Source organism: Marinobacter sp. MIT930201 (genome assembly GCF_047122665.1).
GTDB classification, from domain to species: domain Bacteria; phylum Pseudomonadota; class Gammaproteobacteria; order Pseudomonadales; family Oleiphilaceae; genus Marinobacter; species Marinobacter salarius.
Window position 1 is genome coordinate 2,069,016 of the sequence record NZ_CP138916.1, and the last position, 115,343, is coordinate 2,184,358.

At 58.8% G+C, this 115,343-nt stretch carries 103 protein-coding genes (2 of these 103 cut by a window edge); 45 read left to right on the forward strand and 58 right to left on the reverse strand.

Going from position 1 to position 115,343, the window contains the following annotated elements; all coding sequences use genetic code 11:
- From SIC19_RS09590 to SIC19_RS09620, 7 genes are all read right to left on the reverse strand, one after another.
- Window positions 1-710: the 5' portion of an aspartate kinase gene (locus tag SIC19_RS09590; protein ID WP_075196330.1), read on the reverse strand. It extends 733 nt beyond the left edge of the window; 710 of the gene's 1,443 nt are visible here — the first part of the coding sequence; it begins with the start codon at window positions 708-710; the stop codon falls past the left edge of the window.
- A gap of 51 nt (window positions 711-761) precedes the next feature.
- Window positions 762-2,030, reverse strand: a complete 1,269-nt coding sequence (gene ectB, locus SIC19_RS09595) for a diaminobutyrate--2-oxoglutarate transaminase (protein WP_075196331.1) — start codon at window positions 2,028-2,030, stop codon at window positions 762-764.
- A 131-nt stretch (window positions 2,031-2,161) separates the two neighbouring features.
- Window positions 2,162-2,677 (reverse strand): diaminobutyrate acetyltransferase, encoded by a 516-nt coding sequence (ectA, locus tag SIC19_RS09600; protein ID WP_075196332.1) that lies wholly within the window; start codon window positions 2,675-2,677, stop codon window positions 2,162-2,164.
- 149 nt (window positions 2,678-2,826) lie between these two features.
- Complete coding sequence (locus SIC19_RS09605) at window positions 2,827-3,789, reverse strand: metallophosphoesterase family protein (protein WP_075196333.1); 963 nt, start codon at window positions 3,787-3,789, stop codon at window positions 2,827-2,829.
- A gap of 11 nt (window positions 3,790-3,800) precedes the next feature.
- Window positions 3,801-5,204: a sodium:solute symporter family transporter gene (locus tag SIC19_RS09610; protein ID WP_007154860.1), complete on the reverse strand. Its 1,404-nt coding sequence runs from the start codon at window positions 5,202-5,204 to the stop codon at window positions 3,801-3,803.
- A 186-nt stretch (window positions 5,205-5,390) separates the two neighbouring features.
- Complete coding sequence (locus SIC19_RS09615; RefSeq protein WP_041332820.1) at window positions 5,391-6,353, reverse strand: radical SAM protein; 963 nt, start codon at window positions 6,351-6,353, stop codon at window positions 5,391-5,393.
- Between the two features lie 76 nt (window positions 6,354-6,429).
- Window positions 6,430-8,619, reverse strand: coding sequence for an FAD-dependent oxidoreductase (locus tag SIC19_RS09620; RefSeq protein ID WP_075196334.1), 2,190 nt, complete (start codon window positions 8,617-8,619; stop codon window positions 6,430-6,432).
- 219 nt (window positions 8,620-8,838) lie between these two features.
- Between SIC19_RS09620 and SIC19_RS09625 the strand changes: the two genes are divergently transcribed.
- The 9 genes from SIC19_RS09625 (at window position 8,839) to SIC19_RS09665 (ending at window position 15,388) form a co-directional block, all read left to right on the forward strand.
- Window positions 8,839-9,459 carry an RNA polymerase sigma factor gene (locus tag SIC19_RS09625; protein ID WP_007154863.1) on the forward strand — a complete coding sequence of 207 codons (621 nt, stop codon included), beginning with the start codon at window positions 8,839-8,841 and terminating at the stop codon, window positions 9,457-9,459.
- Complete coding sequence (locus SIC19_RS09630; RefSeq protein ID WP_041332818.1) at window positions 9,453-9,716, forward strand: zf-HC2 domain-containing protein; 264 nt, start codon at window positions 9,453-9,455, stop codon at window positions 9,714-9,716. The genes SIC19_RS09625 and SIC19_RS09630 overlap by 7 nt, the downstream gene beginning before the upstream one ends.
- Before the next feature lie 147 nt (window positions 9,717-9,863).
- Window positions 9,864-10,274, forward strand: a complete 411-nt coding sequence (locus SIC19_RS09635) for a hypothetical protein (RefSeq protein WP_007154865.1) — start codon at window positions 9,864-9,866, stop codon at window positions 10,272-10,274.
- An 81-nt stretch (window positions 10,275-10,355) separates the two neighbouring features.
- Entirely contained in the window at window positions 10,356-11,108 is a 753-nt protein-coding gene (locus SIC19_RS09640) for a YiiX/YebB-like N1pC/P60 family cysteine hydrolase (RefSeq protein WP_041332814.1), read from the forward strand.
- On the forward strand, window positions 11,105-11,776 hold the full coding sequence (locus SIC19_RS09645; protein WP_041332810.1) for a TVP38/TMEM64 family protein: 672 nt from the start codon (window positions 11,105-11,107) through the stop codon (window positions 11,774-11,776). The genes SIC19_RS09640 and SIC19_RS09645 overlap by 4 nt, the downstream gene beginning before the upstream one ends.
- A gap of 18 nt (window positions 11,777-11,794) precedes the next feature.
- Complete coding sequence (locus SIC19_RS09650) at window positions 11,795-13,129, forward strand: DsbA family protein (RefSeq protein ID WP_075196335.1); 1,335 nt, start codon at window positions 11,795-11,797, stop codon at window positions 13,127-13,129.
- Between the two features lie 59 nt (window positions 13,130-13,188).
- On the forward strand, window positions 13,189-13,944 hold the full coding sequence (locus SIC19_RS09655) for an amino acid ABC transporter substrate-binding protein (protein ID WP_075196336.1): 756 nt from the start codon (window positions 13,189-13,191) through the stop codon (window positions 13,942-13,944).
- Window positions 13,945-13,970: 26 nt separating this feature from the next.
- Window positions 13,971-14,645, forward strand: coding sequence for an amino acid ABC transporter permease (locus SIC19_RS09660; protein ID WP_075196337.1), 675 nt, complete (start codon window positions 13,971-13,973; stop codon window positions 14,643-14,645).
- Window positions 14,642-15,388 carry an amino acid ABC transporter ATP-binding protein gene (locus tag SIC19_RS09665; RefSeq protein ID WP_036201846.1) on the forward strand — a complete coding sequence of 249 codons (747 nt, stop codon included), beginning with the start codon at window positions 14,642-14,644 and terminating at the stop codon, window positions 15,386-15,388. Before SIC19_RS09660 ends, SIC19_RS09665 begins: the two co-directional genes overlap by 4 nt.
- Before the next feature lie 26 nt (window positions 15,389-15,414).
- On the opposite strand, the gene SIC19_RS09670 is transcribed toward SIC19_RS09665, so the two are convergent.
- Window positions 15,415-16,257: a DUF547 domain-containing protein gene (locus tag SIC19_RS09670; RefSeq protein WP_226909996.1), complete on the reverse strand. Its 843-nt coding sequence runs from the start codon at window positions 16,255-16,257 to the stop codon at window positions 15,415-15,417.
- Between the two features lie 170 nt (window positions 16,258-16,427).
- On the opposite strand from SIC19_RS09670, the gene SIC19_RS09675 reads away from it, so the two are divergent.
- Window positions 16,428-18,515 (forward strand): TonB-dependent receptor, encoded by a 2,088-nt coding sequence (locus SIC19_RS09675; RefSeq protein WP_075196339.1) that lies wholly within the window; start codon window positions 16,428-16,430, stop codon window positions 18,513-18,515.
- Window positions 18,516-18,548: 33 nt separating this feature from the next.
- On the opposite strand, the gene SIC19_RS09680 is transcribed toward SIC19_RS09675, so the two are convergent.
- Window positions 18,549-19,466, reverse strand: coding sequence for a sucrase ferredoxin (locus SIC19_RS09680; RefSeq protein WP_075196340.1), 918 nt, complete (start codon window positions 19,464-19,466; stop codon window positions 18,549-18,551).
- Window positions 19,463-20,329, reverse strand: coding sequence for an ABC transporter ATP-binding protein (locus SIC19_RS09685; RefSeq protein ID WP_075196341.1), 867 nt, complete (start codon window positions 20,327-20,329; stop codon window positions 19,463-19,465). The genes SIC19_RS09680 and SIC19_RS09685 overlap by 4 nt, the downstream gene beginning before the upstream one ends.
- A gap of 111 nt (window positions 20,330-20,440) precedes the next feature.
- Here SIC19_RS09685 and SIC19_RS09690 point away from each other — a divergent pair, with 111 nt between their 5' ends.
- From SIC19_RS09690 to SIC19_RS09700, 3 genes are read left to right on the forward strand one after another with little or no spacing between them, the layout of a single operon-like run.
- Window positions 20,441-21,406, forward strand: coding sequence for an ABC transporter substrate-binding protein (locus SIC19_RS09690; protein WP_075196342.1), 966 nt, complete (start codon window positions 20,441-20,443; stop codon window positions 21,404-21,406).
- Window positions 21,400-22,404: a FecCD family ABC transporter permease gene (locus tag SIC19_RS09695; protein WP_075196343.1), complete on the forward strand. Its 1,005-nt coding sequence runs from the start codon at window positions 21,400-21,402 to the stop codon at window positions 22,402-22,404. The genes SIC19_RS09690 and SIC19_RS09695 overlap by 7 nt, the downstream gene beginning before the upstream one ends.
- Entirely contained in the window at window positions 22,401-23,447 is a 1,047-nt protein-coding gene (locus SIC19_RS09700) for a FecCD family ABC transporter permease (RefSeq protein WP_075196344.1), read from the forward strand. The genes SIC19_RS09695 and SIC19_RS09700 overlap by 4 nt, the downstream gene beginning before the upstream one ends.
- A gap of 49 nt (window positions 23,448-23,496) precedes the next feature.
- Here the strand turns inward: SIC19_RS09700 and SIC19_RS09705 are convergent, their stop codons facing one another.
- From SIC19_RS09705 to SIC19_RS09730, 6 genes are all read right to left on the reverse strand, one after another.
- Window positions 23,497-25,635, reverse strand: a complete 2,139-nt coding sequence (locus SIC19_RS09705; RefSeq protein WP_075196345.1) for a TonB-dependent receptor — start codon at window positions 25,633-25,635, stop codon at window positions 23,497-23,499.
- Window positions 25,636-25,754: 119 nt separating this feature from the next.
- Window positions 25,755-25,976, reverse strand: a complete 222-nt coding sequence (locus SIC19_RS09710) for a formate dehydrogenase subunit delta (protein ID WP_075196346.1) — start codon at window positions 25,974-25,976, stop codon at window positions 25,755-25,757.
- A complete protein-coding gene (gene fdhD, locus SIC19_RS09715) occupies window positions 25,969-26,859 on the reverse strand; it encodes a formate dehydrogenase accessory sulfurtransferase FdhD (RefSeq protein ID WP_083637256.1) in 891 nt (296 codons plus the stop codon). Before fdhD ends, SIC19_RS09710 begins: the two co-directional genes overlap by 8 nt.
- Window positions 26,840-29,755 carry a formate dehydrogenase subunit alpha gene (fdhF, locus tag SIC19_RS09720; protein WP_127402067.1) on the reverse strand — a complete coding sequence of 972 codons (2,916 nt, stop codon included), beginning with the start codon at window positions 29,753-29,755 and terminating at the stop codon, window positions 26,840-26,842. The genes fdhD and fdhF overlap by 20 nt, the downstream gene beginning before the upstream one ends.
- 24 nt (window positions 29,756-29,779) lie before the next feature.
- Complete coding sequence (locus tag SIC19_RS09725) at window positions 29,780-31,318, reverse strand: formate dehydrogenase beta subunit (RefSeq protein ID WP_127402066.1); 1,539 nt, start codon at window positions 31,316-31,318, stop codon at window positions 29,780-29,782.
- A gap of 17 nt (window positions 31,319-31,335) precedes the next feature.
- The gene (locus SIC19_RS09730; protein WP_127402442.1) at window positions 31,336-31,827 is read right to left on the reverse strand and encodes a formate dehydrogenase subunit gamma; all 492 of its coding nucleotides are present in this window, start codon (window positions 31,825-31,827) and stop codon (window positions 31,336-31,338) included.
- Window positions 31,828-31,959: 132 nt separating this feature from the next.
- Here SIC19_RS09730 and SIC19_RS09735 point away from each other — a divergent pair, with 132 nt between their 5' ends.
- Window positions 31,960-33,036 carry a substrate-binding domain-containing protein gene (locus tag SIC19_RS09735; RefSeq protein ID WP_127402065.1) on the forward strand — a complete coding sequence of 359 codons (1,077 nt, stop codon included), beginning with the start codon at window positions 31,960-31,962 and terminating at the stop codon, window positions 33,034-33,036.
- A 100-nt stretch (window positions 33,037-33,136) separates the two neighbouring features.
- Here the strand turns inward: SIC19_RS09735 and SIC19_RS09740 are convergent, their stop codons facing one another.
- Window positions 33,137-33,766: a YbhB/YbcL family Raf kinase inhibitor-like protein gene (locus SIC19_RS09740; RefSeq protein ID WP_091642618.1), complete on the reverse strand. Its 630-nt coding sequence runs from the start codon at window positions 33,764-33,766 to the stop codon at window positions 33,137-33,139.
- Window positions 33,767-33,931: 165 nt separating this feature from the next.
- On the opposite strand from SIC19_RS09740, the gene SIC19_RS09745 reads away from it, so the two are divergent.
- Window positions 33,932-34,462 (forward strand): ankyrin repeat domain-containing protein, encoded by a 531-nt coding sequence (locus SIC19_RS09745; RefSeq protein ID WP_085678122.1) that lies wholly within the window; start codon window positions 33,932-33,934, stop codon window positions 34,460-34,462.
- On the opposite strand, the gene SIC19_RS09750 is transcribed toward SIC19_RS09745, so the two are convergent.
- Window positions 34,440-35,387 (reverse strand): putative RNA methyltransferase, encoded by a 948-nt coding sequence (locus tag SIC19_RS09750; RefSeq protein WP_353623241.1) that lies wholly within the window; start codon window positions 35,385-35,387, stop codon window positions 34,440-34,442. The two genes, SIC19_RS09745 and SIC19_RS09750, sit on opposite strands and share 23 nt — an antisense overlap.
- Window positions 35,388-35,398: 11 nt before the next feature.
- Here SIC19_RS09750 and SIC19_RS09755 point away from each other — a divergent pair, with 11 nt between their 5' ends.
- Together SIC19_RS09755 and SIC19_RS09760 are read left to right on the forward strand one after the other, a co-directional pair.
- Complete coding sequence (locus tag SIC19_RS09755; protein ID WP_127402064.1) at window positions 35,399-36,136, forward strand: spermidine synthase; 738 nt, start codon at window positions 35,399-35,401, stop codon at window positions 36,134-36,136.
- Window positions 36,137-36,273: 137 nt separating this feature from the next.
- Window positions 36,274-38,376 carry a NosR/NirI family protein gene (locus tag SIC19_RS09760; RefSeq protein WP_127402063.1) on the forward strand — a complete coding sequence of 701 codons (2,103 nt, stop codon included), beginning with the start codon at window positions 36,274-36,276 and terminating at the stop codon, window positions 38,374-38,376.
- 31 nt (window positions 38,377-38,407) lie between these two features.
- Here the strand turns inward: SIC19_RS09760 and SIC19_RS09765 are convergent, their stop codons facing one another.
- Entirely contained in the window at window positions 38,408-38,962 is a 555-nt protein-coding gene (locus tag SIC19_RS09765; RefSeq protein ID WP_127402062.1) for a carboxymuconolactone decarboxylase family protein, read from the reverse strand.
- A 122-nt stretch (window positions 38,963-39,084) separates the two neighbouring features.
- Between SIC19_RS09765 and SIC19_RS09770 the strand changes: the two genes are divergently transcribed.
- The 5 genes from SIC19_RS09770 (at window position 39,085) to SIC19_RS09790 (ending at window position 44,103) form a co-directional block, all read left to right on the forward strand.
- Window positions 39,085-39,690, forward strand: coding sequence for a TetR/AcrR family transcriptional regulator (locus SIC19_RS09770; RefSeq protein ID WP_036207639.1), 606 nt, complete (start codon window positions 39,085-39,087; stop codon window positions 39,688-39,690).
- A gap of 166 nt (window positions 39,691-39,856) precedes the next feature.
- Complete coding sequence (locus SIC19_RS09775) at window positions 39,857-41,167, forward strand: NAD(P)/FAD-dependent oxidoreductase (protein ID WP_036207642.1); 1,311 nt, start codon at window positions 39,857-39,859, stop codon at window positions 41,165-41,167.
- Between the two features lie 51 nt (window positions 41,168-41,218).
- Window positions 41,219-42,934: a potassium/proton antiporter gene (locus SIC19_RS09780; RefSeq protein ID WP_127402061.1), complete on the forward strand. Its 1,716-nt coding sequence runs from the start codon at window positions 41,219-41,221 to the stop codon at window positions 42,932-42,934.
- A 217-nt stretch (window positions 42,935-43,151) separates the two neighbouring features.
- On the forward strand, window positions 43,152-43,598 hold the full coding sequence (locus tag SIC19_RS09785) for a L,D-transpeptidase family protein (RefSeq protein ID WP_226910032.1): 447 nt from the start codon (window positions 43,152-43,154) through the stop codon (window positions 43,596-43,598).
- 223 nt (window positions 43,599-43,821) lie between these two features.
- Window positions 43,822-44,103 (forward strand): Lpp/OprI family alanine-zipper lipoprotein, encoded by a 282-nt coding sequence (locus SIC19_RS09790; RefSeq protein WP_007154661.1) that lies wholly within the window; start codon window positions 43,822-43,824, stop codon window positions 44,101-44,103.
- A gap of 65 nt (window positions 44,104-44,168) precedes the next feature.
- Here SIC19_RS09790 and SIC19_RS09795 read toward each other — a convergent pair whose 3' ends face one another.
- From SIC19_RS09795 to SIC19_RS09825, 7 genes are all read right to left on the reverse strand, one after another.
- On the reverse strand, window positions 44,169-44,963 hold the full coding sequence (locus SIC19_RS09795) for a slipin family protein (RefSeq protein WP_041332783.1): 795 nt from the start codon (window positions 44,961-44,963) through the stop codon (window positions 44,169-44,171).
- A gap of 58 nt (window positions 44,964-45,021) precedes the next feature.
- A complete protein-coding gene (locus SIC19_RS09800; protein WP_127402060.1) occupies window positions 45,022-46,494 on the reverse strand; it encodes an NfeD family protein in 1,473 nt (490 codons plus the stop codon).
- Window positions 46,495-46,536: 42 nt separating this feature from the next.
- Complete coding sequence (locus tag SIC19_RS09805; RefSeq protein ID WP_127402059.1) at window positions 46,537-47,604, reverse strand: L,D-transpeptidase family protein; 1,068 nt, start codon at window positions 47,602-47,604, stop codon at window positions 46,537-46,539.
- A gap of 44 nt (window positions 47,605-47,648) precedes the next feature.
- On the reverse strand, window positions 47,649-48,218 hold the full coding sequence (locus SIC19_RS09810; RefSeq protein WP_127402058.1) for a TMEM165/GDT1 family protein: 570 nt from the start codon (window positions 48,216-48,218) through the stop codon (window positions 47,649-47,651).
- A gap of 230 nt (window positions 48,219-48,448) precedes the next feature.
- Window positions 48,449-49,840 carry a DHA2 family efflux MFS transporter permease subunit gene (locus tag SIC19_RS09815; protein ID WP_036207660.1) on the reverse strand — a complete coding sequence of 464 codons (1,392 nt, stop codon included), beginning with the start codon at window positions 49,838-49,840 and terminating at the stop codon, window positions 48,449-48,451.
- 39 nt (window positions 49,841-49,879) lie between these two features.
- Window positions 49,880-50,305, reverse strand: coding sequence for a MarR family transcriptional regulator (locus SIC19_RS09820; RefSeq protein ID WP_036207661.1), 426 nt, complete (start codon window positions 50,303-50,305; stop codon window positions 49,880-49,882).
- Window positions 50,306-50,495: 190 nt separating this feature from the next.
- A complete protein-coding gene (locus SIC19_RS09825) occupies window positions 50,496-51,779 on the reverse strand; it encodes an MFS transporter (protein ID WP_075196356.1) in 1,284 nt (427 codons plus the stop codon).
- Between the two features lie 307 nt (window positions 51,780-52,086).
- Here SIC19_RS09825 and SIC19_RS09830 point away from each other — a divergent pair, with 307 nt between their 5' ends.
- From SIC19_RS09830 to SIC19_RS09845, 4 genes are all read left to right on the forward strand, one after another.
- A complete protein-coding gene (locus SIC19_RS09830; RefSeq protein WP_036207665.1) occupies window positions 52,087-52,992 on the forward strand; it encodes a WYL domain-containing protein in 906 nt (301 codons plus the stop codon).
- A 9-nt stretch (window positions 52,993-53,001) separates the two neighbouring features.
- Window positions 53,002-54,768, forward strand: a complete 1,767-nt coding sequence (locus tag SIC19_RS09835) for an ExeM/NucH family extracellular endonuclease (protein ID WP_127402057.1) — start codon at window positions 53,002-53,004, stop codon at window positions 54,766-54,768.
- 102 nt (window positions 54,769-54,870) lie between these two features.
- Complete coding sequence (locus SIC19_RS09840; RefSeq protein ID WP_036207669.1) at window positions 54,871-55,773, forward strand: alpha/beta fold hydrolase; 903 nt, start codon at window positions 54,871-54,873, stop codon at window positions 55,771-55,773.
- Between the two features lie 121 nt (window positions 55,774-55,894).
- The gene (locus tag SIC19_RS09845) at window positions 55,895-56,968 is read left to right on the forward strand and encodes an AraC family transcriptional regulator (RefSeq protein WP_036207671.1); all 1,074 of its coding nucleotides are present in this window, start codon (window positions 55,895-55,897) and stop codon (window positions 56,966-56,968) included.
- Between the two features lie 5 nt (window positions 56,969-56,973).
- Here SIC19_RS09845 and queE read toward each other — a convergent pair whose 3' ends face one another.
- Together queE and queC are read right to left on the reverse strand one after the other, a co-directional pair.
- Entirely contained in the window at window positions 56,974-57,630 is a 657-nt protein-coding gene (queE, locus tag SIC19_RS09850) for a 7-carboxy-7-deazaguanine synthase (protein ID WP_036207673.1), read from the reverse strand.
- Window positions 57,630-58,295 carry a 7-cyano-7-deazaguanine synthase QueC gene (gene queC, locus SIC19_RS09855; protein ID WP_036207677.1) on the reverse strand — a complete coding sequence of 222 codons (666 nt, stop codon included), beginning with the start codon at window positions 58,293-58,295 and terminating at the stop codon, window positions 57,630-57,632. Before queC ends, queE begins: the two co-directional genes overlap by 1 nt.
- Before the next feature lie 165 nt (window positions 58,296-58,460).
- Between queC and SIC19_RS09860 the strand changes: the two genes are divergently transcribed.
- Window positions 58,461-58,997: a hypothetical protein gene (locus SIC19_RS09860; protein ID WP_075196359.1), complete on the forward strand. Its 537-nt coding sequence runs from the start codon at window positions 58,461-58,463 to the stop codon at window positions 58,995-58,997.
- 50 nt (window positions 58,998-59,047) lie between these two features.
- Here SIC19_RS09860 and SIC19_RS09865 read toward each other — a convergent pair whose 3' ends face one another.
- The gene (locus tag SIC19_RS09865) at window positions 59,048-59,299 is read right to left on the reverse strand and encodes a hypothetical protein (protein WP_075196360.1); all 252 of its coding nucleotides are present in this window, start codon (window positions 59,297-59,299) and stop codon (window positions 59,048-59,050) included.
- A 606-nt stretch (window positions 59,300-59,905) separates the two neighbouring features.
- Between SIC19_RS09865 and SIC19_RS09870 the strand changes: the two genes are divergently transcribed.
- Window positions 59,906-60,175 (forward strand): hypothetical protein, encoded by a 270-nt coding sequence (locus SIC19_RS09870; RefSeq protein ID WP_036207831.1) that lies wholly within the window; start codon window positions 59,906-59,908, stop codon window positions 60,173-60,175.
- Window positions 60,176-60,199: 24 nt separating this feature from the next.
- Here SIC19_RS09870 and SIC19_RS09875 read toward each other — a convergent pair whose 3' ends face one another.
- The 3 genes from SIC19_RS09875 to SIC19_RS09885 are packed head-to-tail and all read right to left on the reverse strand — an operon-like array spanning window position 60,200 to window position 64,783.
- A complete protein-coding gene (locus SIC19_RS09875) occupies window positions 60,200-60,613 on the reverse strand; it encodes a response regulator (protein WP_036207689.1) in 414 nt (137 codons plus the stop codon).
- A 45-nt stretch (window positions 60,614-60,658) separates the two neighbouring features.
- Window positions 60,659-61,219, reverse strand: coding sequence for a hypothetical protein (locus SIC19_RS09880; RefSeq protein ID WP_036207692.1), 561 nt, complete (start codon window positions 61,217-61,219; stop codon window positions 60,659-60,661).
- Between the two features lie 42 nt (window positions 61,220-61,261).
- Window positions 61,262-64,783, reverse strand: coding sequence for a response regulator (locus tag SIC19_RS09885; protein WP_127402056.1), 3,522 nt, complete (start codon window positions 64,781-64,783; stop codon window positions 61,262-61,264).
- A gap of 138 nt (window positions 64,784-64,921) precedes the next feature.
- Between SIC19_RS09885 and SIC19_RS09890 the strand changes: the two genes are divergently transcribed.
- Complete coding sequence (locus SIC19_RS09890) at window positions 64,922-65,932, forward strand: hypothetical protein (RefSeq protein ID WP_075196362.1); 1,011 nt, start codon at window positions 64,922-64,924, stop codon at window positions 65,930-65,932.
- On the opposite strand, the gene SIC19_RS09895 is transcribed toward SIC19_RS09890, so the two are convergent.
- Complete coding sequence (locus SIC19_RS09895; protein ID WP_036207701.1) at window positions 65,926-66,180, reverse strand: hypothetical protein; 255 nt, start codon at window positions 66,178-66,180, stop codon at window positions 65,926-65,928. The two genes, SIC19_RS09890 and SIC19_RS09895, sit on opposite strands and share 7 nt — an antisense overlap.
- A gap of 364 nt (window positions 66,181-66,544) precedes the next feature.
- Between SIC19_RS09895 and SIC19_RS09900 the strand changes: the two genes are divergently transcribed.
- Entirely contained in the window at window positions 66,545-66,889 is a 345-nt protein-coding gene (locus SIC19_RS09900; protein ID WP_036207704.1) for a hypothetical protein, read from the forward strand.
- 4 nt (window positions 66,890-66,893) lie between these two features.
- Here the strand turns inward: SIC19_RS09900 and SIC19_RS09905 are convergent, their stop codons facing one another.
- From SIC19_RS09905 to SIC19_RS09950, 10 genes are all read right to left on the reverse strand, one after another.
- Window positions 66,894-68,180 (reverse strand): EstA family serine hydrolase, encoded by a 1,287-nt coding sequence (locus SIC19_RS09905; protein WP_041332770.1) that lies wholly within the window; start codon window positions 68,178-68,180, stop codon window positions 66,894-66,896.
- A 114-nt stretch (window positions 68,181-68,294) separates the two neighbouring features.
- Window positions 68,295-69,869, reverse strand: a complete 1,575-nt coding sequence (locus tag SIC19_RS09910) for a sensor domain-containing diguanylate cyclase (RefSeq protein ID WP_075196363.1) — start codon at window positions 69,867-69,869, stop codon at window positions 68,295-68,297.
- A 186-nt stretch (window positions 69,870-70,055) separates the two neighbouring features.
- The gene (locus SIC19_RS09915; protein WP_075196364.1) at window positions 70,056-72,299 is read right to left on the reverse strand and encodes an NADP-dependent isocitrate dehydrogenase; all 2,244 of its coding nucleotides are present in this window, start codon (window positions 72,297-72,299) and stop codon (window positions 70,056-70,058) included.
- A 486-nt stretch (window positions 72,300-72,785) separates the two neighbouring features.
- Window positions 72,786-74,777 (reverse strand): acetoacetate--CoA ligase, encoded by a 1,992-nt coding sequence (locus tag SIC19_RS09920; RefSeq protein ID WP_075196365.1) that lies wholly within the window; start codon window positions 74,775-74,777, stop codon window positions 72,786-72,788.
- Window positions 74,778-74,793: 16 nt separating this feature from the next.
- Complete coding sequence (locus SIC19_RS09925) at window positions 74,794-75,573, reverse strand: 3-hydroxybutyrate dehydrogenase (protein ID WP_075196366.1); 780 nt, start codon at window positions 75,571-75,573, stop codon at window positions 74,794-74,796.
- A 12-nt stretch (window positions 75,574-75,585) separates the two neighbouring features.
- Entirely contained in the window at window positions 75,586-76,950 is a 1,365-nt protein-coding gene (locus SIC19_RS09930; RefSeq protein WP_075196367.1) for a TRAP transporter large permease, read from the reverse strand.
- Window positions 76,950-77,588, reverse strand: coding sequence for a TRAP transporter small permease subunit (locus SIC19_RS09935; protein WP_075196368.1), 639 nt, complete (start codon window positions 77,586-77,588; stop codon window positions 76,950-76,952). Before SIC19_RS09935 ends, SIC19_RS09930 begins: the two co-directional genes overlap by 1 nt.
- A gap of 117 nt (window positions 77,589-77,705) precedes the next feature.
- The gene (locus SIC19_RS09940) at window positions 77,706-78,758 is read right to left on the reverse strand and encodes a TRAP transporter substrate-binding protein (RefSeq protein WP_036207728.1); all 1,053 of its coding nucleotides are present in this window, start codon (window positions 78,756-78,758) and stop codon (window positions 77,706-77,708) included.
- Window positions 78,759-79,084: 326 nt separating this feature from the next.
- Window positions 79,085-80,530, reverse strand: a complete 1,446-nt coding sequence (locus SIC19_RS09945; protein WP_227662330.1) for a sigma-54 interaction domain-containing protein — start codon at window positions 80,528-80,530, stop codon at window positions 79,085-79,087.
- Between the two features lie 114 nt (window positions 80,531-80,644).
- Window positions 80,645-82,756, reverse strand: a complete 2,112-nt coding sequence (locus SIC19_RS09950) for a 3-hydroxybutyrate oligomer hydrolase family protein (protein ID WP_075196441.1) — start codon at window positions 82,754-82,756, stop codon at window positions 80,645-80,647.
- A gap of 344 nt (window positions 82,757-83,100) precedes the next feature.
- Between SIC19_RS09950 and SIC19_RS09955 the strand changes: the two genes are divergently transcribed.
- Entirely contained in the window at window positions 83,101-83,988 is an 888-nt protein-coding gene (locus SIC19_RS09955) for an alpha/beta hydrolase (protein WP_081899282.1), read from the forward strand.
- Here SIC19_RS09955 and SIC19_RS09960 read toward each other — a convergent pair whose 3' ends face one another.
- Window positions 83,989-84,348 carry a DUF6164 family protein gene (locus SIC19_RS09960; protein ID WP_075196369.1) on the reverse strand — a complete coding sequence of 120 codons (360 nt, stop codon included), beginning with the start codon at window positions 84,346-84,348 and terminating at the stop codon, window positions 83,989-83,991.
- A 99-nt stretch (window positions 84,349-84,447) separates the two neighbouring features.
- On the opposite strand from SIC19_RS09960, the gene SIC19_RS09965 reads away from it, so the two are divergent.
- The 4 genes from SIC19_RS09965 to SIC19_RS09980 are packed head-to-tail and all read left to right on the forward strand — an operon-like array spanning window position 84,448 to window position 88,941.
- Entirely contained in the window at window positions 84,448-85,854 is a 1,407-nt protein-coding gene (locus SIC19_RS09965; RefSeq protein WP_127402055.1) for a DUF2868 domain-containing protein, read from the forward strand.
- On the forward strand, window positions 85,851-87,281 hold the full coding sequence (locus SIC19_RS09970) for a GTPase/DUF3482 domain-containing protein (RefSeq protein WP_091642632.1): 1,431 nt from the start codon (window positions 85,851-85,853) through the stop codon (window positions 87,279-87,281). The genes SIC19_RS09965 and SIC19_RS09970 overlap by 4 nt, the downstream gene beginning before the upstream one ends.
- Window positions 87,282-87,331: 50 nt before the next feature.
- Complete coding sequence (locus SIC19_RS09975; RefSeq protein WP_007155480.1) at window positions 87,332-87,727, forward strand: ectoine synthase; 396 nt, start codon at window positions 87,332-87,334, stop codon at window positions 87,725-87,727.
- An 11-nt stretch (window positions 87,728-87,738) separates the two neighbouring features.
- Window positions 87,739-88,941 (forward strand): CynX/NimT family MFS transporter, encoded by a 1,203-nt coding sequence (locus SIC19_RS09980; RefSeq protein WP_085678174.1) that lies wholly within the window; start codon window positions 87,739-87,741, stop codon window positions 88,939-88,941.
- Window positions 88,942-89,080: 139 nt separating this feature from the next.
- Here SIC19_RS09980 and SIC19_RS09985 read toward each other — a convergent pair whose 3' ends face one another.
- From SIC19_RS09985 to SIC19_RS10025, 9 genes are all read right to left on the reverse strand, one after another.
- Entirely contained in the window at window positions 89,081-90,256 is a 1,176-nt protein-coding gene (locus SIC19_RS09985) for a type III PLP-dependent enzyme (RefSeq protein WP_127402054.1), read from the reverse strand.
- 152 nt (window positions 90,257-90,408) lie between these two features.
- On the reverse strand, window positions 90,409-91,227 hold the full coding sequence (locus SIC19_RS09990; RefSeq protein ID WP_127402053.1) for an ATP-grasp domain-containing protein: 819 nt from the start codon (window positions 91,225-91,227) through the stop codon (window positions 90,409-90,411).
- Between the two features lie 452 nt (window positions 91,228-91,679).
- Window positions 91,680-94,157, reverse strand: coding sequence for an ATP-dependent helicase HrpB (hrpB, locus tag SIC19_RS09995; RefSeq protein ID WP_127402052.1), 2,478 nt, complete (start codon window positions 94,155-94,157; stop codon window positions 91,680-91,682).
- Window positions 94,158-94,500: 343 nt separating this feature from the next.
- A complete protein-coding gene (locus SIC19_RS10000) occupies window positions 94,501-95,706 on the reverse strand; it encodes a YbfB/YjiJ family MFS transporter (protein ID WP_278368280.1) in 1,206 nt (401 codons plus the stop codon).
- A gap of 83 nt (window positions 95,707-95,789) precedes the next feature.
- Entirely contained in the window at window positions 95,790-96,458 is a 669-nt protein-coding gene (locus SIC19_RS10005) for an SCO family protein (protein ID WP_036207792.1), read from the reverse strand.
- A gap of 22 nt (window positions 96,459-96,480) precedes the next feature.
- Window positions 96,481-97,404 carry a heme o synthase gene (cyoE, locus tag SIC19_RS10010; protein WP_036207795.1) on the reverse strand — a complete coding sequence of 308 codons (924 nt, stop codon included), beginning with the start codon at window positions 97,402-97,404 and terminating at the stop codon, window positions 96,481-96,483.
- On the reverse strand, window positions 97,401-98,507 hold the full coding sequence (locus tag SIC19_RS10015; protein WP_369810871.1) for a COX15/CtaA family protein: 1,107 nt from the start codon (window positions 98,505-98,507) through the stop codon (window positions 97,401-97,403). Before SIC19_RS10015 ends, cyoE begins: the two co-directional genes overlap by 4 nt.
- 24 nt (window positions 98,508-98,531) lie before the next feature.
- Complete coding sequence (locus SIC19_RS10020) at window positions 98,532-99,176, reverse strand: hypothetical protein (RefSeq protein ID WP_051946976.1); 645 nt, start codon at window positions 99,174-99,176, stop codon at window positions 98,532-98,534.
- Window positions 99,163-99,903 carry an SURF1 family protein gene (locus SIC19_RS10025; RefSeq protein ID WP_075196379.1) on the reverse strand — a complete coding sequence of 247 codons (741 nt, stop codon included), beginning with the start codon at window positions 99,901-99,903 and terminating at the stop codon, window positions 99,163-99,165. Before SIC19_RS10025 ends, SIC19_RS10020 begins: the two co-directional genes overlap by 14 nt.
- 50 nt (window positions 99,904-99,953) lie before the next feature.
- Between SIC19_RS10025 and SIC19_RS10030 the strand changes: the two genes are divergently transcribed.
- Window positions 99,954-100,157, forward strand: a complete 204-nt coding sequence (locus SIC19_RS10030; RefSeq protein WP_007152938.1) for a twin transmembrane helix small protein — start codon at window positions 99,954-99,956, stop codon at window positions 100,155-100,157.
- Between the two features lie 9 nt (window positions 100,158-100,166).
- On the opposite strand, the gene SIC19_RS10035 is transcribed toward SIC19_RS10030, so the two are convergent.
- The 3 genes from SIC19_RS10035 to coxB form a co-directional block, all read right to left on the reverse strand.
- Window positions 100,167-101,054 carry a cytochrome c oxidase subunit 3 gene (locus SIC19_RS10035; RefSeq protein WP_075196380.1) on the reverse strand — a complete coding sequence of 296 codons (888 nt, stop codon included), beginning with the start codon at window positions 101,052-101,054 and terminating at the stop codon, window positions 100,167-100,169.
- A 61-nt stretch (window positions 101,055-101,115) separates the two neighbouring features.
- Window positions 101,116-102,702 carry a cytochrome c oxidase subunit I gene (gene ctaD / locus SIC19_RS10040; RefSeq protein ID WP_075196381.1) on the reverse strand — a complete coding sequence of 529 codons (1,587 nt, stop codon included), beginning with the start codon at window positions 102,700-102,702 and terminating at the stop codon, window positions 101,116-101,118.
- 102 nt (window positions 102,703-102,804) lie between these two features.
- Window positions 102,805-103,929, reverse strand: a complete 1,125-nt coding sequence (coxB, locus tag SIC19_RS10045) for a cytochrome c oxidase subunit II (protein WP_075196382.1) — start codon at window positions 103,927-103,929, stop codon at window positions 102,805-102,807.
- 263 nt (window positions 103,930-104,192) lie between these two features.
- On the opposite strand from coxB, the gene SIC19_RS10050 reads away from it, so the two are divergent.
- The 7 genes from SIC19_RS10050 to SIC19_RS10080 all read left to right on the forward strand — a co-directional run bounded on the left by SIC19_RS10050 (window position 104,193) and on the right by SIC19_RS10080 (window position 111,162).
- The gene (locus tag SIC19_RS10050; protein WP_197061327.1) at window positions 104,193-105,464 is read left to right on the forward strand and encodes an MATE family efflux transporter; all 1,272 of its coding nucleotides are present in this window, start codon (window positions 104,193-104,195) and stop codon (window positions 105,462-105,464) included.
- Window positions 105,465-105,665: 201 nt separating this feature from the next.
- On the forward strand, window positions 105,666-106,313 hold the full coding sequence (locus SIC19_RS10055; protein WP_036207815.1) for a hypothetical protein: 648 nt from the start codon (window positions 105,666-105,668) through the stop codon (window positions 106,311-106,313).
- A gap of 22 nt (window positions 106,314-106,335) precedes the next feature.
- Complete coding sequence (locus SIC19_RS10060; RefSeq protein WP_041332744.1) at window positions 106,336-106,998, forward strand: methylamine utilization protein; 663 nt, start codon at window positions 106,336-106,338, stop codon at window positions 106,996-106,998.
- Complete coding sequence (locus SIC19_RS10065; protein WP_075196384.1) at window positions 106,998-109,373, forward strand: putative bifunctional diguanylate cyclase/phosphodiesterase; 2,376 nt, start codon at window positions 106,998-107,000, stop codon at window positions 109,371-109,373. The genes SIC19_RS10060 and SIC19_RS10065 overlap by 1 nt, the downstream gene beginning before the upstream one ends.
- Window positions 109,370-110,251: a DUF3034 family protein gene (locus tag SIC19_RS10070; RefSeq protein ID WP_036211837.1), complete on the forward strand. Its 882-nt coding sequence runs from the start codon at window positions 109,370-109,372 to the stop codon at window positions 110,249-110,251. Before SIC19_RS10065 ends, SIC19_RS10070 begins: the two co-directional genes overlap by 4 nt.
- Window positions 110,252-110,268: 17 nt before the next feature.
- Window positions 110,269-110,709 (forward strand): group I truncated hemoglobin, encoded by a 441-nt coding sequence (locus tag SIC19_RS10075; RefSeq protein WP_036211834.1) that lies wholly within the window; start codon window positions 110,269-110,271, stop codon window positions 110,707-110,709.
- Window positions 110,710-110,775: 66 nt separating this feature from the next.
- On the forward strand, window positions 110,776-111,162 hold the full coding sequence (locus SIC19_RS10080) for a DoxX family protein (protein ID WP_036211832.1): 387 nt from the start codon (window positions 110,776-110,778) through the stop codon (window positions 111,160-111,162).
- A gap of 2 nt (window positions 111,163-111,164) precedes the next feature.
- Here the strand turns inward: SIC19_RS10080 and SIC19_RS10085 are convergent, their stop codons facing one another.
- Window positions 111,165-112,964, reverse strand: coding sequence for a diguanylate cyclase (locus SIC19_RS10085; protein WP_228712273.1), 1,800 nt, complete (start codon window positions 112,962-112,964; stop codon window positions 111,165-111,167).
- A 160-nt stretch (window positions 112,965-113,124) separates the two neighbouring features.
- Here SIC19_RS10085 and SIC19_RS10090 point away from each other — a divergent pair, with 160 nt between their 5' ends.
- Together SIC19_RS10090 and SIC19_RS10095 are read left to right on the forward strand one after the other, a co-directional pair.
- Window positions 113,125-113,361, forward strand: a complete 237-nt coding sequence (locus SIC19_RS10090; protein ID WP_041332743.1) for a DUF1653 domain-containing protein — start codon at window positions 113,125-113,127, stop codon at window positions 113,359-113,361.
- 106 nt (window positions 113,362-113,467) lie between these two features.
- Entirely contained in the window at window positions 113,468-114,790 is a 1,323-nt protein-coding gene (locus SIC19_RS10095) for a Na+/H+ antiporter family protein (protein ID WP_085678203.1), read from the forward strand.
- A 351-nt stretch (window positions 114,791-115,141) separates the two neighbouring features.
- On the opposite strand, the gene SIC19_RS10100 is transcribed toward SIC19_RS10095, so the two are convergent.
- Window positions 115,142-115,343, reverse strand: partial view of a YheV family putative zinc ribbon protein gene (locus tag SIC19_RS10100; RefSeq protein ID WP_007152953.1) — the 3' portion only. Its footprint extends 47 nt past the window's final position; the window shows 202 of its 249 coding nt (coding positions 48-249); its start codon lies off the right edge, out of view; the stop codon is at window positions 115,142-115,144.

Consider the following 115,343-nt stretch of genomic DNA (forward strand, 5'->3'; position numbering starts at 1 on the left):
CGGGCGTTGGTAATCACCGCGACCCGGCTGAAGGTCATCTCGCTGTAGCCCCGGTCGAAGGTACGCATCAGGCCTTCCTTGCACTGGGCATACCCCGTCACGATCGGCAGCTCACGGCTCAGGTCCACCGCGTCGAATGCCTGCTTGAGCTTTTCATCCAGCGGCAGCAGTTCATTGTCGCGCCACCCGGTCAGGTCCACGAACCGCGCATTGATGCCTTCCTGCTGAAGCTTCAGGGCAGTGTTGAAGGCACTGTGGGCCTCACCGATACCGGCCAGCATTTCACGAACCGTCAGCAGATGCTCCTCAAGCTGGAACTGCCCGTAGGAACACAGACGTTGCAAATCAATCAGGCAGCCGCGAACGCCTTCGATGCGGTCAGTGATGAACTGGTCCGCCTGCTGCTTGAGCATGGGGTCCGGGAACAGCTCGCCATTGATGTCGGTCAGGAACTGGATCAGTTTGGTGAGGTCGTCGCCCCAGGCCCAGTCCGACTCGGCATCGGCGAACAGGGCATAGACACCCGGTTCTCCGGTTTTCTTGTGCTCCAGCAATTCGTCGGTGACACCGCCATAGGCGGAGACCACGAAGATGCGCTGGTACAGGTCGTCCTTGGAGCGCCCGCCGAGAATGATGTTGTCGCGCACCGCCTCATAATTGCTCATGGAGGTGCCGCCGATTTTCTCTACGGTATGTTGTTCGCTAGTCATAATGTTACCGTCGTTATCCTGCAGAATGAGTGTCGGGAGATGGCAGGCGTCTCAGGACGCCTTGCTCATTCCCTCCTGCATGATTTCGTCCACGCTTTGACCTAGAAGTTTAGCACCTTTGCGCAGATCGTCCTCGCTGGTGGTCAGCGGCATCAGGCATTTGATCACTTCGTCATTGGGGCCGCTGGTTTCAATAATCAGGCCCTTCTCAAAGGCACGACCGGTGATCTTGTCCGTCACTTCAGCGTCGGTGGCTTCAATGCCACGCATCATGCCCCGGCCTTTCATCTTGAACTCGCCCGGGTACTTGTCACAGATTGCCTGCAGCCCTTCAGCCAGAACCTCGGTCTTGGCTTTCACTTCATTGGCAAAGGCATCGTCTTTCCAGTAGGTCTCGACCGCTGCGCGGGCGGTTACAAAGGCCATGTTGTTGCCCCGGAAGGTGCCGTTGTGCTCGCCCGGCCCCCAGACATCAAGCTCCGGCTTGAACAGCACCAGGGCCATCGGCAGGCCGTAACCGCTCAACGACTTGGATACCGTTACGATATCCGGCTTGATGCCCGCAAATTCGAAACTGAAGAACTCGCCGGTACGGCCGTTCCCTGCCTGGATATCGTCGACGATCAACAGAATGTCGTACTTTTTGCACAGCTTCTCGAGGCCCTGCAGCCATTCAGCGCGGGCGACGTTCAATCCGCCTTCGCCCTGGACCGCTTCAACGATGACCGCTGCCGGCAGTTCAAAGCCGGAGGAGCCGTCGGACAACACCTTGTCCATGATTTCCAGGGTGTCTACGTTCTCACCCAGGTAGCCGTCATAGAACATGAAGTCCACATTCCCCAGCGGGGTGCCAACGCCACCACGGTGGTGCTTGTTACCTGTGGCCGCGACCGCGCCCATGGTGACGCCGTGGAAGCCATTGGTGAAGGACACGATGCCATTGCGGCCTTTCACCTTGCGAGCCAGTTTCAGGGCCGCTTCCACGCAGTTGGTGCCGGTAGGACCGGTAAACTGCATTTTGTAGTCCAGGCCACGGGGGTCCAGGATGTGCTTCTTGTACGACTCAATGAAATCGTGCTTGGCGGTGGTAAACATATCCAGGCCCTGGCTGACACCATCGCTTTCAATGTACTCGAGCAGCGCTTTCTTGAGAATGTCGTTGTTGTGGCCATAGTTCAGTGACCCGGCGCCGGCCAGGAAGTCCAGGTATTCCTTGCCATCTTCGGTGTACAGGTGCGCGTTCTTGGCACGGTTAAAGATCACCGGAAAGGCACGGGAATAAACGCGTACTTCGGATTCGGTCGACTTGAAAAGTTCCATTGTCTTGCCTCTTAGCATGTCAGGTTCGAGGTAACTGTGCGGTAGCACGTTGGTTGAAGCCGTTGTGACAGATTCACCTCAGCAATCTGCCGGCTAGTCCAAACAGGGGGATCGGTCGTTCGGGAAGGCTGCTACGCCGTCTTTGTGAAAGGCCCGATGCGGAGCAGGAACTCGGAGTCGTGCTTGCCGCCAAAGTGGGTGTCTTTCTCAAAGTGCTCGTGGTAAGTCAGTTCAGCACCCATGTCACGGGCAAAGGACCGGAACAGCGCCCAGGAAGCCTCATTGTCTTCAGTGATGGTGGTTTCCATGTGGGTCACGTCTTTACACGCGTCCCTGGCCACAATCGCCTTCAACATCCGCTTGGCAAGACCTTGCCCACGACCTTTCTCGTGAACGGCCACCTGCCAGACAAAAACGGTTTTGGGCTGTTGGGGGGGAATATATCCGGAAATAAAGCCGACCAGATCGCCGTCTATCTCCGCGGCCACGCCGGTTTCGGCAAAATGGCTGCACTGCAGGAGGTTGCAGTAGATCGAGTTAGGGTCCAGCGGGGGGCATTGTGCCACCAACTGGTGAAGCCTGTAGCCATCATCCTTGACCGGCGTGCGGAGGGTGATGGCGGTGGTATTCGAGCCTTCTGATGTCATAACGTGATCGATTCGCCTCAAAAAGTTAGCGTTAAATTATATAGACCACAAAATATATTTCAAGTCGGCGCTCTGGGGCCGCCAGCCCCGATGGCTACCTCTCACCTTCAGAATAGACATTATTACACCAACCGCCAGTGACAAATTCGTTACCCTATAGAGCCCCTTCCAGGGGGAAACGTAATATCGTCTGCGGTTATCGAAGTCCCTCCAACGATCCGGTCCCGGTACGACACAGCGGCGGCCGAACCCGCCGGCCAGAGCCGGTCAAACTGCTCTAACCAGGCGTCGACGTCATAGTCCACGGGTAACAGTGAGACATTCAGGCCCTGCCGCTCAAGACCGGCAACCGGCTCAGCCACGGGGCTCGCCAGACCGATCCGGGTGATCAACCCACGGGGGTCCTGCCGCAGATTCCCCATTCCGGCTGCCCCGTTGTTGGCAACCACACAACGTCGCTCGTTCACCATTCCCGACCACAGTACTGGCAGGCAGGTGTGGGTGGAGACAATCACATCAGCACCGCTGGCCAGGAACCACTCCGTCAGCTTCGCCTCGTTACCAGCCACAAAGGATTCATAGGCCAACCCCCAACCGGCGAGGGACTCCGGATCGCCGTGAATCACCAAAACCTTTAGGCCTCCAAATATCAGGCAACGGTAACGGGGTAAGAGGGATAACCGCGCCTGAATATCGGAATGCTCCCCGGCCACCCCCTGCAGCCGCCCCATAATGGCGTTGGAACGTGCCACGACGCCCTCATCCACGAAATCCGGATAGGCACAACCGCAGCCGGCGCCATCATTGGGGTTGGCCAGTTCATAATCCACGTTGCCCAGGCTGACGGTGTGCTCCAGCACCCGATTGTTGATCTCCCGGAACAGCCCGTCGGTGGCGTTAAACCAGTTAAAATCCCCGTTAAACACCAACGTCACCCGGCGACCCTGTCGCTCCTCCGCCCGTGCCAATCGCTCGATTTCATCCAGGGCAAGGGGATTTCCGTACAGGCCACCGATAACATACAGCACGTCCCCGGCCACCTGTTGCGGCTCAGCACACAGCGACGCCGGATCGTAGCGATACGCCAGCGGACAACTCCGGCCCTCGGTCACGACACCACCTCCTAAACCTCCCCGGCCGCCAGAGAGCGCCCGGCAAGTCGGCGGACGACCAGCGGCACAAAGAAACCGGCGGTGCAGATCAGGAAGCCGTAGGCGTTTACACCCAGCAGCATGGCGTATTTGCCGTCACCGATGGCCCAGCTGGCGGGAATCAGCCCCGTTGCCAGCAGCACACCCAGACCCAGGCCGGTCCAGAAACTGAGATGAAAGCTCCAGGGCGACCAGCGGGTAAAACCGTAAAACAGGAACACCGGTGCCAGCCCCATCACCATGGTGCCGGAAATGGTGGTGGCCTTGAGAATATCGGTGCCGGCAAACATCGGCAGGTTACCCAGCAGTGCGAACACAATCATGATGACCGCGCCCACGCGAACGCTCGGCAAGCGGTCTTTGGCACGTTTCGCCAGCCGTGGCAGATCCACCGCCAGGGACTTGGCCAGTGAACTGAATGTGGAATCCAGCGTGGAGCCGGCGGAGGTCATCATCACCACACTCATGAAGAAGAGCGCCGCCAACCCAAGCGATTGTCCGACAGCCGCGGGCGCATTACCCATGGCCTCAATGCCATTGAGCCGTGCGTGAACACCGACGAGGCTGAAGATGAACACCGCCACAAAGCCCAGCAGTCCTGCCACCACGAAGCTCTTCAACATCGTTTTTTCCTTGTTCACAAAGCCGCGGTCGGTTAGCACCGGATCGTGGAAGGGGTAGCTGAACATCTGCAACAGCGCGACGAGCAACAGGTCAAAGCCGGCATTGAGCTTGAACTCACCGTCGGTGAGCAGGGCACTGGTGTCATTGGCCGGCACAATCAGGAACAGCACCGCGCCGACAAAGAACACAAACACGAACGCCTGAATCACATCCGTGAATATCGACGACCGCAGGCCACCTTTCAGGCTGTAGGCGAGAGTAAAGACGGTAAACAGCATCGCCGCGGAGTAGTACTCCCACTCACCCGGCAGCCCGAAATAGCCGCCCACCACGGCGGTGTTACTCCAGACTTCGTTATACAGACGGATCAGGATGGCCGCCGCAAACGCCAGACTGGCCAGCCGGCCAAAGCGCGACGTGAGGAAATCCTGCAGGCTGCGGGCACCGGTCTGGGTCCGAATCAAATAGATGATGTAGCCGGCCACGGGAATCGACAGCCAGTAACTGGCGTACGCCAGACCGCCGGTGACACCATAAGCAGCCCCCAGGTTGGCCGCGTTGGTCACCGACTTGGCAAAGATCCAACTGATGAAAATACTCGCCGTCAGCGACCACTGACTTACCGGGTTACCCTGATCATCCGCACCTTTATAGAACGAATTGGCGTTTTTGCTCTTGGGCGACAACACATACATCACCACCCCATAAACCACCAAAAACCCCCAAAACAGGGTCGCTTCCGTGAAATTCATCGTCTGTCTTTTCCTCGTCCGTTCTTTGTTCTAATCCAGCGAATTGCAGTCATTCAACCGCGGTCTGGGGGTGGTGTTTTATTTCCGCCAGGAAAAAGGTGTCTGAACAAAGCGAGTTCTTTTTCTCAAGGAAATAAAACACCACCCCCAGACCGCCAACTCCCAGCAACCAGTCCTAAAAAAGAATCACCCAGGCGCCGAACAACTAGCCCCAAACCGATAACAGGCAAAACACCGGTGATGCCGCAACATAATCCGCTCATCCATGCTCTCCGCCAGTGTCCCGCCAAGGTCATACTGCGGATCGTCATCCACCAACGTACAGGCATACACCCGCACCCGGTCATCCCGCTTCACCAGCATGCGCGTATAAGTGCACATGAAGTGCGACCGTGCCTCTTTGGTGGGGTATTTCTCCATGCAGGTTTCGGTAATCTCCGGGCTGCCGTCTTCTGAGCCGGGCGTCCCCAGATCAGGGAACGCGGTGAATGCCAGCGTTTCAGGAATGCCCCAGTCCCGCAGAATCTCGCGGAAAGCCGCTTCCACATCCGCCGGAATCTCCTCCGGATCGGTCTGGCGAGCAATCGATACCTGAAAACCCTGGTCGACCAGCCAGCGAATCCCCTCCAATGCCTTATCGAAACTGCCTTCACCCCGGTCCACGTCATGCCGGGCCCGGTCAGGGAAGTCCAGGCTGACGCGGAAATGGATCGGGTACGCGTTGTCCAGTAACGGCAGCACCTGATGACGGCGTTTGAGCAGCGGATCCGTGGCATTGGTCAGGACAAAGCAGGGACGGTGCTGGCTGGCGTAATCGAGGATATTGATGAAATCCTTGATCACGAAAGGCTCACCGCCGGTGAAGGAGAACTGCTCCACCCCCATATCCAGGGCTTCGTGAATAAAGGGTTTCACGTCGCTCAACTTCATGCCCGGAATACGGCCATCGCCGGGGTGTGACCCTTCCAGGCAAAACGGGCAGGCCAGGTTGCAGGCGGTGCCGGTATGAATCCACAGTTCCTTGAGCTTGTCGGAATCAATGTAGCCGCGCGGGTCGCCGTTGCGGGTGTGGGTCCAGCTGTCGCGGGCCCTCGGTTCCAGCACTTCCACGGCGGGAATACGTCTTTCGGCGGTTTGGGTCAGGGGCATAGCTGCTCCGTGTTGACGATGAATCTATGAGTGCCAAAAAAGGTGCAGGCCCTGTAACACCTGCACTTATTCTGTTTTACGTTGTTACTTCCCGGCCGGCCTTGTCGCCGGTCTGTTTGCCACGGCGCCAGCCGTGAAGTTTCTCAAGCAGTTTGAGAATGCCCTGGGGTGCGTGTTCGCGCTTCCACTCTCCAGCGGCATACTTGGCTGATTCGTTCCAGGTCGGGTAAGGGTGGATAGTGCCCAGAATTTTGTTCAGGCCCAGGCCGTGCTTCATGGCCAGGGTGAACTCGGCCAGTATCTCGCCGGCGTGCACACCGACCACGACGGCACCCAGAATCTTGTCCTTCCCTGGCGGCGTGAGCACCTTGATAAAACCGTAATCCTCACTCTCAGCAATGGCACGATCCAGGTCGTCCAGGCCATAGCGGGTGACTTCGTAAGCCACACCTTTTTCCTTGGCTTCGGCCTCGCTAAGGCCGACCCTGGCCACTTCCGGCGAGGTAAAGGTCACCCAGGGCATCACCCGGTAATCCACCTGGAAACGCTTGAACTCGCCAAACAGACCGTTCACTGCCGCGTACCAGGCCTGGTGAGCCGCCGCGTGGGTAAACTGATAGGGCCCGGCCACATCGCCACAGGCGAAGACGTTGGGGAAGCGCATACTCATGTCTTCTGCCACTGGCACAGTGCCATTGGGCAGGGTTTCCACCCCTATCTTTTCCAGCCCCAGGCCGTCAGTTCGAGCGGCACGACCAACAGCAACCAGAACCTGGTCAAACACGATCCTCACGCGCTCGCCGTTGAACTCGCAGTAGGCCACCTTTTCTCCGTCCTCGACAGCGAACTCCTTGGCGGCGTGGTTAAGCCGCAGATCAATGCCATCCTGTTCAAACTGTTTCCGGATGACCTCGGAGACATCGGCGTCTTCCTTGGCCAGCAAACGCTCGCCCATTTCCACCTGGATCACCTTGCTGCCAAGCCTCGCAAAGGCATGGGCCAGTTCCGAGCCAATGGGGCCGCCACCAAGTACCAGCAAGCGCTCAGGCTGGGTCTGCAGGGACCATAGATTGTCCGATGTCAGCGGCTCCATGTCCGCCAAACCGGGAATGGGCGGCACTGCCGGCTTGCCCCCAGTGGCCACCACAATACTGCGCGCGGTCAGGCGCTCGGTGTGACCGTCGCTATGGACCACTTCCAGCTCCCAGGGCGATACGAAGCTGGCGGTACCGGAGATGCAGTCAACACCCAGTTTGCGGAAGCGCTCGGGCGAGTCGTGGGGTTCCACCTTGGCGATGACTTCTTTCACCCTCGCCATGATATTGGCAAAGGAGCCTTTTACCGGTACCGACTCCAGGCCATAACGATTCGCCTGGCGCAGGGTGTCGGCCGCCTTGGCACTGCGAATCAGCGCCTTGGACGGTACGCAACCGGTGTTGAGGCAGTCTCCGCCCATTTTGTCTTTCTCGATCAGCGCCACCTTGGCCTTAACCGCTGCGGCAATGTACGCCGACACCAGGCCCGCCGAGCCACCGCCAATCACCAGCAGGTTGTAATTAAACGACTCTGGTTTCTGCCAGCCGGCGTACACCCGGCGCTTGCGAATGAAACCGACAACAAACTTGGCGATCAGCGGGAACACCCCCAACAGCGCGAAAGACAGCAGAATATTGGCGGACACAATGTCGCTGGTGGTTTCAATCGTCGACAGCTGAGTGCCGGCGTTTACATACACAAAGGTACCCGGCAGCATCGCCGCCCAGCTCACCAGAGCGTAGGTCTTCAGCTTCATGGCGGTCAGGCCCATCGCCAGGTTAATCAGGAAGAACGGAAATACCGGTACCAGACGCAGGGTGGCAAGATAGAACGCACCGTCTTTTTTGATGCCACGGTCCATCTTTGCGACGGTTTCCGCGTACTTCTCCCGCAAGGTATCCCGCATCAGAAACCTGGCCACCAGGAACGCAAGTGAGGCACCGATGGTCGATGCGATGGATACTGCAACCAGACCATAGACATTACCGAAAAAGGCACCGCCGGCCAGCGTCATGATCGCGGCACCGGGCAGCGACAGCGCCGTTACCACCACATACACTCCAGCAAACCCAAGCACCGCCGCCAGCAAATTCTGATTGATCCACTGTTCAATGGCAGACTGGTGTTTCTGCAGGTTTTCCAGCGTGAGTATCTCGTGACCGCCAAAACTGACAAACAGTGCAACCACGACACCGATAACCAGCAGCAAAACGAGCTTTTTGGAGTTCATAGCTAAATCCATAAATTAAAAGTGAAAACGGTTGCTCTGAGAGACACGCCAAAGCGCTGGATGTTACAGCAGCCAGGGTCTAAAATTTTTTTGAGCAGTGACTCATCATTACTGGAACTAATGGCTGCGACTATAGACATACCATTGTCCAGGCCGCTCTGGATGTCCAATAACATGTTTATAACAACGCTCTAACGCGGGTGTCCTGGGGTATACGGAATGGAAACCACAACGCACCAATCTGACGACGACATCCTCATCACCGGCCTGAAGTCGGGGAACCAGGGCGCCTTTCGCGAGGCTGTGCGTTTATACACCCCTGGCATGATGGCCGTCGCCCGCTTTTACCTTGATCACGCCTCGGCAGAGGAAATTGTCCAGGATTGCTGGGTGACGGTTATCGACGCCGTTCAGACATTTGAGGGCCGTTCCGGCCTGAAGACATGGTTGCACCGTATCGTGGCAAACCGGGCCAAGAATCATCTCCGAAAGACCAAGAGGGAAGTGAACGCGGATTTTTCGGAAGCGCTGGACCCGGACCTCGCCGCCCGCTTTGCGCCCAATGGTCGCTGGGCCACACCGCCGAGCCTGAAAACCAATGAGTCCGCCCAGGCACTGATGGAGAACGGTGCACTGAGCGACTGCCTTGATCGACACCTGTCCGCACTGCCGGAAACACAACGATCAGCATTGATGTTGTACGAAGCGCATCAGCACAAATCCGACGACGTGTGTAACATTCTGGATGTCAGCGCCTCTAACCTGCGCGTGCTCCTGCATCGGGCACGGCAGAAAATCTTTCTGATGGTTGAGACATTTCAGGAGACAGGCGAATGTTAATGTGCCGGGATCTGGCTCGCATCGCCAGCGATTACATTGACGGTGAGCTGGGCACCGGGAAAGTAATGTCTGTGAAAATGCACCTGCTGATGTGCGGTCGATGTCGTAGCTTCATTGGCAGCCTGCGGGCCAGCATAGAGCTTATGAACGCCCACTCGAGCCAGCAGCTGGACGAAGATCTGGTACGCCGGATTGACGAACGTGTCAGTGAGTCGCTCAACGCTCGGCACTCCGGAAACGACACGTCGGACCCGTGATGCTCTTCGCTTTCGTTTAACGACACCCGCCCCTTCCGGACGTTACACCAGGCTCTGACAGAACCACTCTTTTCGCTTGCCAATGGAACTCCCACACCGCCGCTCTGTCTCTGGAACGATCATTCAAAATTCGAAAGGAGATATGGAATGCCCAAGCAGTTACCCCTTGCCCTGCTGTTACTTCGACTTGGTGTTTTCGTTGTTTTTCTGGTCTGGACCCTGGATAAACTGGTTCAGCCCGAGCACGCTATCAAGGTTTTCGATTCATTCTACGGGCTCGATGGCCTTGGCGAGACAGCCGTCTACCTCATCGGCATCGCACAACTTGTGCTGATACTGATGTTTGTTGCTGGCCTTCTGAAAACCTGGACTTACGGCGCACTCCTGATCTTCCACGGTGCTTCCACCCTGTCCTCATTCGCGAAATACCTGCAGCCTTTCGATAACCTCCTGTTCTTTGCGGCCTGGCCCATGCTCGCCGCATGCGCGGCGCTGTATCTGCTTCGTGATTACGATACGCTTACGCTTTCGAGGCAACCGGCTCCCACTGCTGCGTAAAACGGCGCCAGGGCGTTGTAACAGTCAGTCCGGTTGTTTGTCCTTGTTGCTATCAACCTACCGCCAACAACCGGAGTACCGATGCTACTGAACTGGCTGTCACGGCGCCTGACCACCTATCTTTCAAAGCAGGTCACCCAACACTCGGTGCGCACCTCCGCCTGGGAGGCCCTGGAAAAAACTCTTCAGCCCGGCGACGTTTTACTGGTGGAGGGAAATACGCGAATCAGTGTAGCCATCAAGTACCTGACTCAGTCAACCTGGTCGCACGCCGCCCTTTACCTGGGACCGAACGCGGGCCTTGGCGCCGCCGGCAATGGCGAGCCACATGTACTGATCGAGGCGGATCTTGAGGAAGGTATTCGCCCGCTTTCGCTGTCGGCATACCGCAACACCCATACCCGCATCTGTCGCCCGGTCGGACTCACCGACAATGATATCGACAAGCTTGTGGATTACTCGAAAAGCCGGCTCGGCCACCAGTACGACCTGAAAAACGTCTGGGATCTGGCACGCTACCTGTGCCCGACGCCACCGGTACCGTCCCGTTACCGACGTTCGCTTCTGGCCCTTGGCAGCGGTGATCCCACGCGGGCGATCTGCTCCACATTCATCGCCGAGGGATTCCAGGCCCTCCGTTACCCGATACTGCCCGTAAGCCTGTCCGAATCAGAAGGTGATCCGGCTTGCGACGCGCAAAAGCGCGAGTACTTCCGGATTCGCCACCATTCTCTATTTGCGCCCCGGGATTTCGACGCCTCCCCCTATTTCGACGTCGTTAAACCCACGCTGGAACAGGGGTTTGATTACCGGGGGTTCCGGTGGGCGGAATGACACTGAGAATCGCCATCGTTGTTGTGGTAATGGCTGCCCTGGCAGGTGCCTGGTGGCTGCTGCAGATATTGGGAATACCTGCGGACCTGTCTCCAGATGCCCTTGCACAATGGCTGAAAAGCCAGGGGGCTGCCGGCCCACTGTTGCTGATGCTGCTGATGACGATGGCGGTTGTGATAGGCCCGATTCCCACACTTCCGGTCAGTGCAACCGCAGGTCTGGCGTTTGGTGTGCTTGAGGGAACCGCCATTGCAGCAACCGGTGCCCTGCTGGGCGCCATGGCGGCGTTCTGGGTTGCCCGTTGCCTCGGACGCGAGGTGATCTGCAAACGTTTTCCGGACAACCCTGTGCTTGCACGGGATGGCTCGCAACGCTTTCTCACCATTGCCATCCTGCTGACCCGGCTGATACCCGTTTTCTCGTTCGCCCTGATCAGTTACGCCGCCGGCGTCACTGCCATACGCGCCTGGCGCTTTGCGATTGCCACCTTCGTTGGCATGCTGCCAATGACGGTGGTGTTTGCAGGCCTGGGGAACACGTTCACGTTGAATCCGGTACTTACCGTCGCCGCAGGCGCGATTATCCTGGCAGTGATGGTATGGTTGCCGTGGTCCATCAGCCGAAACCCCGGCTCGCAGCTGGCGCGCTGGCTTCAACTTAACCAATAACAACAAAGAGACGACCTTATGCGCCGTCCGGTCAAAGCCGATGTTATGCCCTGGCTCGCCCGTGCCCTTTCCAGTGCGCCCAGATACGCTCTGCAACGATCCCTTCACAACATACGGGCAAAAACGCGGGGTGAGAGCGATCTTGTCCAGGTGTTCGTAAACCCCCGAGACCCATTTGGGCTGCCCCTGTTGCAGGCGCTTATCCAGCTACAGGAACGTTTTTATGTGCGTTTCCGGGTCCATACTGTCTGGCAACTGGACGACAACATGTACCCCGAGCCGGCTCTCTGGCGCACCTGGGCGCAACAGGACGCCACAAGGCTCGCACAACTATACGGCTTCACGCCTCCAGACCGGCCGACGGCGCCCTCCGAGACCGAACTGACGACAGCCACGGCCCGTCTGCTCAATGCAGAAAAAACCGGTGAAGGGCTGATAACCGCCGTGCGTGTGCTGGAAGATCTATGGCATTCACATTCCGGCTCGCCACCGGACACAGCGCCCGCAAGGTATGACCACGCACAGCTGTCCGAGAATGAACGGTTGCTCCGGAGGCTAGGGCACTATCAAGGCAGCATGACGAGGTACCTGGGTGAATGGTTCTGGGGTGTGGACCGCCTGGATCATCTTGAGCGGCGTCTAAACGAACAGGGACTGAACCGGGACGTCCCCGATGCGGTCCTTTTCACGCGCACATGGTCCGATTTGATGAGTAGCAGCCCCAGCCCGGCTGACGGCCATCGAGCGACCACCACCCTTGAGGTCTTCTTTTCCATCCGCAGCCCATACTCCTATCTGGGCCTGGAGCGAGCAGTCCAGTTGGCCAAGGCGTGGAATATTCCTCTTCAACTGAAACCGGTTCTGCCCATGTTGATGCGCGGGCAGTCGGTACCGGATGCCAAAAAGTGGTACATCTTCCACGACACCAAAAGGGAAGCCAACAAACTGGGCATTCCGTATGGTTTCGTCGCCGATCCTTTGGGGCCGGGCGTGGAAAGATGCTATGCCTTGTTCGAATACGCCCGCTCACTCGGTCGCGAGACCGACTACATGCTGGCCTACGCCAGGGCCGTCAATGCCGAAGGCATCCGCTCCGAAACCGATGCCGGTCTGAAAGTAATCGTCGAACGAGCCGGCCTGGACTGGCAGAAAGCCAAGGCTTTATTGAACGATCAAAGCTGGCGTGAGTGGGCGGAAAACAACCGCAAAGCCATGTATGACTGCGGGCTATGGGGCGTTCCCAGCTTCCGTTACGGGGAGGTCAGCTGTTGGGGGCAGGATCGGTTGTGGGTGATCGAAAAGAGCATCGTCGCGGCTACCGCGACTCTCAATAAACGCCAAGGGCGCGTATGATAACTCCATGCTCGTCCCAACGTGGGCCGTGAAGGCGACAAACTCTGGAAGGAGGTTCTATGAAAACACTATTGATTCATTCGTTGATCATCGTATCCATGATGGTAAGTGCTCCTGCTCTTGCCCAGGGAGACCCCTTGAGAGTCGGAATGTCCGGCCAGTATTTCCCGTTTACCTTTGTGGAGCAGGATACCCTCAAAGGGTTTGAAGTTGATGTGATGAACGCAATTGGCAAGGAAATGGGGCGTGAAATCCAGTACCAGACCGCCAACTTCTCAGGCCTGTTTGGCATGTTGGAATCCGGGCGCATCGACACCGTTGCCAACCAGATCACCATCACCGAGGAGCGCCAGAAGGCCTACATTTTCAGCGAACCGTATGTCTATGACGGTGCTCAGGTAGTAACCAAGGAAGGCAACACCGAGGTCGAGGGTGTGGAAGATCTGAAGGGTAAAACCGTCGCGGTGAATCTGGGCTCCAACTTCGAGGCCCTGTTGCGGGAACTGCCCTATGCAGACCAAATCAACATCAAAACCTATGAGAGCAATCTGGAGCGTGATACCGCTCTGGGTCGCGTGGACGCCTTCGTTATGGACCGGGTCAGTGCCAGCCAGATCATCAAGGAGAAGCCACTGCCGCTGGAGCTCGCCGGCCCAACGTTCTCCCAGATCACCAACGCCTACCCGTTTCGCGACACGGACGCCGGACGAGCGCTGCGTGATGAAGTAAACGCAGCCCTGACAGCCCTGCGTGACAACGGAACCCTGGCCTCCATTTCAGAGAAGTGGTTCGGCACCGACATCACCCAGCCCTGAGGGGCGCCACCAAGGCCTGACTCGCTATGGACGTGTTGAACGTCGAATACATGCTTGGGCTGGTACCTGTGTTGCTCGGGTACCTGCCCCTCACCCTGCAACTGGCCGGCGTCGGGATGGTGCTGGCGCTGATCCTTGCCTGCCTGTTCGCCGTCGTCCGGGTGCTGCGCATCCCGGTGCTCAATCAGCTGACCATCGTGTTCATTTCCTTTTTCCGGGGCACTCCGCTGCTGGTGCAGTTGTTCCTGTTCTATTACGGGCTGCCGCAACTGGTCAGTGCATTGACGGTCATAGACGGCGTTACGGCGACCATCATGGGCCTGACCATGCATTTTTCGGCGTACATGGCGGAATCGATACGTGCCGCCATCGTGGGTGTGGACCGCAGCCAGACCGAAGCCGCCCTGTCGATCGGCATGACCAACGGCCAGCTGATGCGACGGATAGTGTTGCCCCAGGCCACACGTGTGGCACTGCCCACGCTGATGAACTACTTCATCGACATGATCAAGGCCACCTCCCTGGCATTTACCCTGGGGGTTACCGAGCTGATGGGTGCCACCCAGAAAGAGGCCGCCGGCAGTTTCCTGTACTTCGAGGCCTTCATTGTTGCCGCCATCATGTACTGGATCGTTGTTGAGATGCTCTCCAAGCTTCAGCACTACCTGGAAATCCGTCTGAACAAGGCCTACAGCCGATGATCAAACTGGAATCACTGAGCAAACATTTTGGCAAGGCCGTGGTTCTCGACGGCATCGATCTCGCCATCGAAGAAGGTGAGATCGTGGTGATCATCGGTCCCTCAGGGACCGGAAAATCCACCCTGTTGCGCTGCGTCAACTTTCTGGAACAACCCACCAAAGGCACCATGACCGTGGGTGATCTGACCGTGGACGTGAACCGCGCCAGCCGCGCGGACATTCTCTCCATGCGCCGGCGAACCGCGTTCGTTTTCCAGAACTATGCCCTGTTCTCCAACAAGACCGCGTTGCAGAACATCGCGGAACGGTTGCTCGTGGTGGATCGCTGGCCGAAAGAAAAAGCCTACCAGCGCGCACGGGAGATACTTGATCGGATCGGCCTCGCCGACAAGGCAGATGCCTATCCGGCGTCCATGTCCGGCGGACAGCAACAGCGGGTCGGTATCGGCCGTGCCATGGCAACGGGCGCGGAAGTCATCCTGTTTGACGAGCCCACCTCGTCACTCGACCCCGAGTGGGTGGAAGAAGTGCTGGGGCTGATGAAACAGTTGGCCTCGGAACGCCAGACCATGATGGTGGTTACCCACGAAATGTCCTTCGCGCGGGACGTGGCCGACCGTGTGATCTTTATCGACGGAGGTCGAATCGTGGAGCAGGGGCCTCCCAGTGAGATTTTCCATAATCCCAAGGACCCACGAACCAAGGACTTTCTGAAGAAAATCCTGGCCACCAATCCGGTATGAACGGCGGTCGGGCCGACCAACACCGATTATCGGAATTCAGAAAAATTGTCGGGCTTGTTAAGCGCCCAGTCGTAATCGATGTACTCCATCGCAGACGTTTGCGCGACGCGACTCGCCACTGACGCATCCGCCCAGGCCCTGATAAACGCCTTTGGTGTTCCCGATGCCTCTTCGAAATCCGTCGCGTACCACTTGAACAGTTCGGTGACATACGCTGTATCAGTATCGATCCTCAGATGCCGATCCGTATTGAACGCACGCCGGGTATTCTCTGCCAGCAGGTTTTCCAGATTGTCAGCCGTGTAGACAGTCTCCCGCAATGGCGGGCAGCCAACGGACGCACAATTCACCGCGAAGTGTACCCGCGCGTCTTTCCACCCTTTATCTGCGTATTCCTCCCCAAGAAGGATATCCTTCTCCATCTGGTTCAGGCTGTATTCCTGTCCGCCTATCTCAAACTTTTCCCGGTCAAAAACACTGTCCACAAAGGGATTGACGCGACCGCCGTAGTCCCAGACCGAGTCGACGAGTTCTCCGTCCGGTCGCTCAGTCAGGATCTGGTCGATCATGAAGAAATTATAGGCGTTGAGCCAGAAGGCGACGGATTCAGCCTCGCCATCGAGGGTGCCGGTATCGAAATCTGCAAGGCGGTCACGCTGATCCGCCAGCAGGCCGTCGGTCTGCGATGAGGCCAGGGCCGCCTCATAGTCAAATGCAGAAACCAGGCCACCGTCGGTCGTTGTCGACTCTGTCAGGTACTGTGTTAGCAGACGCTGAAACGGGTCAAACGTTGCTTCAGCGGCGGCAGCGGTCACCGGCATGATGACGGCGAACATCATCAGGCCTATCAATCGTCCAGGTTTGTTCACGTCACTCTCCACAGGTCTAAAGGTTCCGAAGGTCTACAGGTTCATCGACTTTGCTCTTTCACCGACACGAAAAGCCGGCCATTGTTACAATGCAATTAGTATTGATAATCGATTACATTTAGTTTAGTTTCCGCATCGTGACGAAAAACAACCATCAGGTGCCGAGAACCATGCTCAAACAACCCAACCCTCTTCGCTATTCCCTGATCTTCGCGCTTGGATGCGCCACAACCGCAACTGCTCAGGAAGGCACCGATCAGGCACCGAAATCTCTTGATACACTTGAAGTAACCGCCACTCGCGGTCTCGACTCCCTCAACGTTAACCCCGGTGCGGTCACCGTGGTTGACCGCGACGCCATCGACAAACAGTCCTCATTGGGTGGCAACGTGGGCGATATTCTGGCCAAAACCGTTCCAGGCCTGTCGCCCTCTACCCACGGTTTAACCAGTGTGGCGCAGACGCTGCGTGGCCGAAACCTGTTCGTACTGATTGACGGCATCCCCCAGACCATCAGCCTGCGCGACGGGCTTCATTCCCTGAACTCCATTGACCCGTCATCGATCGAGCGCATCGAAGTGATCCGGGGCTCCAATGGTGTGTACGGCTTTGGCGGTACCGGCGGCATCATCAACATCATCACCCGCAAGAACGAGAAAGGCGCCCCCCTATACCGCACCGAACTGAATGGTGGTTTCTCGACCGAGCACATCAAGGACAGCGAACAATTCGGGCTATCCCAGAGCGTGACCGGTGGCTCAGGAGCCCTTGACTACCAGCTCCGAGGCTCCTACGAAAAACGCGCTAATGTCTTCGATGCCGATGGCGACCGCATCCCGCCGGACCCGAACGGCCAGGGTGGCATTGCCGACTCCCGCGAGTTCGACGTGCTGGCAAAGCTCGGCTTCGACCTGGACGCCGACAAGCGCCTGGAACTGACCACCAGCTACTACGACATCAAGCAGGACACCAATTACGTCCTTGAAGCGGGCGTGTACGGCGAGCAGAAAACCCGCGCCGTCAAAGGCGACCCGGGCGGCGAGGATCAGGGCACTGAAAACCTGAACGTGAACCTGACCTACAGCGACCAGCAACTGTTCGGCAATACCTCACTGGGTGCGCAGCTGTATTATCGCGACTACATGACCCGATTCGGGTACTTCGCCACCTTCTATCCCGGCGGTGGACAGTCGCTGACCGAATCGGAGCGCATCGGCTCCCGTCTGGACTTTGAAACGCCGTTTGACGTCATGTCTGGCGCCAAGTTGCTCTGGGGCCTGGACACCCTGATGGAAACCACGGCCCAGCCCCTGGAAGACGGGCGGACGTTCGTACCTGAAATGGACCAGAACAGTGTGGCGCCGTTCCTGCAGGCGGAACTTCGGCTGAATCCGAAGTGGACCGTTAATGCTGGTGTCCGCTACGAAAAATTCTGGTTCGAGGTGGACGACTACACCACGGTGTTTGGTGCAGACGTCGAAGGCGGTGAGCTGGAGTACAGCGAAACGGTCTTCAATACCGGGGCCCGATACCAGGTGAACGATGTCTGGGCAGCCACCGCCAGCTTCTCTCAGGGCTTCACGGTGCCGGAGATTGGCCGCACCCTGCGCCAGCCCCAGCAGGGCACATCGCTGGATCAGATCCGCCCTGAGCCACAGGTGGTCGACAACTACGAGGTTGGCACCGAGGCCGTCTGGGATCGCGCCGATCTTGCACTGACGCTGTTCTACAGTGAGTCGGAACTGGGAACCAGCCTTGCGGCAGCCAACGCCAACGAGCCCATTCCCGTGCTGCGCAGCCCTGAACGTATCTACGGTTTCGAGGCAGAGCTCAACACCTATCCCACCCGCGACCTGAGTGCCGGCGGCACCTTCACCTGGATGGAAGGCAAAGTCGATTCTGACGATGATGGCAGCTACGACACCTATCTTGCCGGCAACCGGATTTCACCACTCAAGCTCACCGGCTATGTGGAACACGATACTACTGCGCGCTGGAGCAATCGCCTGCAGGCCATGGTCGTGGGTGATCGCGACCGCTTTAGCGGTAGCGGTTTTGGCCAGGGCGAGGTGGAGTCCTTCACGGTTCTGGATCTGACCAGCACCTGGCGGACCGGCAACGGGGATATCACCCTGGCCATCAACAATCTGCTGAATGAGGATTACTTCCCGGTGATCTCGCAGATCTACAATTTCGACACCCAGTACACCACTGCACCCGGCCGATCGGTGATGGTCAGTTACGGGGTCGACTGGTAAACGGAAGACTGGCAGAACCACACATAAGGCCGCTCAAAGCGGCCTTATGTTTTTTACCACCCAGCAAAGCGACGCCGTAGGGCCCTCGTCCAGGTCCGCACAGGTATCGACGCGCACGACCTCCATGGTGCCGCATCGGGCTGTCAGTGCCCCGGAATCATCATTCGACGCCCAGTCCACTTGCACCACAACCTCCTTGCTGTCATCACAGGAAGCTTCCGGACCAACTGACAGTGCCGCACAAATGTTTCTGTCAGAAAGCCACTCCAGGGCGGAGATTTCAGCGCACTGTTGGGCAGGCGTCAGCAGCGACTGGCCACGATAACAGGGCAGGTAGGGAAGGCCATCTGCCTCATGCTGCAGAAAAGGCAGCACCTGTTCCGGCGCAACGCGGCCGTATTTACGCATGGACGGGAACACCATGATGCTCGCCGCAAGCCGGCATCCGCCCAGATGGGAACTTTCCCAGACCTCAAACGGCAGGTCCCGGTCTGCGACTGTACGGGCGAGCTCCTGATAGGTCGCATATCCAAACTTGGCACAGCACTTGTCCTTGCGGCCATGGGTGCAACACAGCACCAGGGAGTCGGTCATCGCTGCGCCGGCCCACCCACTCAGGTCGTTGCCGGACGCCAGGGCCTCCAGAAACGCCGGCAGGTCACGCCGCTCAACGTCAAAGCTGCGGCCTTCCGGCAACAGGTAAAGCCGGTGACTGTGCTCCGGACGACCACGCTGGTGAATCAGGTTCACCCGCCGTCCACTGGCCGCAAGACGATTGATCCGTGATGCCAGGTCGTCATCCATATCACGGGCGATTCGCAGGCTTCGCGACCACTTCGGCCGCGGCCAACTGATCAGCAGATTGCTCTCGGCATGGGTTGCTGTGCCGGCAAGAGGATCGCCGGCCTCAATACTGTCGACAGTACAGAACCGATGGACGGAGGCACTCATGCCGTTGCCGCCGGCGAGGTGAAGGAAGCAGTCTCTGCCACGGTTCGTTTTACCGGCACACAAACAGGCCGGCCCGCCAAAGGTTCACGGATGACCTGGGCATCAAGATCAAACACCTGCTTGAGGTTGTCGGCGGTAAACACGGTCTCCGGTGGGCCGTCGTGCAGAATCCGGCCCGCCTTCATCATTACCAGCCGGTCGGCGTAGGCCGCCGCCAGGTTGAGGTCGTGGAGCACTACCAACAGCGTCCGCCCCTGTGTGTGCGCCAGGGATACCAGCAGTTCCAGCAGGTCCACCTGTACCTTCAGGTCCAGAAACGTGGTGGGTTCATCAAGCAAAAGCAGATCGGTTTCCTGGGCCAGCACCATGGCAATCCAGCAGCGTTGACGCTGCCCGCCACTGAGCGCATCCACCGGCCGGTCGGCAAACGTCGCAACATCAGCCACCCTCATGGCCTCCTCAACAGCGGCTTCGTCGCGCCGGGACCACTGGCGCATCAGGCTCTGATAGGGGAAACGTCCAAGCCCTACCAACTCCCTGACAGTCAGCCCATCCGGTGCGGTGGGGCTCTGTGGCAGTATTCCGAGCCGTTGCGCGACGGTGCGGGTGGGCTGACGATGGATATCGCTGCCGTCAAGAAACACCTTGCCGGCGCTGGGGGCCAGAGTTCGGGCCAGGGTTTTCAGCAGGGTGGACTTGCCCGAGCCATTCGGTCCCAACAGAACGGTGACACTGCCCTCACGCACCGTGAAATCCACGTCCGTCAGCACCTGCCGGCCGTCGTATCCCGCGCACACTGAGTCACCCCGCAGTCGCGGCTGGCGATCGTAATCCGGGGATGGGGAATGTCGATTCAGGGGCATATTAGAGTCGCTTTCGAGTGAAGTCAGATGATATTATCTCCCATTCTCATTATCAAATTGACCCCATCAAATCAGCCCATAGTTGCTGTCCGCTAAACAACCGGATTTATCATGCACCGCTACGCCAGCTTCCTGCTGCTCGTTACCTGCTTCTTTCAATTCCCCGCAGCAATCGCTGCCATCGCTACCATCCCAACTACTCCGGTAACCACCGTGGAGCATGCCCTTGGTGAAGCAACCATCACGGGCCGGCCAGATCGCGTGATATCCCTGTATCAGGGCGCCACCGATACCGCTGTGGCGCTGGGGATCGAACCCATAGGCGTGGTGGAGTCCTGGACCGAAAAGCCGATGTATCAGTATCTGCGTGAAGACCTTCAGGGCGTGACCTATCTGGGACTTGAAACCCAGCCTGACCTGGAGCGCATCGCCTGGCTGTCGCCGGACCTGATTGTCGGCGCCAGAAACCGGCATCGCACCGTCTACCCCCTGCTGGAGCGCATCGCGCCCACGGTCATACCGGGCGATGTCTACGACTTCAAGGCGCTGCTTACGATGATGGCAAAGGCCACCGGCCGCACGGCTCGCGGTGAGGAATTGCTGAAGCGCTGGCAGGAACGGGTTGCGGATTTCAGAACCCGCATCCGCCAAAAGCTGGGTGAACAGTGGCCTCAGGAGGTGGCAATCCTGAGCTTTCGGGCCGACCATGCCCGCATCTACTATGGCGGCTTCGCCCGCTCCGTGCTGGACGAGCTTGGCTTCTCCGCCCCAGCCTCCCATCGCCAGGAAAGCTGGGGCATAAAACTCACCAGCCAGGAAAGCATCCCGGCCATGGACGCCGAAGCCGTCTTCATCTTCATGGAGGACGATCCCGCCGTTCAGCGCACGTTCAACACCTGGTCCAGCCACCCCCTATGGAAAAACCTGAAGGCCGTGCGGCAAAACGACGTCTATCAGGTGGACCCGGTCACCTGGAACATGGGCGCTGGTATTATTGCCGCCAATCGGATGCTGGACGAACTCTACCAGCACTACGACCTTCACCAACCTGAACATCAGGGGTGCCCACGATGCTGACCACCCCACCGGCAAAAACGCTGGGCGCCATACTCTGCCTGGGACTGCTGCTGGCCGCGACGGTATCAAGCCTGATATTCGGACACATTCCTGTGTCACTGGAGATGCTGATCAACAGCCTGACGGACTACGATCCCGGATCCCTCGAACATCTGGTCATTCACTCGGAACGCTTTTCGCGAACCGTGACCTCCGTGGTCGTAGGTGCCGGCCTGGCCATTGCCGGAGCGCTGATGCAGACGCTGACCCGCAACCCACTGGCGTCACCCGGCATTCTCGGCATCAATGCCGGCGCCATGTTTTTCGTGGTTGTCGGCGCCACGCTGTTTTCGCTGACCTCGCCATCGCAACTGGTATGGGCCGCCTTTACCGGCGCCGCCACGGCCGCCGTGCTGGTGTATTTCCTGGGGCAGGAAGCCGGGCGCGGTGTTTCGCCCGTGCGCACGGTGCTCGCCGGCGTCGCGGTGACAGCGCTGTTTGTCTCCTTTGCCCAGGGGTTGCTGATCCTCAACCAGGACCGTTTCGAAAGCATCCTGTTCTGGCTGGCGGGTTCCGTTTCAGGGCGCGACCTGGATGCGATAGCGCCATTGTTGCCGCTGTTCGGCGGCGCCCTGATCCTCGCGTTGCTATTGTCCCGGCAACTGAACCTGCTCGGGCTGGACGATGAGGTCATCCGCGGCCTGGGGCTCAGAGTAGGGCAGGTGCGATTGTTGATCGGTCTGGTGGTGATTGTCCTGGCAGGCACTTCGGTGGCCATGGCGGGGCTGATCGGCTTTGTCGGCCTGATCGTGCCACACATGGCTCGTGGCCTCTTTGGCACGGATCATCGCTGGCTGCTACCCCTGTCGGCCATTATTGGCGCCACGCTGCTGCTGGCAGCCGACACCCTCGCCAGGCTGGTGATACCACCCCAGGAGATTCCCGTGGGAGTCATGACAGCGCTGCTGGGCACACCGCTGTTCCTCCATCTCGCCCGACACGTGAGGAAAGTATCGTGAGCCGAACCCTGATACTTCGCTCCCGTAACGACCACTGGTCGATCAAACTCAATACCAGGGTTCTGGTGGTCACCAGTGTGCTCGCAGTGTTACTGGCTGTCAGCAGTGTTCTCGCGCTTACATCCGGCAGCCATCCCACCTCGGTTACAGACGTACTCGCCACCCTGGCCGCCCCGGATCAGTCAGAGCTGGCACTGATTATTCTGGAAATTCGCCTGCCCAGAATACTCATGGCCATACTGGTGGGCGCTGCTCTGGGCTCAGCCGGTCTCATCCTGCAAGGTCTGGTGAGAAACCCGCTGGCGTCACCGGATGTCATTGGCATCACCAGTGGGGCGTCGGCCGCAGCGGTGCTGTTTCTCTGGCTCGGAGGTGTCACCGGTACCTCGCTGTTACTGGCGCCCGTCGCCATGGGGGGCGCCTTTGCCGTGGCCCTGGGCATTACGGCCCTGGCCTGGCAGGGGGGGATCAGCCCCGCCAGGCTGGTGCTGGTGGGCGTCGGGCTGGCAGCCGGGCTGACCGCAGTGACCACCCTGCTGTTGGTCCTGAGCCCCGATGCCACCGCAATGAACGCCTATATCTGGCTCACTGGCAGCCTCTACGCCTCGCAGTGGCACGACGTCACCGCCCTGGCTCCCTGGCTGATGGTGTGCTGGCCCCTGGCGCTGATCAAGCTCAGACACCTCGATGCACAATCCATGGGGGAAGATATGGCGCTGGGCCTGGGTAGCGCCCTACAGGGCCATCGTTTGCTGTTCCTGATGCTGGCAGTGGCCCTCGCCGGCTCTGCCGTGGCCTATGCCGGGGCGGTCGGGTTCATCGGCCTGATTGCGCCACACATGGCGCGACAACTCGTCAACAGTGGCCACACGGGGCTGTTGCCCATCGCGGCGCTGGTCGGCGCGTTGATTCTTCTCTATGCGGACTGGGTGGGTCGGGTAGCGTTCATACCCAGGGATCTACCGGCCGGCATTTTCGTTGCGGGCATCGGTGCGCCCTTCTTCGTGTACCTGCTGTACCGACTCAGGCGGGAACTGGGGTGACAGTAAAAGCCCGGAGCACTGAGGCCCCGGGCTTTGGGATGCCGACTGCTCAGAAGTCGAGCTGATAACCAAGGGTGACGGTGCGGCCACGGCCCTGGAAATAGTACTCGTCACTCACCCGGGCAGACTGGGAGTAGTACGTGAAGTAGTCCTTATCCAGCAGGTTCTCGATGCCCAGGGAGAACTTCCCGGCACGGGTCCGGTAGGCCATAGAGCCATCCACCAACCCGTATCCGTCGAAGTCCAGGTCATCTCCTTCGATGTCCCGGTCCAGGAACTGGGTGAACTGAAGGTGGCTCGACAGCCTCTTCGTCCAGGCAGCTGACCAGCTCAGTTTCAGGGTTTCCGGCGCAATATTGATGCCGCTCAGCTCAGTGTCTACATCGCCATCACCGTCGGTGTCGGACTCACCATCCGCATAGGTGTAGGAAAACGCCAGGTTATGCGCGTCGTTCAGGTCCGCATCGGCGGTGACTTCCACGCCCTGGATTTCGGTTTTTTCACGCTTGCCGACCCAGGTGCCATTCACTTCGGTCAGGCGCTCACCAAAGTCAGAATCCGACTCGTAATAACTCACCTCCAGATGGTAACGGTCCCAGTCAAAACGACCACCGATCTCACGGTTATCGGTTACGATCGGCTCCAGCACCAGCAGGTTGTCAACATCCTGACCTTCGTCGCTGATTCCGCGTAGTACACGGCCAACATCTGGCATGCCAAACCCTTCGGAATAGTTGGCAAACAGTTGCACATGATCCGTCGCCTGATAGACAACACCCGCATTGAACAGGGTTTCGTTGAAATCCGGATTGCCACCCTGGACGGTGACGTTGTCCTGGGTGACATTGCTACGGTCGATGGTGTTGTAGGTATCAACCTTAAGCTCCGCATGTTCATAGCGGACACCGGTGTGCAGGGTCAAACGGTCGGTGGCTGCAACATCGCCCTGCAGGAAGGCTGCGTAGTTGCGGAACTGCGATTTGGGTACGTAGGTACGCCCGGTTTCCACCAGCGTCTGGCGGGTTTCATCCTGAAGAACATCCAGGCCCGTTGTCAGGGTCAGGTAATCGTTCAGCAGGCCGTCGCGGGTGAGGGTGAACTTGGCGCCCACCTTGTCGGATTCGTTGCGGGTCTGGTCGAGCTGATCGTTGCCATTGGCGTCCACATAGGGGAAGAACGGCGTGGTGGCAAACCGGGCCCGGAAGGTCTGGCTGTATAGCTGGGTATCCACCTGGTTGCCCAGCCAGTCGCCGTGCGAGTAGGAAAGACGAGCGGTGGTAACCTCATTTTCTCCGGGCTTACCGTCAATGATGCCCGGGCGTGCGGTTGTGGGCACGCCGCGGTCACGGTCTCCAGGTTGTGGCTTTACCGGTACGTATCCACCCTTGCCTTCAAGTTGAAAACGGTTGATGAAAAATTCCACGTTCTGGTCATCGTCCAGCCAGTAACCCAGCTTGGCCAATACGTCATAGCTTTCGGTGTTCTGGAGTTCACCGGGATAAGCCACACCGATCAAGCGATCCTCACCGTCGTAGAACACACCGCGCTCCTGAATGTTCCCGCCCAGAAGATAGTCCCAGCGGCCCTGCTGACCGCTGATCCGGTAGCCCACTTTGTAACCCTGGCCATCGGAGTCCACGTTGTCGTCACTGGTCACGCTGGCCGACACAGACTGGGAAACCTCACCGCTGTCGGGCCTGCGAGTTACAAAATTGATGATGCCACCCGTCGCACCCAGGCCGTGCTCAGCACTGGCACCGTGGATTACTTCGATACGTTCGACCATATCCAGATCGATGGTGTAGCTGTCCCGCGCGCTGTCCCGCAGTGGATTGCTCTGCGGCACACCGTCCACCAGGAACAGGGGTGACCGGCCCCGGAAGGTTTCACCGGCGTTGGACAGTTTCTGACGGCCCGGAGAGTAGGAAGGAATCAGGTTGCTCAGCACCTGGCCGGGGTCATTGGAAATCGCCTGCTGTTGTTCGATCTGCTCGCGGGTAATGATGGTTGTCTTCTGCGGAGTCTCTCCCGCTGTGCTTTTGTTGCGGGTGGCCGTGATAACCAGGTCCGGTAACGCTTTGGCGTTGTCGCCGGATTGGGTATTGGACGAAGATTGCGCCAGTGCAGAACCGTGAACAGCCGCTATGGCCAGCGCCAGCAGCAGGGGACGTGACTCCGGAGTTTTCATAGACAAATCTCGAATGGTTAATGCATTTTGCCCGCACCTTCAGGATGACAGACATTACCTCATGTTAACGAGGTGCAAATGCTAACAATTCTCATTGTCTAAATCAAAACCATCAGTTCTTACAACGAGAGGCGCTCGACGGCCAGCCGGGAAACGGCATTCAACTCTGCCCCGTCCGACGTTGCATAATCGCTGATCTGCTGTTTCATACTCCGGGCCCAGAACTTCCTGATGTGGGTGGCGACCACCTCCGCCGCCTCGCCCTCATCGCCATGATGGAGGTTGTTATCACTGATCTGGTTGATCATCTTGATCAGGTTCCGCAACTGCTGGTCACTCATGCTCGCGTTCCTCGGAAGGTTGGCCACTGTCGCCCCGATTGTAGATGACATGCCGCCCAGGGCGGGCGAACCCGATCAGGGTCATGCCGGCCGTTCGCGCTTCCCGGACCGCCAGTGCCGTGGCCGCAGAGACAGCCACCAGGCAACCGATACCGACACTGGCACTTTTCTGCACCATCTCGAAGCTGGCGCGACTGGAAACCAGTGCAAAGCCATCGTCGAAGGCCGACTCGCCCTTCTTGTGTATCCGTGCGCCGATCAGTTTATCGAGTGCGTTATGACGGCCGACATCTTCCCGAACCAGTTCGATGCGGCCCTGGCTATCGCACCAGGCTGCACCGTGGGTGGCGCCGGTCTGTTCCTGCAGGGGCTGGTAGTGCCGAAGGCTGCTCAGAGCGCGCTGAACGTCTTCATCATCCGGTATCGGGCGAAGCGGCACGCGTGGGATCGCCCGGACCGCATGGGCCAGGGATTCGGTGCCGCATAGCCCGCAGCCGGTTCGTCCGGTCATATTCCGTCGCTGTTGGCGCAAACGGGCAAAACAGTCGCCGGCGATGTGCATCTCGATAGCGATGCCCTCGTCGACGGCATGTACGTTCAGGTTAAACAACTGCCCGGGGCTGTCGATAATGCCTTCGGTCAGACTGAAACCCAGTGCAAAATCCTCCAGATCACAAGGCGATGCCATCATTACCGCATGGGATATGCCGTTATAAACCATCGCCACCGGCACCTCTTCGGCGACACTATCCTGACCGGGGGCGCCCTCAATGCCCCCATGAACCTCCACCGGGAGGTCACAGGACGCTGGCGCACCCTTCTCAGGGTCCGGCCCCATCACTGGCATGACTGCCAGCTCCGGGTTATTTGAGTGCCGTGGCATCGGGTTGCTCCATATGGCTGGCCGACGGTTCCAACAACCCTTGCTGGCGCTGGTCAAACTGCTCGAAGTGGCGTTGCCATTCCGACGGCTGCGAGACCTTCTCCACCTGCACCGCAGTCACCTTGTATTCCGGGCAGTTGGTGGCCCAGTCAGAACTGTCGGTGGTAATCACATTGGCACCGCTGCCCGGGTGGTGGAAGGTGGTGTACACCACCCCCGGCAACATGCGATCACTGATTCTTGCCCGCAGGACCGTCTGGCCCACACGGCTGGTGATGCCCAGCCAGTCGCCCTCGCGGATGCCCCGGAGTTCGGCATCGCTGGGATGAACTTCCAGTACATCCTCCTGATGCCACTGGCTGTTCTCGGTGCGTCGGGTCTGGGCACCGACATTGTACTGGCTCAGGATGCGACCGGTGGTCAGCAACAGCGGGAACTTGCGATTGGTTTTTTCCTCGCTGGCAACATACTCGGTGACCGCAAACTTGCCCTTGCCGATCGGGAAATCGAGGGTGTGCATGGTGGGCGTGCCGTCGGGATGCTCGTCGTTACAGGGCCACTGGATGCTGCCCAGTTCGTCCAACTTGTCGTAACTGACACCGGTAAACGTCGGCGTCAGCCGGGCGATCTCATCCATGATATCGGACGGATGACGGTACTGCATCGGATAGCCCAGCGCGTTCGACAATGCCATGGTGACTTCCCAGTCTTCCATGCCCGCCACCGGCGCCATCACTTTACGCACCCGGTTAATGCGGCGCTCGGCGTTGGTGAAAGTGCCGTTCTTTTCCAGGAACGTCGAACCCGGCAGCAGCACATGGGCGTACTTGGCGGTTTCGTTGAGGAAGATGTCCTGCACGATCAGGCAATCCAGCGAACTGAGCGCGGCTTCCACATGCTGGGTATTGGGATCGGACTGGGCAATGTCCTCGCCCTGCACATACATAGCCTTGAAGCTGCCGGCGATGGCGGCATCAAACATGTTGGGAATCCGCAGGCCCGGCTCATCGTCAATGGCCACATTCCAGGCCTCCTGAAACCTGGCTCGAACGGCCGGGTCGCCCACATGCTGATAGCCCGGCAGTTCGTGGGGGAAGGAGCCCATGTCGCAGGAACCCTGAACGTTGTTCTGCCCCCGTAACGGATTCACGCCAACGCCTTCACGGCCGATGTTGCCGGTGGCCATGGCCAGGTTGGCTATGCCCATCACCATGGTCGAACCCTGGCTGTGCTCGGTGACCCCGAGGCCGTAATAGATGGCGCCATTACCCGCTTCGCCATAGGCTCGTGCGGCCTGGCGTACCAGGTCCGCCGACACCCCGGTGACCGCTTCCAGGGCTTCCGGAGAGTTGCGCTCCTCGGCGATAAACTCACGCCACTGGTTGTAGTGTTTCGGGTCACAACGGCTTTCGATAAACGCCTTGTCTTCCAGGCCTTCCGTTACGACAACGTGGGCCAGGGCGTTGATCATCGCCACGTTGGTGCCCGGGCGTAGCGGCAGGTGAATGCCTTCGGTGCCGTGGGGTGTTTTCAGCAGGTCGATGCGGCGTGGATCAATCACAATCAGCTTCGCGCCCTGGCGCAGCCGCTTGCGCATCTGGGAGGCGAACACCGGGTGGGCGTCGGTGGGGTTGGCACCGATTACGATCATGGTGTCAGCCTTCATCACCGAGTCAAAGGTCTGGGTCCCGGCGGACTCGCCCATGGTGGTCTTCAGACCAAAGCCGGTGGGTGAATGACAGACCCGCGCACAGGTATCGGTGTTGTTGTTGCCGAACGCGGCGCGGATCAGCTTCTGCACCAGATAGGTTTCCTCGTTGGTACAGCGTGAGGAGGTGATACCACCGATGCTTTCCCGGCCGTATCTGGCCTGGGTGTCCTTGAACTTTCTGGCGGAGAACTCGATGGCCTCCTCCCAGGACACCACTTTCCAGGGGGCGTTGATGGAGTCCCGGATCATCGGCTCCTTGATGCGGTCCTTGTGGGTGGCATAGCCAAAGGCAAAGCGGCCTTTCACGCAGGAGTGACCGTGGTTGGCATCGCCGCCCTTGTAGGGAACCATGCGCACCAGCTGGTCGCCTTTCATCTCCGCCTTGAACGAGCAGCCCACGCCGCAGTATGCACAGGTGGTGACCACGCTGTGCTCGGGCTGGCCGGCGTCGATCACGCTCTTTTCCATCAATGTGGAGGTGGGGCAGGCCTGCACACAGGCGCCGCAGGACACGCACTCGGAATCCATGAACGGATCGTTCTGGCCCGCAGATACCTTGGAGTCGAAGCCGCGGCCGTCAATGGTCAGGGCAAAGGTGCCCTGCACTTCCTCGCAGGCACGCACGCAACGGGAGCAGACGATACATTTGCTGGGGTCAAAGCTGAAATAGGGGTTGGAGTCATCCACTTCGGCGTTCAGGTGATTTTCACCCTCGAAGCCATAGCGGACTTCCCGCAGGCCCACGGCGCCGGCCACGTCCTGCAGTTCGCAATCGCCGTTGGCCGGGCAGGTCAGGCAGTCCAGCGGGTGATCGGAAATATACAGCTCCATGATGTTGCGCCGGAGCTTGCCCAGCTTGCCGTTCTGGGTGGTGACGGCCATGCCCTCGGACACCGGCGTGGTACAGGAGGCCGGATAGCCGCGGCGGCCCTCGATCTCCACCGCGCACAGGCGACAGGAACCGAAGGCTTCGAGGTTGTCCGATGCGCACAGCTTGGGAATGTTGATACCCGCCAGGGTGGCTGCCCGCAGCACCGAAGTGCCTTCGGGCACTGCGATATCGGTGCCGTCAATGGACAGGCTAACCAGGGTTTCGGAGGTGCTGGGCGGCGTACCATAGTCGATATCGGGGTTCAGGCCGCCTGTACCTCGGTTAAAAGTGCCCGGATCAAAATATTGCAACATCGTTATTGCCTCCACTCGCGTCGGTCAGGCCGTCAGGTCGTCCGGGAAATGTTTCATCACACTCTGTACCGGGAACGGGGTCATACCGCCCATCGCACAAAGAGAGCCGTCAACCATGGTCTCGCACAGCTCTTCCAGCAGCACCAGATTGGCCTCCCGGTTTTCGCCGGCCCGAATGCGGTCAATCACTTCCACACCACGCACCGAGCCGATCCGGCAGGGCGTGCATTTGCCGCAGGACTCCACGGTGCAGAACTCCATGGCGAACCGGGCCTGCTCTCCCATGTCCACGGTGTCGTCAAACACCACAACGCCGCCATGGCCGATACCCGCGCTAAGCTGGCCGAAGGCCTCGTAATCCATGGGCGTGTTCCACTGACTTTCCGGCATATACGCCATCAGCGGGCCGCCCACCTGGACCGCTTTCATGGGGCGGCCCGAGAAGGTGCCGCCACCGAAATCTTCGAGGATCTCCCGCAAACTAACGCCAAAAGCCAGTTCGATCAGGCCACCCTGGCGGATGTTGCCCGCCAACTGGATTGGCAGGGTGCCCCGTGACTTGCCCATGCCGTAGTCCGCATAGGCCTGGCCACCCTGAGCCAGAATGAACGGCACGGCGGCAAACGACAGTACGTTATTGACCACGGTAGGCTGGCCGAACAGCCCCTTGATCGCGGGCAGGGGCGGTTTGGCACGCACCAGCCCGCGCTTGCCCTCCAGGCTTTCCAGCAGCGAGGTTTCCTCACCACAGATGTAGGCGCCCGCCGCCAGCCGCACTTCCAGATGGAACGCCTGCCCGCTGCCCCGGACATCGTCGCCCAAGTAGCCTTCTGTTTCAGCATGTTGGATGGCCTGGTCCAGGATGCGGTGCGCCACAGGGTATTCCGAGCGCAGGTAAATGAAGCCCCGGGTCGCGCCTACCGCCAGTCCGGCAATGGTCATGCCTTCAATCAGCATGTAGGGGTCACACTCCATAGCAAGCCGGTCGGCAAAGGTGCCGGAGTCGCCCTCATCGGCATTACAGACGATATACTTCTGCTGCTGCCAGGGTTCGTCATGCACCGTCTGCCACTTGATACCGGTGGGGAAGGCGGCACCGCCACGGCCCCGCAGGCCGGAGGTTTTTACCTCGTCGACAATGGCCTGGGGCGCCATGCCCACGGCCTTGTCCAGCCCGGCAAACCCGCCGTGGGCCTGGTAGTCGGCAATCGACAGCGGGTCGGTCACACCAATTCGGGAGAAGGTCAGCCGCTGCTGGCGCTTGAGGTAAGGAATATCGGTCACGGAACCAAGATGCAGCGGATGATCAGAGCTGGCGTCGAACAGGCCGGCGTCCACCAGCCCCGGCACATCATCCGGTTCCACCGGACCATAACCAATTCTGCCTTTGGCCGTTTCGATTTCCACCAGTGGCTCCAGCCAGAACAGGCCCCGGGAGCCGTTGCGGACCAGTTCAATGTCCACACCCTGAACGCTGGCGTGGTGCTCAATCAGTCTTGCCACTTCGTCCGCGCCCATGGACAGGGCGGTGGTATCGCAGGGCACGTAGATTCTTGTCGCCATGATCAATGCTCCCGTGATTACCGGATGTCCAGCGTGGCCGTGGTGAGTTTGTCCGCCAGGCGATCAAACTTCTGTGGCGTTACCCGGCCGTGGATATCATCGTTCACACGGATAGAGGGGGCGCAGGCGCAGTTGCCCAGGCAGTAGACTGGCTCAAGGGTGAATTCGTTGTCGGCAGTGGTACCGTGATAGTCCACACCCAGGCGATCCTTGATGTGGGCTTCGAGCGCCCGGCCGCCCATGGACTGGCAGGCTTCCGCACGGCACACATGGATAACCTTGCTGCCCACCGGATGGGTGCGAAAATGGTGATAGAAGCTGATCACACCGTGGACCTCGGCACGGGTCTGTCGCAGTGCTTCGGCGATGATGGCCACGGCGCCTTCGGGAATGTAACCGATGCGGTTCTGGACGGCATGCAGGATGGGGAGCAGGGCGCCAGGCTTGTGTTTCAGGGCGTCCACTTCCGCCCGGACCATGTCAGGTGTCCAGTCGCTGGCGTAAGCCATGGCGCCGAGTGATTGCTGATTCACCTCTGACATATGCATACTTGTTCCTATTATTTCTTGTTCTGTTACAGTATCTGAACAGTAATAGTCACACGCTACCACTCCATCATCGCCGACGGAATATGAATAGGAATGCATAAGAAAAGGCTGTCTATTTCCCCTGCCTGGGTCTTCCGAACCGATAACGGTGAGCTGTTCGAGCCGGTATTATTCCGCCTACTCGAAACGATCCGCGACAGTAGCAAACTGACCGCGGCGGCAGAGGCGGCCGGCGTGTCTTACCGCCACGCCTGGAACTTGCTCAATCGCAGTTCCGATGTTTTCGGAATGCCACTGGTGAGCATGCGCAAGGGGCACGGCACCGAGCTGTCCGCCCTGGGCGAGAAATTGCTGTGGGCAGATCAGCGGGTCAAAGCCCGGCTCGGGCCTCAGATCGACAGCATGGCGTCCGAATTTAACGACCAGATCCAGCAACTGCTGGCCGGTGAGCACCCGGTCCTTCGTCTTCACGCCAGTCATGGGTATGCCGTGGCCCTGCTCCCGGAGTTCTCAGACCGCGTTGAAGTCAACCTCCAATACCGCAACCCCGAAGAGGCACTGACCGCCCTCAATCGCGGCGAATGCGACCTGGCAAGCTTTCACTTTCCCACCTGCCCGGAACGGGCCCGGGAAATCATGGCCCATTACCAGCATCAACTGGCCGGCAAACGATTCCGGCTGATTCGTTTTGTCACCCGGCGCGAAGGCCTGATGATGCGCAAGGACGCCCCGGTGAAGGTCCATAACCTGTCGGAGCTGGCCGCTTCCGGGCTCCGATTTATCGGCCGTGACCGCCATTCCGGCACCCGCATCCTGTTCAACCTTCTGCTACGTCAGGCGGGACTCACTGAAAAGAGCATCAACCGCTCGCCTCAGCACGAGTTCACACACACAGCCGTCGCTGCCTTTGTCGCGTCGGGAATGGCGGATGTAGGCTTCGGCGTGGAAGCGGCGGCCAGCCAGTTCAACCTTGATTTCGTGGAAATGGCCAGCGAGCACTACCTCCTGCTCTGCCATGAAGAGCGGCTGGGGCAGGACAACCTGTCGCACCTGATTGAGCTGATGCGCTCGCAGGCCTTTATCGATCGGATCGAACACCTTCCCGGCTATGAGCCGGACAGTCCGGGAACCATCACTACCTTCGAACAGTTACTCGCAGGCACAGGCTGAACCGAGTCGAAAATCCCCGTAAATGGTCTTGCATAAAAAAGCCGGACGTCGGTCACCCGACATTCCGGCTTTCTTGCGGATGGCGCCAGCCTGTGGCTGCTCAGTCTTTACGTAAATCCGGATTCAGCGTGTAGGTACCGGTCACCCGGGCGCTGGCCAGAACGTGACCTGCCATGGCTTCACGAACTGCGGCACCATCGAACTCACCATCCAGCCCCAGAGTTTCAACATCCAGCGCGTGCACTTCGTAGTGGTAATGATGGAGGATCTCATCGTTCCAGGGCGGACAGGGACCGTCGTAACCGGCATAGGTTCCTGCCATGTCGGGATTGCCAGCCAGGAACTGGGTGTAGTTGTTCACGCCACGGATACCGATCGGGCCCGGACCGGGCTCCTTGCCCTTGGGAATCACACCATCGCTGTCCTCGCCCTCGGGGATGCGGGACGTGGTGGCCGGCACGTCCACCAGCAGCCAGTGGAAAAAATCCACCCGGGGAATGTCCTTCGACACGGTTTTGCCTTCCTGATTGACGTCGTCCGCCACGCTGGGCACGTCCGGGTCAAACATCATCACCACGAAACTCCTGGTGCCCTCCGGCGCGTCCTCCCAGACCAGTTCCGGGTTGCGGTTGGGGCCAAAGCTCATGTGGTCCTGTTCGCTGTAGACACCAAACGCGAATTTCTCCGGCACCGGTTGGCCTTCTTCAATACCTCGAACCTTGATTTTCACAGTCCTGTTCTCCTGTACCCTTGATGGTTTTGCTTACCTGATAGCACGGTTTTAACAGTGGCGTTGTGGGTCTGTCCAGATCCATACCGTACCCAAGTCCAATTCTTGGCTGGCTCCAGGCGTGTTACGGTTGCTCAAGATTCGCTATGAAACCAGAGGAAAACCATGAGCCACGACAAGCCAACCAGGCCCCAGAACCCCGACAATCAACAGGACGAAGACGCCATTGCTTTCGCCCAGGGGTTGTTCGAACTGGCCCGGAATGGTGGTGCCGGCCCCCTCAGCGTGATGCTCAACGCCGGCGTACCCGTGGACATCCGCACCAACACCGGTGACAGCCTGCTGATGCTCGCCTGCAGCAACGGCCACAAAGACACCGCGCGCCTGCTGCTGGAACAGGGTGCCGACCCCAACCTGGCCAACGACCAGCTACAAACGCCCCTGGCCAGCGCGGTGTATCAGGGCAATACCGACATTGTAGACCTGCTGCTGACCTCCGGCGCCGACGTCGACCATCGCCCGGCAGGCGCCAAAACACCGCTGATGGTCGCCGCCATGTTCAATCGGGTGGATATGATTGGGCGTTTGCTGGAAGCAGGCGCGGATAAATCGTTGAAAGATGAGGATGGGCAAACGGCAGAGGATCTGGCCCGGACCATGGAAGCGAACGAGGCTATCGGGGCGTTGTCGTCGTAGCGGCAGAATCACGAACAAAACGCCTCAGCGTGACTTCGACCGTCACCGCCAGGGTTTCGAGTGTCTCGGCACGAACCCGCCCCTCCGCAGGCGCCCGGTAAAAATGCGGCGTCATCGCCAGCAGGTCGGCAATCGCCTCCTGGCTTTCCAGGGTCAGTGAATAACGAATCGTCTCTGTCCCCAGACTCAAAAAACCTTCAGGCACGTCAACAGCTGGCGGCTTTTCGGGTTTGAGCGACGGATAGATAATCTCCCGCAGTTCCCGCAGGTGATCGGGGCCAGCGTCGGCCTGGATCAGGATGCCGCCGGGTTTGAGCACACGGGCAAACTCACTGTAGACGGGAAAGCCAAACAGGCAGAGTACGCAATCCACGCTGCCGTTCAACACCGGCAGGTTAGCGTTACTGCCGACCAGCCAACGGGGGCGCTTATCCTGCTTCGCGGCGGCCAAGGTCGCCCACTTGGAGATATCCACCCCCACCAGCGCAAGAGACCTCTCCGTATTTGCCGCTGCCAGTTGCCGGAGGTAATAGCCCTCTCCACACCCAGCGTCCAGGCAGGCCAGTGGTTTGGCATCGTCGGCTCCGGGCGCCACCGCTTTGTTCACGGCCCCGGCAATGGGCTGATAGAAACCGGCATTCAGGAAGCGCCGGCGCGCCGCCACCATGTCCTTGCTATCACCCGGGTCCAGCGAGCGCTTCTTCTGGACCGGCAGCAGGTGCAGGTAGCCCTGGCGGGCAACATCAAAACTGTGACCAGCCGGGCAACGCCAGCAGGTACCGGACTGGTTCAGGGGCTCACCGTCCAACGGGCAGGCCAGGGCACTGAAGGTGTCCATGCTCACAGGCTCGCGGCCTCCGGCCCTGACGTGCGGCTTGAGAAGCGGCGGATAAATGCCCAGAATAACGACGCAGCGATCAGACAAGGGACGCCACCGTGAAGGGCGAGATTATCCATTACACCCGGGACGCACTCGGTGGCATTCTGGTGGTCGACTATCGCAAACATCGGGTGATGACCTTTGATTCGGTGTTTGAGCAAAGCAAGATAGATCGCCGCAGGCCCCATCTTCCCGTTCATGAGTACAGCCGCGCTATGCTGTTGCCAGTTGCCTTTGCGCAGCCCGCACACGCCACGATTCTTGGCCTCGGCGGCGGCGTGATGGCCAGTGCGCTGCTGCACCTGCTGCCGGAGTGCCAGGTCCACGCGGTGGAACTGCGGCCCCGGGTGCTGGAGGTGGCCCGCGAATACTTCAGCCTGCCGCATTCCGCCAACCTGACGATGACCATCGGCGATGCCAGGGACGCCCTCGGCAAAGCGCCGGACGGTAGCAGCGACCTCATCCTGGCCGACATGTACAACTCCGACCGCATGAGCCCGGCCCAGGCCCAGCGGCAGTTTATCAGACAATGCAGCCGGGTACTTGGCGACGACGGCTGGCTCGCCATCAATTATCACCGCACGCCGGACATCAATGGTCCGTTGTTCCACCAGCTTCGCGCGGGGTTTGCAGTCCTCCTGCTGTTCAAGAGTAAAACCAACAACACGGTGATCTTCGCCAGCAAGCGTCCCTTTGAAGCCCTGCACACCAAAGACCCCACCCTGGTGGCGCTGGAAAACCGCCTGCCTATCGACTGGCGACGTTTAATGGGGCGGGTGATTCGCCTGAACTGATCGACCTCTGCTTTCCTTCTCAGCCTTCATTTCTCCTCACAAAGTAGCACCTGCCCGGCCCGGAGGTCGCATTGTGCCCGCATGGCAAATCTCTAGCATGGATCTGACCAACAACAAGAAATCGATGGAGAGAGACCATGCCCTTGCGGCTATTGCTGCTGTTGGTCCTAGCCTGTTTTCCCCTGGCGACGTATGGCGCCCTGGACGATGAGAAGCAGGCGTTAATCCAGGAACTATTCCCCAAGGCCACAGACATTCGTGACCGGTTGCCGGACTACCCGGTGTACCCGGTGTATCAGCTTCAGGAGCTGATAGGCTACGCCTACGAATCCCGCGATATTAGCCCGCTCCAGGGCTTTGCAGGGAAACCCGTCAGCATGTTGATCGGGCTCGACAGCCGCGGCCGCTTTACCGGCATTCGCATTCTCAACCATCACGAACCGGTGTTTCTTCATGGACTTGGCGAAGAGCCACTGTTCGAGTTCATCGACCAGTACGAGGGCCGCTCCCTCACCGAACAGATTGTTATTGACACGTCAGGCTCTCGCAGCGGCAAAAGCCCGGACGGCAACGTGGTGCATTTCGACGGCGTGAGTAAGGCCACGGTGTCCGTGCTGATCATCAACGACACGGTTCTGTCCTCGGCCCTCAAGGTGGCTCGAAAGAAGCTCGCCGGATTTACTCAGGAAGCGCCTACCCGGGCGAAAACCGATCTCTACCAACCGCTGTCGTGGGCGCAACTGATCGAACGGGGGTACATCGGCCACTGGCGTATCAGCTCTGCGGCGATCGAACAGAAACTGGGCTCGCCCCTGGTGGATTATCCCGAGGCGTCGCAACCTGACCCTGGCGAGCCTTTCGCCGAGCTGTTTTTCGGCTACATCAACGCACCAATGGTGGGCCGCAATCTGTTGGGCGACGAAGGTTTCCAGCGGCTGAAAGAAAAGACGGGGCCAGACGCCCAGATACTGGCCGTCATGTCCCGCGGACTTTACCCACACCTACCGGATGACTTCACCCCAGGAAGCTCACCGGATCGCCTGGGATTGCAGCAAAATAGTCTGTCGCTGGACATTCGCGATATCAACGTGTTCGACCAGAACATACAGATCAACGCCGACGGCATGCCGGAGTTCGCCCGGACAACCCTGTTCCGGGTCGGCGGCAACGCAGGCTTCAATCCCGGTGCCGAAGCAACTCTGAAGCTGGGCGTCACATTGCGGAAGAATCACCTGGTTGCCGACAGCACCGAGCTGGAGATCCCGATGGCCTTTGCGCAGGAGCTGTTCGAAGCCGTCGAGGTGACACCTCGGCCAGAAGACAATCGCCAACCGGTGTGGATCGGGCTATGGAAGGAACGCTGGTTGACCATTTCCCTGTTGGTCCTCAGTCTCACCCTGTTGACGGTATTCTTCGCCCGCCAGCGCACCCTGAGCCAATATCCGAAACTGGTGCATCGGTTCCGCTGGGGCTTTCTGTTCTTCACCCTGTTCTTTATCGGCTTCTATGCTCAGGGTCAGCTTTCGGTGGTGAATATCTACACCCTGTTCCTGGCCATCTGGGACGGTTTTTCACTCAACGTATTCCTGATGGACCCGGTGCTGTTTATCCTGTGGACCTACACCTTTATCAGCCTGTTTGTCTGGGGGCGCGGGCTGTTCTGTGGCTGGCTATGCCCCTTTGGCGCGTTGCAGGAGATGGCGGCCTGGTTGGGCGAGAAACTGAAGTTCCGCCAGGTGAAAGTACCGGAAAAATGGCATCGGCGGCTGATTCTATTGAAGTACCCGATACTCCTGGTGCTGGTGGGAACGGCGTTCTATTCACTGGAACTGGCGGAGAAGCTGGTGGAAGTGGAACCGTTCAAAACCGGCATCACGCTCATCTTCGTGCGTTATTGGCCGTTCGTCGCCTATGCCGTTGGCCTGCTGGTGGTGGGCATGTTCATCCACAAATTCTACTGCCGCTACCTTTGCCCGCTCGGGGCCGGCCTGGCGGTTCTGGGCAAGCTGCGCCTGTTCAGTTGGCTCGACCGGGTGGAGCTGTGCGGCAAGCCTTGCCAGCACTGCAAGAACAGTTGCGGAATCAATGCGATCCATAAAGATGGCCGGATTGACTACAACGAATGCATCCAGTGCCTGGAGTGCGTGGTGATTCTGAAAGACCAGAGCCAATGCGTGGACAAGGTGCTGGAGAAAAAACGCCAGCGGCAAGCGCAGATACTGGCAACGGATGCGGGCTGAACCGCACCCGTAGCGTCAGGGAATCGCTCCGTTACTTCTTCTTTTCCCAGGCAAACTTCTGGAATGGCTCGTCAACCGGCGTTTCCGCAATGTGGTTGATGTAGTTGCTCATGACTTTCTGGGACAGCACCAGGATCACTTCCAGTACCTGACGATGCTTGTAGCCAGCACCATAGAACGCATCCAGGTCTTCCTTACCGACATTGCCTTTCTTGTGCATGACAGCCAGCGTGAACGTCCTCAGGGCTTCAAGCTTGTCACTGGGCAGTGGCGTCTCGTCGCGCAGCGCGTTGATGATGTCGTCCGACACTTCCATCATCTTGGCGATTCCTGTGTGCGCCGGTACGCAGTAATGGCAGGCGTTCTCTACGTTGATGGTCTGCCAGACAACGGTTTTCTCATCATTGTCAAAACTGCTTTCCAGCACCAACCGGTGCAAGGCCTGATAACCCTCAAGAGTTCCTGGTGCTTCTGCCATGATCCCGTGCAAACTGGGAATCATGCCAAAGCCCTTGACTGAATTTTCCAGAAGCGGTTTTGATTTTTCAGGCGCCGATTCGACATCGTGAATGGTGAAATCCGTCATAACACTCTCCTTTCGGTTAATATTGAGCGTTCGTTCAATTACAGGTCCACGGTAACTGTTTTTGAGCGATCACTCAAGTTATCATTACGAGGAATTAAATCACCCGTCGTTGGCAGGTACCCATGGCCAGAAACGCTCGTTACGATCGACAAATCGCGCTAGACAAAGCAATGAACCTGTTTTGGGAGCGGGGCTATGCCGGCGCTTCCATGAAGCAGATTGAGCAGGCTCTGGACATGCGCCCTGGCAGCATTTATGCAACCTTTGGCAGCAAGGATGGACTGTTCAGCGAAGCGCTGGCTGCCTATGCACAGAGAAGCGGGCTGGAACTGCGCGAGCACTTGGCTGGAAGTCCGTCGGTGATGGACGGGCTGCAAGAGCACCTTCGTTGCATCGCACGACAGGCCAGCCCCGGCGGCGAGTCGCCATCCCGCGCCTGCATGGTCGTTAAAACCCTGCTCGAAGCCAGTAACACCAATACGGCCATTGCAAACCAGGCGAACTCGATCCTGAGCGCTATTGAGCAGGCCCTGACTGAACTTCTGGAGCAGGCGAAACGCCAGGGCGAGCTGGCACCAGGAACCCATTGTGCCCGGCTGGCAAGACTGCTTCAGGCACAGATCATTGGCCTCCGGTCTTTTGCCCAGCGGGAGATCAGCTCTGAACAGGTCGCTGAGCTTGCCGAAGACATGGCAGCCATGCTCGATCACTATCGTGCCCGCCACTAGACCCCGCCCGCTCAGGGCCTGCCCCGGATATAGGTACTAACGGCGAATTGTCCCTGTCACAACAGTGCGTTAGCATTACCGCTCTGTGTCGTTGCCTTCCCCAGTGAGGACAGCCAAGGGTTTTTGACGAGAGTTCTTGGCTATCTTCACTTCAGGAACCCTTGTCATGGATAATCTACATCACATCGTCGTCGTAGGCGGCGGCGCGGGCGGTCTTGAGCTGGCCACCCGCCTCGGTAACAAACTCGGAAAGAAACGCAAAGCCCGTATCACCCTGGTCGACGCCGGCCTGACCCACGTCTGGAAACCCCTGCTTCACGAAGTGGCCTCCGGCTCGCTTGATGCCAACGCCAACGAAATCAACTACCGGGCCCACGCACGCAAGCATCACTATGAATTCCAGCTCGGGCGCATGAACGGCCTGGATCACAACGCCAGGGAAGTGATCATCGCGCCATTCCACGATGAGGACGGCGGCGAAGTCGTGCCGGAACGTCGCATCGGTTATGACACCCTGGTGATTGCCGTGGGCAGTACAGCGAACGACTTCGGAACGCCCGGCGCCCAGGATCATTGCCTGTTCCTGGACAGCCTCAACCAGGCCCGGCGTTTCCACAACCTGATGCTTAACGCATTTTTGCGTAAGAACCACGATGCCCAATCCGGCAATGGCCATGAACTGCCCATCACCATCATTGGCGCCGGCGCAACCGGCGTTGAACTGGCAGCGGAACTGCGACTGGCTTCCAGGGAACTGCCCATATACGGTATGAATCACCTGCGGCCGGAGGATGTATCCATTACCGTTGTCGAAGCCGCTGACCGCATTCTGCCGGCGCTGCCGGCCCGGCTCTCCGAGGCTGCAACCCGCGAACTGGATCACCAGAATGTCAGGGTGATGACTGGCGAACCCGTCAGCGAAGTCCGCGATGGCGTGGTGGTGCTCAAAGACGGCACTGAAATCGCCTCGGAGATGACCATCTGGGCCGCCGGCATCAAGGCGCCTGCGTTCCTGGCAACACTGGACGGCCTGGAAACGAACCGTGGCAACCAGATCAAGGTGAAGCAAACCCTGGAGGCCACCACGGCTCCGGACATCTTTGCCTTTGGCGATTGCGCCGAGTGCCCCCAGCCCCAGTCAGAACGGCCCGTACCACCGCGTGCTCAATCCGCGCACCAGCAGGCGGACACTCTTTTCAAGACCCTGTGTCATCGACTGGAAGGCCGTGAGGCGGTTCCGTTTGTCTACAACGACCATGGTTCGCTGATCAATTTCAGCCGCTACACCACCGTGGGGAACCTGATGGGGAATCTCTCCGGTCGCAGTATGTACATCGAGGGCAAAGTCGCGCGCCTGTTTTACCTGTCGCTCTACCGCATGCACCAGGTCGCGCTGCACGGCGTCGTTCGAACCGGAATCATCTGGTTGATGGACCGGATAAGCCGGGCCATGCACCCGCGCCTGAAACTGCACTGATCCGCTCGTGACCCTGCTATCATCGAGACATATTCCCAGGCCGGAGCAGGAATGGATCCGCTAGTTACTCTGATCGGCGCTCTGATGCTGGTCATCAGCATCATGCTCAGCCCGCTGTCCAGCAGGCTGGGCATGCCGGTACTGCTGATTTTTCTCGTGGTCGGCATGATCATGGGGGAAGACGGTCCCGGTGGCATCCTCTTCGACGACTTCGAGCTGGCGTTCCTGATTGCCAACCTGGCGCTCGGCGTGATCCTGCTGGATGGCGGCATGCGCACCCGGGCAGAAACCTTTCGTGTCGGTCTCCGCCCGGCATTGGTACTCGCTTCCGTTGGCGTATTCCTGACCGCCTCCGGGGCCGGCCTGGTGGCCTGGTGGGTGTTTGACATGCACTGGCTGACAGCACTGCTGATTGGCGCCATTATCTCCTCCACCGATGCAGCGGCAGTGTTTTCACTGCTTCAGGGGCGCGGCCTTCATTTGAACGAACGGGTCAGTGCAACCCTGGAAATCGAGTCCGGCAGCAACGACCCGATGGCGATTTTCCTGACCCTGATGCTGGTCACCATGATTGAGGCAGGCGGAACATCCGAAGGCTGGATGGCGATGATGATGCTGGTGAAGCAATTCGGCATTGGCGGTGCGGTAGGCGTCGCCGGCGGTTTTATCGTAGTGGAACTGGCCAACCGGGTTCGGCTGACCCCGTCGCTATACCCTTTGCTGGTGGTGGCCGCCGGCATCATGGTGTTCTCCGGCACCAACGCGCTCGGAGGTAGCGGTTTCCTGGCGATCTATCTGGCCGGTGTGGTGGTTGGCAACCGCCCGGTTCGAATGATGCCGATGATTCTCCAGGTTCACGATGGCCTGGCCTGGCTGGCCCAGCTATGCCTGTTCCTGATGCTGGGGTTGTTGGTCACGCCCTCGGAACTGTTGCCTCTCGCCGGGGGCGGTCTGATCCTGGCGCTGGCGCTGATTTTCCTGATCCGGCCGCTGACGGTGATGGCGACACTCTGGCCTTTCGGTTTTAATCGACGCGAGCTGGGCTTTATCAGCTGGGTTGGTTTGCGAGGCGCCGTGCCCATTGTGCTGGCGTTATTCCCGATCATCGCCGGGCTGCCGGAGGCGCAGCTCATCTTCCATGTTGCCTTCTTCATCGTACTGGTGTCGCTGGTGGTCCAGGGGACCACCATGGCGCCACTGGCCAGGAAGCTGCGACTGGAAGTCCCCGCAGGTGAAGATCCCTACCGCCGCCTGCCCCTCGATGTCCCGGCCGCCGGGGACCACGAACTGATGCTGTTCCCGCTCCGGGGCGGTGCCTGGGAGTCACCCAGGCCCCTGGGCCAGCTCCGTTTACCGGACAACACGGCCATCGCTGGCGTTTTCCGCAAACGGACGTGTTATCAGCCCAGCCCGGATATGGAAGTCGCCAGCGGCGATGTACTGGCAATGTTTGCAACGCCAGCGATGCTGTCCGAGCTGGGCAAAGCCCTCAGCGGTCGCCATGCACCCAAATACCTCGCCGAGCGCGCCTTCTTTGGCGACTTCGTGCTCAATGGTGATGCTCTGCTGGGGGATGTGGAGCAGGTCTACGGCATCGAGTTTGACCAGCTGCCCCCAGAATTGTCCCTGGCGGAGTGCTTTGCGCGGCGCACCAAAGGGCATCCGGTGGTGGGCGACAAGGTGGTACTGGGCCCCGTTACCCTGGTCGCAAGGGCAACCGAGGCCGACCGGGTGACGAAGGTAGGCCTGAAAATGGACAACCAATAAAAATCTTTAACAAAAACACTCAAAACCCTGGTTCGATTAACAAAAGTCCTGTGCTATAAAGTGTACAAAGATTAATCATTGACTCCTTATGCTACTGAAAATGTCGATTTCACTCTCCGGCACCGGCCGGTCCTCAGTTGCCATTGCCAGCTTTCTGGCCTTTGCTTTCTCGTTGTTGCTGGCGCCCCTATCCCCGCTATCGGCATCGGAGCTGCCGATGGGTGCCATGGATGAAACGCCGGAAGTCAGCGAGGTTCTGGTTCGCAAGGAAGAGCGCAGGCTTTACCTGCTGTCCGGTGACCAGGTGGTGCGCAGCTACCGTATCGGGCTGGGCGACAACCCCTCGGGGCACAAGCTCTACGAAGGGGATAAGCGCACCCCCGAAGGTAAATATGTGCTGGATTGGCGTAACTCCAACAGCGATTTCTACAAATCCATCCACATTTCCTATCCCAATGCTGAAGACCGCGAGCAGGCTTCTGCCTGGGGGCTCGATCCCGGCGGTAGCATCATGATTCATGGTTTGCCAAACGAAGCCGGTGATATGGCATTCGCTTTCCTCGGATTGGACTGGACCGATGGTTGCATCGCCGTCAGTAACGAGGAAATGGACGAAATCTGGCAATTGGTGGCTGATGGTACGCCAATACGGATTGTCCCCTGACACTGATCCAATCCCCGCTTCATGCGTAGATTCTTGCTGCAATATTAAGTTGTTGTCATAACCTAGGAACTTTTACGTATCCTTAGTTAACATTTCTGTCTAGACTGATTTACACTGTTTGACGATGTCGTTGGCCAAACGCTAACGACCCCGTTTTGACAGAATGTCTGCACCAACGACTTCTGGAACGCAGGAAATAAAACGACCAATAAGGGGATATACAATGCGTAAACTGACGATCGCAGGGTTTGCACTGGCCACCGCACTGACCGCAGGTTGTGCGACAACCGACCAGGGCGCTCTCGACGAAGCAAATGCAACCGCTTCTTCCGCCGAGCAAACCGCTGAAAATGCACTGAACACCGCTAACAGCGCTTCCAGCGCTGCACGCTCCGCTCAGCGCACTGCTGACGAAGCACTGGCTGCCGCCAAGGCTGCCCAGAAGGCTGCTAACGAAGCCAACGAGCGCGCCAAGCGTATGCTCGAGCGTGCCAGCCAGAAGTAAGGCTGTTACGTAAAAAAAGGCCGGGATTCGTCCCGGCCTTTTTTGTGGGCGCCTGGTAGCACTCATCAGGATTCGTCGTTATCGCTCTTCGGCTTCTGTGGTGAGGGCGTTTTGCTCATAAAGGCAGACATCATTTCCATCGGCAGCGGGAACACAATCGTGGAACTGTTGTTGGTGCTCATATCCGCCAGGGTTTGCATGTAGCGCAGCTGCATTGCTCCAGAGTTGGCGGACATAACTTCGGCCGCTTCAACCAGCTTTTTCGATGCCTGCAATTCACCCTCCGCGTGAATCACCTTGGCACGACGCTCCCGCTCTGCCTCCGCCTGACGGGCAATGGCACGAATCATCGACTCATTCAGGTCCACGTGCTTGATTTCAACGTTGGCGACCTTGATGCCCCATTCCTCGGTCTGGGCGTCGATAATACTCTGGATATCCGAATTCAGCTTGTCACGCTCTGAGAGCATTTCATCGAGATCATGCTTACCCAGTACCGAACGCAACGTCGTCTGGGCCAGTTGACTGGTAGCAGAGCCGAAATCCTCGACCCGTATAATCGCACGCTCAGGGTCGACCACCCGGAAATACAGCACGGCATTGACCCGCACGGTCACGTTGTCTTTCGAGATAACGTCCTGGCTTGGCACGTCCAACGCAATAACACGCAAATCCACGCGGGTTATCTGTTGGATACCTGGGATTACGATGATCAGGCCAGGCCCTTTGACACCCTGAAAGCGCCCCAGGAAGAAAACCACGCCACGCTCGTATTCCGGCAGAATCTTGATCGCCGACCCAAGAATCAGCAGGAGCACCACCGTGGGTGCGATATAGGGAATCAGGTCTGTGATGTTCATAAGGCCTCCTTCGTTGGCTTGATCGCCGGGTAACCTGTCAACATTCTCCAGGCCGGCGTCAGGGTTCCGCTTTGTCGGCTTCGACGTACACCGTCAAACCTTCCAATGCAGTCACCCTCAGCTTGTCACCGTTGCCTACTGGGGATTTGCAGGCGGCATTCCAGCGTTCACCGCTCATGCGCACGTGCCCCCTGAAATACCCGTCGTCTTCCTGAAAGTCATCAAGTGCGGTCACTCTCTCGTGGACAATCTGTTCGCTTCCGCTGACCGGGTGCTTCCGGCGCAAGCCGATGAACTTGATGACGGTCCAGAGGATAAAGCCGGCCGCGACCAGTGCCGTGCCACCGATAGTGGGCAGTGAAATCTCCTGATGGCTGCCGTCCATCAGTATGATGGAACCGGCTACAAACGCGACAATCCCCCCTATGCCCAGTATGCCGAAGCTGGGCATAAAGGCCTCGCCGACAATGAAGGCAAGCCCCAACAGAATCAGCGCCAGGCCCGCGTAATTGACGGACAGCACCTGGAAGGCAAACAGTGCGAGGATCAGGCAGATAGCGCCAATCACACCCGGGAATATCGCCCCGGGGTTGGATAATTCGAAGATAATGCCGTAGAAGCCGATGATCATCAGGAAGTAAGCGACATTCGGATTGGTGATCACCGATAGCAGTCGCGTGCGCCAGTCCGGGTCTGCTCGCGTCAATTCAATGTTCGCGGTGGCCAGCGTTTTCTCGCCATTGGCCATTTTCACGGTGCGCCCGTCGATCTGCTGCATCAGGCTGTCCATGTTGTCAGCCACCACATCGACCACGTTCTGCGCCAGCGCTTCTTTGGCGCCCAGGTTGACGGCTTCGCGCACTGCCTGCTCCGCCCAGTCGGCGTTGCGGCCATGTCGCTCCGCCAGGCCACGGATGTAGCTGACGGCATCTTCCAGAACCTTACGCTCCATGGCCGTGCCGCCTCGGCGTTTATCGGAGGCGTCATCCTGCGCCGATTCCTCGTTTCCGGCGCTTTCCTTGTCATCGGGATTGGCATCCCCGGCGTCTTCGGCAGGCTTCTGTTCCTCGGAACCGGGCAGCCCGCCCATCTGGACCGGCGTGGCCGAACCCAGGTGGGTGGCCCCTGCCATGGCCGCCACGTGACTGCCATAGAGAATGTAGGTGCCGGCGCTGGCGGCACGCGCCCCTGCCGGCGACACCCAGGTCACCACGGGTACCTCTGAAGAAAGGATTTCCTTGATGATACCGCGCATGGATTCCATCAGACCGCCAGGGGTATCCATCCGGATAACAAGCAACTCGGCACCTTCGGACTCGGCGCGGCGAATGCCACGCACCAGGTAGTCCATGGTGGCAGGGCCGATAGCCCCGTCGACGGTCAACACAAGACCTGTGGGTGACTCGTCCTGCTGGGCGATAACCGTATGAGACAGAGAGGCCAATGCCAGCACCAGGCCCAGCAGGAACACGGCCAGCCACCAGTGCAGGCGGCCGGAGGGATTGGATTGGTTGGGTCGGTTAGCGATCATCACTCCTCCCCGGATCCGTTCAGCGGATCAGAGCCTTCGGTATCAGAACCAGAGGCGTTGCTTCTCACCTTTATTGCCATCTGGGGTACTTCGCATCGGCCCGGCAGACTCATCCGCGACGCGGGTCAGACGTTCACCCACCATCCGCGGCAGGCCGTCCGCCTGGTCCACAGCCAGTTCAATGGCCATGCGCTTCACTTCCACACCGGGCATTTTCTGGCGGAAGTCTTCCACCTTTTTCTGCACTTGCTTCCACAATTGTTCACGGTCCTGCTGACTGTAGTCTTCTTCAGGGCGGTGTACCTCCAGCCAGACCTCATTACCTTTCAGGCCGATCTTCACGGGCTCATGGATAACCTGCACCGGCGTGCCCTTACTGACTTCGTAGACAAACCGCGATATATCCTCGTTGTACATGCGGAAACAACCGTGACTGACCTGCATGCCCACTCCGAACAACTTGTTGGTACCGTGAATCAGGTACCCTTTCTCACTGAGCATCAGTGCGTGGGACCCCAGAGGATTACCCGGCCCCGGTGGAATCATCCTGGGCAGGTACTCTCCCGCAGCTTCGTATTCGGCACGGATGCTTGCAGGCGGATACCAGGCCGGCGACTCCAGTGGCATGGTCACTTCAGCGTTGGTCAGTGGCGATGGGTTGTCATCGGTGCCTACCCCCACCGGATAGACCTGTACCTTCCCCTCAGTAAAGTAGTACAAACGGTATTCCGCCAGATTGATGATTATGCCCTCGCGCTTTACATCCGGAAGCACGTAGTGCCGGGGCACAGTTATCCGGGTGCCATCACCGGGCAGCCAGGGATCAACACCGGGGTTGGCCTTAACGAGTTCCAGATAACCAAGACTGTTCTGATTGCCAATGGCCGCAAAGGTGTCTTCATAGCGGGTGGTCATCACCGACAGCTCCCCGGCCAGATCCCCGTCAATGGAAAACCGGGGAACACGGGGCTTCTCGGGGGTGTCGCTTTTTCCTTCGGCTGTAGTCAGTTCCTGACCCCCGGCCTGCGCTTCCGTTTCGGCACCAACCACGTTGGCCGACACCAGGGCCAGCAAAACCAGCAGAAAACCTGTCAACTGCGTTCGATACATAGCGTCTCAATCCGATATCCGGTCTGCGGCGACAACAACGCGCTTCAAACCGACGTCAGGGCTGTCCAAACGGTGGCAACAGCCAGAATCACAAATAGAAGACTGGCTCCAACTCTGGCCGTCGCCAGTGGTAACCGCTCCATCAACCATTTACCAGCCATGATAACCGGTATATTAGCTAGCAGCATACCAACGGTGGTGCCCATAATCACCCAGAAGGTGTCCGTATATCGCGCGGCCAGCACCACGGTCGCGATCTGGGTCTTGTCGCCGATCTCCGCCAGGAAGAACATCACCGTCGTGGCCATGAAGGCGCCCATGCCCAGGAACGCCGAATCACCATTGTCATCCTTGTCCGGAATCAACAACCAGAGTGCAATGGCCACGAAGCTGGTAGCCAGGATCCAGGGCAACCAGGCTTGCGGAATCCACTCTGCGATCCAGGCACCCAACAGCGCTGACAAGGCATGGTTCAGCAGGGTGGCGACAAGTATGCCAAGAATGATGGGCGCACGCTTGGCGTAACGGGCAACCAGGAAGAGAGAGAGTAGTTGGGTCTTGTCGCCGATCTCCGCAATGGCGACCGCAAACGTTGAAGCGAGAAAAGCGTCCATGAAAAACTCCGGGGCGGACATTCAGACATGAGACAGCCCACCTTCCGCCCTGGGAGGTGAAACTGCCTCAGGTCTTGCCAATTTCACCAATGTACCGGTGAAACATGATAGCCACGGAGATTGAGCCCCAAGTATGTTGACTACCATCCGCCCCTGGAAACGGGTTCCGTTGCGGAGGCTACTCCCCTGAAGAGTGCCGAAATGTTAATCAATACCTGGGCGGATGGCAACTATACGCGCATTTTCCACACTGGAATGGCCGCCATCGCCACGAATACAGCCACCAGCCACCAGGCTGAATGAAACGCCCCAATAGTGGGGATGCCGCCACTGTGGTCACCAAATTCAATGGTCAGGGCCACGATATTGACGCCAAAGGCCCCACCCAGCTGGCGGGTAAAGTTAATGGTGCTCGAACCGGCACCGAGTTGCTCCGGCGCCAGTGGATTCAGGGCACCCGTTGAGAGGGCTGGCAGCATGAAGCCGATACCGATTCGCCCCAACACGGTCCATAGCGCCAGCCAGCCGAAGGCGAGCTCAATGTCCGATACCGCAAACAACATGGCCGACATGGCGAACAGGACAATGCCGAATATCACCAGCTTACGGGCACTCAGGCGGTCCGCCAGTCTCCCGGCCAATGGAAAGGTCATGCCCAGCACAATGCCTGCTGGCAACATCAGCAAACCGGCTTCGGTGGCGGTGAATTCCAGGGCCGTCTGCACAAACAGGGGTACCAGGTAGGTGGAGCCAAACAAGGCGAGCCCCAACGCCATGGCGCCCACGTTGGCGTAAACGAAGGCCGGATTGCGTAGAAGCTCTATGTTCACCAATGGGTGTCGGGCGCGTCGCTCACGAATCACAAACAGCACCAGGGCGATGACCGCAACAGCGCCCTCGATGGCAATTCGTGCTTCCTGTCCCGCCAGTTCCTGAAGCCGGTTGAGGGTGTCCAGCGACAGACCGATGGCAGCGCCCAGGAGCACCAAGCCAGGAAAGTCAAAACGGTAGGGAGCCGGGCGGGAGACCGGCAGCGGCAGAAAGCGCCATGCCATAAACACCCCGGTCAGGGTGACGGGCACGGGGGCGAACATCACATAGCGCCAGTCCAACTGATCCACCAGGAAGCCCCCGAGAACCGGGCCCAGGGCTGGAGCGAGAATCACACCCATGCCGTAGATACCCATGGCCTGCCCACGACGGTTGCGGGGGAAAATCCGGAACACCAGATACATACCCATGGGCTGCATGAGCCCCGCCATGGCACCCTGGCCAATGCGGGCGGCAATCAACTGTTCCGGGGAGGTGGCAAAACCACCAAGGAGGGAGATCACCGTGAACAGGAACATGGCCGTCGCCAGGGTCTTGCGCACGCCAAAGTGATCCAGAAGCCACGACGAGGCCAGCATGGTGGTGGTCATGGCCGCGATGAACCCGGTGGCCAGCCAGTGCACCTGGCCCTGCCGAATACCGAATTCCAGCATGATGTCGTGCAGGGCAACATTGACCACGGTTGCGCTGAGCACCGTTGCCATGGTGCCCAGCATGACCGTGGCAACCGCCAGCCAACGCCAGCGTTCGCCGTAACGGGCCCTTAACCCCTCAACCGTGTTATCACTCAGACCAAGACCCCTTCAGGCCGAGATATCGACCGCACACCATTACCGTTGCCGCTCCGCATTCTCCAGGATCCTGTGGAACACCTTGACGGCACCTTCGATGTCCCGGTCGCTAATACCCTCCAGCATCTCTTCACGCAGGCGGGCCGCACGCTCGGTCAGGACGTTCATGAATTCGGTCCCGTCCTTGGTAAGGTGAAGACGGCGGGCACGACGATCATTGGGACAGGGACGGCGCTCAATCAGGCCCTGCTGTTCCAGGCTGTCCAGCAATCGCACCAGCGTCGGATTCTCAATGGCCATCAGGCGGGCGAGCTCACGCTGGGTCAGCCCTTCGCCCCCTTGTTGCAGATAGACCATGGTGGTCCAACGAGCCTGGGTGACACCCAGATCCTTAAGGCGTTCATCCAGCAATTTGCGCCAGCGACGGGTGACCCGGGCTACGGCAAAGGGAAACTGATCTCTCATGATCTGGGACTCCGGTAATGGGGTATCGACTGCTGTACTACCTGTAACGAATACCACTGCCGAAACGGTGCAGTGACGGACAACGTTACCAATAGTAAGCTAACCATTACGATAAAAACAGATATGCAAGGTGAAACAAAATTGGGGAAAACCGAGAGACGCGGCCCGATAGGCGAGAAAGACCGGCCTATCAGCCGGTCCTGTGTAGGTCTTCGTGACGCTCCTGAGCCGCTGGTGACTCGTGAAATTCCTCGTTACGGGGGTCCATTTCCGTCAGCACCGGCGAGGTCTCAGGCATGGCAGGTATGAAGTGTTCCTGCTCCGCCACCGGCACGTCTTCCGTGTGGCTGATGCGATAACTGGTGATAATCGCCAACACCACCAGGAAACCGGCGTTGCCGAAGAACAGCCCCCTGGGGCCCAATATGCCCACCAACTCGGCCATCACGATGGGGCCAATGACACTGCCCACGCCGTAACTCAGCAGCAGTGTTGCGCTGGCGGCCACAATACGATTACTTTCCATCCGGTCGTTGGTGATTGCAACCGCGATCGGATACAGCGTGGCCGAGAGGCCCGTAAACAGGCCAACCAGCAGGGTCAGTAGCCACATCCGTTCAGCCCCGAGGATGCCAACCGACACCGCCGCGGTGCCCGCTGCCACCGCCACCCAGAACATGACGCGGCGACGATCAAACCGGTCACACACCAGCCCCAGCGGCCAGGCCAGGAGCATGGCCGCCACAATGGCACTGGCCATGAAGGTGGACACCCGGCTGACCTCCAGACCCACCAGGGTGGCGTATACCGGGCCGAGCGCATAAAAAGAACCGATCATGACACCGCAGATCAGCGCACCGGAAACCCCGGTGAACGACTCACGGGCCAGGGTGAAGAATGACAGTCGCTCGGACTGCTCGATCACCGGGGCATCCATACGTGTCAACGACAATGGAATCAGCGCCAGCGTCAACAGGACAGCGGCGAGCGAAAACGGTATGAACGAAGACGGCTCACCGACGTTGATCAGCAACTGGCCACCGGCGGCGGACAGGTAGAACACAATCTGGTAAACCGCAAAAAGGGCGCCCCGGTTGGCGTTGGTGGCGCGACTGCTGAACCAGCTCTCAATCACCACCAGAACGCCGGCCACACTGAAGCCCGACAAGGCACGCAAAATGGCCCAGAACACCTCGGACACCGCCATGGGATACAGCAGGGCGCACACCGCCGCCATGGCGGCAAAGACCGCGAAAGCCCGGATATGCCCGACACGACCGATGATGAGATGGACGTAGAGCGTACCCAACACGAAGCCAATGGAGTAACACACCAGGATCCAGCCGATAATGTTCGGCGAGACCGCTTCAATACTCAGTCGCACACCCAACAGAGTCATCAGAAAGGCGTTGCCACTGACCAGCAGGACAATACTGAGGATCAGGGCTGAAAGCGAGGTGACCATTCGGGTCATCGGTCTGGCTCCGGCGTACTTTAAACAGGTTGATACAGGAATGTAATGAAACTAGCAGCAACGCCGGAACATTGCAGAGCACGAATTAGAACAGGGCGTAATTCACAAAACCACTACGCAGTTCCCGAAATCCCCAATACCGCTTGCAGCGCCGTGATGACTGGATTTAACATCATTTTACATTAAGGTGACGTAACACACGCTGGCGGCCTGAAGGGTTAACATGTGGGTAGTTTGATCGCTGCCTATTTGAACCCACGAGAGTCTCTCATCTCATGCAATCCACGCTAACCATGAGCGCCTGGTTATGAAAAAGACGGACTGGCCCATTCGATGGGATCTGTTGCTTCGCTACCGGCTGATTGAAATCATCGCCCTATGGGAAGGACGGCTCACCACCAATCATATCTGCCACAGTTTCGGCATTGGGCGACAGCAGGCTTCCAAGGATATCAACACCTACCTGCGGGAACTGGCACCGGACAATCTGGTTTACGATCGCCACCTTAAAGGCTATGTGCCATCGTCCAGTTTCCGGCCGGTGGTCACCGCTGGCAACGCCAGTGAATACCAGGATCTGCTGGCTCGCCAGGACGCCCTCAGTGACACCTTTGAATCGCTTAATATCAGCCTGCCTGACAGCACCATCGTCCGTGGCCCGGAACGGGTTGTTAAGCCGGAAGTCATGCGTGCCGCAGTTGCAGCAGCTCGCCACGGCCGGGTGATGAAGGCAGAGTATGCCTCCCTAAGCCCTGCTGGCGTTTCCCAGCGCACTCTGGAACCCCACACTCTGGTGTGTGTCGGCCAGAACTGGCACCTCCGTGCCTGGTGCGACGCCAACCGGGAATTTCGGGACTTCGCCCTCAGCCGTTTCCGCGGCAAGCCGGAAACCACCCGGCAACGCAGCCGTCACACCATCCAGCATGATGATGACTGGAACCGTCAAGTCTCACTGGTGATGATGCCTGATAGCCGTTTGAACAAGGCACAGCAGGATATTGTTGCCACCGATTACGGCATGGTCAGCAACCGGCTCGAACTCACCATTCGCGCGGCCCTTGCACCCTACGTACTGTCCCGGCTCGGCCTGGGTTCAGACAGCCAGCACCCGGACCCAATGGTCCAGCAGCTGGAACTGGCCAACGAAGAGCAGCTGGGCATTGCCGAGTCGGCTCGCGAACGGGCTATTAAAGCAGTAGCGGGGCTCTGCTAGACTGAGCGGGTGATCACAACCAACCCTTTCCTGTTCTGGCGCCTTGCCCTCACCCTGCTCATAGCCCTGCCCGCTGTCGCGGCGGGGGATTGTGGTACCGGGGTTATCCCGGTTTCCCGCATTCAGGGCACGGGCGATCATTCCTCTTTCGCCGGCCAGACCGTTTCCGTTGAAGGCATCATAACCATGGATGCTCGCCAACGAGGCGGCTTCCGCGGTTTTTATCTGCAACAAGCCGATGGCGAAACGGACAACGATCCGCAAACCTCCGAGGCCCTGTTTGTTTACACCCATCGCACCGACGGACAGCACGGGGATAGGGTGCATGTCTCAGGGCGGGTGAAAGAGTTCCATGGCCTGACCGAGCTCACCGATATTACCTCCATCACCCGTTGCGGGAATGGCCGTCTGCCTGAGCCTGTCTCCGTCACACTGCCGTGGCAGGATGGCCAACCTCCGGAACACCTGGAAAACATGCGGATCAACGTCGCCGGCGAGCTAACGGTGATCAATCACTATAACCTGGCCCGTTACGGTGAACTCACCCTCGCGGCAGAGCTTCAGACGATGGCCGCGGAAATCCGGGAACCAGGGCCGGGCGCTCAATCGCGCCACAGGTGGCAGGCGATCAACCGACTGTTGCTGGATGACGGCCTGGGGGCGCGCAACCCGCGCCCGATTCCCTGGCCTGGGCCACAACTGTCCGCAAACAACACGGTTCGCACCGGCGACAAGGTCAGCGGGTTAACAGGCATACTGGATTTTCGGTTCGGCGCCTGGCGACTGCAGCCGCAATCAACGCCGGCGTTCAGCCCCGCCAATCCACGCGCACCAGCACCCAAGCGACCGGAGTCGGCCACGCTCAGGGTGGTCACACTCAATCTTGGCAATTTCTTCAATGGCGATGGCCGTGGCGGCGGTTTTCCGGCAGCTCGGGGGGCCCGATCCGCCACTCAGTTTGAGCAACAGAAAGCACGGCTGGTTGCCGCGCTGACGGCGCCGAACCCGGACATCATCGCTGTCACAGAAATGGAAAACGACGGCTATGACGGCGACAGCGCCATTGCCGAATTGGCCGGCGCCTTGGGTTCACACTGGCGCTACGTGGAAACAAGCGACAACACTGGCAGTGATGCCATACGCACCGATCTGCTGTACCGCAGCGACCGTGTGGTCGCGGAAGGCTCTCCCAGCCGCCTGACAACAACACCATTTGATCGTCGTGGCCGGCCACCAGTTACTCAGGTATTCCGCCTCATTCACAGTGATCGAGCCCTGAGGGTTGTCGTTCCTCACTTGAAATCAAAGGCCTGCCGTGACGCCAGTGGTCAGAACCGGGATCAGGACGACGGCCAGGGCTGCTACAATCACAGCCGCGAACAAGCGACCCGGGCCATTATCCGCTGGACCAATGCCCTGCCGCACCCGGATGGCCTGTCCGGCACCCTGATCACCGGGGATATGAACGCCTACGCCCGGGAGACGCCGCTGCAACTGCTGGAAGCGGCAGGCTTTATCAACGCCGTTCGTCACATCCACGGCTGCACCGACACCACCTGTAAGCACACCAGCTATAGCTATCACGGCCGTAGCGGAACCCTGGACTACAGCCTGGTCTCGAAAAGGCTGCTCCCACGGATCGTCGATGCCCGCACCTGGTCGATAAATTCCGATGAACCCCGGGCGCTGGGCTACAAGGGGCCGGTTACCGTACCCACCGGCCAGCCCTGGCGCTCATCGGACCACAACCCGGTCATCACCGACCTGTCACTCTGATTCCACCTTGCCCGCGAGCCGCAGCATCAGGGCAGGCAGGCCAAAGCCCGGCGCGGGATACGCGGTACACTGGCTCCAATCCAGTTGAAACGGAAACCGACCGTGAAAATACCCACTCCAAACTTATGGCCTGCCGCCCGCACCAGTCAGCGATGGCTGGTACAGGCAAAACGTCGTGAAACCGTGATCGATGGCCACCGCATGGTGTATCTGGAAAAAGGGACCCCTGCCGGGGACCAACCCACCGTTATACTGATGCACGGTTTTGCCGCCATGAAAGAGAACTGGGCGCTCTGGCTGCAGCGGCTGCCCGAACACTGGCACATTCTGGTTCCGGACCTGCCAGGGCTTGGAGAAAGCGAGTACCGTTCGGACGCCGATTACGGCTACGAGGCCCAGGCGTCAAGACTGGAAGCCTGGATCGATACTCTGGCCACCAACAACCTTCACCTGGTCGGCAGCTCCATGGGGGGTGCCATTGCCACCGTCCTCGCTCACAAAATGACGCCCGCACCCGCTTCCCTGACGGTGCTGAACAGCGCCGGCATACCCGAACATACAAACGTGGACCTCGATGCCCCCTTCGAGTCCGACCGCGACGCCATTCTGATTCCCCGGGACTGGGCCGGTGTCTACCGGATGTTCAATAGCGTCGGCACTGGCAGGCCAACGGCTATGGGCGTCGCCATGACGGGGCTCCTGGGGCCGGACCTGCTGCAACGAACCGCGTCCTTGCGTCACATTTTCAACGATATGCTCGCCGACGCATTGGCACCAGCACGCTACCTTGGCCCCAACACACCTCCCCTTCAGGTCCAGTGGGGGGACCGGGACGTGATCACGCCCACACGCTGTGTGGACTGGTATCGAAAGGTGACGCCCCAGGCCGATATCCACGTGTTCCGGCGGGTAGGCCATCTTCCCATGCTGGAGAATCCCGGTCGCTCAGCCCGTAAACTGGCAGCCTTCATCGACCGCCACTCAGCGGGCGGCCAGCTCTGTTAATTGGCCTGCATATCCTGTTGACCCGTCAGCGAAGTCATGGGGTGGGAGGAACATTGCGTTCATAATCGTGGAAGAAGTTTCATCCCTGACATAACAACAACAGGAAACACGAGGAAATCCCATGCGCGCCTCAGTATCTACCACTCAGGATCTGGGCATGCCGGCCATTTACCTGCACTTGCTGGCGGAGTTGCTTAGTACCATCGGCGTCGATGAAAAAGCGCTGCTCAAGCGTGTCGGCCTGGACCCGGTGCGCCTGCAGTCAACCGATTTAAGAGTCAGTCAGTCACAGGCCAGCGAGTTCGTGACCCGAGCCATCATCGAAAGCGGCGAGCCCGGGCTCGGCATCATGCTGGCCCGGGAGCTTCGACTGCCACTGCACGGAGCCCTGGGCACCGCGGTCATGAGCAGCCGCACTCTGGCAGAGGCTCTGGACCTGATGACGCGATACCTGACCCTGCGCGCCCCGCACCTGCACGTCAAGCGCCGGCAGCAGGATGGCCAGTCTATCTACGCCATCTCGTGTGGCATTGATCTGGGCCCATTGCAGGGCTTTATCATGGACGCCATGCTGTTCGGCTGCGCATCCATGGGAGCGCAGCTAACAGGCTCACCGGTCGCCGGCTCGTCGATTCAGCGACGCGGACCGGAACCGGCCTACTTCCATCGCTTTCGCCAGCAAATTCCCATCCCCGTGGTGTACGGCGCTGGCGAAGATGCGATTGTTATTCCCGATCCGCAGCTGGCATTGCCCATCCGCTTCTCTGACGATCAGTTGGCCGCCTCGTCGAAAGCCCAGTGTGAGGAGGCCTTACGCCTTCTAACGGAAGATGCCGGCTTTGCCTGTCGGGTCAGGCGGGTGATTGAAACCAGTCACCCGTTCCCGCCGAAACTGGCCAGGGTAGCCACAACGCTGTTTGTGTCGGAGCGCACCCTGAAACGGCGTTTACAGGCGGAAGAAGCCAGTTTTCAGCACCTGGTGGATCAGGTGCGACTGGAAAGAGCGGGGGAGTTGCTGCAGCAAACTGCCATGAACCTGAGCCAGATTGCCGACGCCCTGGGCTACGCCGACGCCGCCAACTTTACCCGGGCGTTCAAGCGCTGGACCGGACAGAGCCCCAGCCAGTACCGAAACCAGGAGTCATTGCCAACAACAACGTCGATCAAGAGAACACCAACCAGTGCGATGGCCTGAAACACTCAGTCGATGCCTATGATCTTGTGCATCTGCAGGGTCAACCGCCACTGCGGGTGGGTCAGGCAGTAATCCGTGGCTTTGCGGGTGTTACTTTGCTTGACGGGGTCAGCCTCACCCTCTGAGACAGTCGGCGACGCCATTGGCGAAAGGAAATAGTGGCTGGCGTTAATGTCGGTGAAACGCTCCGGCATCGCCAGGGGCTGAGGGTACACCACTTTCAGCTCGTCACACTGGCGCAATACCACCGGCGCGTCCGCCTTGGGGCTCACACACAACCAGTCAATACCGGACGGTGCCGGCAGTGTGCCGTTGGTTTCCACGCCCACTTCAAAGCCGGCCCGGTGAAAGGCATCCACCAGCTTGTCATCCAGTTGCAGTAGTGGCTCACCACCCGTGCACACCACATAGGGTTGCCCAGGCGCATCCGGCCAAAGGCGACGAATATGCGCCGCCAGCGCATCCGCGGTTTCAAACTGGCCGCCGTTCTGACCATCGGTACCTACGAAGTCGGTATCGCAGAAGCTGCATACGGCATTGGCCCGGTCCTTTTCACGGCCAGTCCAGAGATTGCACTTGCTGAAGCGGCAAAACACCGCTGCCCGCCCGGCCTGGGCACCCTCTCCCTGCAATGTATAGAACGCTTCCTTTACCCGATACATCAGGTTTCCACCTCATACCGCAAGGGATCTGAAACGCCGTTGGCGGCAAACGCCTCCAGGCGCTCCACGCAGGAGCCACAAACGCCACAGGCTCGGTCCCGGCCGTTGTAGCAGGTCCAGGTTTTGCCGTAATCGAGCCCCAACTTCAGGCCCTCGGCCAGGATGGCCCCCTTGTCCGAGCCCATGAAGGGCGCTTCTATTTTCACCGGCTCATAGTTCGCCACCTGACAGACGGCGTCCATTTTCTCCACGAACTCCGGTCGACAGTCCGGATAGATCGCGTGATCGCCGCCATGGGCGCCGTACCAAACAGCAACAGCACCGGCGGTAACCGCATAGCCGGTGGCCAGCGACAACAGAATCATGTTGCGGTTGGGCACCACGGTGGCCTTCATGTTGTCTTCTTCGTAGTGCCCCTCGGGCACGTCCACTGCGTCCGTCAGGGCCGATCCGGCCATGACTTCACTGAGCGCACGAATATCGATCACCTTGTGCGGCACCGATAATTCTTCGCACACCTGGCGGGCGCATTCCAGTTCGCGAACGTGCCGCTGGCCGTAGTCAAACGACAGGGCATGAACCTTATACCCTCGGGCACGGGCAAGGTGGAGCAGGGTGAACGAATCCATTCCCCCAGAGTAGATTACAACGACGGTTTCGGTCATCAGGTCATCCCGGTTTCAGACAGCCAGCAGGGCGTCACTGGATTGTTATAGGGTCGGAGTAACATCCGTGGACACATTGTAACAGTGGAATGCGACGATGGGTTCGCGTCTGCAGTAGCGTGCGGGTAAACTCTGATGACGGCACATCAACAAAAACCAGGCGGAATGAGAACCAGAACCAGCCCAGCCTTTATTGACTTCGAGGCCTCCAGCCTCGATCTGATCGCCAGCTATCCGATCGAGGTGGGCATATGCTTGCCCGACGGCACCTTGCACAGCTGGCTGATACAACCCCATGTACTTTGGCAGGACTGGTCAGAAAGTGCCGAGCAGGTTCACGGAATCACCCGGGAAACCCTGGAAACGGAGGGTACACCGGTGTCGGAGGTTGCGGCACACCTGAACCAGCTGCTCTCGGGGCAGGTATTCTGTGATGCCTGGACGTTTGACAGCTTCTGGCTTCATCGCCTGTTTCGAGCCGCCAACACCCGCGCCGACTTTCAACTGGAATCCATTTCCATGTTGCTGGATGCCAATCAGGTAAGGCACTGGTCGGCATCGCGTCAGCAGGTTATCAAGCGTCTGGGGTTGCCCGTGCACAGGGCGGCAAACGACGCGCTTATCCTCCACAGAACCTGGGAAGAGATCCAACTGTTCGCTGCGGACGACCAACCGCTTCACGGACGCAGCCGGCAGGTCTGAGGTTTCCATCATGGAGCACAGCGCGCCGGCATGGAACTCAGCGCTGGGGACTATTCACCTTGGGGACGAGGACTTCGAGTCACCTTGAGGGCGAGGACTTCGAGGCCATCACGCATGGTGTTCAGTGTCCAGTAGGTTACCAGCACCATCAGCGCCGCCCCAATGACGGTAAAGGAAAAATTATCACCCACCATCTGGCTGCGGGCGATGAACAGGTATACGGCGAGCGCGAGGACAAGCAGCACTTCGACTATGGCGTGTGACTGTAACCGGTTTTTTGCAGATCCGTTTTCTTCGGACATCTTACTGGGTTTCAACCTCTCATTTCTGACGATACATTGCATTGATTAGTGTGCAAATTATCGCCAAATATGGTCCGGGCGTCTGTACGAACTAGTGGCTACGAGGTTTCCACGATGCCGTCAGGAACACACTTTTCGGACGGCCAAAAAAAACGCAGCCCCGAGGGCTGCGTATAAAGGAGAGATCCATGCGGTACGCCACAGATAAAAGGTGGGCACCGGAGGATTGCACAACGTAAAACACGTGACAGAACAAATTATGATCGCTTCGAGGAGCCGCGTCTGTAGGGGTTTGCCGAAGCACTCTGCCCCTTGCAAAGCCATGGGCACGCGATACACTGATGACAGTACCGAAACCGATATGCTCGGCAAACGATGCCGGAAAAGGCCCATGACAATGCTTCAGAAATACCAGTATCTGATGATTGACGCGATTGCGCACCGCAAGGGTGAAGCGTGTGCGCACTCCATGGTGAACGACATCTAACGGCTTTCGGTCAGTCCCGGGAGCCTTTGGAGCGACCGGGCAAGCTTCTCCGCGAGACCCCGGTTGCCCAGAGCGCCGGGGTTTTGTTTTTGCAGCCGCAAAACGACAAGGAGAAGATCATGAAGAGACATCCGACAAAAGCAGCAAACCAGCCGGCAAGCAGCCGCACGGGGCCTATTCGGCGCCCGGAAAAGCTGCCTCTGCTGGATGCCATCTGCAAAAAACTGAACCAGCGCGTCAACCTGGACGACGAACAACGGGTGCTGGGGCTGTATGAGCGAGGCTGGATATTCAAGGGTGTTCTGGGCAATCTGAACGATGGCGAGGCACGATACGTGCGTGCTCTTGCCACTCGCTACGGTTCCTGGATCGCCCGCCAGGTTGCGTAATGGGAAACCCGATGGGCCGAACCGTCAATGCTGGCGGTTCAGTCCCTGTATCATGGCGGCATCGCCGCCGTGCACCATGGCGTAGTTGTTCACCACGTCGTGAATTTTTTCCTGGGAATAGGGTTTGACCACGTAACCGTTGGCCCCGGCACTGATTGCTTTCTGGATGCTGTCGATGGAGTCATCCGCTGTCACTAAAACAATGTGCTGATCCTTGCGCTTGGCCTTGAACTCCTCCATCAACTGATGACCGTTGCCGTCCGGCAGCCCCAGGTCCAGCAAGATGATCTGGAAGACGTCAGCCTCAAAGGCAGCCCTGGCACCCGCAATGTCCGGACACTCAACCACACTGCTTGCACCTGCCGTGTAGAGCATGTCTACCAACCGCTCCCTCATGACCGGCTCGTCTTCCACCACCAATATTCTCATATCACTCATACCCCGCCTCCTGATTCTATTTTATACCCGGTCCCACAAGGCACTTCAAAGGGAATCACCGCCGGTTCGCCGGGGAATCGCCAGCGGCTCATGCTGGGCAGTGGCTGGCGCAGGTTCTCCAGTCTCGTCCAGGCGAGCGCCAGCAGTGCGGGACGAACTGGCGTTTACCCCGCCGGACCGGGTCAGAATATTACTGATACTGACGGCCGTGGTGTAGAGGGAAATCGCGATGATCAGCAGGATAGGCTGAACAAACGCCACGAACCCGGGCACTTCGCGATGACCAGCGATACTGAGCATAAGGATGATGGCCGGCCCCAACACTACAAACAGCGTCAATGCGATAAAGAACACAATACGCTCCTTGAAACGGCCCAAGTCGCGGTTACTGACCAGCCCCAGCACGAATTTTCCGATGGCCAGCCCGGCCAGTATCGCAGCCGCAATGCTCAGATCGGGCCTGAGTAGCGTCTCATAAAGCTGGCCATCCCATAACCGTTGCATGCTGATGACCAGGAACGGAAAGAGGACAAACAGAATGTCGGCGTAGGTGCCATACATCATACTCAGCGAGTGCTGTTCGCTTTGCTGGAGGTTTTCACTCATCAATCACGATTCCTGTTTTATCGGTAGCCGAAATGTCGGTTGTCATAGACGTGCCTCCCGCCCCTGCAATGCCCTGTCGATCATGTCAGCCAGGGCTTGCAGCTGGCTGTGAACGTGGTCCCAGTCACGGTCTTCAACGTTCACGCAAGCCTCCAGTTTCCCTGCCTGCCGTGTCATGTCAGGGTAGCCCATGGCGCCGGCGGTGCCTTTGATCTGATGGGCTTCCGATGCCAATCGCTGCTGATCACGACGCGCGGCTGCGGCTTCCATGGCCACTTTTCGGGACGCCAACCCATCGAGGAAGCGTTCGACGAGGTGACCAATGTCCTCATCCTCCGTCGAGTCTCTGCTCGGGCCATTGGACTCTGGGAGGAAATGGTCCAGCGTGCTCAGCAAATGCCTACTGTCGATGGGTTTGTTCAATACGCCATCGCACCCGGCCGCCATCAACGCATCGGTTTCCGACTGGTCACCGGCGGTGAAGGCAATAACTGGCCGGCGGAAGCCCGTCTGCCGCAGTAACCGGGTAGCCTCCACTCCGTCCAGACCCGGCATATGGCGGTCCATCAGCACCATCTGCACCGATTCGGACAGCGCCGTTCGGACCGCATCATCGCCACTGGCAACGGTGATGACATCCAACCCCTGGGCCCCGAGCATGCGCTCCACCAGACGACGGTTGTCCTCGTTGTCCTCCGCGACCAGTATTGTGCTGCAATAGCGCCGGTGGCCATCGGATTCACTCTCCGTCCGCACCACCAGATATCTGGCCATGACTTCGTAGAAACGCTGTTTGTCGATGGGTTTGGCCAGATGGTCATTACAGCCTGCGAGGCGATAGTCTGCAATATCCTCCGCCATCACGTTTGCCGTCAATGCAATGACCGGGATATTCAGGCCAGCTTCACGAATGGCCGCCGTTGCATCCCGACCGTTCATGACCGGCATCTGTATGTCCATCAGAATCAGATCAAAGGGCTCCCTCAGCGCCAGATCCAGTGCTTCAGCGCCATTGCCGACATGGACCAGCTCAGCGCCCGTGCGACCCACCAGCAGGGACACCAGGCGACGATTCACGTCATTGTCCTCCGCCAGCAGGATACGGCCGGAAAGCCTTGGCGCAAGCACCATGGGAATGCTCCGCCGACGTTGCGACAATTCCGACGCGTCGCGCAGAAAGTGGACATCCTCCAATGGGCCGGTGGCGATGGAAAGCTCAAACTCACTGCCTTCGCCATACGTGCTGGAAACGGATATGTTGCCACCCAGCAACTCCGCCAGCCGACGGGAAATGCTCAACCCGAGACCGGTTCCTCCATATTGCCGGGCAATCGCGGCGCTACCCTGGGCGAACGGGTCAAACAGCCGGCCCAACTGTTCGGGTTTCATGCCGATGCCGGTGTCCACCACCCTGGCCACCAGGGCCTGGCGCTCGCGATCACACCGAACATTCAGAGAAATAGAACCATTTTCCGTGAATTTAAGCGCATTTCCGCACAGATTTATGATGATTTGGCGAAAGCGGGTCGGGTCCGTGGCAACCTTTTCGGGCAGGGGATACTCACAGATGATATGAAATTCCAGCCCCTTTTCCCGCGCCCTGGGTGCGAAGAAAGCGCGGATTTCGTCAAGCAGTTCCGGCAAATTAACCGACACTATATCCACATCCAGCTTATTGGCGTCGATCTTCGAGTGATCCAGGATGTCGTTAATCAGGTCCAGCAAGTGACGGCCACTGCGCACCACCGTTTCCGCACTGGTGTGTTTCTCCCTCTCGGTCAGGTCGGGATCGAGCAGGGTTTCGCCATAACCGATAATCGCCGCCAACGGTGTGCGAATTTCGTGGCTCATGTTGGCCAGGAACTGGCTTTTTGCTTCGGCCGAATTGCGGGCCAGTTCTTTTTCCAGACGTTCCTGCTCCCTCTCCCGCTCGATACGCTGGCGCTGATTGCGCTCGGTGGCGTCAATGCAGGTGCCCTCAAGATGGGCGGGATCGCCATCGGGGGTATACACGGTATGTAACGAAATGGTGGCCCAGCGCTCTTCACCGGAACGGGTGTAATAGCGTGCTTCGATACCCTTGACGGTGCCCCGGGATTCCAACTGCCCAATCACCCAGCGGCGCACTCTCTCATCCGCAAAACAGGTTTCCAGGACGTCCGGGTCAAGATCCAGCAGCTCCCGGCTGCTGGTGTAGCCCATCAACCTTGCCATGGCGGGGTTGGCGGTGACGAAACGTCGGCCCAGCGACATCTGGAACACGCCCTCTATGGCGTTGTCGAACAGCGACTGGTATCGACGCAGGTTGGCCAGAGCCCGCTGGCTCCAACCCAGGGCTTCGCCCTGCACCTGTTTGATCCGGTCAGCCAGGGCAAAGGAAAACAGGATAATCTGGGCCGTCAGGCCGAACTGCGGGGCGTAGGAAGTGAACATGTTCAACGGCAGGTAGCCCATCACGGTCAGACCATAGATACCGAAACCCACCAGCGCCAGGGTCCAGGCAAAAAAGTAGGAGCGCGCAGCCGGGTTGTAATAGCGCCAGGACAGGTAACTGACCACAATCAGGATGATGCTGAGCAGGATCGACGCCAACACGATCCATTCCATCGCCGTGTGATAGGGCAGGAACAGGGATAGCACAAAGGTCGCCACAATGGCGTACAGGCAAAGCTGGATCACCTTGTCCAGGTCCGCCGACCGCTCCCGGGTTTCCAACAGGGACCGGGCCATCAACAGGCCCCAGAACCAGGTATTGATGATCTGGTAATGGAGGTATTCCTTGTGCAACAGCGCAGGACGATTCTCCAGTAGCTGGATACCGTGCACCTGCTCGGTGGCGATGAATACCGTGGCTGATACCAGATACATCACGTAGTAGATATTGCTGCGCTCGCGAACCGACACGGCAACAAACAGGTTGTAGGCGAGAATGGCCAGGATGCTGCCTAGCAGAATGCCCCGCACGGCTTCATCGACCGACACCTTCTCAATATAAGCATCGGGGTGCCACAGGGTGATCGGCAGGCGGAAAGTGTTGGTATTGGTGATGCGCAAATAAATGCGGGTTGAGCTTCCCGGTTCCAGTGACAAACGGAACGTGGGGTTGGGTACGGCCAGGTCACGCCCGGACCAGTCACCCTCGTAGCCAGCACGGCGCTGCTCTATCAGCTCACCATCCTGGACCAGATAGAGCACCACCTCATCCACCAATGGCAGGGCGAGCTCCAGTATCCAGTCTGTCAGTGCTGCGCCAGCTCCTACCTCGACATCAAATCTGGCCCAGTATGCCGATTCCGTGTAGCCAAAGTTCAGCACACCGCCTTCGTGACGGGTGAAAGGCGCGGTATCGCCACTCAGTATATCGTTGAAATCGACGGCGTGTTCCGGGTCCTCCAGGTACCAGATACAACTACCCAGATCACGCACACTGCTGGTGGCGCTGTTCAGAACAATCTCGCCGTCCTGGCATCGCTCCTGCGCTGCGGCGGAGGCCGGAATAATAATAGCCAGAACCGCAAGCGCGATGAAACGGAACCATCGGGCGTGGCATTCCCATTGCTGCAAAATGTGATCTCCGCGAGGGCAGATGCCTTTTTTATGGTTTATTGTCAGCAGTCACGCAGGTGCCGAATGAATTCAGCGGCACCCTGGCTAAACACTTTAGCGTTTTACCGACAACGACGCATCTCAGGGTCACTTGAAATGAGACATTCCTGCATTTTCGCCACCGTTCCCCTGTTTGCCCTGACATTGGCCGGCTGTGGGCCAGATGACTCTTCAGACAGTAATTTCATCAACCCGGCAACCAGCGTGGCGTTGACGTTCGAAAGCTTTGATATCCAGAACGAAGATGGGCTGCCCCCCGTACTGCCCCAAACCATATTCTACGATTTTTACCGGGGCGTTGAGCCCGCTGACGGGGAGGACGACGAGGGAATAGCAACGCAGCTGCGTGAGCGTCTTAATACGCTGATGGGCCTGACGCCAAGCAACGATGGTACCCGCTACACCAGTGCCCGCAATCCGATGGACTTCCTGCAACATGTCATTTCATCGAACCAGGTGGACTCATTCAACCGGGGCCGCCGACTGATGCGGGACAGCATGAACAGCGGTGACCCCGCTACTTACAACACACCGGACAAGAACGCGCAGATCCACTTTACCGAAACCGGTGGCAACAATGGAACCGAGCCTGAACCTGACCAGATCTGGGTCTATCCGCTACTGGACTGGACCAGCAACCCGCAACTGAACAAGATTTTCCGGTCCTTTCAGTTTATCGCCAGGGCGCCCGATCAGAATGACAGTTCACCGTCAGAGATTGCCAGTGCGTTCTGGAGTGGCCGCTTTGCAAATGAAAGCTTCTCGGTGAGCGGTTACAACCGGCCAGAGTTTGCGTCGCTGAGTTTTACCGGTCGCTCACTGGGCCACGGGGAACTGTTTCAGGAGTTCATCAGAAACAAATCAGACATGCTGACATTCCTGGACACATCCGGCATTACCGTTGACGGCCAGGAACCGGACTGCATTCGGGTCAGAGTGGACTATGAGGCTGCAGAAGTGCGCGTTTTTACATCCAGTGGCGAAGACCCTACCATCGAGGATGACGAAACCGGGGAAACCTCTCCCAATCCGGCACATTGCGGAAACCAGCAGAACGGCAGCGAGGCCATTTTCTACCAGTCCGTGACTATCGATGAGCGTCAGTAACCGGTATTGCCCTGCATATCCCAGTTCTTGAGGAACCCCTTCTTGCGGTCGATCATGCGCTCGTAGGTCGAGATCATGATGGCGGCATGAGGGGCTTTGGTCAGTCGGAGGGTTTCAATACGGCGCTCAAGGCGTGCCACTTCGGTACTGACCTGCTGGCAGACGTGGGACCGAACACTGTCGTGATGGTCAAGCTTGACCGGGCGCGGCTGTTCCGGCCCAGGCTGTGGCTGCGTGTGTTTATCCATGATCGTCCTCTTCCACTGAGTATCCAATGATCAATACGCCGAAACCGATGATTCCGCCCATGTTTTAGTGGCTCTTTTTGGCCGGGCTGGAAGTCCTTTTATCCTTCTGTTTCGTCGGGCTTTTCCAAAGCCTCAGTACATACTGTAGCAGGCTTTGTCCACGTTGTATGATTTGGCGTAATTCTGCACAACTGTCGGACAAAACTCAATAAAAATGAATAGAGTTTCATATTTTTTGCAGCGAATACGACGCTGCTACCCAAACTACACGAACAAACCCCTGCTATAGTTCCCTTCAGATCACCATATATGCGCAGCCATTTGCCGTAACAGCCCCATTCCATCCCGGCCAGGAAGACCGCTTATGAACCAGACATCCGTTGCCGACACACTAAGGGAATACCTTTCCCTGCTGGAGCTGCTTGACGATGCGTACTGGGAGGCGAGCTCCATTCAGCACAAGGACATGCTTTACGACATCATCAGCATCTTCAGTCAGGAAGTGGCTGAGATCAACAAACTCAGCATCATGGACCACCATTACCCCTACGAAGTTATCACTGAGGGAATCCGGCGGGTGGTCCCCAAGCTGGAGCGGCTGGATGAAAGTCGGGAGGATGTGATCCAGCGAACCCAGACACTCACCGACTTCCGGGATATCCTGTCGTCAGTGCTGGGGATACTGGAGGAACAGCTGGCGACCCTTTAAGGGGTCAGGCCGCCACCAGGGGCCTGCGGTTTTCCGGTATCAACGGAAAACGGTCGCACACTGTGTAGACAAACCGCGCCAGCGCCGGCAGATGGTGGCCAACAATGGGGATGCCGGTGTTGAGCAGGCTGACGGAAATGTCCCGGGCTGCATCGGCCCAGCACAGCTTGTTGATCAGACCAATGTGACCAAAGGCATGCCTGCTTTGCTGGCCCCAAAGCCCCACGGGGTTGCCTCCAAGCATCATGCCCGCACTGAAGCGCATGGGGATCATCATCGTGCGGTCAATCTGTAGCGAGCCAAACTGTTGGATGGAGCGCCTCACGGTCATCTCGCCGCAAATACGTTTGCCATTCCAGACCCCGCCATTGAGCATCATCTGAAAGAAACGCCCCATTTCCTCGGCGGTGCCACACAGGTTGCCTGCAGGGATAACCGCCTCCTGGAAGCGGGGATCATTGGAGACTCGTTCCACGGTGCGTATATCGCCTCCCAGCGCCCGGTTCACAATCCAGGATACCGGAAAGCGCGGCGTTGGGCCGGTGGCATAGTTGCCGGCCAGCTTATCCACGTCTGCGGGTGCAATCCCATAGGTAAACCACTTCATACCCATGGGCTTGCGGAGGTGTCGGTCGATATACGCCTCAATGGTATCGCCGGTCACTTTCTCCAGTACCCGCTGCAACACAAAGCCCCCGGTGATGGCGTGGTACGCCACTTTGGCACCATCCACCTCCACCGGCTTCGCTTCACACAGCAGGCGCCAGATTTCGTCCCTGTCCCAGAGCACATCAATGGGGGTTTCCCGGGGAATCGCCGGAATGCCGCCACGGTGGGACAACACCTGGTGAATGGTAATGGTGCGCTTACCACCCCCCGCAAACTCCGGGCAGTAATACGACACCGGGTCCATCAGATTGACCAGTCCCTGTTCCGCCAGGATGTGGATTAGCAGGGCCGTGACTGCCTTGGAGGCGGAGAAATAGCAAATGGGTGTCTCGGTGGTCATCGGCACCTTCAGCGCGTCCACGGCGTCATGGGGCCCGTTGCCACTGGCATGGCCGATGGCTCGATGCAGGATCTGTTCGCCCCGGTGCCTGACCGACAGCTGTATGCCCGGATGCACTCCGGTTCGGTACAACCGCTCAACGCTGTGCCAGATGGCCTCGACAACCTCGGGGCTCACTCCGGCCAGCTCCGGTTTCTCGCCAGCCTCATCGCGGTGGGTTACTGACGCCAGGTCAGTGGGAACGGCGGAGGTGTGGAGCGCACGGCGGGCAATTCGGTTCATCGCTTGACCTTTGATTCCGGAGACTGTCTTTTCGCACATCCTGACGCTGGATATCACCCGGCACATTGGCCGGATAGCGGGCCTGGCTGCGTCAACTCATCCAGCACATCGTCTTCAGGGATTATGGGCTTCCTCGGTCAAGGGTGCCAGTACCACCTGATTGCGGCCATCGGCCTTGGCCTGATACATGGCCCTGTCGGCTGCCGCGCACAGGGTATCGGCGCTTTCACCATGGTCGGGAAATACGGAAACGCCGATACTGACGGTCAGTGCGACCGTGTTGCCACTCCCCAGAGACTGTGGGGCATCACTCACCAGTCGGCGCAGTCGCTCTGCGGTATCCAGAGCCTCGCGATAGTCCATTTCCGGCAACAGGATAACAAACTCTTCGCCGCCAAACCGACCGACACTATCCACACTCCGCACGCTCTCTGCCAGCAATGCGCTAACCGCCTTCAGCACGGAATCGCCAGCGGCGTGCCCGTACAAGTCATTGATGTGCTTGAAATGGTCAAAGTCGACCCAGAGCAACGCCAGGTTTCGACCATAGCGCGTGGCACGGACAATTTCCTCATCCAGCAACCGGGCCATCTCCCGACGATTCAGCAACCCTGTCAGCGGGTCCCGGGCCGCCATCTCGGACAACTCGTTTTCAAGTGCTTTACGGTCAGAGATATCCAGCACAATCCCCTCAAGCACCAGCTCACCCTCACCTTCGACACTGCGGCCGCATTCCCAGACCCAGATCCGAGTTCCATCCTTGCGAACAAGGGAATACTCGATGGAAAACAGCTCCGCATTGCCGACGGCCAGGTCCACTGCTTGCAGCGTCGCCTCATCGATGCCTTCTGCGATCAGCTCGGCAAAACTGATCACTTTGTTGTTGATCAGTTCATCCGGCTCGTAGCCGGTCAGCTGACGACAGCCTTTGGAGGCGGATATCAAGGTCCAGTGCTCATCGTATAGGCAGCGGTAGGCCATGCCGGGCAGGCTATCCAGTATGGTGGCTAACTGGCGCTCACGCTGACGGGCCATAGTCTCCGCCTGGCGAATATCGGTAATATCCTGTCCGATAGCGATTGACCCTGCGAGTTCACCCGTTTCATTCCGCAGGCTGCGCGAGTTCCAGGACAGCTGTCTCTCACGTCCATCGCGGGTGGTTATCCAGGTTTCGTAACCGACAACCTCGCCCTCATCGCGGAGAATTTCGTTCGCCCTCTCACGGATTCTGGCCCTGTTTTCCTCATCGGGATACAGCAGCTGCCAGATCTCATCGGACCCGATCACTGCCTCCCTGGGATAGCCGCTGATGTCTTCCGCGGCCTTGTTCCAGAGTACCACCCGGCCCTCCGGATCCAACACGTTGATCCAGACATTGGCGCGCTCAATCACGCTTTCACGGAACTGGCTCAGTTCCCGATTTTCCTTGCGCTGATGGCGGTAGAGCGACAACAACTTCCGGTCATTGGTGAACTGTCGAATCAACAACAGGAAAAGTGCGAGCCCGGTCACCAGGACGAAAAGCGCGCCCTTGTAGGTTTGTATCCTGCTAACTACGTCCGGATCGGGAAACCATTGCTGCACCAGATAGTCGGAAAACGTAATCCACAACCATCCCACCAGCAAGTAGGTTCCAACAACCCACAACGAACGTCGCAGCGGCGTAGGACGGCCTTGAAGTTTCTCCATCTAAACAGTTTCCCCGGGTTCCGGCTGCTTCCCTGTTGGTGTGAACACCTCGGGCCCAAATCGAAGGCATGACACCCTGAAAATAGACACAGACGGCGCCGCCGTCGAGCGAATATTGCAATTGATGAGGCATAAAAAAACCCGGAGGGTGCTTCCACCGTCCGGGTTTTGCCAGGCTTTATAGACTTACTTTACCTGAGCGCGAGCCTCTTCGAGAATGCGATTGAAGGTCTCACTGGGCTGCATGATCTTGCAGACGTTCTCGGCCGGTGGGTGATAGTAACCACCGATATCGGCCGGATGGCCCTGGATCACACTCATTTCTTCCAGGATTTTGTCCTTGCTGTCTTCCAATTGCTTCGACAGCTTCGCGAAGAAGTCCTTCAGATCCTTGTCGTCATCCTGGTTGGCCAGTTCCTCTGCCCAGTAACGGGCAAGATGGAAGTGGCTGCCACGGTTGTCCAGTTCACCGGTGTTGCGCGACGGTGACTGGTTGTTCTCCAGCAGGCGCTCGGTGGCCTTGTCCAGGGTCAGGCCCAGCAGGCGCGCACGTTCGTTGTTCTGCTTCTCACCCAGTTCTTCCAGGGAAACAGCCGTCGCCAGGAACTCACCCAGCGAGTCCCAGCGTAGGTGATTTTCCTGCAGCAGTTGCTGAACGTGCTTCGGCGCGGAACCGCCAGCACCGGTCTCGTAAAGGCCGCCGCCGTTGAGCAGGGGCACGATGGACAGCATCTTGGCACTGGTGCCCAGCTCCAGGATCGGGAACAGGTCGGTGAGGTAGTCGCGCAGGACGTTACCGGTGACCGAGATGGTATCCAGACCACGAATCAGTCGCTCCATGGTCCAGCGAATGGCACGTACTGGCGACTTGATGAGGATATCCAGGCCGTCGGTATCGTGCTCCTTGAGGTACATTTCGACTTTCTTGATCAGCTCAGCGTCGTGCGGGCGCTCATCGTCGAGCCAGAACAGGGCGGGCATGCCGGTGGCACGGGCACGGTTAACGGCCAGCTTGACCCAATCACGGATCGGCAGGTCCTTGGTCTGGCAGGCACGCCAGATGTCGCCCTTCTCGACTTTGTGCTCAGTCAGTACGGCGCCGTCTTCAGCAATAACGCGAACAACCCCGTCTTCCTTGATTTCAAAGGTCTTGTCGTGGGAACCGTATTCCTCGGCCTTCTGCGCCATCAGACCAACGTTCGGCACCGTGCCCATGGTGGTGGGATCAAACGCGCCATGGGTCTTGCAGAAGTTGATCACTTCCTGATAGATGGTGGCGTAGGTGCTTTCAGGCATCACCGCTTTGGTGTCCTTGAGCTTGTTGTCCCGGGCCCACATCTTGCCGGAGTTACGGATCATTGCCGGCATGGAGGCATCAACGATGACGTCGCTGGGTACGTGCAGGTTGGTGATGCCCTTGACGGAATCTACCATGGCAATTTCCGGACGATGCTCATAGCAGGCGTGCAGGTCTTCAAGGATCTGCTCCTGCTTGGACTCCGGCAGTTGCTTGATCTTGTCCGTCACACTGGAAAGACCGTTGTTGGGGTTCACGCCCAGTTCGTCAAACAGTTCGCCATACTTGTCGAACAGCTCCTTGTAGAAGATCTTTACCGCGTGACCGAAGACGATCGGGTGGGAGATCTTCATCATCGTGGCTTTGACGTGCAGGGAGAACATCACACCGGTTTTTTCGCAGTCTTCAATGCAATCATCAAAGAACTTGCGCAGCGCCTTGCAGCTCATGAACATGCCGTCCAGCACTTCGCCTTCCTGCAGTGCCAGCTCACTCTTGAGAACGGTCTGCTTACCTTTGGCGTTCTCGAAGACGATGCGGGCGTTGGTGGCCTTGTCCAGTGTCAGTGACTGTTCGTTGGAGTAGAAATCACCACCGCGCATGTGGGCCACGTGAGTGCGTGACGCCGGGCTCCACTCGCCCATGGTGTGGGGATGTTTACGGGCAAAGGCCTTGACGGCGGTCGGAGCACGACGGTCGGAGTTGCCTTCACGCAGGACCGGGTTTACCGCGCTGCCCAGGACTTTGGAGTAGCGGGCGTGGATTTCTTTCTCTTCGTCTGACTCAGGGTGTTCCTTGTACTCGGGAACCTTGTAACCCTGGTCGTTAAGCTCCTTGATGGCAGCCCGCAGCTGGGGAATTGAGGCACTGATGTTGGGAAGCTTGATGATGTTGGCTTCCGGGTCCTTGGTGTAGTCACCCAGCTCTTTGAGGTCATCCGGGACTTGTTGCTTCTCTTCCAGGTAATCAGGGAAGAGCGCGAGAATACGGGCAGCAAGCGAGATGTCGCTGGTGCCGAACTCGATGCCTGCGGGCTTGGCGTAAGTTTCGAGGATGGGAAGAAGTGACCGTGTCGCGAGGGCGGGGGCCTCATCGGTCAGTGTGTAAATGATCTTGGCTTTGGATGATGTCATTTTCGTCCTCAGGCTGATGGGTGAGTTCAGGACGGTCACCGCAGGGTCAGCCGTCTTGTGAACGTCTGGCTTGAGCGATGACTGATTCGGGAACTTTTGATAGACCTACTAAGATAGCATTTTTTTGCCAATTCTGGTTACGATCTTAGTATAAGAACCGACTAAAAGTTCGCTAAAAGCCGTTACAGGGTGATGAAAAGGCAGGAATTTACGAAACTTTCGGACATTTAGGTTTGGGAGTATCGCGCTGGGGGTAGGGGCAACCAAAACACGCTCAAGCACATCCCTGTGGCGCTTGGGCTCCGCCATCCATGGCTCCGCACAGTTTTGGTTGCCCCTACCCCCAGCGCTCGGCAAATTTCATGCATGCCCGCCGGTTACAGCAGCCACCGTAGGTCGGATTAGGCGAAGCCGTAATCCAACAACAAGGCTCAAACATCAGCCCCCGTCGCATTTCGCTACGCTCTATACGACCTACGAGCTAACTCACCCCTTCGGCAACAACCCCGCCTCGTCTAGGCATTCCCGAATCCGGTCCAACGCCTCCGGATTGCCAAGAGCATCCCGGTTGTCGGCTTTGTTGGAACCGTTGATCAGGCGCGCCACCGCCAGCTCTACTTTCTTGCCGCTGCGCGTGTAGGGAATATCCGGCACCTGGATGATGTGTTTCGGTACGTGGCGCGGGCTTGCGCCCTGGCGGATGCGGGTTTTGAGGTTTTTCTGAAGGTCGTCGGTGAGGGCCTGGCCCTCTGCCGGGACCACCAGCAAGACCACTTCCACGTCACCTTCGATCTGACGACCAACAACCAGGCTGTCTTTGACTTCCGCCACGGTTTCCACCTGGCGGTAGATCTCAGCGGTACCGATTCTCACACCGCCCGGGTTAAGGGTGGCATCTGAACGGCCGTAGATGACGGCGCCGCCGTGTTCGGTGAATTCGATGAAGTCGCCGTGGGCCCAGACATCCGGGAAGGTGTTGAAGTAGGCGTCTTTATAGCGCTCGTTGCCGGGGTCGTCCCAGAAGGCGACGGGCATGGAAGGCAGCGGCTGCCGGCAGACGAGTTCGCCTCGACCGCCACTGACGGGCTGGCCGTCGTCGCCGTAGGCCACGGCGTCAACGCCCAGGAAGCGGCACTGGATTTCGCCACGGCGCACCGGCAACAGCGGTGTGGAGCCCACGAAGCAGCCGCAGATGTCGGTGCCGCCGGCGATGGAGCCCAGCAATACGTTGGGGGCGCCGTCGCTGTAGATCCAGTCATAGTCTTCCGGCAACAGGGGTGAGCCAGTGGAGAAGACGACTCTCAAGGCCGTCAGGTCCAGGTTTTTCGCCGGGGCCAGTTCAGCCTTACGACAGCCGGCGATGAACCGTGCGCTGGTGCCGTAATGGGTGACTTTCTCGTCGGCCACCACCTGCCATAGATAGTTCAGGTCCGGGTAGCCAGGTGAGCCGTCGACCGTGATGACGGCCGCGCCAGTCAGCAGGGCAGACGCCTGCCAGTTCCACATCATCCAGCCGCAGGTGGTGAAGTACAGGAAGCGGTCGTCGGGGCCGACATCGCCATGGAGCATCAGTTCTTTGGCGTGGTTGACCAGCAGGCCAGCGTTGCCATGCACGATGCACTTGGGTTTGCCGGTGGTGCCGGAGGAATAGAGGATGTACACCGGGTGCTCCGGTGGCAACGGTGTGAAGGAGGGCGCCTGGCCCTGTCCCTCGGCAAGGGCCTCGTCCCAGTGGGTAACCTTGTCGCCAGCGACGGCGGGTTCGCCTGGCAGCTGTTCGATGCTGACAACGCAGCGCAGGCTGGGCAGGCCGTCAATCAGGCCGGCGAAGTCATCCTGGCGGTTGAAGACCTTGCCGCCATAGCCGTAGCCGTTGACCACGATCAGCGCTGCCGGCTCAATCTGGCCGAAGCGATCAAGGATGGCGCCCACGCCGAAATCCGGTGACGCGGAACTCCAGACGGCGCCCAGGCTGGTGGCCGCCAACATACCCACAAGGGCCTCATAACCATTGGTGACCACACCGGCCACGCGGTCACCCTGTCGAATCCCTTTGTTGCGCAGGAAGGCTTCCAGGGCACCGGTGTCCGCTTTCAATTCAGCGTAGGTGCGGCGCAGTACCGGGCGGGTTTCGCAGTAGGCCACAACCGCTTCGCGCTCGGCGTGGTCGCCTTCCGCCAACCGCAGCAGGTTGGCCGCAAAGTTGAGTTTCATACCTGGGAACCACTCCGCGCCGGGCATATCACGTTTGCCCAGAACCGCATCGGCTGGCGTGTCGCATACCAGGCCACAGTAGTCCCATACCTTTTGCCAGAAGGTCTCTAGGTTCTCAATGGACCACCGGTGGAGGGCGTGGTAATCGGCAAACGGGCCGAAACCCTGTTGCTCCAGCCAACCCTGGAACTGGCCCATCTGGCAGTGTTTCAGTGTGTCCTGCGAAGGAGACCAGACCACTGGTGATTGTTCTGTGTTGCTCATCCGTCTCTCCTGTTGCTTACTGCATATGCCAGCCGTGACTGACCACAATGGATTGGCCAGTCAGTGCCGCCGAGGGGAAGGCCGCCAGGTGCACTGCCAGCTCGGCGACGTCTTCCAGGGTGGTGAATTTGCCATCGACGGTATTCTTCAGCATAACCTTACTGATGACCTCTTCTTCGGAAATGCCCAGCTCCTTGGCCTGCTCCGGGATCTGCTTGTCCACCAAGGGCGTTCTGACAAAACCGGGGCAGATGATGTTACTACTCACACCATGCTCGGCACCCTCTTTCGCCACCGCCCGGCACAGGCCCAGCATGCCGTGCTTCGCCGCCACGTAGGGCGCCTTGAGGGGAGACGCTTCCAGGGAGTGGACAGACCCCATATACAACATGGTCCCGCCCCCACTGGCGTACATCTGTTTGAGGGCTGCTCGCGTTACCAGAAACGCCCCGTCCAGATGAACATTCATCACTTTACGCCAGTCGGCAAAGGCCAGTTTATGCAATGGGTCGATATGCTGGATACCGGCGTTGGCCAGGGCCACGTCGAGGCCACCCCATTTTTCCACGATGGCGGCCACGCCTTGGTCAACCGCCTTCTCATCCGTAACGTCCATGGCCAGGGCCATGGCGGTGCCCCCTGCCTTTTCAATGGAATCAACGGCGTCCTGGGCGCTTTCCAGGGTGAGGTCGGCCACGGCCACCCGGGCGCCCTCACGGCCATAATGTTCGGCTATGGCCCGGCCAATTCCGCGCCCCGCCCCGGTGATCAGGGCTATCCGGTTTTCTAGACGCATGTTTCTCTCTCCTTAGTCGTAAGCCACGCTAGGCAGCCAGGTCGCGATTTCGGGCACCAGGAAGACAATCGCCAGAGCCACCAGCTGAATAATGATGAAGGGTATGACGCCCTTGTAGATGTCGGTCACCTTGATTTCCGGCGGTGCCACACCCTTGATGTAGAACAGTGCAAAGCCGACAGGTGGCGTCAGGAACGACGTCTGCAGGCACATGGCGAAGAGGATGGTGAACCACACCAGATCAAAGCCCAGTTGCTGAACCACCGGTGCCACCAACGGCAGGATGATCAGGGTGATCTCGACCCAATCCAGGAAGAAGCCGAGCAGAAAGACACCAAACAGGATGGTAAGAATCACGCCATAGGGGCCGAAAGGCAGTCCCAGCAGAGCGTCCTCGATAACCTGGTCACCACCCAGCCCCCGGAGGACGACAGAGAACGCCGTGGCACCCAGGAAAATGGCAAAAATGAACGCCGCCGTGCGGGTTGTCTGCTGCATGGAAGAGTTGAGCACTTTCATGCTCAGGCGACCCGACATCAGCGCCAACAGCAAAGCGCCCAATGCGCCAACACCGGAGGCTTCCGTTGGTGTTGCGATTCCGGCAAAGATAGAACCCAGCACGCCCAGAATTAACGCGGCTGTCGGCACAACGGCCTTTGCCACTTCCCAGACGATGCCCCAGGTCACTTTCTCAGTACCCTCGGGCACCGGCGCAATGTGCGGTTGCAGCATTGGGCGGATAATGGCGTAGGCCACGTACATGGCCCCCAGCATAAGGCCAGGAAAGAACGCACCCATAAACAGATCGCCAACTGACGCGTCAGGAACCGCCAGCCGATCCGCCATCAATACCAGCATGATGGACGGAGGAATCAGGATGCCCAGGGTTCCAGTCGCACAGGCCGTCCCCACAGCAAATCCCTTGTCGTACTTGTTCTCCATCATCACGGGCAGGGATAGCATGCCCAGCAGCACAACGGACGCACCGATGATACCCGTGGTCGCGGCCAGCAGTACGCCGATAACAATCACGGTTACCGCATAGCCGCCGCGAACAGCGCCAAACAGTTTGACCATACTGTTCATCAAACGCTCAGCCACCCCGGACTGGTCAAGCATGATGCCCATGAAAATAAACATGGGCAGAGCAACAAGAGTCTCGCTGTTTACAACCTTCCATATCCGCTCGGGCACGAGCCCCATGGAGGAGGAATAGTCAAACCACAGATTTGCTCCAAAATTCTCGACGGCGATTACACCGACAACGGTCCAGATAACTGCGGTGCCACCCAACACCCATGCAACCGGAAAACCGGTCATCAACAATGCTCCAAATGTCAGGAACATGCCGATTACGAAAAGGGTTTCAAGCTCCATCAGGACGCATCCTCTTTATTGTTATCCCCGGACTCGATCCGAATTGGCTTCGGAAAACCGAAAAGCAGAGCAGTGACTTTCAGCAGACGGGATAGCGCTGCCAGAATCAGAAGAACAAAAGACAGTGCCAGGATACTCTTGAGAATCCAGCGATAAGGAAGCCCGGCAGGCGCTTGGCTGGTCTCGCCCTGGGCCCAGGAACTGAAGGCATAGGGGATCATTTCGTAAACTGCCAGCCCGAGAAACGGTAACAGCAGGAATACAAGTCCGAGCAGTTCGATCCAGGCCTGGCCCCTGAGAGACAGGCGCTCATGGATCACATCGACTCTGACATGGTCATCCGTCACCAGGGTATAGCCCAACCCCAATAACCAGCCTGCACCGGCCAGATGCCATTGGACTTCTTCCAGAGTGACCGAACCCATGCCAAAGGCATAGCGACCTACCACTGCATAGATGATCACGCCGGTGACCACGATCCAGAGCCAGGAAGCACTCTTGCCTATTGCGGAAATTACACCGTCCATAAACTGGCTGAGCCAGGTCGTCGGGAATTCCGTGTGATGATGAATAAATTGACCGGCGTCCGACGCCGATGCATGCACATCGGGCGGTGAGCCTTTATCAGACACTGTCATACAACAGTTCCTCGTTCAGAAAGCCTGCCGTGAAACAAGGATGGCCCCGAAGGGCCATCCAGACTTAATCAGAGAATACCGACACTCTGGTCGGCATCTCGGGGTCAGCCCCGAACCTTACAGGTCCGCCGGAACATAGGCGCGGGTGTCCCACACCTTGTAGGATTCCATGAACTCCTGCTGGCTTTCATAGACGCGCTTGAAGTCAGCATCCTTGGAGGCTTCTTCTTCGAGCACTTCCTGAGTTACTTCCTTCAGCTTGAGCAGAACGTCGCGGGGGATCTGATCGGCCTGAACGCCCTTGTCCTGGAACTCGGCCAGAACCTTGCCGTTCTTGTACTCGCCTTCTGCGAGACCACGCGTGGTCGCTGCGGTGCAAGAAGCCTCAACCAGCGCCTTCTGGGCGTCAGTCGCACGAGCCCACTCATCCTTGTTGATCAGCATATACTGAGCCGTGAACTGCTGGTGCCAGCCCGGGAACAGGTTGTACTTGACCACCTGATTGAAGCCGAGAATCTGGTCGATGGCGGGCATGGAGAATTCGGTGGCATCAATGGTGCCTTTCTCCAGTGCCTGGTAAAGCTCGCCGCCGGGCATCATGGTGACGGACGCGCCAAGCTTCTCCAGAACCTTGCCACCCAGGCCGGCGAAGCGGATCTTCAGGCCTTTGTAGTCTTCCAGTGTTTCGATGGGCTTGGAGTACCAACCCGCTGTTTCAGGCCCAATGATGCCGCACAGTTGTGCGTGTACATCGAAGCCTTTATTGGCATAGGTTTCCTGCAGCATTTCATGCCCACCGCCGAAGTAATACCAGCCGATATAGGCGGGTGGCTTCATGCCGAACGGAACAGCGGCAAACAAGGGAATCGCTGGCACCTTGCCCTGGTCGTAACCAATCCAGGTGTAGCCGGCGGATACCTTGCCATCGGAAACCGACTGCAGAATATCGAACGCAGGTACCAGCTTGCCGGGCTCGTAGACCCGAACCTGGATGCTGCCATCGGAAGCGGTATTGAGGTTGTCGGCGACCCAGGCAGCAGGTGACCCCAGGCCGGGCAGGTTAGTGGCGAAGGCGACCGGCATTTTCCAGCGCAGGTCATCTGCGAACGCCGATCCGGTAGTCAGGGCGATCGCACCGGCGATACCGGTAAGTGCCTTGAAGAGTTTCATTGGCAAGTCTCCTAGCATTGTTGTTGTATTCGGCCAAACAGGAACGTTCCCGACGGGCCTTATCTGAGTGTAGTCAGACATCGCAGGAAACGAGACAGACAAGATGTGTTTTGGGTCCAACGATAGCGCCAGTCTTGTTTTCTGCGTTGTTCTGACGTCCTGCATCCGGGATATAGCAGGCACTGTGCCAATCACAATATTTTGTTATTTATCAAACAGATAAAAACGAGGAAAGACATCGCACATGACAGACAGTCCGGAAAACCGGACGCATATAGACATCCGTCGTAGGGGTTTGTACGGATAACAGGACAGGTGTCCTGATTTCAGGACATCTTGGCGAGTTTTTCGTAAAGCACCGAACGCGAAATACCCAGCAGTTTGGCTGCCCGGGTACGATTACCACGACTGGCGACCAACGCTTCTTCAATTGCCTGGGCTTCGGCATCGGCCAGGGTTTTAGCCAGTGGACGCACTGGCTGTGGCACCAGCGATGAGGCTGGCCGGTTGCCATTGCGGGGCAACACCTTGAAAATGGCATCGGCGTCCAGCAGACCACCGTCTTCACCCATGGTCAGGGCCCGCTCCAGCACATTGCGCAGCTCACGGATATTACCGGGCCAGTCGTAACCGCCCAAAGCTGCCACACCAGCGTCGGTGATTTCACCCCGCATCTCCAGACCGTCGCAGATTTCACCCAGCAGGGCCTCACACAGCACGCCCAGATCGGCCAGGCGGTCCCGCAACGGAGGAATAGGGATTTCCAGCACGTTCAGCCGGTAATACAGGTCCGACCGGAACTCACCTTCGGCAATCATCGCCTCCAGGTTGCGACTGGTCGCGGCAATGACCCGCACATCCACCGAGGCCACCTTGTTGGAGCCCAGAGGCTCAATCTCACCTTCCTGCAACGCCCGCAGCAGTTTTGCCTGCAACGGCAGTGGCATATCCCCGACTTCATCCAGAAACAGGGTGCCGCCGTTGGCGAGCTGGAACTTGCCTTCCCGGGTGCGGCGATCCGCCCCGGTGTAGGCTCCGGGTGCCACGCCGAAAAATTCAGCTTCCAGCAGGTTGTCTGGAATAGCCGCAACGTTCACGCCCACGAAAGGTTTTTCGGCACGGGTTGAAACGGAATGAATGGCCTGCGCCAGCACCTCCTTGCCTGTGCCGGTTTCTCCCAACAACAACACCGGCATGTCACGACCGGCCGCCAATCGGGCCCGGCGCTTCACCTCCAGCGCTGCGGGACTGGCCCCCACAAAGTCGGCGAGGTTGTAGCGAGTGCCACGCGCTTTCTTCGCCAGCGCCTTGCGGGCTGCGGCCAGATCCTGGTGCAGGCGACGGTACTTGGCCACCAACGGCGTCAGCGGTTGCAGGTCGTCATACAGCACAAACGCCACCGCCCCCATGATGCGCCCTTCGTCGTCATAAAACGGCAGCCGGGTCACCACCAGTTGTTGCTTGCTGTGCTCCATGATATCGAGCAGCAAGGGTTTACCGGTTTCCACCACTTCCGGCATGCGGCTCTGGGGGATCACCTGGCGAACAGGTTTACCGATGACGGCCCTGGGGTCTTCCAACCCGAGCAGATGGGCATAACTGTTGTTGATCCAGGTAATACGGCTTTGGTGATCAACCGCAATCGCGCCGGCACTGGCTTCCTCAAACATGGGAAACAGTGCCTCGATCAGATCCCTGGTCAGGCCACTCTTGTTATTCTCGGTAAACAGCTCTGTCATGTACCCTGTACCACCGGGTTGGATGTTATTCATGGCAATATCCAGAGCACCCGGCGAACCGGGTGCAGAGACGGAAGTATATGGCGCCCCCGGAACAGGGGCAAACAATGCCGGCCCGGAACCTGCCCGGGCCGACCGACAGGTGTGTCAGTCTGGAATCTGTACCTGATCGTCAGCGAACACGATGCGGTCGCCGGCATCCGGGGCAGGATCGATCGGGGTCAGGTTAGCCTCAGACAGAGGGGTGGCCATATCGCCACGCGGTACTGTTCTGACCACCTGACTGGGCGGCAAGGCCTGCTTGTCGGCAAGGTTCGCCCACACCAGATCCAGGGCCTGGAAGAAGTAGTGATGCAGCGGCACATACCGATCCGCAATACCCGGGAAGCCGTTGAGGACATCCAGGTGATGGGCATTGAGAATCTCGTAATACCTCAGCTTGCTGTTGCTGCCCTCAACCCGCTGGTTCAGCCCGAAATAGGGCCGCGAGGTGTGGTTGATGGGCAGGATGGCGTCGGCACGACCGGTCACAAAGACCGTTGGCTTGCCCCGCAGGTTGCCAGACGCGCGAATTTGCTCAACGCCATCAGCAATACGCTCTGACCATTCCGCGGCATCACCCGACAGCGGGCTTCCGGTCACGGCATCGGTGCCCAGGGCAAGGCTTCTCAGACACAGCAGAGCATCCAGACCGTAATCCTGCTGACTGGTGCTGGGCGATGCACTGGCACCCAGATTGGTGGGCTGACCTTCGGCACCGTCGTAAACCAGATTCACCCCGGCACTGGGGGGAATACCGTTACTCGCGGAGAACAGCGCTGCTTCCTGCGCCGCAGTGATCGGCGTGACCGCTCCGCCAGCCCCCGTAGCCGCCAGGCTGATATCACACAACCTGTCCTCAACACCGGCCTGACCGTAGGCGTTGGCATAGGTGGTGGAGATGCTCTGGGCAACCGCCAGCCCGAAATGAACCGGTGCCAGCAGGTTCTGCTCCGGCTGGATACCCACTTCCTCTTCCAGGATGCGCAGCGCATCGGAGGCGCGGTCGTCGGTGGTAGCGCCTGTCACCAGGCCCTTGTTGGCCAGCGAGTTACAGATGTTCTCCGCAATCGTGAAGTTGTTGAATGTGGCGTTCAGTGGCGCCACATCACGCACTTCCGGTGCAATGTTCGCGCAACCCTGATACACCGCCAGCGCCGTGGTGTAATCCAGCAGGCTGCGGCTGTGTTCGGCCAGTTCGGGGCCACTGCCCTGGCGGATGGTAAAGCTGGTATCCACCTGCGGATTGACGTTGGGCTCCGACACCGCCACCCCGTCGATCAGCCCCTTATCGTCAAGCTCAGCGGCACGGACCGAAGCCCCACCGCCGTTGGAAACGCTGGACGCAATCACCAGGGTATCCTTCGGCTTCACCTTGATCACTTTGCGACCATTTCCGGTTTCCTGCCCGAATTCCTCGTTCAGCACATAGAAGCCGAATTCAATCGACTGCAGTACATGCCGCCCCCAGTCAGCCTCGGGGTTGGCCTTGGAGTGAGCGTGCTTGTAGGCGAAACGGTCCGGCCAGGCGGCATCAAAATCAGCCCGCGCCTGGGCATCCAGATCGGCCCGGAACTGCACCGGCTCATCCGCCTGGGTAAGAGTACCGTCGATACGCTGGGCAGAGTTGGTGGCCAGGTTGTGGGAACCGGTTCCCGTGCCCTTGTCGGTGTAGACCACGGCGCAGCCTTTCTTCAGGCCCCATTCGCCGGCGGTGCCGATCGCGCCGTAAATGCCGCGGGAGCCGGACGAGGGCGCCGTTACCATACAGGCCTGCTCGGGGTCGAAACTGGCCGGAACCTGGACCATCACGGTCACCGGCACATCACTGCCATTAACCGTCATGTAAGCCAGGTATTCATTACCCGCAATCAGCCCCTCACCACTGCTATCGACCTGGGGACCAAAGAATTCGCCGTAACCACCACCGGGCACGGTGTCCACAAGAGCCCGATAGTTGTTGTAGATGGCCAGCGTCCGGAGTTCTTCAGGCGTGGGGTTGAGCGGATCATCAAAGGCCGGTGCCGTTGCACTGGCCAGGCCGCTGGCGCCAAGGCCACCGGTCAGGAGATCATCGGTGACGCCATCATACTGGGTGGAATGGACCTCTCCCTGGATGAATCCCGGGAGTTGGTTGAACGGTTTCTTGCTGCTGTCGTTGCAGGCGGTACCCGTCAGAGCCACCGCACCAATCAGCGTGTACTGAAATAGCGTTTTCATAGGTTGTTCCCTGTTGTTTTTGTTAGACATGAGAACCCGGCGTACACGAACGAAGCCGGGTACCATGACAGGGGCCATGCGTATCCTGTGCCAATACAGCAGGACGTTGATTTTCATTGCTTTTTCTTTGAATTGCTCTAATTCTCAAGCACTATTTCCGGATTTCCGGACAGTGGTTAGAGGGGGAGGTGGGCGGAAATGCCCTCTACGGGCCGTCTCGCGACATTGTCCTGAAGCCAGGACAGTGTCCCGTTTTCAGGACAGCGCTGAGCACCGCACAATGCATCCGTGGTCATATTCGAGACGTATAAGTCTTCGTTTCCGCCCGGATGAACGGAGAGTCCATGCACATCAACCGCCTGCTGGCATTGGCCGCCAGCACCTTGCTATCTGCCTGCGCCTCACACCTGAACGCGCCAGCGGAAACGGTGTCGGTACCCGATACCGGCTTTCGCACCACAACTGGCATCACCTATTCCCCGGACAACTGGCCTCAGGAGCTCCAGGCGGATCTTTATCTGCCAGACAGCCCCGACCCCGCACCTGCAGTACTCCTGGTGCATGGCGGTGGTTGGGAACGGCGTTCGCGGAAGGACATGACATGGATCGCAGAGCACCTGGCCGGCCGGGGCTTTGCCGTGATGAACATTGATTATCGGTTTGCACCTGAACACACCTTCCCGGCGCAACTCCACGATCTTCAGATAGCCATGAACTGGCTTCATGCCAGGGCGGGAGCCTACAACCTGGACCGGAATGCGATCAGTGCATTTGGCTTTTCTTCCGGCGCTCACCTGGTCAGCTTGTTGGCCGTGATTGCCGAAAGCCAACACCCGTTGAACCAACCACACGGAGGCGCGGACGCGCGGCCGGTGGCTGTTGTTGCCGGTGGCTTGCCAGCCGACCTGCGAACCTTCGGGTCCGGAAAGCTGATCCGTCAGTTCCTGGGCGGTGATCTGCAGGACATTCCGGGTGTTTATGAGGCCGCCTCGCCGATCACCCACATTACCGCCGGCACGCCTCCGTTTTTCCTGTTCCATGGCGCCCAGGATATGCTGGTGCCTGCGGATCAGGCGCGGGATTTTCGGGCACGCCTTGCGGAGCATCACGTTGAGAGTGAGCTTTACCTGATGCACCTGCGAGGCCACATCACCAGTTTCCTGACGGCCGGCAATGCTGTTGAGAAAGCCACAGACTTCCTGATCCGGCACACGGAAAAGCGGCCGGAGTGACTAAAGAGTCACAAACGGAGCAATTGTTAATGCCAGGATGACAACGATGGCCAGGCAAGCCGCCAGGGTCGTCACCGGCTTGCGGCGAAGCCGATGCCAGAATCCGCCGACCCGGCCCGCCGCCAGATCCTCCTCGTAAGCGTCACGCTGACGCTGCAGGCGCTCCTGCTGGTAGGTTTGCAGCAATTCCCGGGCTCGTTGGGCCTCCTCATTGTCGTGGACCCAGAATCCACCCATGCTGATACCCCAGCGACTGGGAGGCGTCTCGTAGTAGGACACGTTGTGCGTCTCGAACAGCTCGCGTATTTCGTCCGCCTCGTCGTCGGGGACGTGACGAAGGTTCATGAGGTGGTTGGTCATGGTAGGTCCGACACCGGTTTATGGGATACCCTTATCATCCTAGACCCTTATCCTAGCATTCCGCGGCGGCTCTCACCGCCCAGTCGATCAGGATACTCGATGCCAGACAGCGCCATTCGACGATTACTGGAGTTCGACAATCAGGTTCAGCGCGACCGCGACCAGAACCCGGTGTTCCTGCACCGGCGGGATCGCCGTTTTGCCCTGGACTGCCACAACCAGGGCGTCAGCCCGGGTCCGGATCGGTGGCTTGAACATGTCAGGCGCCTGTCCCGCCGTAGACCGACCGATGACCCGTTGAAATTCTGGCGAAGGGTGACCACAGGTTTTGCCCTGGCGGGGCTCGTTGCCGGAACGCTGGCCATGCTGGGGCTACTGTTCTACGACGGTGGCCAGCGAATCAATCTGACGGTGATCCTGGCCTTCGTGCTGCTCCAGTGCATCCTCGCTGTGGTTACCACTGTCCAGGCCTTTGCCGGCTGGCAGCCCTGGCGCTGGCTGCTGAGGAAGTTTGCGGTCGCACGCCCCTCGGGCGCCCTGCGAACACTGCAACCACTGTTAATGGCCCGTGCCGCCCATACCGGCGGACTGGCGTTTGGTGTCGCCGGACTGATAACCCTGCTGGTACTGGTGGTGATCCAGGATCTCGCCTTTGGCTGGAGCACCACCCTGAATACCGGCACCGACAGCTACTACCGCATGCTATCCGCCATCGCCACACCCTGGCAGCATCTGTGGCCTGCGGCGATGCCGGACCGCGAACTGGTGGATGCCACCCGGTTCTTCCGCAGCCAGTCTTCCACAACGACCGATCCGGCCCTCTGGGGGAGTTGGTGGCCGTTCGTGGCAATGGTCTGGATGATCTATGTCGTCCTGCCCCGGCTCGCTCTGCTGATGGTGGCGATCGTTCATCCCCAAATGCGCGCGCGTAAGGCGCTCCGAGCCCATCATGGCTGGGTCGCCCTCCAGTACCGCATGGAGACACCCACCGTGGACACGGGCAATCGCCACAATGACGCCGCCGACCAACCGGATACGACAACGTCTGCGAAATTGCAGCCTATCCCCAGGGCCCAGGCTATTATTCGCTGGGCGGAAGCCGGCAGGCCAGCGCTGCCGCAAACCATCATCGCAGGAGACCAGGAGCCCCTCGCCGCCGGCGGTAGCGCCTCGCTCGAGCACGACCATCACATCATCGAACTGGCAAACCAACGACTGACCAGTGCTCTCACTCCCGCGGCCATTATCGTCACCCGCAGTTGGGAACCACCCACCGGCGAGCTTGCGGATTTTCTACAACAGGCCCGCGAAACATGGCCAAGGCAGACCACCATTGCGCTGGTACCGATGGCAGCTCAACCAGACCAGTCGCCACCGGACCATCAACTCAGCCAGTGGCTGCGGTTTGCGGAGCGTACGGAGGATGAGAGGATGGTGGTCAGCACGCCGATTACAACACCGCCGGATATCCTTATGCACCGCGCACTGCAGGACCAGGACGAATAATGAAAGCCCCCGTGTTTGCCGTGGTCGGCCACCCCAACAAGGGCAAATCCAGCATTGTGGCCACGCTGTCCCAGAACGACGCCATTGCCATCGCGCTGGAGCCTGGAACCACCCGTAAACATCAGGCCTATCCGTTGGCTGTCGATGGCAAGACACTGTACACACTGGTGGACACGCCGGGGTTCCAACGCCCCCGGCGTGTCCTGGAATGGCTTGAAGCCCACAGCGTGTCTGCCTCTGACCGGGCCGAAACCGTCGAGGCCTTTGTGGTCCAACACCGCCAGGACAACGGCTTTGTCGATGAATGCGAGCTCTTGCAACCGCTCATTGAAGGCGCGGGCATCATCTACGTGGTTGACGGTTCGGTTCCCTACAGCACCCAGCATGAAGCGGAGATGACCATCCTGCGCTGGACCGGCCGGCCGAGCCTCGCCTTGATCAACAGTATTGGTGAAGACGACTACAGCGACACCTGGGCCAGGGCGCTCGGCCAGTTTTTCCAGGTTGTCCGGACCTTTGATGCGGTTCGCGCGCCCTTCGAGCAACACCTCAGCCTGTTGCGAGCCTTTGGGCAACTTGAGCCGGACTGGGAGCAGCCCCTGGACAGCGCGACGGCGTTTCTCTCGGCGCAGAGACGGCAACGCCGCACCCAAGCGGCCACACTCATCGCCCGCAGCCTGGAAGACATGATGTCCTTCCGCGAAAAACGGACACTGACCACACTCCAGACCAGCGAAATCTCCGATCACGACCTGGCCGCACAGTTGCGCAAAAGCTGGTATGACAACCAGAGAAAACGGGAACAGCACCTTCGAATTGCCATTGAGAAGCTCTACGAGCATCACCGTGTACAACGACAGGAAGCGGAACTGGAATGGCACAGTGAACACGACCTGTTCAGCGAAGACAGCCACAAAGCCTGGGGAGTAAACCGCCGCTACCTGGCCACCGCAGGCTTCGGGGCCGGTGCCGTGAGCGGGGCCGGGGTGGATGCGTTGACCCTTGGCCATTCACTGGGCGCCGGAGCCCTGGTAGGCGGGCTGATCGGTGCCGCAGGCAGCTATTTTTACGGCGACCGCCTGGCACTGCCGGTGCTCAATACCGGTGTACTGAAAAATGGGCTCAGGACCGCCACCTTCGGGCCTGTACAAGACAGCCAATTCGGCTATGTTGTATTAGGAAGGGCCGTTAATCACTGGTGGCATATCAGCCACCGAAATCATGCCGGCCGGGAACTGCTGGATCTTGAACCTGCCGATGACCATTGGCTTGAGCAACTCGACCGCAGGCAACGCCGGACCATCCATCAGGCCTTTGAACGTTGCCGGAAAAAGCGCGCCCTGGATGACAAAATGAGGATAGCCTTTATAGTCGCCATCGAGCAGTCGCTGGACGCCTACGACGATTGGCGGTTGAACCGAACCTGACGGGGATGTTTATACTGTAAGGCTGCTCCATCACACAGCGAGGGATAAGTATGAAAATTGTACGAGTTCAGGACATCATCGGCTCCGAGCGCGAAGTATCAGGGCCGGGCTGGACCAGCCGCCGCATGCTGCTGAAAAAAGACGGCATGGGCTTTTCATTCCACGAGACCATCATCCCTGCGGGCGCCGAGCTGAACCTCTGGTACAAGCATCACCTTGAAGCTGTATATTGTGTCGCCGGTAACGGCAGCATCTACGACAAGGCCACTGGCGAAACCCACGAGATTTCCGATGGCACGCTTTACGCGCTGGACAAGAACGACCCGCATACGCTGCGTGGTGGCACCGAAGACATGCGACTGATCTGTGCCTTCAACCCGCCCGTCACCGGCCGTGAAGTCCACGACGAAGACGGCGCCTATCTCCCGGACACCGGCGACAACTAAGCCCGGCCCCAGTGGCTGACGTTTCAGGCACAACAACACCGCCACCGGCAGCCAAGCTGCTCCCGGTGGCGGTGTTGCTTTGGCTGGCCGGTGTTTATCTGCGCATACCGGTATTGGTTGCACCTCCCCTGGCGCCGTTCATCAGCGACGAACTCAGCCTGTCCCAGGCTCTGACCGGTGCGCTCACCACTCTTCCAATATTGATGCTGGCTGTCGGTTCCATGCCCGGTTCCCTGGCCATCGCACGGATGGGCCCACGCAATACCCTGGCGCTGGCCATGGTGATCATGGTCATCGGTTCCGCCGGTCGCGGGCTGTCACCCGATACCATCACGCTTATGCTGGCGAGTGCCGTCATGGGCCTGGGTGTGGCCATGATGCAGCCCTCCCTGCCGGCACTCCTGCCACGCTGGCTCGAACCCAAACATCTGGCCATCGGCTCCGCTATCTACATGAACGGCATGCTGATGGGCGAGTTCATCGGCGCCGGCATCACCCTCCCGGTACTGATGCCACTGATGGACGACAGCTGGCGCGCCACCCTGCTGGCCTGGTCACTGCCCGCGTTGCTGGTCGCTGCCGCTCTGTTCCTTCCCCGCCGGGAAATGGCACGGCCGGTGAAAAAACCGGCCTGGCTACCCGACTGGAAAAACCCACTGACTCTGCGAATTGGCCTGCTGCTGGGCCTGTCAGGCTCCCTGTTCTTCGGCCTTAACGCCTACATGGGCAATATCCTGGAGCAACAAGGCAACTTCGACATGCTGGCGGACGCCTTGTTCTGGTATAACTTCGCCCAGGTGATCGCCTCCCTGGTCATGCTGAAAATGGCGAGATATTGGGTAGGCCTCAAAGGCCCCATCATGGTGATGGCAACCTGCAGCATCCTGGGCACAGTGGGAACGGTCGTCTTCACTGGCTGGTGGTCAATAGCCAGCGCAACGTTTATGAGCTTCACGGCCGGCATTCTGCTGATCCTGCTGGTGGCTTTACCCCCTGTACTGGTGGAATCAAGAGAAACGGGGCGACTCTCAGCAGGAAACTTTCTGGTTGGTTACACAGTGGCGTTTTCTGTTCCCATGATCGGCGGGTTACTGGCCGATTGGGGCAACGACGCCCGATACGCCATTATCTTTATCATCGCCTATTGCGCTCTGGTTCTTCCCCTGACTTTTACCCTGGACCTGAAACGACAAAAGGGCCAACCCGAAAGTTGACCCTCTGTCTGGTGCCATTGATCTATGCTTTGCCGGGCCGCGGGGTGGGGGTATTTTTTCCTTGGAAATGGAACTCGCTTCGCTCAGACACCCATTTCTGGCGGAAAATATACCCCCACCCCACGTCCTTACCGCTGGCTTAGATGTAATAGTCCTTTAACGGGGGGAAACCGTTAAACTCTATGGCACTGTACGTCGTGGTGTAGGCACCGGTGGACAGCCAGTACATGCGGTCGCCAATGGCCAGATTCAGCGGCAGCGGGTACTTGTGGTGCTCGTACATGATGTCGGCGCTGTCGCAGGTTGGGCCTGCAATTACACAGTCCTCGCCTTCGCCGGATTTCTCTGTATAGATCGGGAACTTGATGGATTCATCAAGCGTTTCGATCAAGCCACCGAATTTACCAACATCGGTGAATACCCAACGGTGTAGGGCAGTACGCGATTTACGTGAAATCAGCACCACTTCACTTACCAGAACACCTGCGTTGGAAATCAGCGAGCGGCCCGGTTCGATAATAATCTCCGGCAAATCATCGCCAAAATCCTCATCCAGGAAACGCTTGATCTCTTCCGCGTAGGTTTTCAGGTCATTCGTACGGGTGATGTAGTTGGCCGGGAAGCCGCCGCCCATGTTGATCATCTTCAGTTCGATGCCGTCTTCTTCCTTCAGACGCTCGAAAATCACCTTCACCTTGCCCAGGGCGGCGTCCCACGCGCCGATTTCCCGTTGCTGGGAACCCACGTGAAAAGAGACGCCGTAAGGCACCAGGCCCAGATCGCGGGCCAGGATCAGCAAGTCCATGGCCATGTCGGTCTGGCAGCCGAACTTGCGGGACAGCGGCCAGTCAGCGGTCAGGGTGCCTTCGGTCAGGATGCGAACATACACTTTCGAGCCCGGAGCCGCCTTGGCGATGTTGCGCAGGTCCGCTTCCGAATCCGTCGCGTACAGGCGAACACCTCGCTCGTAGAAGGTGCGGATATTCTTGGCCTTCTTGATGGTGTTGCCGTAACTGATGCGGTCGCCCGTCACACCCAGGCCCATGACCTTGTCGAGTTCGTACACCGACGCGATATCAAAGCTGGCGCCCTTGTCCCGCAACATCGTCAGAACCTGCGGGGCAGGGTTGGCCTTCACCGCATAGTAGACGTTGGCATAGGGAAAGCCTTCCACCAGTTCATCGTACTGGCGGTTGATGGTCGCGGTATCAATCACGACGCAGGGCGTGTCCTTGGTATCGGCAAATGCCTTGATACGGGCAAAGGTCTCGGCGTCGTAGTAGTCAGTGATGATGGCGTTGGTGGATTCGGTCATGGATAGGGTTTCCCTCCAAAGGGCAAACGGGTCGTTCAAACAACATAGGTACCGATCCGGTACCCGTCAATCGCGCGATCATCGGTTCTTTTCCGGGGGCGTGATATGAGCATATCTACCCATAACCACCGTCTGGCCCGTTTGCCTTCAGCTCACACTGCGACTGGCCACAACGGCGCCGGCCCGGTGGGGCCGTTCGGGTCTTCGGGCTCGTCCTGGCGCTGCAGGTAATCCAGAATCGCAGTTTTCAGATCACTACCCTGACCGAGTCCCTGATTGCCGAATAGCCGATTGAACTCAAGCACATAGGGATACCCCTCCACCAGGGCAATATCAAACCCCGCGTGATCCACCTCCAGCTCCCGCGCAAGGCGCAGTGCCAGATCGGTTACCACGGAAGGCACTGGCCCCCGGTCGATGCGCCCACCCTGCGACACGTTATTGTAGAACCCCTGGTCCGCCTGGGTTCGCCAGTAGGCGGATACCACGTTGTCCCCGACAATCACTACCCGCACATCCCGATCAATCGGCAGGTATTCCTGGGCATAAAGAACATGGGTCCGCTCGCAATAACGCTGCCAGTCGGCTTTGTTTTCAATCAACCACACGCCTTCGCCCATGCTGGCCTTGGGCAGCTTGGCTACAAAGGGCACGACCATGGCATCCCACACCGCCTGCCGTTCCTCCGGGCCGTTGGCTTTAATCAGAGTCCAAGGGGTATGCTCAGGTGCGACCGTCTGGAAAGCCCGGGTCATTTCCACCTTGTCGTGGCCGATGCGATAGCTGGCGACACTGGGGAAAACGCGGCATTTCAGCCCGTGTACGAGGGCATTCAGCTGCCAGTATTCCGGGAACAGTACCCAGTCTGCATCTTTAAGCAGTTCTTTGTGGGCCAGGAATTGTTCGGGCTTTAGGGTTTTGGTATTCGGGAAGCCGAGGGTGCGGAATATGTCGAAGGAGACCAGTTTCATTTGGGTTGGGTGCGTGGTTGGGTTGGTCGCATTTTATACAGGTTTGGTTTGGGTGCAATGTTTATTCTTTGCTTTGGCTTTGGGTTGGACTGGGGGTTTAGGGGAGGGGCATGGGGGTGTTTTATTTTTCAAATGAAAATGAACTCGCTTCGCTCAGACACCATTTTCTTTATTGAAAAATAAAACACCCCCATACCCTTAGTTAACAACAGTTGTCGCGACGATTTACCCTGATTTTTCCTGGGTTTGTCGGAGAGCTCGAAATCAAAACACCGCCAGACCCTCGCTTTCCGTAACGACATCACCCTTTGCCAATAGAGCGGGGAGGTGGGGGTATTTTTCCGCCGGGAATGGGTGTCTGAGCGCAGCGAGTTCCATTCCCAAGGAAAAATACCCCCACCTCCCCGATCCCCACAAAGGCCTCAGTCCTACCCAAAGCCAAAGGTAAAGAATCAACGAACAGGACGCTTCTTAGTCCCCTGACTCGCATCTGCCGTCAGGGGATCTTCCGGCCAGGGGTGCTTGGGATACCGACCGCGCATGTCCTTGCGGACCTCCGGGTAGGCGTTCTGCCAGAAGCTTGCCAGGTCGGCCGTGACGGCCAGAGGGCGCTGGGCTGGGGACAGCAGGTGGATCACCACCGGCACTTGGCCTCCGGCAACCGTAGGAGTTTTGGTCCAGCCGAACAGGGCCTGGAGCTTGGCCGCCAGTACCGGGCCATTTTCTACGGTGTAATCCAGCGCCACGGACTGGCCGGTTGGGATCGTCAGGCGGGTGGGCGCCAGGTCTTCCAGTGCCTGTTGTTGCGGATACTCCAGCAGGCTGGCAAGAGCCTGGATCAGGTTGAGCTTGTCCAGGTCACGCCAGTGGGTCATCCCTGCCAGGAACGGACCAAGCCAGGTTTCCAGGTTATCTGTCAGCCAGCGCTCGCTGACCGTTGGCCATTCTCCGGGAAAGTACTCTGCCAGCAGGGTGACCCGGGCAAGCCACTGCTCCGCCGCCGGCGTCCATGGCAGGCTCCCAAGGCCCTTCTTGCGCACGGCGGCGAGCAGCCCCTGCTGCACCAGTTCCGGTGACGGGGCCGGCAAGGCTGTTTCCTCCAGCTCCAACTGCCCCAGTTTTCGGACGCGACGGGCCACCACGGTTCCGCGTCGCTCGTCCCAGACCGCCTCCTCGTATTCTTCAATGTGGCCGGACAGGTCCTGTTCCAGCACCGCTGGGGTAACCGGTGCAGCAAGATAAATCGTGGCCTCCCTGGCCTTGCCGTCCAGTTCAGCTGCAACCAGCCACTCATAGCGAGCCAGCCGGTCGTCGCTGCGAAGGGCTGCGCCGCGGCCGTTGCTGAGCTGGTATCGCGGTTCCTCGCCCCGCCGTTTACGGGCAATCCGGTCCGGGTAGGCCTGTGCGAGCACGCGTCCTACCTCATCCTCGGAGGGCATCGCCTGTGGTCGTTCAAGCCCTGCCGCCAGGCGGGACACCGACTTGGTGATCGATATCACCCTGGCGGTATCCACACCCTGTCGCGGGCCAGAACCCCGCAGCATCCTGACCCGCTCCTGCATATCCGCCCCGGCTGATCGGCCCGCCAGATCCCGTTCTTCCAGCAGCGCCGCCAACTCGGCCGCGAGATAGCCATGGCCAATGTCCCGTCCGCGTAGAATCATGTGCGCCAGCCGTGGATGAACGCCCATGTCCCGCGCCGCCTTGCCATGTTCGGTAATGGCGCTGTCGGCATCCAGCATATCCAGCCACTGCAACAACGCCACAGCCTGCTGCCAGTGCGCAGCAGGGGGCGGGTCAATCCAGTCCAGCTGATCCGGCGACCGCGCGCCCCATTGCGCCAGTTCCAGCACCAGGGGTGCCAGGTCCGCTTCCTGTATTTCCGGCGGGGTGAACTCGGCCAGACCAAACTGGGCGGACTCGCTCCACAGCCGGTAACAGGCGCCAGGCTCAATACGCCCGGCCCGTCCCTTGCGCTGCTCCGCAGACGCTTTTGACACCCAGCCCGTCACCAGCCGTGTCATACCGCTGTTGGCATCAAACACCGCCCGGCGTTGTTGACCGCTGTCGATGACGACGCGTACGCCTTCAATGGTGAGACTGGATTCGGCAATAGCCGTGGCCAGAACCACTTTGCGGTAACCTTCGGGCGCCGGCGCGATGGCCCGGTCCTGCTCCTCGCTTTTCAGGTTGCCGTACAACGGTGCCACGATCACATCGTTGCCTGTCTGGTTCTGAAGCTGACGCTCAACCCGACGAATCTCGCCCGCACCGGGAAGAAACACCAGCAACGACCCACTCTGATCCGCCAGTGCCTCATGAATAACGGACACCACCTGTTGCTCGATCCGGCCATTACGCGGAATGGGGCGATACGCCACCTCCACAGGGAACGCCCGGCCGTCACTACTCAGCACCGGCACATCACCCAGCAACCGGGCGATGGGTGCGGTATCCAACGTGGCGGACATGACGATGATCCGCAGGTCCTCCCTCAAGGCCTGGCGGGCTTCCCGCACCAACGCCAGCCCAAGATCAGCCTGCAATGACCGTTCGTGAAACTCATCGAAAATCACAACGGCGTAGTCTTCCAGCGCCGGATCATTCTGGATCAACCGCGTGAGAATGCCTTCGGTGACCACTTCGATCACCGTCGCCGACGTCACCCGCGTATCCAGCCGCGTGCGGTAACCCACCGCCTGGCCCGGCTTCTCTCCCATCTGCCCGGCCATGTACCTTGCCGCCGACCGGGCTGCCAAACGTCTCGGCTCCAACATCAGGATCTTGCGACCCTCACGCCAGGGAGCATCCATCAGAGCCAGTGGCACCCTGGTGGTTTTGCCGGCGCCCGGTGGTGCCTGTAGCAGGATGGTTGTTTGGGACTCCAGGGTGTTCAGGAGGTCCGGGATGATGTTGTTGATTGGGAGCATTTGTTTTTGGCTGTGTTCAGGACTGGTTGGGTTGGGGGAGGGGCGTGGGTGTGTTTTATCTTTCAAATGAAAATGAACTCGCTTCGCTCGGACACCATTTTCTTTATTGAAAGATAAAACACACCCACACCCTTAGGTAACTCGTCGATTTCTCAAAAGCGTACTATGGGCCTGCTCCGGTTTGTACGAAACAGCGATGCTCATACCTCCTCAGACGCGATAACTGTGCGTTACATAAGAGTGGGGTGGTGGAATTATTTTCCGCCAGGAATGGGTGTCTGAGCGAAGCGAGTTCCATTCCCAAGGAAAATAATTCCACCACCCCGCTCATGCCCCCTAACGATCAGTCCTGCCAGCCCCCCCCAGGCAAAGGCACAAAAAACGCAAACACCGCTCCAAGAGCCAACGCCACCACCCCGATGCCAAAGGCCGTGGTCAGGGTACCACCGGCTTCCAGCCATTGCTTGGTGAGCCACGGGCCGGCCATCTGGGTGAAGCCGTAGACCGACACCATTGCCGCTGACAGTCGCGGCCCCTGGTGCGGATGCAGGGCCCGGCCGATGCGTTGGGTGAGCATCACCGTACCCACGAACGTGCTGCCCACCAGGGCGGCACAAACCGCCAGGCCCAAGGCACCAGGCAAGATCACTGCTGCCAGGACGCCGGCAAGCTGTACCACGAAATTCATGCGCAATGCAGGGAGATCGCCGATTTTTGCACCAAGATAGTTCCATATCGAGGGTGACAGGATCGTCGCCACAGCCGCCAGGAACCAGGCGCCATCCAGCAGCCAGTGGTCGGCCGGTAACTGGTCCTTGGCCAGCAATGGCAAGAACGTCATCGGCAGTATGTAACCGAGACCAGCCCCGGCGTAGGAGAGAAACAGGGGCACACTTGCCCGGTCAAACAGGGGCGATTTTCCCGGCGGGGTTTCGCCGTCGCTTTGCGCCCTCACCGGTACGTCCAGTCGGAGTAACCGCGCCGTGGCCCACCAGGCCAGGGGGATGGAAAGCACGACGGCAGGCCACCAGCGTTCAGTTCCCTCAAGCCAGTGGGCGCTGGAGCTGACCAGGCCACTTGATACCAAAAGGCCCAGGCCTACACCAATGTAGAGATGCCCACTCAGAGTGGCGCGGTTGCGCAGCACCAGCCATTCCAGGATCAACGCCGGAGCCTGGACAAAGACAACGCCGTTGGCGATGCCGTTAAACAGGCGGGCGGTGGACATGGCCCCAAGGTGGTCAGTCTGTGTCATCGCAAGGGTGGTCAACAGGTGAACCGCGAGGGACGCTGGCAGCAGCATGCGAATGTGGCTGATGGTGTGCCAGCGGATGGCCAGCAAGGCGCCAAGGAGGTAGCCAAGGTAGTTCCAGGTGGCCACCGCAGCACCCTGCCCGGCAGTGATCTGGCCATCGTCCACCAGATACGGCAATAGCGGCGTGTAGATGAAACGGCCCAGGCCATGGGTGACCAGCAACAGGATGGCACCCGCTACCACGACCAGATAAAGATCCCGCGGCGGTGTGCAGGAAGGGTGGGAATTTGGCATCACAGAACCCCTGGGGAAAGCCGGTAGGCAGTCTAAGTCAGTGGGAGCAGGAAGTCAGCCGAGTCAAAGCGAGGAGCGCAGGGTCATGACTGGGACGCTCGCGGATGATTTTCCCGGGCCCACTCGTAGATCTCACGATAGGCCTCAACCAGGTCTTCCGGCTTGTGGGGAGGCTGAAGCACGGCGGTCATTTCGCCGTCCGGGTTGATCAGCGTGAAATGCCCGCTGTGTTCCACCAGCCGTTCGCCATCCACCTGACGTTGGGAGAAAACCGCGTTCATGCTTCTGGCGAGCTCTCTTAGTGTCTCAATGTCGCCAGTCAGGCCGTGAAAGTCGTCGCCGAAAAAGCCCACATAGTCTTTCAGTCTCTGGGGCGTATCGTGTTCCGGGTCGGCGGAAATCAACAGGAACTCCGGCTGCGGTAGCTCCTCCGGTAGCATTTTGTCGGTTTTGCGCAGGGTCGCCATGGCAGCGGGGCAGATGTCCGGGCAATTGGTATAACCAACGAAAGCAAACGTCCATTTGCCCTTCAGGCTGTCCCGGGTGACCGTTTCGCCCTGTTCGTTAAGCAGCTCGAACTCTGCAAGTTTACGACTGTTTTCGTACACGTAGGCGTTGATACTGCTGAGTTCCGGCGGGGGTGAAGGCTGGTCATTTCCGACCAGCAACACCTGCCGTCCAACCACCAGCCCGAAGATCAGCACGACAACCAACAGCAGCAGGATCAGCGTCAGGCGAATCGAACGGTCCATGAAATCTCCGGTAAATCAGCATTCAGAAAAACACAAAGTGGTCGACCAGCAGCACCACAAACAGGGCCATCAGATAGGTGATGGAATATTTGAAGGTGTTGAGCGCAACACGACGGTCATCACCTCTGAGCAACCGTACGGCATACTGCAGGAAACGCAGGCCGAGGGCCAGTGCACCCACCAGATAGATAACGCCAGACATACCGGTGACAAACGGCAGCAGGCTGACAGCAAGCAGCATCAGGGTGTACAGGAGTATATGTAACTCTGTGTACTTGTTGCCATGGGTGACTGGCAGCATGGGAATACCGGCCTTGGCGTATTCTTCCTTGCGATGGATGGCCAGTGCCCAGAAATGCGGTGGCGTCCAGGCGAAGATGATCAGCACCAGCAACAGGGCGTGACCTTCCACCTGCCCGGTCACCGCGGTCCAGCCCAGCAAAGGCGGCATCGCGCCGGCCAGGCCACCGATAACGATGTTCTGCGGGGTCATACGCTTGAGAAACAGGGTGTAGACGCCCGCATACCCCACCAGTGACGCCAGGGTCAGCCAGGCTGTCAGCGCATTCACCTGCCACACCAGGATGACCATGCCGGCAACCGCCAGCACCGTTGCGAACAGCAGTGCGTCCAGCGGCGAGATTTTCCCGGTGGCGACGGGCCGTTTGCGGGTACGGGCCATGACCGTGTCGATTTTCTGATCCACCACGTGATTGACCACGGCTGCCGCGCCCGCCAGCAGGGCGATGCCCAGGTTACCGTAGAGCATAACCTCCCAACCCGGCACGCCCGGTGTGGCCAGTAGCATGCCTATGACTGAGGTGAGGATCATCATCGCCACCACAGTGGGCTTGGTCAGCTCCAGAAAATCCCGCCAGGAAATGCCCGCGGCAGCGGACTCGTTGGTCGTTCCCTGCGCCGGCAGTGCCTTTACGTGCTCGCTCATGCCGTCACCTCTCGCTCGATTGTTGTTGTAGGTTCTGTTTTTGCTGCCTCTGGCAGGGCCTGTTGATGAAATCGCCAGAGCAGATTGATCACTGCCAGCAAAAGCCCTGCGCCCATTGCGTTGTGCGCCACCGCCACTGACAGAGGTATATGAAACACGATGTTGGCCAGGCCCAGCGCAATCTGCGCAACCAGGGCCACGGCCACCAGCTGCACATGCCACGCCAGTGGTGTTCGCTTTGTCCTGCGCCACAGTAATGCCAGAAAAACCGTGAAGTACGCAAGCACTATCATCGCTCCCAGCCGGTGACTGACATGGATGGCGACACGACCGTCAGCCGTTAGCTGCCCGCCCAGGTAATTCGGCCCCACATGCTGGGTGACATCGAACCCATGCTGGAAGTCCATCTCAGCCGGCCACCATTCGCCCTGGCAGGTGGGCAGGTCAGTACAGGCCACAGCCGCGTAGTTGGCCGCTGTCCAGGCCCCCAGGGCAATTTGCATAACAACCAGCGCCAGACCACCGTATAGCCACGGCCGGAAACGGCGCAACCCGGGGGGCCGGCCTGCGCCGGGTGATTCCCCTTCAGGTTGCGGTCTACGGCGTAGGCGAAGCGTGAGCAGTGTCAGCAGGCTCAGGGTGGTAAAGCCCCCTAACAGGTGCAGGGCAACCACCTGCGGCCAGAGCTTCAGGGTCACTGTCCACATGCCGAAGGCGCCCTGGAGCAGAATGAAGGCAGCAATAAACAGTGGCAACCGAAGCGGCACGCCGTCACGACGATGACGGAACGCGTAGGCCGCCAGGCCAAACACCACCAGCCCCAGCGTGCCGGCGGCGTATCGGTGGATCATTTCAGGCCAGCCTTTTTCCACGTCGACGGGCGTGTCGGGAAAGCGCGCATTGGCGATGGCCATCCGCGACTCATCATGGGGCACCGTCAGAAACCCGTAACAACCGGGCCAGTCCGGACAGCCAAGGCCCGCGTCCACCAATCGGGTCCAGGCCCCAAGCATGATGACGACCACCGCTAGCAGGGTGGCCAGTAGCGACCAGCGCGCCATGAGGTGGGCCGGGCGGGAAAGACGGGGTTGGGTGGTGTTCAACGGGGCATCTCCGGTTACTGATGGTCAGCCGATCTGTGACAGCTTCAACAGGTGTTTCAGATCCTTCAGCATATCCTTTCCCGTGTGTTCGGTGCCGTAGTGCATGATCACGTTACCAAAGGGGTCCACCAGCAGAATCCGTGGCTGGTGCTCCGGGTTGATGCCGGACGGCCATTTCGGAGCGCGGCCCTCCAGGATACTCAGCCGTTCCATGGAGCTGTATTCGTCGCTCCAGCGAGCCGAAAGATCGTCAGGGATAGTGCCGAGCCAGGCCGAACGATTTACCCGGTTAGCATTCTTGCCCAGGGCAATATTGACCTGGCGCGCCAGATACAGAAGCTCTTCACACTCCGAGGCGCATTGCTCGGAAACCACCACCATCATCCATTCGGCGTCGGGTTCGTCAGGGCCAAAGCGGTCGACAAGCGGGTTGCCGCTGGCTCCCTGAAGCTGCATTTGAGCCAGGGGCGCCGGCGGCTGGATCAGCTCGCCATTATTGCTATTGCCGGCAGGATTCAGCCAGCCGGTGTAGTACATGATAGTGGCAAAAATCATCGGGCCGAAACCGATGGCAAACAGTAAAAGGGCGGTTCGCCTGCCGCGGCGTACCTGCTCTGGAGAGACGTTGTCGTCCGGGTCTTTCTGGTCCATGCGCTCAGCCGTTGTCATTGTGATTACGGACTCCTGTTTTGCGATAGCTCGCTACGACCGTCAATATAACCAGCGCGATGGCCAGTGAAAACCATTGCACCGCATATCCATAATGGGTTTGTGGCCCCATCCGGTCTGGAGCCCAGTCGGCGCGGTAGGCGCCAGGTTGCTCCGGCCCGGAAAGCCTGAGTACCAGGCTGGCAACATCATTCTCAATTTCCCGAGCCTGCCCGTGGGACAGCGACTGTGTTCGCTTCGGCCAGCCCGCTTTGTCAGATGGCACGGACTTGAGCACCGGGGGTTCCGGAAACTCACTCAACCGCCCCTTCACACTAAGCTCTCCGGACGGATAACTGACATCGGGCAGTTGATCACGTCGCCGGGGAGCTTGTACCCAACCGCGATTCACAACCACCGGGCGGCCCTGAACCGGGTGGAACAGGGTCAGTACCTCATAGCCCGGCGCGCCATCGCGTGTACGGTTATCGAGGAGCCAGGATACCTCGCTGTAACGGCCGGACAGTGTCACCGGTTGCCCGGCTTCGTGGCCGGCCGCCAGATGTTGCGACCAGCTCAGGTTTACGGCCTGTTGCTGCCACTGTTCAAGCTGGGCCTGTTTCTCTCCTGCTCGCTCCAGCTGCCAGATCCCCAGGCCTAACAGTACCGGCAGAAAGAAGCCGGCGAACACCAACAGGCGCCAATCAAAGTGCCATTGGCGACGAGAACGATCGGTTGGATCAGACATGCTCTGCTATAGTGGGCTCTGGATCTACATTCCCGTTTACAGGATTTCCCATGCTGAAGATTCTCATTGTCGTACTCATGCTGGCCGTTCTGGTGAGCCTGTTCAGCGGTCTGTTCTTCCTGATCCGGGATGGCGGGAAAACGAACCGTGTCCTGAATTCCCTGGCGTTGCGGGTCGCCCTCAGCGTACTGCTGCTGGCAGTCATTCTGATTTCGGTATGGCAAGGGGGCCTGACCCTGAATCCGACCCCCTGACGCGCGTCGTCAGAGCACGTAAACGAAGACGAACAGCCCGAGCCAGACCACATCCACGAAGTGCCAGTACCACGCCGACGCCTCGAAACCAAAGTGGTAATCGCCGGTGAAATGGCCTTTGTGTATGCGGATCAACATGATCGTGAGCATCAGGGTACCCAGTATCACATGGGCGCCGTGAAACCCGGTCAGCATGAAGAAGGTGCTGCCATAAATGCCGGACTGCAGGGTCAGGTTCAGATCCTGATAGGCGTGAGCGTATTCATAGCCCTGGACACACACAAAGATCAGCGCCAGCGCAATGGTGGCGCTCAGCCAGAGTTTGACCTTCTTGCGGTTGTCTTCCTTGAGGGCATGGTGCGCAACCGTAACCGTAAAGGACGACGTCACCAGCAGAATGGTGTTGATCAGTGGCAAACCCCAGGGGCCGATAATGCCTTCCGGTGCCGGGTAGGCGTCGGGGTCAGGATTGTTGATCAGCGGCCATGTCGCCTGGAAACCTTCCCAGAGGATATTGGAACTGCCACGGTCGCCTTCACCGCCAAGCCAGGGCACCGCGAACATCCGGGTGTAGAACAGGGCACCGAAGAAAGCCGCGAAGAACATGACCTCGGAAAAAATGAACCAGCTCATACCCCAGCGGAAGGAACGATCCATCTGTGGGCTGTACAGGCCTGACCGGCTTTCCTTGATGACGGTCCCGAACCATCCAAACAGCATGTAGGCCATGATCAGGGAACCGATCAAGAACATCACCCAGGAGCCGGTGGTGCTCTCACCCTGCTGGCCGTTCACCATAATGGCCGCCGCGCCGTAGAGGGTAACCCCCAGCCCGACGGTGGCGACAATCGGCCACTTGCTCTGTTCCGGAACGTAGTACGTCTGGTTTTCCGCCATGACAATCTCCGATGGCTTATCCGTTATCGTTTGTTGTTGTGGGCGCCAGTCAGCCTCTGTTTCACTTCACTTCCGGCGGCGTGGCAAAGGTGTGGTAGGGCGCCGGAGAGGGCACTGTCCACTCAAGGCCTTCGGCACCGTCCCACGGCTGGGCAGAGGCCTTTTCACCGCCTTTGACGCACTTGACCACAATCACCAGGAACAGGATCTGACTGGCACCAAACATGAATGCGCCAATGCTGGACACCATGTTGAAGTCGGCAAACTGCAGCGCGTAATCCGGAATACGCCGCGGCATACCCGCCAAACCGAGGAAGTGCATCGGGAAGAAGGCCAGGTTCATACCGATGAACGACAGCCAGAAATGCGTCTTGCCCAGTGTTTCGTCGTACATATGGCCGGTCCACTTGGGCAGCCAGAAATACGCCGAGGCAAAGATGCCGAAGATGGCGCCCGGTACCAGTACGTAGTGGAAGTGTGCTACCACGAAGTAGGTATCGTGATACTGGAAGTCAGCCGGTGCAATGGCCAGCATCAGGCCGGAGAAACCGCCGATGGTAAACAGGATGACGAAGGCGACCGCAAACAGCATCGGCGCCTCGAAGGTCAGTGACCCCCGGAACATGGTCGCCACCCAGTTGAACACCTTCACGCCCGTGGGCACGGCAATCAGCATGGTCGCATACATGAAGAACAGCTGACCGGCGATGGGAATGCCGACAGTGAACATATGGTGAGCCCAGACCACAAACGACAGCAGGGCGATGGCGCCCACCGCATATACCATCGAGGCGTAGCCAAACAACGGCTTGCGGGAGAACGCCGGAATAATGTGGGACACCGCCCCGAACGCAGGCAGGATCATGATGTAGACCTCGGGGTGCCCGAAGAACCAGAACACATGCTGGAACAGTACCGGGTCACCACCGCCGGAGGCATCAAAGAAGCTGGTGCCGAAGTTGATGTCCATCAGCATCATGGTGACGACGCCGGCCAGCACCGGCATAACGGCAATCAACAGGAACGCCGTAATCAGCCAGGTCCAGACGAACAGGGGCATCTTCATCAGCGTCATGCCTGGTGCCCGCATGTTCAGGATAGTGGCGATCACGTTGATAGCACCCATGATCGACGACACACCCATGATGTGAACGGCGAAGATAAAGAACGTGGTGCTCGGTGGGCCATAGGTCGTCGACAATGGCGCGTAGAAGGTCCAGCCAAAGTTGGGCGCCCCCCCTTCCATAAACAGCGTGGACACCAGAATCAGGAACGCGCAGGGCAGGAGCCAGAAGCTCCAGTTGTTCATTCGCGGCAGCGCCATGTCCGGGGCACCCACCATCAATGGAATCATCCAGTTCGCCAGGCCAACGAAGGCCGGCATCACCGCACCAAACACCATGATAAGACCGTGCATGGTGGTCATCTGGTTAAAGAATTCCGGCTCAACAATCTGCAGGCCAGGCTGGAACAGTTCCGCCCGGATCACCATGGCCATGGTTCCGCCGAGCAGGAACATCGCAAAACTGAATATCAGGTACATGGACCCGATATCTTTGTGGTTGGTCGTCAGCAGCCACCGAGAAAAGCCCTTTGCGGGGCCGTGGTGATGATCGTCCTGGGCGTGGGTATCTGCAACCGCACTCATGAAAAACCCCCGTTACCGCCGTATATTCAGGCTGGTGATGTCATTAATCTGGCGTCATTGGATAGGGTGGACTGGAGCCTTCGCTCCACCCCACCCGGTTCATCATTCCTGATTCTTGTACTCGAAGACTTCTTTTGGCGTCACCATTTCACCGGTGTCATTACCCCAGGCATTCCGCTCATAGGTGATGACCGCTGCGAGGTCGACTTCGCTCAGCTGACCGCCAAACGCTTGCATGGCGGTGCCGGAAACGCCGTTTACAACAATATCCATATGCGCCTGCATGTCTTCGGTCACGACTTTACTGCCCTTCAGAGCCGGGAATGCTGGCGGCGCACCGCTACCGTCCGCCTGGTGGCAGGCAGCACACGCGCTGGCATAGGCTTTTTCGCCACGTGCCATCAGCTCCTCCAGGGTCCAGTCTTTCTCGGTCAGCTCACGCTCACGCTGGGCCGCCTCCTTCTGCTCAGCCACCCAGGCATCGTATTCGTCCTGAGGCACCGCCTTGACCACCACAGGCATGAAACCGTGCTTTACGCCACACAGCTCGGTGCATTGACCACGATAGATACCGGGCTCGTCGACCCTGGTCCAGGTTTCGTTCACAAAGCCGGGAATGGCGTCCTTTTTCACGCCGAAGGCAGGCACCCACCAGGAGTGGATAACATCATTGGCGGTGACCAACAGGCGGATTTTCGCTCCAACAGGCACTACCATCGGGTTGTCTACTTCGAGCAGGTAGTTCTCGGTTTTCTCGGTGCGGTTGTAGATTTCGTCATCGCTGGTGGTGATATTGGAAAAGTATCCAAAATCATCCTCTATGTAGTCGTATTTCCAGCGCCACTGATAGCCGGTGACCTTGATGTCTACGTCAGCTTCGCTGGTGTCGTACATGTCCACAAGCGTTGCAGTGGCAGGAATCGCCATTACCACCAGAATCACGAGGGGAATGATGGTCCAGAGAATCTCGACCAGGGTATTCTCGTGAAAGTTTGCCGGTTTTCGGCCCGGGGACTTGCGATGGGCGAAGATGGACCAGAACATGACCCCAAACACCACGATGCCGATGACAACGCAGATCCAGAGGATCGTCATGTGAAGGCTGAAGATTTCATTGCTGGTACCGGTGACCCCGGGACTCATGTTCAGCGTCCAGTCCGCCATGGACAACGCTGGCGTCATAAGCCCGCCCAAGAGGACACCTGCCCGCTTAGCGTGCACGCGCATAATACTGTGTCTCCACAGAGTGTTATTCTTGTCGGATTTTGCGTCCAATCCCCCTGTTCCAGACAGTGCTCGCACACACTATCCAGGTCAGGGTGGAAGTCTGCTATGGATAATACACAACCCAGTATAGACACAGATCAAAAAAATGCGAAAGTCCGTCCACCCATAAATGTATTAAAGAAGGAAAGCCTCTCATTCCCATAGAATCCGCTCCGCAACTCGCCACCACCGACCGCAGGCTCTGGGCGCTGGCCTGGCCACTGATGCTCACCAATCTCACTGTGCCGCTGCTGGGGCTTGTGGATACGGCCGTGCTGGGACACCTCGATACACCGGAATATCTGGGGGCTGTCGCGGTGGGCGCAAACCTGTTCAGCATACTCTACTGGACCTTTGGCTTTATGCGCATGGGCACGACGGGGCTGGCTGCCCAGGCCTGGGGCAAACGCGATGAGTTTGCGCAGATTGCCCTGCTGCTACGCTCCGTGTTGCTGGCTATCGGTATCGGCCTGTTGCTGATTCTGTTCCATCAGCCGTTGATCAAACTGGGCCTGACTCTGATGAACCCCAGTGAACGTGTTGCCGCGCTGGCAGCAGAGTACGCCAGCATCCGTATCTGGAGCGCGCCGGCCGTGCTCTGCCAATACACGCTGGTGGGCTGGCTGATAGGCACCCAGTACGCGCGGGGCCCCATGGTCATGCTGATTGTGGCCAACGGGCTCAACATTGTTCTCGATGTGCTCTTTGTGACCGGTTTTGGCTGGAACAGCCGGGGCGTTGCCATGGCCACCGTGATGGCAGAGTACTCGGCGGCCGCCATCGGGTTCTACATGGTGCTGAAACGCATGCCGGACGGCCAGGGGTTTGAGCGGGCGCTGTTCGGGCAGCTGCGGGACTACCTCAGAATATTACAGGTCAACCGGTACATCATGGTGCGCACCATTGCCCTGCTTCTGGTGCTGGCCTTCTTCACCGCACAGGGTGCGCGACAGGGCGACACCATACTGGCCGCCAACGCGGTGCTGATTACCTTTCTACTGATCATTTCCAACGGCCTTGACGGCTTTGCCAATGCCGCCGAGGCACTGATTGGTGAAGCGGTGGGAAGAAACAATCGGCGCCAGTTCAAAAACGTCTTTCGGGTGGCATTCCGGTGGTCGTTGTGGGGTTCCGTGCTGTTTACCGTCGCCTTTGTTCTTGGCGGGCGCTTCCTCATCGGCTTGCTGACCGGTATCGAGGAAGTGCGCGCAACCGCCTGGGACTATCTGCCCTGGCTGTGGATGCTGCCGCTGGCCTCGGTGTGGGGCTTCCTTCTGGATGGCGTGTTTATCGGCGCAACCCGCACACGGGACATGCAGAACACCATGCTGTTTTCGGCGCTGGTGGTCTTCCTCCCGGTCTGGTGGCTGACGACCGGGTGGGGTAATCATGGACTGTGGTTCTCGCTGATCTGCCTGATGCTGGCACGGGCAATTTCCATGGGTTGGCTGTTTTTGAGCCATTCGCGGCACGATCGCTGGTTTTCAGAACAGTGAAGAAGCTTGAAGCCAATCCATGGACAACACGTTCAGGTTTAATGCACACACCACAGCAGCCTGTTAAATCTCGTCTACACTTGTGAGAAAAGGCAGGCATGTTGCGGTAGCCAGCCGCTTCCCCATGCCCCTGACGATCCCATGCGTATAACGGGAGGCGCCTTGCGACCCCATTCCGTTCAGAGACCGGCATCTCCTGAAATGACACCAAAGGTAGTTCTCGACATCATTGATCAGGCCCGACGGCAGGAAGCCCGTTCCGGCACCTTTCTCAAGCAGATGCGGGAAAGGGCGTCGTCGCTGCCTGCCACCATCACCATTGACGGTTACCAACCGGCGACCTGCCTGTTCCAGTTTGCCATTGAGTACATCGAAATGGCGCCACGACTGATTGAGTGCGTGGAAGCCTGTGCGAGAGAAGCCGGCAAGGCCGAGTTGTTTGCGCCTTTTGTAGAGGCTGCCATCGGTTATTTTACTCAACCGTCGGTTCTTCTGGTACGTTATGATGGCCTTGACGGGCTTCTGATCCGAGCCTATCTCTGCCACCGCCTGATGGAGGAAATGTACGAGAACAACCGCTCCACCCGCGCCAGCGAACTGGTCGACGTGGAGGCAACACGGGCAAATCTGCTGGCGCATCAGTTGATCGGCGAACCGTTCGCCAACGAACTGGACCAGTCCATCACCGTCACCGTGTTGCAGATTGCCGGCTCACCGGACTATTACGAACTAAACTTGGACCCGTTCGTAGAACAGACAAGGAACGTTGCATGGGACTGGATGAGACACTATTGGGAAAACCTGCTGGTCCGTAACCACATACGCTTGTCGTTAGGAGCGGGTCTTTAGAAAATACGGATGAACAACATTGATGTACAAGCTGACCGTTACCCTGTTTCTGTTGCTTGCAGGCTCTCTCTGCAACGGCGCCGAGACCAACACCGTACCTCTTCAACTGACCGATAACCTGTCAGGAAAGCCGGTCGCCAATGCCGTGGTGATTCTGGAAAACGGCCTCTCGGAATCCCCCGTAGAAGCTGAGATTGTCCAAAAAAATCGCAACTTTCACCCCCATACGTTGATCATACCCAAGAATTCCAGAGTGGATTTTCCCAACCAGGACAACACTCAGCACCACGTCTACTCATTCTCACCCGCCAAGGCATTCAACATTGAGCTATACGCCGGACGTCCGACGGAACCGGTTGTCTTCGACAAGACCGGTGTGGTGGAAATTGGCTGCAACATCCATGACCACATGCAGGCGTTTATTCTGGTCACCGACAGCGCACCCTCCGGCCGAACCGATGAACAGGGCCGTTTGACGGTTGAGATTCCGCCGTCGGCAGACGATGGGTCCGGTAAGATTGAGCTCCAGATATGGCACCCCCGATTGACAGACAACACCCGTATGGCCCGATTCACCGTTGAGCAACCCTACCCTGCATCACTCGAACTGTCGGTGGAATTGTCCCCGGAACCCGCGAGTGATGACAGGCTGGATGGCCTGCAAGAACGTTTCCGGGAGCTTTGATGGCGGTCGCTAGCCGAATAGGGTTTCGTGGACGTTTGGTGACCGTCATGGTCACCATGGTGGCCATCGTCAGCCTGAGCATCGGTGCACTGTTGATGCTTTACCTGTTCGAGGATGAAAAGGCACGTGCACTTGAGCAATTGAGTCTCGGCGAGCAAGTGGCAGAGGAGGTGCTTGAGCGCCGCACCAGCCTGATTCTTTCCCGGCTGGACGTTGTGATCCGTGATTTTGGCTTTCGCTCTGCCGTCGCCAGCGGAGATCGCGCCACCACAGACAGTGCGCTGACCAATCAGGCCCGAAGGGTGAATGCCGATTTTGCCGTCTTGCTTGGCAGCGACGGGCATATCCTTGCCGACACCGATGGGCTGCCCGATGCGTTTGCCAATAGCCCGCTGGTTACAGAAATGCTCTCCAAGGCGCGACAAACAGGCTTTGCCAGCCAGATGAGCGTTTTCGGTGCGGACGGCTTTGAACTGCTCACCATTCCGGTGGAAGCACCTGGATTAAGGGCATGGCTGATTGCCGGTTTTAACCTCAACAATGATCTTACCGACATTATCGGTCGACTAAGCGGAACCGAGGTGTTGTTCAGGGCCTCCTCTGGTGAGGAAGGCAGTTATCAGATTCTTACCGACCCGGGTTCCATCAACGCATCGAGGCTCGATGAACTGAACAATGCCATGGCCAGGACGTCCGGCGAGGACCAGTTTCTTGAGAGTACACATTACTTCACCCGCATCATAAGCCTGACCGGGGACGAAACGCCGGCCCTGCAGCTGCTGCTCTTAATCAACCGTGAGGCCCGTCTCAGCAACTACTATGAGCGTGCTGTGGAAATTCTTACGCTGGTCAGTGCCGTTCTGGTGCTGGCTGCCCTGATTGCGCTCATTATCGCTCGCAACATGGGGCAACCAGTCCTGCAACTGGCGGACTATGCCAAGGCCATCGGCGATGGCCACACGCCCGCACCTCCCCGTATCCGCGCCGGCGGTGAACTGGCCGAATTACGCAGGGCGCTCGGCGACATGCTGAGCAAACTGCGGGACCGCGAGGAGCAGATACACTACGCCGCCAGCCACGATGAAATTACCGGGCTACCCAATCGAAACGCCTTCCTGTCGCGCCTGCGGGAGCAATTCGACAACCACCGCCCCTGCAGCCTGATGGGCCTGCGCCTCAATGATATTTCTGACGTCAATGACACTCTGGGCCTCGAGTTCGGGGACAAGGTTTTACAGGCGGTGTCGGCCAGGTTGGAGGAAGCACTGCCCGGCAGCTCAGCACTGGCAAGGACCGGAGGCGCCGAATTCCTGATGATGACTGGTCTCCAGCCGCAATCCGAGCTCGATAAACTTGCCACCAGGATCAGCGAAATCGTGGAATCGCCGTTGTTCATCGACAACACTCCGTTCTCCCTTCGCTGCACCATGGTTACGCTGCAGCTACCCCAGGACGCCATCGATACCGACCAGGTTCGCAGGCGCCTGAACCTCACGTTCGAACAGGCACAAAAAAGCCGGCTGCCCGTAACCCATTATCAGCCAGGGCAGGATGAGAACCACCTGAGGGAACTTCAGCTGATCTCTGATCTGCACCACGCCATTGCCAGCAACGGCTTGCATATGAACTACCAGCCCAAACTTGATATGGCGTCTGCCGGCTTTCATCAGGCCGAAGCACTGGTGCGCTGGATTCACCCGGACCTGGGGTTCATCTCGCCGGAAGAATTCATTTTCCTGGCGGAGCAATCCGGCCAGATCACCGAACTGACCCGACACATCCTCCGCCGTGTTGCCAACGATGCTGGCAAGTGGCACGCCGCGGGCCTGAATATTGGTGTTGCCATCAACCTGTCGGCGCTCGACCTGACCCGCCCGGAACTCGCCAAGGAAGTTGCCGAGGCGTTCTCCCAATGGCAGTTACCCATGTCCAGTATCACTCTGGAGGTAACCGAGAGCGCCCTGATGGAGGAACCCGAAACGGCCTTTGAAACCCTGCGGCGCTTACGCCAACTCGGTGTCACACTGTCGGTGGACGACTTTGGCACGGGCTATTCCTCGCTGTCGCAATTGCGCAACCTGCCGGTGCAGGAACTCAAGATCGACAAATCCTTCGTCCTGCGCCTGAATACCGAACCCCAGGACCAGCTCATCGTGCGCTCCACCATAGATATGGCCCATGGCCTGGGGTTGCGGGTTGTCGCGGAAGGAATCGAGAACGCCGAAAGCTGGGCGCTGTTGCGGGACTGGGGCTGCGAGATCGGGCAGGGGTACTTTCTCAGCCGCCCCGTCGCCGCTGGCGACCTGAAGGAGACAGAACAGTCGCTGACGGACCGTCAGCAGGAACTCAGATACGCAGGAGAAACCACGTCATGACACGCTTGGCCAGGGTACTAGGCACCGGTTTACTGGCATTAACGGCATCGGCGAACCTGTTCGCAGACACGGGCAGCAGACTCTGGGCCACCGGTGGGGTAACGTCCATCGGGGGTGCCGCCGGGGGCGGTCTGTCACCCTGGGCCCTGCTTGGCGGTTATGCCAGCGATGAAGAGTGGGGGGGCACGCTGACCCTGTCCCGCGCCGAAACCGACGACTATACCCTGTCGGTGGTCGGGACAGGCGTCACCTGGAACAATCGTGTTGAGCTCACGCTGGCACGCCAGACTCTGGACCTGGATAGCCTGGTGTTCACCCTGAAAAACGGCTTTGGCCTTGAAGAGGACGAACTGGTACAGGACGTTTTCGGGCTCAAAGTGAGACTCGCCGGCGACGCCCTCTACAGCCCCTGGGGGCAATGGTCAGCCGGGCTTCTGCACAAACGCAACCGCGAGTTTACCGTACCCGACGCCATCGGCGCCAAAGATGACAGCGGCACCGATATCTACGTCGGAGGCAGCAAACTCTTCTTCGCGGCGGTGATGGATCGCAATCTGCTGGTCAATGCCACCGTTCGCGGGACCAAGGCCAACCAGGGCGGCCTCCTGGGTTTCGGTGGCGACCGTAACGACAGCTACGAGGCGATGTTTGAAGGCAGTGTCGGGTTGTTTGTGACCCGCCAGTGGCTGGTGGGTACCGAATACCGCCAGAAACCGGACAACCTGGGTTTCGCCACCGAGGACGACTGGTGGGATGTTTTCGTAGCCTGGGTACCCGACCGTCGCTTGTCGGTCACGGCCGCCCTGGTCAATCTTGGTGACGTTGCCACTCTGGAAGACCAGCGCGGTGCCTACCTGTCACTGCAGGCCAGTTTCTGACAACCCGGGAGGATACTATGAAACATTCCGTCATCATCATGGTTCTGCTGCCCCTGCTGGTCCTCTCCGGTTGCCAGTCCATGGTTGAATCCAGTCAACAGAATACTTCTCTCTATCAGCAGCTTGGGGAGCGTTCCGGCATTGCCGATATCGTCGAAGACCTGCTCTACCGGATTGTCGAAGACGAGCGTATCAACGATCAGTTTCGTGGCATTGACGTGCGCCAGTTCCACACCAACCTGACGGACCAACTCTGCGAACTCAGTGGTGGGCCGTGCACCTATTCCGGGCGCGGAATGCGCGAAAGCCACGCCGATATGAACGTGACGGACACCCAATTCAATGCCCTGGCTGAGAACCTCATCCTGGCCATGGAAGAGAACGGCATACCCACGGGTGCGCAGAACCAACTGATCAAAAAACTGGTGCCGCTGTACCCCCAGATCCGCAACCTTTGAGCCGGGCGACAAACCGGTTAAGCTTGCCCGCTGACCAATAAACCTTTCCTGACGGGAGAATAAACCTTGCTCGACAACGCGGATCTGGGAAAACTGATTGTTCGACTGACCCTGGGCGGACTATTGCTGTTTCATGGCATCGCCAAGCTGTTCCATGGCGTGGGCTTCATCGAAGGCCAACTGGCCAGCCATGGGATTCCCGCCTTTTTCGCGTGGGGCGTGTTCATTGGTGAGTTGCTGGCACCATTAATGGTGATCCTGGGCTACCAGACCCGTATCGGCGCCTTACTCATCGCCTTCAACATGCTGGTGGCCATAGCGCTGGTACACAGCCATGAACTGATGACATTGGGCAATCACGGCGGCTGGGCACTGGAGCTGCAGGGTTTCTTCCTGTTCATCGCGGTAGCCGTTATTTTTCTCGGCCCCGGCCGCTACAAGCTGAAAAACTGACGTTAGGAACCGGCGATGGCCTCTGCGCCCGACTCCCGGAATACCATCACCTGGTTACGCCCTGCGCCCTTAGCGGCATACAGGGCCTCATCGGCCCTGCCGATGAGGTCCTCGGGGCGGCTACCCGGTTCCGGCAGGATGGTGGCCACCCCGGCGCTCACCGACAGGTTCAATGGGCTGCTGTGGTCACCAACGTAAACCGATGTGCCCGCCACAGCCACCCGCAAGCGTTCAGCCACATTGGCGGCCCCGGCCTCCGGCGTCGCCGGCAGGAGCACACTGAATTCCTCGCCGCCGTATCGCGCCAGCAAATCTCCTGAGCGCTGGATTTCGGCGGCGCAGACCCACGCGACACTGACCAGGCAATCATCCCCCGCCAGATGGCCAAAGTTGTCGTTCACCCGTTTGAAGTAATCAATATCCAACAGGACCAGGCTCAGGGGATGTCCCTGGCGCAGGGCACGGTGCCATTCTGCCTCCAGTTTTTCGTCAAACTGGCGACGATTGGCAACCCCGGTCAAGCCATCAGTAATGGAAACCGCCTTGAGTTGCTCATTGACTTGCTCCAGCTCTTCCGTACGCGCCTGAACGCGGGCTTCCAACGTCTGGTTGGCTTGCAGCTGGATGTCCAGGGCATGGTCCTGGGCCTCAATCCTGAGGCGGCGCTCAAGGTTGATTCTGTACGCCAGTGCAAACGACATCAAAATGACCTCCAGCGCCACACCCGTCTGGGGTGCAAGCTCTGTTACCGTGCTGGTAGGAATAAGGCCGATTTTACTGATCGACATAACCAGATGCCCGAGCAGTAACGGGGTCCATGCCACCACGTAGAACCCCGCCAATGCCTGGCCCTTGCGCCAGATGACCAGGCCAAGAATCCAGGTAAGGGGAGTGATTACCGCCGCGAATACGCTGATGATGGCTGTAGAGCTCTGGTAAGACCCGAAAAGGCCGTAGACAAGACTGCACCCACTGACCAATGCCACCAATTGCAACACGCGGTAGGACACCCGGCTGTAATTTCGGACGGCGAGAAAGTTCAGTGCAAACATCACCGCAAACAGAATGTTGGCCGATATGGCCGGGGCCGTGAAGTAACGGTTCAGAATCGGCAAATCCGGCCAAAGCCACTGGAACACCAGGCCGTTGAAGTTCAGCAAAACCAGTGCAGAAGCAACCACGGTCAACACGTACCACAGATAGGCCTGTTGACGGACGATGACGAATACAAACAGGTTGTACAGGGCCATGGCAATCATGATGCCCAGGAAAACCGCCTGCCAGCCGTAGTCCAGTTGCTCACGCGCCAGAAAGTCCGCCGACTCGATAACCTGGGCCGGGATCTGCACCGCCCCCTCACTCTGAACACGGACATACGCTGTGGTGGGGTCACTGTTCGAAGGTACCGGAAAAACAAAGTTGCGGTGGTAAATCGGGCGGGAGCCGAACTTGCGACTGTCCCCGGTGACATGGCGTTCCACCTGCTCGCCCCCGATATACCAGTAGACCCGCACATCGTCCAACAGGGGATAGCCGATTTCCAGCACCCGGTTAACCGGCTCAGCAGGCACCTCAACTCGTAGCCAATAGGTGCTTTTGGTGAAGCCAAAATTCAGGGTTTGTTTACGGGCAACTGGTTGCCATTGCGCTTCCGCCAGGCCACGGATATCCTCCACATCAGTGTCCGGCCCCGATGCTTCAAACCAGGCAAACGATGCCCTTTCACCGTAGGCCGGACCCGCGGCCATGGTCAGCGCCAGCAACAGTATCCGCGCCAGTCGGCAAACTGAAAAAGTGCTCATAGTGGCCGTGTTACCCGGAACAGGAAAACTCAACTAAACTGTCGATGCCAACAGTCAGTCCCAATGCCTCCTTGCGTTTACTTCCTGACAGTCTAGACGTTTACTGGGAGTAAGTCCGCCTCAAAAATACGTAGTTATCAACTACGTATGGAGAAACACGATGACCGATAAAAAATCAGAGCTACGCCCTGGCCGCTACCGCCACTACAAAGGCAGGGACTATGACGTTATCGGCGTGGCCCGCCACAGCGAAACCGAGGAACCGATGGTCGTTTATCGCTGCCTGTACGGCGACTACAGCCTATGGGTACGACCATTGGCGATGTTCCAGGAAACCGTGGAAGTCGCTGGCGAGGACGTTCCCCGGTTTACCTACGTGGCTGACGACCACACGTAAACACGATTTTTGACTGCAGCACGCGTTTCCGGCACATTAGCGCGCTTTCCTGAACCGCCCCACCTCCGGGGCGCTGAAAGCCATTCCCGACATCCCGGAGTCTGCCATGAATGCCGTTGTTGCTGCGGTAGCGATCATGCTCGTACTGAGCCTGTGCCGCATCCACGTTGTTGTTGCCCTGATTATCGGTGCCGTTGCCGGCGGCCTGATCAGCGGCTTGTCACTGGACGCCACCATTGCCGCGTTTAACGAGGGCCTGGGAGGCGGCGCAACCGTTGCCCTGTCCTACGCCACCCTCGGTGCCTTCGCCGTTGCCATCGGCAAATCCGGCCTGGCCCATGCCCTGGCGGACAAAGCCCTGAACCTGGTGGGCCGGCAGGACAACGGCAAAGCCGCTGGCGGCATCCGCCTGCTGATCGTTGGCCTGCTACTGGCCATTGCCATGTCGTCCCAGAATATCCTGCCCATTCACATTGCGTTTATTCCTCTGGTTGTACCGCCACTGCTGTATGTGATGGCCAAACTGAACATGGACCGCCGCCTGGTGGCCTGCGTGCTGACGTTCGGCCTGATCACACCCTACATGTTCCTGCCTGTGGGTTTCGGAGGGATATACCTCAATGAAATACTGCTGGCGAACGTGGGTGACAACGGCATCGACGCCACTGATCTCAATGTCATGTCCGCCATGGCCTTGCCAGCACTCGGCATGCTCTGTGGACTTCTCGTCGCCGTCTTTTTCAGCTACCGCGGCGACCGACACTACAACCTGGACGCCATCGCCCGCACCGAACGGGTGGATGTGACCTACAACGGCAGCACGCTGCTAATGGCCCTGGTCGCCATCGTGGCGGCGTTCGTGGTTCAACTGTGGTTGGGTTCGATGATCCTCGGGGCGCTGGCTGGCTTTGTACTGTTCAACCTGTCCGGGGTGGTGAAATGGAAAGAAGCCGACGACCTGTTCACCGAAGGCATGAAAATGCTGGCAATGATCGGCTTCATCATGATCGCCGCCTCCGGCTTTGCGGAAGTCATGCGCGAAACCGGTGAAATCGCCACTCTGGTGGAGGGCTCCGTCTCTGCCATCGGCGACAACAAAGCTCTGGCCGCCCTGCTGATGCTGGTCGTCGGCCTGCTGATCACCATGGGCATTGGCTCATCCTTCTCCACCATCCCCATCATCGCCGCCCTCTACGTGCCGCTGGCCCTGGAACTGGGCTTCAGCCCCCTGGCCATCGTGGCCCTGGTCGGCACCGCCGGCGCCCTCGGCGATGCCGGCTCCCCGGCCTCGGACTCTACCCTCGGCCCTACCGCTGGCCTCAACGTCGACGGCCAGCACAACCACATCTGGGATACGGTGGTGCCGACGTTCCTGCACTACAACCTGCCGTTGTTGAGCTTTGGGTGGTTGGCGGCTATGGTTCTTTAGGCTTTTGGAGTTTGCCCTCATTTTCTAGCCTGGTTGGTGTGGGGGCTGCGAGGGGGCAAGGGGAGTTTTTGCTCTTGAAATGGAACTCGCTGCGCTCAGACACCCATTTCTGGCGAGTAAAAATCCCCCTACCCCCTCACGAACGAACCGCGTCAATATCGCCTAGAGAAAGCCGAGAGCTCGACTCAAACGGCGATATCCGTGTGGTTCAAACCGGAGGGTGTTGGGGTGCTTTCTGCCGGGAAAAAGGTGTCTGAGCGCAGCGAGTTCTTTTTCCCAGAAGAAAGCACCACGACGCCGTCCAGGCCTCCAAAACCAGCAGGCTACATCAGGAAGGCAAACTCCCGACCATCAGTCGTCCTTGGAAGAAAAGAACACCACCTGCTTAACGGTATGATCATCTTCGTTGCCGAGCTTGTTCACCCGGGTTTCCAGTTCGGGATTGGTCGGCTCCGGGGTATCAGACACCGCATCCGTGAAACCACAGGCCACGCACTCGCGAACCTGATCATCGTCGTCGGTGGTAAACATCATGATTTTGTCCATCTCCGCA

What these genes read in the sequence shown, in the direction of transcription:
- SIC19_RS09935 (WP_075196368.1), bottom strand. Translation starts at nt 77,588, where the DNA reads ATGACAGTGTCTGATAAAGGCTCACCGCCCGATGTGCATGCATCGGCG.
- SIC19_RS09955 (WP_081899282.1), top strand. Translation starts at nt 83,101, where the DNA reads ATGCACATCAACCGCCTGCTGGCATTGGCCGCCAGCACCTTGCTATCT.
- SIC19_RS09845 (WP_036207671.1), top strand. Translation starts at nt 55,895, where the DNA reads ATGCGCGCCTCAGTATCTACCACTCAGGATCTGGGCATGCCGGCCATT.
- SIC19_RS09760 (WP_127402063.1), top strand. Translation starts at nt 36,274, where the DNA reads ATGCCCTTGCGGCTATTGCTGCTGTTGGTCCTAGCCTGTTTTCCCCTG.
- queC (WP_036207677.1), bottom strand. Translation starts at nt 58,295, where the DNA reads ATGACCGAAACCGTCGTTGTAATCTACTCTGGGGGAATGGATTCGTTC.
- SIC19_RS09890 (WP_075196362.1), top strand. Translation starts at nt 64,922, where the DNA reads ATGAGACATTCCTGCATTTTCGCCACCGTTCCCCTGTTTGCCCTGACA.
- SIC19_RS09705 (WP_075196345.1), bottom strand. Translation starts at nt 25,635, where the DNA reads ATGAAAACTCCGGAGTCACGTCCCCTGCTGCTGGCGCTGGCCATAGCG.
- SIC19_RS09920 (WP_075196365.1), bottom strand. Translation starts at nt 74,777, where the DNA reads ATGAGCAACACAGAACAATCACCAGTGGTCTGGTCTCCTTCGCAGGAC.
- SIC19_RS09945 (WP_227662330.1), bottom strand. Translation starts at nt 80,530, where the DNA reads ATGAATAACATCCAACCCGGTGGTACAGGGTACATGACAGAGCTGTTT.
- SIC19_RS09770 (WP_036207639.1), top strand. Translation starts at nt 39,085, where the DNA reads ATGGCCAGAAACGCTCGTTACGATCGACAAATCGCGCTAGACAAAGCA.
- SIC19_RS09650 (WP_075196335.1), top strand. Translation starts at nt 11,795, where the DNA reads ATGCGCCGTCCGGTCAAAGCCGATGTTATGCCCTGGCTCGCCCGTGCC.
- SIC19_RS09775 (WP_036207642.1), top strand. Translation starts at nt 39,857, where the DNA reads ATGGATAATCTACATCACATCGTCGTCGTAGGCGGCGGCGCGGGCGGT.
- SIC19_RS09805 (WP_127402059.1), bottom strand. Translation starts at nt 47,604, where the DNA reads ATGTATCGAACGCAGTTGACAGGTTTTCTGCTGGTTTTGCTGGCCCTG.
- fdhF (WP_127402067.1), bottom strand. Translation starts at nt 29,755, where the DNA reads ATGTTGCAATATTTTGATCCGGGCACTTTTAACCGAGGTACAGGCGGC.
- SIC19_RS09825 (WP_075196356.1), bottom strand. Translation starts at nt 51,779, where the DNA reads ATGACCCGAATGGTCACCTCGCTTTCAGCCCTGATCCTCAGTATTGTC.
- queE (WP_036207673.1), bottom strand. Translation starts at nt 57,630, where the DNA reads ATGTATCGGGTAAAGGAAGCGTTCTATACATTGCAGGGAGAGGGTGCC.
- SIC19_RS09675 (WP_075196339.1), top strand. Translation starts at nt 16,428, where the DNA reads ATGCTCAAACAACCCAACCCTCTTCGCTATTCCCTGATCTTCGCGCTT.
- SIC19_RS10070 (WP_036211837.1), top strand. Translation starts at nt 109,370, where the DNA reads ATGACACGCTTGGCCAGGGTACTAGGCACCGGTTTACTGGCATTAACG.
- cyoE (WP_036207795.1), bottom strand. Translation starts at nt 97,404, where the DNA reads ATGAGCGAGCACGTAAAGGCACTGCCGGCGCAGGGAACGACCAACGAG.
- SIC19_RS09765 (WP_127402062.1), bottom strand. Translation starts at nt 38,962, where the DNA reads ATGACGGATTTCACCATTCACGATGTCGAATCGGCGCCTGAAAAATCA.
- SIC19_RS10005 (WP_036207792.1), bottom strand. Translation starts at nt 96,458, where the DNA reads ATGGACCGTTCGATTCGCCTGACGCTGATCCTGCTGCTGTTGGTTGTC.
- SIC19_RS09900 (WP_036207704.1), top strand. Translation starts at nt 66,545, where the DNA reads ATGAACCAGACATCCGTTGCCGACACACTAAGGGAATACCTTTCCCTG.
- SIC19_RS09735 (WP_127402065.1), top strand. Translation starts at nt 31,960, where the DNA reads ATGCATAAGAAAAGGCTGTCTATTTCCCCTGCCTGGGTCTTCCGAACC.
- SIC19_RS10020 (WP_051946976.1), bottom strand. Translation starts at nt 99,176, where the DNA reads ATGACAACGGCTGAGCGCATGGACCAGAAAGACCCGGACGACAACGTC.
- SIC19_RS09795 (WP_041332783.1), bottom strand. Translation starts at nt 44,963, where the DNA reads ATGAACATCACAGACCTGATTCCCTATATCGCACCCACGGTGGTGCTC.
- SIC19_RS10060 (WP_041332744.1), top strand. Translation starts at nt 106,336, where the DNA reads ATGTACAAGCTGACCGTTACCCTGTTTCTGTTGCTTGCAGGCTCTCTC.
- SIC19_RS09905 (WP_041332770.1), bottom strand. Translation starts at nt 68,180, where the DNA reads ATGAACCGAATTGCCCGCCGTGCGCTCCACACCTCCGCCGTTCCCACT.
- SIC19_RS10050 (WP_197061327.1), top strand. Translation starts at nt 104,193, where the DNA reads ATGCTCACCAATCTCACTGTGCCGCTGCTGGGGCTTGTGGATACGGCC.
- SIC19_RS09635 (WP_007154865.1), top strand. Translation starts at nt 9,864, where the DNA reads ATGCCCAAGCAGTTACCCCTTGCCCTGCTGTTACTTCGACTTGGTGTT.
- ctaD (WP_075196381.1), bottom strand. Translation starts at nt 102,702, where the DNA reads ATGAGTGCGGTTGCAGATACCCACGCCCAGGACGATCATCACCACGGC.
- SIC19_RS09975 (WP_007155480.1), top strand. Translation starts at nt 87,332, where the DNA reads ATGAAAATTGTACGAGTTCAGGACATCATCGGCTCCGAGCGCGAAGTA.
- SIC19_RS09985 (WP_127402054.1), bottom strand. Translation starts at nt 90,256, where the DNA reads ATGACCGAATCCACCAACGCCATCATCACTGACTACTACGACGCCGAG.
- SIC19_RS09875 (WP_036207689.1), bottom strand. Translation starts at nt 60,613, where the DNA reads ATGAGTGATATGAGAATATTGGTGGTGGAAGACGAGCCGGTCATGAGG.
- SIC19_RS09950 (WP_075196441.1), bottom strand. Translation starts at nt 82,756, where the DNA reads ATGAAAACGCTATTTCAGTACACGCTGATTGGTGCGGTGGCTCTGACG.
- SIC19_RS09910 (WP_075196363.1), bottom strand. Translation starts at nt 69,869, where the DNA reads ATGGAGAAACTTCAAGGCCGTCCTACGCCGCTGCGACGTTCGTTGTGG.
- SIC19_RS09925 (WP_075196366.1), bottom strand. Translation starts at nt 75,573, where the DNA reads ATGCGTCTAGAAAACCGGATAGCCCTGATCACCGGGGCGGGGCGCGGA.
- hrpB (WP_127402052.1), bottom strand. Translation starts at nt 94,157, where the DNA reads ATGCTCCCAATCAACAACATCATCCCGGACCTCCTGAACACCCTGGAG.
- SIC19_RS09665 (WP_036201846.1), top strand. Translation starts at nt 14,642, where the DNA reads ATGATCAAACTGGAATCACTGAGCAAACATTTTGGCAAGGCCGTGGTT.
- SIC19_RS09810 (WP_127402058.1), bottom strand. Translation starts at nt 48,218, where the DNA reads ATGGACGCTTTTCTCGCTTCAACGTTTGCGGTCGCCATTGCGGAGATC.
- SIC19_RS09615 (WP_041332820.1), bottom strand. Translation starts at nt 6,353, where the DNA reads ATGCCCCTGACCCAAACCGCCGAAAGACGTATTCCCGCCGTGGAAGTG.
- fdhD (WP_083637256.1), bottom strand. Translation starts at nt 26,859, where the DNA reads ATGCCACGGCACTCAAATAACCCGGAGCTGGCAGTCATGCCAGTGATG.
- SIC19_RS09710 (WP_075196346.1), bottom strand. Translation starts at nt 25,976, where the DNA reads ATGAGTGACCAGCAGTTGCGGAACCTGATCAAGATGATCAACCAGATC.
- SIC19_RS09780 (WP_127402061.1), top strand. Translation starts at nt 41,219, where the DNA reads ATGGATCCGCTAGTTACTCTGATCGGCGCTCTGATGCTGGTCATCAGC.
- SIC19_RS09790 (WP_007154661.1), top strand. Translation starts at nt 43,822, where the DNA reads ATGCGTAAACTGACGATCGCAGGGTTTGCACTGGCCACCGCACTGACC.
- SIC19_RS09990 (WP_127402053.1), bottom strand. Translation starts at nt 91,227, where the DNA reads ATGAAACTGGTCTCCTTCGACATATTCCGCACCCTCGGCTTCCCGAAT.
- SIC19_RS09800 (WP_127402060.1), bottom strand. Translation starts at nt 46,494, where the DNA reads ATGATCGCTAACCGACCCAACCAATCCAATCCCTCCGGCCGCCTGCAC.
- SIC19_RS09680 (WP_075196340.1), bottom strand. Translation starts at nt 19,466, where the DNA reads ATGAGTGCCTCCGTCCATCGGTTCTGTACTGTCGACAGTATTGAGGCC.
- SIC19_RS09625 (WP_007154863.1), top strand. Translation starts at nt 8,839, where the DNA reads ATGGAAACCACAACGCACCAATCTGACGACGACATCCTCATCACCGGC.
- SIC19_RS09725 (WP_127402066.1), bottom strand. Translation starts at nt 31,318, where the DNA reads ATGGCGACAAGAATCTACGTGCCCTGCGATACCACCGCCCTGTCCATG.
- SIC19_RS10000 (WP_278368280.1), bottom strand. Translation starts at nt 95,706, where the DNA reads ATGCCAAATTCCCACCCTTCCTGCACACCGCCGCGGGATCTTTATCTG.
- SIC19_RS09660 (WP_075196337.1), top strand. Translation starts at nt 13,971, where the DNA reads ATGGACGTGTTGAACGTCGAATACATGCTTGGGCTGGTACCTGTGTTG.
- coxB (WP_075196382.1), bottom strand. Translation starts at nt 103,929, where the DNA reads ATGCGCGTGCACGCTAAGCGGGCAGGTGTCCTCTTGGGCGGGCTTATG.
- SIC19_RS09820 (WP_036207661.1), bottom strand. Translation starts at nt 50,305, where the DNA reads ATGAGAGATCAGTTTCCCTTTGCCGTAGCCCGGGTCACCCGTCGCTGG.
- SIC19_RS10055 (WP_036207815.1), top strand. Translation starts at nt 105,666, where the DNA reads ATGACACCAAAGGTAGTTCTCGACATCATTGATCAGGCCCGACGGCAG.
- SIC19_RS09610 (WP_007154860.1), bottom strand. Translation starts at nt 5,204, where the DNA reads ATGAATTTCACGGAAGCGACCCTGTTTTGGGGGTTTTTGGTGGTTTAT.
- SIC19_RS10025 (WP_075196379.1), bottom strand. Translation starts at nt 99,903, where the DNA reads ATGTCTGATCCAACCGATCGTTCTCGTCGCCAATGGCACTTTGATTGG.
- SIC19_RS09830 (WP_036207665.1), top strand. Translation starts at nt 52,087, where the DNA reads ATGAAAAAGACGGACTGGCCCATTCGATGGGATCTGTTGCTTCGCTAC.
- SIC19_RS09895 (WP_036207701.1), bottom strand. Translation starts at nt 66,180, where the DNA reads ATGGATAAACACACGCAGCCACAGCCTGGGCCGGAACAGCCGCGCCCG.
- SIC19_RS09860 (WP_075196359.1), top strand. Translation starts at nt 58,461, where the DNA reads ATGAGAACCAGAACCAGCCCAGCCTTTATTGACTTCGAGGCCTCCAGC.
- SIC19_RS09870 (WP_036207831.1), top strand. Translation starts at nt 59,906, where the DNA reads ATGAAGAGACATCCGACAAAAGCAGCAAACCAGCCGGCAAGCAGCCGC.
- ectA (WP_075196332.1), bottom strand. Translation starts at nt 2,677, where the DNA reads ATGACATCAGAAGGCTCGAATACCACCGCCATCACCCTCCGCACGCCG.
- SIC19_RS09695 (WP_075196343.1), top strand. Translation starts at nt 21,400, where the DNA reads ATGCTGACCACCCCACCGGCAAAAACGCTGGGCGCCATACTCTGCCTG.
- SIC19_RS10090 (WP_041332743.1), top strand. Translation starts at nt 113,125, where the DNA reads ATGACCGATAAAAAATCAGAGCTACGCCCTGGCCGCTACCGCCACTAC.
- SIC19_RS09745 (WP_085678122.1), top strand. Translation starts at nt 33,932, where the DNA reads ATGAGCCACGACAAGCCAACCAGGCCCCAGAACCCCGACAATCAACAG.
- SIC19_RS09785 (WP_226910032.1), top strand. Translation starts at nt 43,152, where the DNA reads ATGGGTGCCATGGATGAAACGCCGGAAGTCAGCGAGGTTCTGGTTCGC.
- SIC19_RS09960 (WP_075196369.1), bottom strand. Translation starts at nt 84,348, where the DNA reads ATGACCAACCACCTCATGAACCTTCGTCACGTCCCCGACGACGAGGCG.
- SIC19_RS09690 (WP_075196342.1), top strand. Translation starts at nt 20,441, where the DNA reads ATGCACCGCTACGCCAGCTTCCTGCTGCTCGTTACCTGCTTCTTTCAA.
- SIC19_RS09655 (WP_075196336.1), top strand. Translation starts at nt 13,189, where the DNA reads ATGAAAACACTATTGATTCATTCGTTGATCATCGTATCCATGATGGTA.
- SIC19_RS09630 (WP_041332818.1), top strand. Translation starts at nt 9,453, where the DNA reads ATGTTAATGTGCCGGGATCTGGCTCGCATCGCCAGCGATTACATTGAC.
- SIC19_RS10065 (WP_075196384.1), top strand. Translation starts at nt 106,998, where the DNA reads ATGGCGGTCGCTAGCCGAATAGGGTTTCGTGGACGTTTGGTGACCGTC.
- SIC19_RS09640 (WP_041332814.1), top strand. Translation starts at nt 10,356, where the DNA reads ATGCTACTGAACTGGCTGTCACGGCGCCTGACCACCTATCTTTCAAAG.
- SIC19_RS09685 (WP_075196341.1), bottom strand. Translation starts at nt 20,329, where the DNA reads ATGCCCCTGAATCGACATTCCCCATCCCCGGATTACGATCGCCAGCCG.
- SIC19_RS09965 (WP_127402055.1), top strand. Translation starts at nt 84,448, where the DNA reads ATGCCAGACAGCGCCATTCGACGATTACTGGAGTTCGACAATCAGGTT.
- SIC19_RS09645 (WP_041332810.1), top strand. Translation starts at nt 11,105, where the DNA reads ATGACACTGAGAATCGCCATCGTTGTTGTGGTAATGGCTGCCCTGGCA.
- SIC19_RS09915 (WP_075196364.1), bottom strand. Translation starts at nt 72,299, where the DNA reads ATGACATCATCCAAAGCCAAGATCATTTACACACTGACCGATGAGGCC.
- ectB (WP_075196331.1), bottom strand. Translation starts at nt 2,030, where the DNA reads ATGGAACTTTTCAAGTCGACCGAATCCGAAGTACGCGTTTATTCCCGT.
- SIC19_RS09865 (WP_075196360.1), bottom strand. Translation starts at nt 59,299, where the DNA reads ATGTCCGAAGAAAACGGATCTGCAAAAAACCGGTTACAGTCACACGCC.
- SIC19_RS09880 (WP_036207692.1), bottom strand. Translation starts at nt 61,219, where the DNA reads ATGAGTGAAAACCTCCAGCAAAGCGAACAGCACTCGCTGAGTATGATG.
- SIC19_RS10030 (WP_007152938.1), top strand. Translation starts at nt 99,954, where the DNA reads ATGCTGAAGATTCTCATTGTCGTACTCATGCTGGCCGTTCTGGTGAGC.
- SIC19_RS09620 (WP_075196334.1), bottom strand. Translation starts at nt 8,619, where the DNA reads ATGAACTCCAAAAAGCTCGTTTTGCTGCTGGTTATCGGTGTCGTGGTT.
- SIC19_RS10075 (WP_036211834.1), top strand. Translation starts at nt 110,269, where the DNA reads ATGAAACATTCCGTCATCATCATGGTTCTGCTGCCCCTGCTGGTCCTC.
- SIC19_RS10035 (WP_075196380.1), bottom strand. Translation starts at nt 101,054, where the DNA reads ATGGCGGAAAACCAGACGTACTACGTTCCGGAACAGAGCAAGTGGCCG.
- SIC19_RS09940 (WP_036207728.1), bottom strand. Translation starts at nt 78,758, where the DNA reads ATGAAACTCTTCAAGGCACTTACCGGTATCGCCGGTGCGATCGCCCTG.
- SIC19_RS09930 (WP_075196367.1), bottom strand. Translation starts at nt 76,950, where the DNA reads ATGGAGCTTGAAACCCTTTTCGTAATCGGCATGTTCCTGACATTTGGA.
- SIC19_RS10095 (WP_085678203.1), top strand. Translation starts at nt 113,468, where the DNA reads ATGAATGCCGTTGTTGCTGCGGTAGCGATCATGCTCGTACTGAGCCTG.
- SIC19_RS10085 (WP_228712273.1), bottom strand. Translation starts at nt 112,964, where the DNA reads ATGAGCACTTTTTCAGTTTGCCGACTGGCGCGGATACTGTTGCTGGCG.
- SIC19_RS09730 (WP_127402442.1), bottom strand. Translation starts at nt 31,827, where the DNA reads ATGGCTTACGCCAGCGACTGGACACCTGACATGGTCCGGGCGGAAGTG.